Genomic DNA, 82,633 nt, shown 5'->3' with positions numbered 1-82,633 from the left:
ACCAGCGCTGGGCACGCCGCGTGCTATCTGGCGGGGCGACCGTCCTGTTGATCACCGACGGACTGGAGCACGGCGACACCCGCGCGCTGAGCTTCGAGATGGAACGGCTGGCCAAGAGCTGCCGGCGCTTGGTGTGGCTCAACCCGCTGCTGCGCTTTGATGGCTTCGAGCCGCGGGCGGCCGGCATCCGCGCGATGCTGCCGCACGTCGATGAATTCCTCAGTGCCCACAACATCGACAGCCTGGAACACCTGGCCCAGGTGCTGTCCACGCCTCCATCCGGTCCCCGCGCCAGCCTGAAACAGCTGCTGTCCCCCTGATTCAAAACTGCGAGTAAACCCCGATGCAACTCAGCAACACGCAAACCCTGCCTGTCAACCAGGCCATCGCCTGGGAATCCCTCAACGACATGACGCTGATCCAGCAGGCCATTCCCGGCTGCGAAGGCATCGTCACCACGGGCGAGAACGAATACGAAGTCATCGTGGTGGCCGCCATCGGCCCGGTCAAAGCCAAGTTCAAGGGCAAGCTCAAGATCAGCGACATCGTCGCACCCACGTCCTACAACCTGGCGTTCGAAGGCCAGGGCGGCGCGGCCGGTCACGGCAAAGGCAACGCCCAGGTCACGCTGACCGCCAAGGGCGACCACGAAACCGAACTCGCCTACGAGGTGCACGCCACCGTGGGCGGCAAGATCGCCCAGATCGGCTCCCGCCTGGTCGACATGGCCGCCAACAAGATGGCCAAGGAGTTCTTCGAGAAATTCACCGCCGCGCTGACCGAGCGTTATGCGCCAGCGGTGGCTGAAGGCGAGGCGGTCGCAGACGGCGGTGAGAAGAAGGGCTGGTTCAAGAAGTTGATCAGCTGAGAGGGGTCAGCATGATTCGCGCGTCCATCGCCCTGCTGGGCTTCTGCGCCGTGCTGTCAGCCTGCTCCGCTGACCAGCTTTACGCCACCGGTCGCAACGCCCAGCGTGTTGAATGCATGAGACAGGCGGATACCTCCGTGCAAGAGCGCTGCCTCAAGGATGCGGGCATGTCGCATGACGTTTACAAGAAGGGTGCCGATGCCGTGCGTCCATAGCTGATCGCACTCGGCACAAAACAAAAATGGCGACCCGATCAGGTCGCCATTTTCATGGGCGCTTGAAATCCGGGGCGCTCAGGCCCCGTGGGTTTACAGCTTGCTGAAGAAGCCCTCAGCCGCTGCCGCGCAGAACGGGGCCACGGTGGCGTGGTAGTTCTGCGAGATGGCCGAGGCGCTGGCCGTGGCCTGGGCGGTGGCGTCGCCACCGGCAGCAGCTGCCGCGGCAGCCGCCGCGGCGCCGATGCCCGCCTTGGTCTGCAGGAAGGCGCCCTTGGCGACGGCGAACGGGTCTGTCGCGCTGGTGGGCGCTTCATCGACGTTGACCAGCGTGCTGAGCGCCGACGGCAGCGAAGCCGCCGCCAGACGGCCCTGGACATAGGCCTGCGTCAGTTGCGCGTTGACGTAGAACACCGTCGGATCGTTGGCGCCGCCGCACATCAGCACGGGGCTGGTGGGCAGGTAGGTGCGCAGGTCGTTGGTCTTGGCGGCGACGCGCACCGGGTGAGCCGGGGTGCAACCCGCTACGCCCGCTGCGGTCTGGCCGGCAGCGCAGGCGTTGGCCTGGAGGTCGCCCAGCACGGGCAGTGCGTAGCTCGACTTGATCAGCGACTGCGCCGGGGTGCCGTAGAAGATGCTGAACGGGCTGGCGGCGTTGTAGACCGGCAGGTCATTGCCGAACAGCGCCAACTGCGGCAGCTTGCCGGTCGACACCAGGGTAGATGCAGCGGTGGTGCTGGGCAGCAGGGTTTCGATGCCGGTGGCGTAGGTGCTGGTGTAGAAATCAGCCGCCGTAGCGGTGGCTGAGCCATACACGTTGCCGTATGCCTTCTGCCAGCTGGTCGACAGCAGCGGCAGGAACAGCGTACCGCCCAGGATGGGCTGGCCGCCGAAGATGGCGTCGATGAAGGTGCTCATCGCATACGGGCCACTGCCGCCGGCCAGGCCGGTGACGGTCATGCCGGCAGCCTGCATGGCGCGCTGGGTGGCCATGGCGACGTGGCCGCCTTGCGAGTAGCCGGTCAGGAACAGCTTGCCGTTGTCGCTGGTGCCGTTGCCGATGCGTGCAATCGCTTTGCGGGCGGCGGTCAGCGCGTCGATCATGTCCTTGGACGACTGGTCGGCGTTGAGGTACGGGTGGTAGCCGAGCGTCGAGGCCTCGTAGCCGGCGTAGTTGGGTGCGACGACGATGTAGCCCTTGGCGGCATACATGGCGGCGACCAGGCCGGCCTCGGACGCGGCCGAGTTGGTGCTGCCCAGCAGCGCGATGTTGTAGTTCTTGTCCAGCGTGGTGCCGTGGGCGTAGACGACCACGGGACGCGGGCCGGTGCAGCCGGCGCCGCCGGTCGGGATCATCAGCGCGCCGGAGGCGTTGGTCTTCTCGCCCGCGCCGCCGACGGTGCCGTACTGGATATAGCGCACATCGATGCCGCACTTGACGGTGCCGGTGGCCGAGCCGGTGGTCAGCGTCAGCAGGCTCTTGCCGGCGTCGGTGGCGCCCAGGCTGGCACTGAACTGCGTGTTCGTGAGCGCAGCCAGCTGCGTAGGCGGATTCTTGACGAGCGAGCCGCGGTCGTTGGAGAGATCCACGGTGTCGGCGTCACCGCTGCTGCCGCCGCCGCAAGCGGCCAGTGCCAGGACTGACAAGGTGGTCAGGCCGGTGAGGAGTCGTCTGGAGGTGTGCATGGGCATGAAGGCTGAGTGGATTTAATAGAACGACCGTGCTTTTTAGCGTCGCAAGTATCCCTGCTCAACGAAGCTCGGCACAAACCGTGAAAACCCTTGTCCATGCGCAATCACGACAGGTGCCTGGTGTTTCAGGCGCTGAGGATCCAGCCTTCGAGCGGGTCGACCTCGGCCGGCCAGCCGTAGCGCGGCTGCGTGCTGGCCCAGGCGGCTTGGAGCAGGCAGAGCACGGCGTCGAGCCGGTCGCCGCTGGCGTCGGCCACCAGGCCTTCGTGCTGGGCAGGCCGCAGCCGCAGGCGCAGGCCGAGGCGGCCGTGGCCCATTTCCAGCGCATGCACCAGGCTCTTGCGCGCCAGCAGGCGCTCGGGCGTCTGCTTGGCGCTGTCGTCGCTCTTGTAGGACGTGTTGCCGATCAACTCGCGTGCCAGCAGGCCGGGATAGGCCTCCAGTGCGACGCGGCTGGCGTCGCCCGCGTGCAGGCCGGGTAGGTCGCAGCCGGCGGCCAGCAGCGCCGGCACGCCCGCGTGCAGCATGTAGGCCACCGGCGGGTTTACCCATTTCATGGACGGCGATGAGCCGGCGGGCTTGTCGCAGGCGCGGTGCGCAAACTTGCCACCTACGGGCCGGGCGTTGCAGAAGGCGGCGAACTGGTCGCGGATCTGCTCGCGGCTGAGGGCGGCGTAGTGCTGCATCAGCGCGGGCCAGTCGGTTGGCCAGCCGAGGGTCTGCACCAGTTCGCGCGGCAGGCCGAAGGGCAGGTCGAAGCCGCCCAGCCACGGGCCGGGCTCGCGCAGGCTGGCCTCGAAGGCGGCGGCGGCGTCAAAGCTGCGGATGTCATCGAGCACCACCACCGCGCCCGCGCGCCGGCCCAGCGCCATCACGATGGGCTTGCGGCGGGTGGGGCGGCTGGTGAAGTCGACGCCGCGCAGTTGCAGCGCGGCGGGCGTCAGACCGTGCGTCCGACGATGGAGGCGGTGGCGATGAGTTCCTCGACCAGCGCCATCGACGCGCGGCCCGACACCAAGAACGGGTCCAGCACCGGGCGGTCGCTGTACTTGAGCACGATGGACGGGTTCACGCGCGTCAGGTTGACCTGGCCCATGGTCCAGCCGGAGAAGCGGCGCTCGGAGATTTCTTCGTAGTACAGCACTGTGACGTCATGGTGGCGCCGGTCGCGCACGATGTCGTTGTAGAGCGTGTTGACCGTCGAGCGACCCCCTTCGAGCACCTGCATGAACACGTCGCCGCCGTAGCAGAGCACGCCGGTGATGCCCAGTGCGGGGTTCTTGGCGCGCGATTGCGCCAGGATCGAGTCGATCATTTCAGGCCCGACCGCGTCGGCGCGGCTGGCGTAGAGCATGCGAACCAGCATGGTGTGTGACCTTTCAGGATCTCTTGGAGGTGATCAGCGCGAGAAATTCGCGCCGCAGGTTGGCGTCTTTCAGGAAGGAGCCGCGCATGACGCTGTTGATCATCTTGGAGTCCATGTCCTTGACGCCGCGCCAGCCCATGCAGAAGTGGTCTGCCTCCATCACCACGGCCAGGCCGTCGGGCTGGGTCTTGTCCTGCAGCAGGTCGGCGACCTGGGTGACGGCTTCTTCCTGGATCTGCGGGCGGCTCATGATCCATTCGGCCAGGCGGGCGTACTTGGACAGGCCGATTAGGTTGGAGTGCTCGTTGGGCATCACACCGATCCAGACCTTGCCGATGATCGGGCACAGGTGGTGCGAGCAGGCGCTGCGCACGGTGATCGGGCCGACGATCATCAGCTCGTTGAGGCGCTCGGCGTTGGGGAACTCGGTCACCGGCGGCTGCGGCACGTAGCGGCCCTTGAAGATCTCGTTGAGATACATCTTGGCGACGCGGCGCGCGGTGTCCTGGGTGTTGTGGTCGCTCTCGGTGTCGATCACCAGGCTCTGCAGCACGCCGGCCATCTTGCCCTGCACTTCGTCGAGCAGCGCTTCCAGGTCGCCCGGCTCGATGAAATCCGAGATGTTGTCGTTGGCGTGAAAACGCTTTTGCGCCGCCTTGATGCGCTGGCGGATGCGTACGGAAACCGGCGTGCCTTCGTCCGAGTCGTGCAGCGCGTCAGGCGTATTGGAGGTGGGCAGCAAATTGGGCATCTTGGGTGAAGTCTGGGTGAAACTGATGAACGATTGAATACATGCTAGCAGGGCCGTTCTTCCCATGATTTCACGGGGTTGATGCGAGGTTTTGCGGCATTTTTTACGGCATTTGCTGCAAAAAAGCCATTAAATCCGGCAATGTTGCGGCGCTGTGCAGCGCCACGTCCTGGCGCAGGCGCAGCAGGCAGGGCGTGCGCAGCACCACGCCGCACTTGTGGCGGCGGCTGGCCTGCAAGCCCTCGAACGACAACTCCAGCACCAGCGTGGGCCGCAGGCTGCGCACCGGGCCGAATTTCTCGACCGTGGTCTGGCGGATGACCTGCTCGATCACCCGCCGCTCGGTGTCGCTCAGGCCGGCGTCGGTCTTGACGCAGGTCACCAGCTGCAGCGCGTCGGCCTGGGGCGGCTCGCGCCGGGTGATGGCGTCCAGCACGGCGTGGGCTTCAGCGGCGTCCACCGGCGTGCGGCTCCAGACCGCCAGCGTGTAGTCGCCAAAAGCGCTGACGGCACTGGCCTGCCGGCCTTGCGCCGCCTGCGCGTAGATCAGCACGGCGTTGAGGCGCTGCGCCGGCAGCTTCCAGCTGCGCCACGGTACTTCGGCGTCGTCGTACCGGCTGTGAGCCTGTTTGAGCACCAGCCCGGCCAGGCCCCGCGCCCGGCCGGCAGCCTGCTGCGTCGCGAGCGTGGTTTCATCATCTGTCACCCAATGTTGGGATATACGCAATTTTGTCTTCGACTGCAGTTCTTCAAGGCCCTGGCGGCGTTGCAGCCAGGGCAGGCGGCGCAGATCGACGCCTTCGGCTTCGAGCAGATCAAAAGCCAGCAGCTGCACCGGCGCCTCGGCCAGCTGCTTGCGGCTCGGTGCCTTGCGGCCCAGGCGGGTCGGCAGCAGGGCTTGCGGTCCGGGCTGTTCGTGGGCGCCATCGGGCCAGACCAGCAATTCGCCGTCCAGCACCGTGCCATCCGGCAGCGCCAGGGCTGCGGCCACCACGTCCGGAAAACATGCGTTGATCAACTCCCCGGCGCGCGACCACAGCCAGATCTGCCCGGCGCGCTTGACCAGCTGGGCGCGCAGGCCGTCGTATTTCCATTCGGCGTGCCATCCGGAGCCCATCCCATTGCCCGGTGTGAACGGCTGCGCGGCGGCCAACGGGTAGGGCGTGCCGGCGTGGCGGGTGGTGTCGTGGGCCGTATCAATCAGCGCCAGATAAGCCGCCGCGCCGGGTGCGGCGTGGGTGTAGCCCGCCAGCCGTTGGGCGATGACGGCGGCGGGCAGCCCGGCCTGTTCGGCCAGGGCGTGGTGCAACTGTTGAAGGTTCAGGCCCGGGCGCAGATGGCCGGCGATCAGCTTGTTGAGCAGCAGCCGGCCGGGCACGTCCAGCACGCCCCAGGCCCCCAACAGCCAGTGGGCTTGAGGCGCTGCGTCCTCGTGCAAGCGCAGTTCGGTCAGTCCTTGTTCGATCCAGTCGGCCAGCCCGGCGGCGGCGTCGGGCGGCCAGCATGGTGGCGCTGAATCATCGACGGGCAAGACCTTGGGCAAGACCAGCGCAATGGTTTCCGCCAGATCGCCTACAGCCGCGTGACTGGCTTCGAACAGCCAGTCGTCCAGCCCTGCGGCGGCTTGCGCCGTCTGGCGCAGCAGCGCGGCGGGCGCGGCCTGCCTGAGCTTGCCGCCTGCCAGCAGGTAGACCGCCCAGGCGGCGTCGGCGGGAGTCGCGTGGGACAAGTAGCTGCCCAGCGTGGCTGGTCCCTCTGACGGGGTCTCCAGTGCCGCCATGAGTCGCACAAAGGCTTGCATGGCGTGTCAGGCCTTGCGGCGGCGCCAGGCTTTTTCCAGCTCCACCGCCAGCATGACCACCGCCGCGCAGGCCAGGCAGAGGCCGAGCTGGCCTGCGCTCAGCGCCTGGGTGTGGAACACCGCCTGCAGCGGCGGCGCGTAGATCACGGCGGCCTGCAGCAGCAGGCTGGCGAGCACGGCACCGGTCAGCGGCAGGTTGCTGAAGGGGTTGAGGCGCCAGATCGGCTCGGTCTCCGAGCGGATGGCCAGCACGTGCGCCAGCTGTGCCAGCGTCAGCACGGTGAACACCATCGTCTGGCCGTGGTCTTCGCCGTGCATCACGCCCCAGGCCTGCACGCCCAGGCACAGCGCGCCGATCAGAAGGCCGACCCACAGCGTGTGCTGCCACAGGCCGCCGGCAAACAGGCTCTCGCCCAGCGGGCGCGGCGGGCGCTGCATCACGCCGCGCTCGGCCGGCTCGGCGGCCAGCGCCATGCCGGGCAGGCCGTCGGTGACGAGGTTGACCCACAGGATCTGGATCGGCACCAGCGGCAGCGGCAGGCCGAGCAGCGGCGCGAGCGCCAGCGTCCAGATCTCGCCCGAGTTGCCCGTCATCACATAGCGCACGAACTTGCGGATGTTGTCGTAGATGCGCCGGCCCTCGCGCACCGCGCCCACGATGCTGGCGAAGTGGTCGTCCAGCAGCACCAGCGCGGCGGCCTCGCGCGCCACGTCGGTGCCGCCCCTGCCCATGGCCACGCCGATGTCGGCGGCCTTCAGCGCTGGTGCGTCGTTGACGCCATCGCCCGTCATGGCGACGTACTGGCCGCGCGCCTGCAGCGCCTGCACGATGCGGATCTTCTGCGCCGGGTCGACCCGGGCGTAGACCCGCACACGGTCGACTTCCGCCGCGAACTGGCCGTCATTGAGGGCGGCCAGTTCCGGCCCGGTCAGCAGCAGCGCGTCGTCATCGGCGGTGATGAGGCCCAGCCGCCGCGCAATCGCCAGCGCGGTGGCGGGGTGGTCGCCGGTGATCATCACGGGCGTGATGCCGGCGGCACGGCACTGCGCCACGGCGTCGGCGGCCTCGGGGCGGGGTGGGTCGATCAGGCCGATCAGGCCCAGCAGTTCCAGGTCGCACTCGACGACCTCGGCGTCCAGCGTGGCCGGGGAGGCATGCAGGGCGCCCGACGCGTCGTGCGCCAGCCAGCGGCGCTGCGCCAGGGCCAGCACGCGCAGGCCCTGGGCGGCCAGTGCGTCGGCGCGGGCTTGCCAGGCGGTGGTCTGGCTGCCGGTCTCGTCGTCGAGTTCCTGCTGGAACAGACTGCAGCGTGGCAGCACGGCCTCCGGTGCGCCTTTGCAGACCAGCAGCCAGCCGCTGTTGTGGCTATTGCAGGTCTTGTGCAGCGTGCTCATGCGCTTGCGCACCGAGTCGAACGGCCATTCATGCTCGCGCGGCAGGCGGCTGCGCCAGCGTGCCACGTGCAGCCCGTAGGCCTGCGCGCCTTCGAGCAGCGCGGTCTCGGTCGGGTCGCCCAGCCAGGGCGTGGCGTCGGCGTCGTGCGTGGCCGGGTAGGCCTGCGCGTCGTTGCACAGTAGCGCGGCCCGCCACAGCGCCACGCTGGCGGTGCGCGAGGCCACTTCGGCGCCAAGTTCTGCCGTTGCAGGGGCCGCTTCATCAGGCGCGGCCAGGGCGCAGGCCACGCTCATGCGGTTCAGGGTGAGCGTGCCGGTCTTGTCCGAGCAGATGACGTTGACCGAACCCAGCGTCTCGACCGCCGGCAAGCGCCGCACCAACGCCTGTGCCTGTGCCATGCGCCGGGCGCCGAGCGCCAGCAGCACGGTGACCACGGCGGGCAGCGCCTCCGGAATCGCGGCCACGGCCAGGCTCAGGGCGGTGAGCGCCATCAGCAGCGGCGGCTCGCCGCGCAGCAGGCCCAGGCCGAAGAGCGCGCCGCAGATCAGCAGCACCAGCAGCGACAGGCGCCGCCCCAGCGCGGCCAGCCGCTGCTGCAGCGGGGTGGCGCGTTCGGGTGCGGCGGTCATCAGGCGGGCGATCTGGCCCAGCTCGGTGCCCATGCCGGTGGCCACCACCAGCCCGACCGCCCGGCCGTTGGTGACCAGCGTGCCCTTGTAGGCCATGTTGCAGCGGTCGCCCAGCGGGTGTTCGCCTTGCGGCAGCGCGGGCAGGGTGGCGTCATGCTTGTCGGCGCTGACCGACTCGCCCGTCAGCGCCGATTCATCGATGCGCAACTGCCGGGCTTCATGCAGCCGCAGGTCCGCCGGCACCAGGTTGCCGGCTTCGAGCAGCACCACGTCGCCGGGCACCAGGTGCTCGGTGTTGATCTGCTGGTGCTGGCCGTCGCGCCGCACCGTGGCCTGCGGTGCGGCCAGGCTGCGCAGCGCGAGCAGCGCCCGGTCGGCGCGCCATTCCTGCGCCACGCCCATCACGGCGTTGAGCACCACGATGACCAGGATCACGCTGGCGTCCAGCGCTTCGCCCATCAGCGCCGCGATCAGCGCGGCCGCCAGCAGAACCAGGATCATCACGTCGCTGAACTGGCGTGCGAACCGGCGCGCCAGGCTGGGCGGCGCGGCTTGCGCCAGCGCGTTGCTGCCGTGGGTGTCGATGCGACGCGCCGCTTCCGCCGTGTCGAGACCGGTGACCGGATCGACCGCCAGATGCTGTGCCAGCGCTGTGCTGCTCTGCAGGTGCGCGGCCGCAGGCGATTTCTGCGGATGGGCGTCCGGGTGTCTGTGGGGGCTTGGACTCATGAAACTGCAGTGAGCTGCATCACGTGATGCGCCGGGGGCGCGAAACGATGCGTGAACGATGCATAGAAAGGAGCCTAGTTTGGCACCCTGGTTTGGCCGGGCATTGAGCGCAGCCGCCCGGCTTGCGTTTATGCTTGCCCCCGCCATGAACCAAATCGTACAAAACTCCAAACCGAGCCGGGCCAAGGCGGCCCAGAAGAGCGTCGAGCAAACGACCCTTGGGGTCAGAAGCACTGTCGTGGCCGACCCGGCTTCAACCGCTGCACTGCCGGTGGACACGGGCCGCATCAACGACCCCGAGCGCACCATGGCCAACATCCTGCAGGAGGCCACCGCCGAGTTCGCCGACAAGGGTTTATCCGGTGCCCGGATCGACGAGATCGCCGCCCGCACGCGCACCAGCAAGCGCATGATCTATTACTACTTCGGCAGCAAGGAGGGGCTCTACATCGCGGTGCTGGAGGAGGCCTACCGGCGCATCCGGCGCATCGAGGCCGACCTGCATCTCGACGAACTCGGTCCCGAGCAGGCCCTGCGCACGCTGGTGGGTTTCACCTACGACTACCAACTCGGCAACCCCGATTTTGTCCGCCTGGTGATGAACGAGAACATCCACCGCGGCGAGTTCATGGCCCAGTCCAAGACCATCCAGGACCTGAACGTGCCCGTCATCAACGCGGTGCGGGCGGTGTACGAGCGCGGCGTGGTGGCGGGCGTGTTCCGCCCCGACGTGGATGCCATCGACCTGCACATGTCGATCTCGGCGCTGTGCTTCTTCAACGTCTCCAACCGGCACACCTTTTCGCTGATCTTCAAGCGCGATCTGGACAGCCTGGCGGCGGTGGCGGCGCGGCGCGAAAACATTGTCGAGATGGTGGTGCGCTTCGTGCGCAAATCCTAGGGTTTTTACTGATCTAAAAACTAACCAGTTCGTACATTATTCGTCTCGGCTCAAACGAGGAGAGTACTGTGACGAAACTGATGGAACGCTACTGCCGCGCGCTCGAGTGGCTGCTGGTGCTGATGCTGGTGGCAATGGTCGTGCTGGTGTTTGGCAACGTGGTGATGCGCTACGCCTTCAACTCGGGCATCACCGAGTCCGAGGAGCTCGCGCGCTGGCTGTTCGTATGGATGACCTTCCTGGGCGCCATCGTTGCGCTGCGCGAACACGGTCACCTGGGCACCGACATGCTGACCTCGCGACTGCCGGTGGCGGCCAAGCGCGTGTGCGTCGTCATCAGCCAGATCATGATGCTCTACGTCACCTGGCTGCTGTTCTCCGGCAGCCTGGCTCAGGCCAAGATCAACTGGGACGTCGAGGCGCCCGTGACCGGCATGTCGGTGAGTATTTTCTACGCCTCGGGCGTGGTGTTTGCCGTCTCCAGCGGCGTGCTGCTGCTGATGCAGCTCTGGCGCGTTCTGAGCGGCCAGGCCAGCGAGTCCGAACTCACCATGAGCCAGGAATCCGAGGACATGGCGCAAGTCGAGGCCCTGCACCTCAACCAGAGCATTACTTTCAAAAAGTAAGCCCCATCCAGATCAAGCAAGAGGCCTCCGACCATGACTGTCTTCATCTTCCTCGGCTCCCTGCTGGCCGCGATGGCCTTGGGCGTGCCCATTGCCTACTCATTGCTCCTGTCCGGCGTCGCCCTGATGTGGCACCTGGACTTGTTCGACGCCCAGATCCTGGCGCAGAACGTCATCAACGGCGCCGATTCGTTCCCTCTGCTGGCCGTGCCTTTCTTCATGCTCGCTGGCGAGATCATGAACGTCGGCGGCTTGTCCAAGCGCATCGTCAACCTGGCGCTGACCCTGGTGGGTCACAAGCGGGGCGGCCTGGGCTTCGTCGCCATCGTGGCGGCCTGCCTGCTGGCGGCGCTGTCGGGTTCGGCCGTGGCTGATACGGCCGCATTGGCGGCGCTGCTGCTGCCGATGATGGTGCGCGCGGGCCACAACAAGGCCACCGCAGGCGGCCTGATCGCCTCGGCCGGCATCATCGCCCCCATCATTCCGCCCTCGATCGGCTTCGTGATCTTTGGCGTGGCCGCCAACGTGTCGATCAGCAAGCTGTTCCTGGCCGGTATCGTGCCGGGCCTGCTGATGGGCCTGAGCATCGCCGTGACGTGGTACTTCGTGTCCAAGAAGGAAAACATCGCCCCGCCGCCCAAGTCCACCTGGGCCGAGCGCATCAAGGCGCTCAGGGAGGCGACTTGGGCGCTGGTGCTGCCGGTCATCGTCATCGTCGGCCTGAAGTTCGGTGTGTTCACGCCGACCGAGGCCGCCGTGGTGGCGGCGGTGTACGCGCTGATCGTCTCGACCGTGGTCTACGGCGAGCTGAAGCTGCACCAGTTGCATGAAGTGTTCGTGTCGGCAGCCAAGACCACGGCAGTGATCATGTTCCTGGTGGCTGCCGCCATGGTCAGCGCCTGGCTGATCACCGTGGCCGACATCCCGGCCAAGATGATCTCGCTGCTTGAGCCCTTCATGGGCAACCAAACGCTGCTGCTGATCGCCATCATGCTGCTGGTGATCGCGGTGGGTACCGCCATGGACATGACGCCGACCATCCTGATCATGACCCCGGTGCTGATGCCGGTGATCAAGGCCGCGGGCATCGACCCGGTCTACTTCGGCGTGCTGTTCATCATGAACAACGCGATCGGGCTGATCACCCCGCCGGTGGGCACGGTGCTCAACGTGGTGGCAGGCGTGGGCAAGATGAAGATGGATGAGGTCACCCGTGGCGTGCTGCCCTTCATGACCGCGCAGTTCATCGTCATGTTCCTGCTGGTGCTGTTCCCGTGGCTCGTCACCGGACCTGCCAAGTGGCTGGCCAACTGAGACAACGTCGGGCCGGTTCTGTCCACCGCGTTGTGGGTTGGACCGTTCCTTCCATCGTTTTCCTCAATCGTTCCTGATTCACCCCCGTCCTTCACTAGGAGACAACCATGAAGCGTTTGTTCATCAAGACCGTTCTGGCCCTCGCGGCCGTCGCCACCTGCGGCATCGCTGCTGCGCAGGAGAAGACCTTCAAGTTCGCCATGCAGAACCCGAAGGGCCACCCGCTGGAGATCGGCGCGCAGAAGTTCGCCGAACTGGTCGCTGCCAAGTCGGGCGGCAAGATGAAGGTCAACGTCTTCCCCGGCGGCACGCTGGGCGGCGACGCGGCCAACGTCTCGGCACTGCAGGGCGGCACCATCGAGTTCGTGCAGCTGAACTCGGGCATCCTGGCCTCGCAGGTCAAGGACTTCGAGGTCTATGACTTCCCCTTCCTGTTCGCCAACGCCAAGGAAGCCGACGCCATCGTCGACGGCCCGGTCGGCCAGAAGCTGCACGCCAAGCTGGCCGAGAAGGGCATCATCGGCCTGGCCTATGTGGAGTTGGGCTTCCGCAACATCACCAACAGCAAGAAGCCGATCAACACGGTGGAAGACATCGCGGGTCTGAAGCTGCGCGTCATCCCCAACGCGATCAACGTCGACTGGGTCAAGACCCTGGGCGCCAACCCCACGCCCATGGCCTTCCCCGAGGTCTATGCCGGTCTGGAGCAGAAGGCCATCGACGGCCAGGAAAACCCGCTCAGCGTGATCCTCGCCAACAAGCTGTTCGAAGTGCAGAAGAACCTGGCCGTGACCAACCACCAGTACAACCCGCAGTCCATCATCTTCAGCAAGAAGGTCTGGGACACCCTGACCCCGGCCGACCAGAAGGTGCTGCAGGACGCCGCCAAGGAAGCCAGCGCCTACCAGCGCAAGGTCAACCGCGACAAGTCGGCTGACGACCTGCAGGAGCTGAAGAAGGCCGGCATGGCCGTGACCGAGTTCAACGCTGCCGAGCAAGCCAAGCTGCGCGCCAAGCTCGAGCCGGTGATCGCCAAGCACGGCGCGGCCATCGCTGCGACCGTGGCTGAAGTGCAGGCCGAACTGGCCAAGCTCCGCAAGTAAATCCAGTCCATGAGCGAGAACACGGGCATGAACCAAGCACCCGCCACCAAGATGCTGCTGGGCCTGATCGGCTCCGGCATCCAGCGCTCCCTGACGCCGGCCATGCAGGAAGCGGAGGCCGCCCACCACGGCCTGCGCCTGCACTACCAGCTGATCGACCTGGATCGCACCCAAGGCAGTGCGGCCGATCTGCCCGTGTTGCTCCAGGCAGCCCGCACCATGGGCTTTGCCGGACTCAATATCACCTACCCGTGCAAGCAGGCAGTGATTCCGCTGCTGGACGACCTGTCGGACGAGGCCCGCGCCATGGGTGCGGTCAACACGGTGGTCATCCAGGGCGGCAAGCTGGTCGGCCACAACACCGACGGCTCCGGCTGGGCGCGCGGCTTCACGCGTGCCTTGCCTGAGGCGGACCTGAGCCGCGTCGTGCTGCTCGGCGCTGGGGGTGCCGGTGCGGCCATTGCGCATGCCGTGCTGCGCCTGGGGGCCCAGCAACTGCGCATCAAGGACGTCGATCCGGTGCGCGCCGCCGCGCTGGCCGACGAACTGAACCGCCTCTACGCCACGCCCGACGCGCCGCGCGCCAGCGCGGCGGGCGACCTGGCCGACGCCATGTCTGACGCCACCGGCCTGATCCACGCCACCCCCACCGGCATGGACAAGCTGCCCGGCCTGCCGCTTGACGCCGCTCTGCTGCGCCCGGACTTGTGGGTGTCGGAGGTGGTGTATTTCCCGCTGGAGACCGCGCTGCTCAAGGCGGCACGCTCCATCGGCTGCTCGGTCTCGACCGGCGGCGGCATGGCGGTCGGTCAGGCCGTGGGCGCGTTCGAGCTGTTCACCGGCCTGACGCCCGACGCCAGCCGCATCGAGGCGCATTTCGAGCGCCTGGTCACGGCGCAAGCGCAGAAGGCTTGAGCCTCTAGGCGGCCCGCGCCAGCGCCTCGGCCACCTCGGCCTTGAGGCGCCGCAGGCCCGCCAATTCGGCCTCGGGCGCGGCCAGCGCGCTCCATAGCAGCGCCACCAGCTGCTCTGACGTGGCGTCGATCTGCGCGGCCACGTCGCCCGGCGGTGTCTGGCCGACCTGGCCGGCTTGGCCGATCACCTCCCACAGGATGTGCTCCATCGGCCCGAGCACCATCGATCGCATCAGCCGCAGCGGCAGGTCGGCGCGCAACTCGCCGCTGGCCTGGCCGCGCGCCAGCAGGTCCATCAGCGGCGCGGTGTAGCGACGCTGCAGCGGCATGAAGCTGTCGCCCAGCTCCGGCCCCTTTGCACGGCCTTCCGACAGCACCAGCGCGCACAGCCCCGTGCCCTGGACCAGAAACAGCCGCAGGTGCGTGCGCACCATGAACGCCAGCTGCTCGCGCACCGGGCGCTCGCGCGGCAGGCCGCTTTCCATCACCGCAATGATCTCGTCGTACCAGTCGCTGATCACGCGCACGCACAGCTCGCGTTTGCCGCGGAAGTAGGTGAACACCGTCGCCTCGCTGATGCCCAGGCGCTGGGCGATCTCGGTGGTGGTGGTGCGCTCGTAACCCAGCTCGGCAAACACCTCGCGGCCCACGCGCAGGATGTCGCGGATGCGCTGCTCGCTCTTGGCGCTGGCGGCGCTGCGGCGCACGGGCGTCGGTGCGGGCTGTTCAACAAATGAAGTCTGATCGTCGTTCGGCATGAATTGAGTATCACTCAATTCATCGGGTTTGCATTGTTGCGGTGCGTCTGGTCGGGTGCTAGATTTCGGCTGTTGCTGAGCTTGACTCAATAAGGAGACCGCCGATGTTTGAATCCACCTTCACCTTCCCGCTGGGCGAGGACATCGCGGCACTGCGCGACGCCGTGCGCGACTTTGCCCAACACGAGATCGCGCCGCGCGCGGCCGACATCGACCGCGCCAACGAGTTTCCGGCCGACCTGTGGCGCAAGCTCGGCGACCTGGGCGTGCACGGCCTCACGGTGCCCGAGGCCGACGGCGGCACCGGCATGGGCTATGTGGCGCACATGGTGGCGATGGAAGAAGTCAGCCGCGCCAGCGCCTCGGTCGGCCTGAGCTACGGCGCGCACAGCAACCTGTGCGTCAACCAGATCAACCGCAACGGCACGGCGGCTCAGAAGGCCAAGTACCTGCCCGGCCTGATCAGCGGCGAACACGTCGGCGCGCTGGCCATGAGCGAGCCGGGCGCCGGCTCCGACGTCGTCAGCATGAAGTTGCGTGCCGAGAAGCGCGGCGATCGTTACGTGCTCAACGGCAGCAAGATGTGGATCACCAACGGCGGCGACGCCGACACGCTGGTGGTCTACGCCAAGACCGAACCGCAGATGGGCGCACGCGGCATGACCGCCTTTCTGATCGAGAAAAGCTTTGCCGGCTTCACGCACGGCCAGCACCTCGACAAGCTCGGCATGCGCGGCTCCAACACCTTCCCGCTGTTTTTCGAGGACTGCGAAGTGCCTGAAGAAAACGTGCTCGGCGGCGAGGGCAACGGCGCCAAGGTGCTGATGAGCGGCCTGGACTACGAGCGCGTGGTGCTGTCGGGCGGCCCGCTCGGCATCATGGCCGCCTGCCTGGACGTGGTCGTGCCTTTCGTCCACGAGCGCAAGCAGTTCGGCCAGAGCATCGGCGAGTTCCAGTTGATGCAGGGCAAGTTGGCCGACATGTACAGCACCTTCCAGGCCTGCCGCGCCTACGCCTACGCGGTGGCGCAGGCCTGCGACCGCGGCGACCACAGCCGCACGCTGCGCAAGGACGCCGCCGGCGTGATCCTCTACACCGCCGAGAAGGCGACCTGGATGGCCGGCGAAGCGATCCAGGCGCTCGGCGGTGTCGGCTACACCAATGACTACCCGGTCGGGCGCCTGTGGCGCGATGCCAAGCTCTATGAGATCGGCGCCGGCACCAGCGAAATCCGCCGCATGCTGATCGGCCGTGAGCTGTTCAACGAAACCTGCTGAGGAAGCGGCCCATGCCCGTCATCACCTCCAAGCTCAACCCGCGCTCAGCCGACGCGCTGGTCAGCGCTGCCGCGATGCGCGCGCTGGTCGACGACCTGAATGCCCGGCTCGCCAAGATCGCCCTCGGCGGCGGCGAGGCTGCTCGCGCCAAGCACCTGGCACGCGGCAAGCTGCTGCCGCGCGACCGGGTCGAGATGCTGCTCGATCCCGACACGCCATTCCTGGAAATCGCACCGCTCGCCGCGCTCGGCATGTACCCGGAGAAGGACGGTGCCGACGCCGCGCCGTGCGCCGGCATGGTCGCCGGCATCGGCCGGGTTTCGGGCGTGGAATGCCTGATCGTCTGCAACGACGCCACCGTCAAGGGCGGCACCTACTACCCGCTGACGGTCAAGAAGCACCTGCGTGCCCAGGAGATCGCGCAGCAGAACCACCTGCCGTGCATCTACCTGGTCGACTCGGGCGGCGCCAACCTGCCCAACCAGGACGAGGTCTTCCCCGACCGCGACCACTTCGGCCGCATCTTCTACAACCAGGCGCAGATGAGCGCCGCCGGCATTCCGCAGGTCGCCGTCGTGATGGGCAGCTGCACTGCGGGCGGCGCCTACGTGCCGGCGATGAGCGACGAGACCGTCATCGTCAAGAACCAGGGCACGATCTTCCTGGGCGGCCCGCCGCTGGTGAAGGCCGCGACCGGCGAGGTCGTCAGCGCCGAAGACCTGGGCGGCGGCGACGTGCACACGCGGCTATCCGGTGTGGCCGACCATCTGGCCGACAACGACATGCATGCGCTGGCCATCGCCCGTCAGATCGTCGCCAACTTGAATTGGCGCAAGGACCAGCCGCTGCGCCTGGCCGAGCCGCGCCCACCGAAGTTCGACGCCGAGGAGCTGCTGTCCGTCATCCCGACCGACACCCGCAAGCCGTTTGACGTGCGCGAAATCATCGCCCGCATCGTCGATGGCAGCGAGTTCGACGAGTTCAAGGCCCGCTACGGCGCCACGCTGGTCTGCGGCTTCGCCCACATCGAGGGCATGCCGGTGGGCATCGTCGCCAACAACGGCATCCTGTTCACCGAAAGCGCCAACAAGGGTGCGCACTTCATCGAGCTGTGCTGCCAGCGCAAGATTCCGCTGGTGTTCCTGCAGAACATCACCGGCTTCATGGTCGGGCGCAAGGTCGAGAACGAGGGCATCGCCCGCGCCGGCGCCAAGATGGTGACGGCGGTGGCCTGTGCCAACGTGCCGAAGTTCACTGTCATCATCGGCGGCAGCTTTGGCGCCGGCAACTACGGCATGTGCGGCCGGGCCTACAGCCCGCGCCTGCTGTGGATGTGGCCGAACGCGCGCATCAGCGTGATGGGTGGCGAGCAGGCCGCCAGCGTGCTGGCCACCGTCAAGCGCGACGGCATCGAGGCCAAGGGCGGCGCTTGGACGACCGACGAGGAAGAAGCCTTCAAGAGCCCGATCCGCCAGCAGTACGACGTGCAGGGCCACCCGTATTACGCCAGCGCCCGGCTGTGGGACGACGGCGTGATCGACCCGACCGACACCCGCCGCGTGCTCGCGTTGGGCCTGTCGGCCAGCCTGAACGCGCCGATTCCGGATGCGAAGTTCGGCGTGTTCCGGATGTGATGGGGGCCTCACCATGTTCAAGAAAATCCTGATCGCCAACCGCGGCGAGATCGCCTGCCGCGTGGCCGCCACCGCCCGCCGCCTGGGCGTGCAGACCGTCGCGGTCTACTCCGATGCGGACGCCGACGCCGCTCACGTCAGGGCCTGCGACCAGGCCGTGCACATCGGCGCCTCCGCTGCCCGCGACAGCTACCTGCAGTGGCAGCACATCCTCGATGCGGCCAAAGCCACTGGCGCGCAGGCCGTGCACCCGGGCTACGGCTTCCTGAGCGAAAACGAGGATTTCGCCCGCGCCTGCGCCGACGCCGGCCTGGTCTTCATCGGCCCGCCGGTGGCCGCCATTGCCGCCATGGGCAGCAAGTCCGCCGCCAAGACGCTGATGGAACGCGCCGGTGTGCCGTTGGTGCCCGGCTACCACGGTGACAACAACGAGCCCGATTTCCTGCTCGCCCAAGCCGAGCGCATCGGCTTCCCGGTGCTGATCAAGGCCAGCGCGGGCGGCGGCGGGCGCGGCATGCGCCGGGTCGAGCGGGCTGAGGACTTCATCGCCGCGCTCGCCTCCTGCCAGCGCGAGGCCTCGGCCAGCTTCGGCAACGACCACGTGCTGGTCGAACGCTACGTCACCCGCCCGCGCCACATCGAGATCCAGGTCTTTGGCGACACGCAGGGCCAGTGCGTCTACCTGTTCGAGCGCGATTGCTCGGTGCAGCGCCGTCACCAGAAGGTGCTCGAAGAAGCGCCCGCGCCCGGCCTGAGCGCCGCACGCCGCGCCGAGATGGGCGCAGCTGCAGTCGCTGCGGCCCAGGCCGTGGGCTACGTCGGCGCCGGCACGGTCGAGTTCATCGCCGAGCCGACCGACGACGGCGACCTGCGCTTCTACTTCATGGAAATGAACACGCGGCTGCAGGTCGAGCACCCGGTCACCGAGGCCATCACCGGCTTCGACCTGGTCGAGTGGCAATTGCGCGTGGCCGCTGGCGAGCCGCTGCCTGCCGCGCAGACGGACTTGCGCATCCACGGCCACGCCATCGAGGCCCGCATCTGCGCCGAGAACCCCGACGCGAACTTCCTGCCCGCCACCGGCACGCTCGACGTGCTGCGCTGGCCGGCGCATGTGAGCTTCGAGCGCGGCCCGGTGCGGGTCGATGCCGGCGTGCGCCAGGGCGACGCCATCAGCCCGTACTACGACTCGATGATCGCCAAGCTGATCGTCTGGGGCGAAGACCGCGCCCAGGCGCTGGCGCGGCTCGATGCGGCGCTGGCGCAGACGCAGATCGTCGGCCTGCACACCAATGTGGCGTTCCTGCGCCGCGTCGTCCGCAGCGCGGCGTTTGCCGGCGCGGATCTGGACACGGCGCTGATCGAGCGCGAACGCGCCGTGCTGTTCGACCAGCCCGGCCTGCCGCTGCTGCTGGCCGCCGCCGGTGTGGTGGCGCACGCGGTGCAAGCCGAGGCCGCGCTGCAGGGCGCTGACCCGTGGTCACGCCGCGATGGATGGCGCCTGCACGGCGGGGCGCGGCGGCGCTTTGATCTGCGCGTCGGGCGCGAACACCACGTCGCAACGCTGGAGCGCCGCCACGACGGCGGCTTGCGCCTGAGCGTGGGCGCTGACGGTCGTGTGGACAGCCGCACGCTGCAGGTGCGCTCGCTGGGTGACAGCCGCCACGACATCACGCTGGGCGACGAGCGTCACACGCTGGACGTGCACGTGCAGGGCGAGCGCGTCACGGTGTTCGGCCACGGCGGCTCGCTGGAACTGCTCGATTTCGACCCGATCGCCCATGCCGGCGAGGGCGCGCACGAAGGCGGCCGCCTGACCGCGCCGATGCCGGGCAAAGTCGTCGCGCTGCTGGCCGCCGTGGGTGATGCCGTCCAGCAAGGCCAGGCGCTGGCGGTGATGGAGGCGATGAAGATGGAACACACGCTGACGGCACCGCGCGATGGCGTGGTGGCCGAACTGCTCTACGCCGTAGGCGATCAGGTCGGCGAGGGCGCGGAGTTGCTGCGGCTGGCATGAACTGGTCCGCCGCCCGTACACCATCGTCATTCCCGCGAAGGCGGGAATGACGGAATCAGAAAGAATCCACCCATGAACCTTCCCTCCCACGTCAAGATCGTCGAAGTCGGCCCCCGCGACGGCCTGCAGAACGAAAAGCAGCCCGTCGCTGCCGCGCACAAGATCGCGCTTGTCCACGCACTGCAAGCCGCCGGCCTGCGCGAGATCGAGGTCACCAGCTTCGTCAGCCCGAAATGGGTGCCGCAGATGGCCGACAACGCCGAAGTGATGGCCGGCATCACCCGCCAGCCCGGCGTGCGCTATTCGGTGCTGACGCCCAACCTGAAGGGCTGGGAAGCCGCGGCGCTGACGCAGCCCGACGAGATCGTCGTCTTCGGCGCCGCCAGCGAGGCCTTCAGCCAGCGCAACATCAACTGCGGCATCGCCGAATCCATTGAGCGCTTTGCGCCGGTGGTCGCGGCGGCGCGTGCGGCGGGCGTCAAGGTGCGCGGCGCGATTTCCTGCGCGGTCGGCTGCCCGTACGAGGGCGACGTGGCGCCGTCACAGGTCGAACTCGTCGCCCGCCTGATGCGCGAGATCGGCGTGCAGCACGTCGGCGTGGCCGACACCATCGGCGTCGGCACACCGCGCCGGGTGCAGGCGGCGCTCGAAGCCGCGCTCAAGCACTTTCCGCTCACCGAAGTCAGCGGCCATTTCCACGACACCTACGGCATGGCGCTGGCCAACGTCTACGCCAGCCTGGAAGTCGGCATCAGCACCTTCGACACCAGCGTCAGCGGCCTGGGTGGCTGCCCCTACGCCAAGGGCGCGACCGGCAATGTGGCGACCGAGGATGTGGTGTATCTGCTGCACGGGCTGGGTATCGAGACGGGGATTGATCTGGATGCGCTGATTGATGCAGGTCAGGCGATGCGGGCGGTGATCGGTTCGGTCAATGGGTCGCGGGTGGCGAGGGCGGTGTTGGCCCGGCGCTGAAGCGGGCGCGTAGGCTTGATGGCTCAGGGTTGAATTTTCTCTAGTGGGTCCTTCTAAAAAACCTCAGTTTTCAGCACGCTTCCGCATGTACGTCGTTGATTTACATAGGACAAGTTGCTTAAAAAGAGTCGATTTCTGAGGTTTCAAGAAGTACCCCAGTGGTCTTGAGATGGCGTTTCCGTGAAAAAGTATGTGGTGCTTATGTCACTGGCGTAACTCTGTTATGTGCGTAGTCTGTGTGGCTGCGCGAAAAAGCAGTACGCAATTTATCCAGCGGCTGTGTCGCTGACGAGTACAAACCAGAGCATGGCGGTGCGGTGTCTGCGCTGCAAAATTTAGGCCGTATAACGTACCGTACGCCATCCCCCTAAAGGAGGAGCGGCTTAGGCTTTCCAGAGGGGGTGTTTGCCGTTATCCTGACGTAAATTGTCATGGTGTGATCGTATTGAACGTCACTTAAGCAAGCTGATTGTGACGCCTAAATGTAGTTAGGCCGAACTTCGTGACCGCATGGTTGTTAATCGGCATTAAATCTCAACCAATTAAAATACCAAACACAGGAGTCAAGGTGTGACAAACAACTTCCACGAGCCATTTTCCCCTAATGGCTGCGACGACTACAAAGCAAAGTGGTGCGAAATAGAAAGGGTCAGACAGGAAAATTCTATCACCAACTGGATATATGTTGGATACGACATTAGGTTTAAATATATAGCAAAAATTGGACTGACCACCGGAAATCTTGGGACGAGGGCAAGTAGCAGCCAAAATCCGTATTACACGCTACTTTGTGCATTCAAAATCAAGGATGAAGTTTCGCCTGGCAAGGTAAGCGAGATTGAACTATCAGTCATAAATTTCTTAAGTCAAGAATACGAGCGCATATCGCATGCAACCACAGGTAGACATTCAGAGTGGTTTCACATAAATCCCGAAGAAATGGCAAAAGTCGTTGAGATTTTTCTTATTGATAAATATTTTTCCAAAATGCTTTGTTTCAATGATTCCGAGTATGGAGAATTCATACATTCATGGAAAAGCAAAATAAATCGCAAGGAAAAATTGCAAAATAAATATCAAGTAAATTATTTTGGGCGCCCCGCCACAATGCCGGAGTGCTTTATGCCTGGAGGATGTGGAGCAGACTGCAACTGCTGGAACTGATTTTTTAAAAACGCGGTTTCACGCATCAAGTGCAACACACAAAAGGCAGATCATGGTAAACAAAACACCCTTTCACTTCGTGTACCAGCATAACTGTTGGTTTAACGCGGATTCTAATACTGGCCATGTCTTCGATATTTTGTGGCCATAATTGGTGTCATCCGCTCTCCAGTCAGTCTAGGCGTTGGTCCTATCAATAAATCCGCATATTAAAAAGGAAGATTATGCCTAAAGTAATTACGTTTTACAACCACAAAGGTGGTGTTTCAAAAACGACAACAATATTTAATCTTGCTGTTTATCTTGCGGAAAAAAGAATTTGAAAATATTACTTGTTGATGCAGACCCGCAGAGTAATTTGACTGAGAGTTTTTTCTCTCCTGAGGTCGATGGCAAGGATGATGATCTTCCGGGAACCTCAATTTATCAGGCGCTAAAACCAAGATTTGAAGGCTCCGCTGCAAAAATTGACGTCAGAACCTTGAGGCTTCCTCGACATACTTCGTGCAAAAATTTGCAAATACTCAGGGGTGACTGGAATTTTAGTCTTGCTGAAAGATATTTCTCAAATGCACTTGCTCTGGCAATAACTGAGAGTGTCCATGAAAAACATACTTACAATGTGCTTCACAATCTGTTTCAAGACTTAATCGCCACTCATGGGTTTGACCATATATTAGTTGACTTGGGCCCCTCCAGTGGCGCGATTACAAACTTGGCGCTTCTTAGAGCGTGTTATGAACTTGCCGCAAGCCGTCCGGCGCTGAAGATAAGCTGACCCCGTGACCCGAAAACCCTACCCGAGCGACATCAGCGAAGAGGAATGGCATTTCGTGGCGCCGTACCTGACGCTGATGGATGTCAATGCCCCGCAGCGCCGGCACGACCTGCGCGAGGTGTTCAACGCGCTGCGCTGGCTGGCGCGCGCGGGAGCCCCTTGGCGACTGCTGCCGCACGACTTGCCGCCTTGGCAGATGGTCTACCAGCAGTTCCGGCGCTGGGACGAGTCGGGCTGCTTCGAGGCGATGGTCGCTGACATGCGCTCGGTCATCCGGGTCAGCGAAGGCCGTCAGGGCCAACCCAGCGCGGTGATTTTGGACGGGCGCACGCTGCAAAGCAGTTGCGAGAGCGGGGTGCGAGCCGGCTACGACGGCTACAAACGCCGGCGCGGCAGCAAGGTGCACATGGCCGTCGACACGCTGGGGCAGTTGATTGCGATGACGGTTACACCGGCCGACGAGCAGGAGCGCGCCCAGGTCAAGGCGCTGTGCGAGGCGGTGCAAGTGGCCACCGGCGAGACGGTCAAGCTGGCGTGGGCGGACCAGGGCTACACGGGCGAACAGGCCCGGCAAGACGCCCAGGCAAGCGGTATCGACCTGCAAATCGTCAAACTTCCCGAGGCAAGGAAGGGATTTGTTTTGCTGCCCCGGCGCTGGGTGGTCGAGCGCAGTTTCGGGTGGCTGTCGCGGTTTCGACGGCTCAGCCGCGATTTCGAGCGCTTGCCTCAGGTGCTGGCCAGTTTGCATTTTGTGGTCTTCGCCATCCTCATGCTTCCCAAGGCCGCAGCGGTGCTGGCTTCGGGTGGAAGTTCATAACACGCTCTAGTTGTGATGGATATTTTATACCTGTAACGCCAGACAGGTTTTGCGCACAGGCTGTTGAAGCGTTGGCCCGGCTTATTTCCGTTTGGATTGATCGACACGAAAAAACTGTCGCCACCTTCCCGGCGTTTGGATTCTCAAGTTTCCCTGGGAAGCCAATTTTTCTTGGAGCAGTAAGCCAGAACTTTAAAGCATATGCTGGTCGTACTAGAAGACCTTACCAGTATTGGGAGAAGGAGATTCTTAATGTCTTACAAAATAATCTGATTGCCACGTTGCCACACCGAAATGGAAGCGATCAGTACATCAGCACTATTCGTGACTTTGGTGGTCTTGTACCTGTTGCGCATATTGTTGGGAAGGCAATATTTGATCTCAATAAAGATGATACTAAACTAGCCTCCGCTGAAGGTGCTGCTTGGCAAGGTGTAGCACTTGATAGTTGGCTGGCTCGTGCTGCCGAGTATGGTGCGGAGATCGATAAAATCGCGGAGGTGGTTGTCAATGGCTGATTATTCATACATTGCGTTCTTGGATATATTGGGTTACAAAAATCTTTTGGATCATGATATAAAAAATGGAACGCAAATATTTAAAGGAAAAATGATCGAGGCGTTTAGGGTTCTCGATGATGTGAATCAAGCAAAATTCGCACACAAGGTTATATCTGACTCAATATTCGTGAGTTGCTCTGACAGAGAGGCTGCGCCTGAGTTGATGAATATTCTCGGTAGGGTTTTTGTTGCCTTTCTTGAGAAAGGGTTGCTAATTCGTGGTGGGGTTTCATATGGAGAGCATTTTCAAAATCAAACGATCACATATAGTCCGGCGCTCACAAAAGCATATTTACTGGAGTCTACTGTGGCAGATTTTCCAAGAATAATGATTGACCAGAATATTGTTGACATGTTTCCAAACCTAAAAAAACTCGAGCAGTTCTTAGGTCTGGTAGGAGTTGGTATTTAAATATTGCTAATAAAGAAAACTATGAAAGCGTTTGGAATTTTGCTTGCTCAGCGCATCAGGCAAATATAGATGTAATAAACGGTAGTGAGAAGGTGCGCATCAAACATCGCTGGCTGCAAGATTTTCTTATTGAGGTCGGTCATGTAGTCAATGCTCCAGTAAAAGAGAGATATATAAAAATGTTTGACTCAATCGAAAATTGAGATGGGTTTATATAGTGGTTGGGCTAATTGTCGATTCATCGTTGACGCCAGCATGGGCTATGCCGCAGGAATTTTCATTGCCCATGTTGGTGCCCTCCGCGCTTCGTGCGCTGGTGACGGTCTACCAAGGTATTAGGCCTAATTTCTGCCCTAGCTCTACTGCGACTTGCTAGACACATTGCTCAAGCGTCGTCGGCCTAACATGGGTCATCGGCGGCAGCAAATTGGTTTACCGCTTGTGTCTCATAAATAACCCGCAATATTTTGATGTCGTCGTGCTTGTACACAGTTTTGACGCTGTCCCGCAGCGTTTTCAGGGTTTTTCTAAAAACCTCAGGTTTCAGCATGTCACCGCATGTAAGCTATTGATTTACATAGGACAGGTTGCCTAAAAAGAGTCGATTTCTGAGGTTTCGAGAAACGCCCTTTAGGGTGGCTCAGACCGTACAGCCGACAACCCACAGCAGCCGAGTCGTCGCAGGTATCTCTCCGCCGCGCTCACCTCGCAAACAATTTATTTCATCCCTTCAGTCCCAGCTTATTGAGCGTCTCGATATTGCGCTCATAGATATCGGCGACGGCGGCTTCAATGCTGTCCTCGCGCAGCAGGTGCAGCGTCGGGTAGGGCGCGCGGTTGCTGAAGTTCTCGATGTCGTCGGCGCAGGCGCCGTCGAACTGGTAGTCGGGGTGGAAGCTGGCGACTTGCAGGGCGTCGACAATCCGCGCCATGGCCGAGCCCTTCAAGAACCTCCTGAACCCGAACGTGATCGCGGCCATGGACACGCACCTGGCGCGCGTCTGTGGTGACTTCGACCGCGCAACCTTTGTCGCCATGGCGCAACGTGATCTGGCGTCGCTGGCCCTGAAAGCGCGCGCGATGCAGTTGGCCGACGCGCTGGAGCAGGCACTGCCGGCTGACTTTGCCGTGGCTGCGCAGGCCTTGGTCGATGCGCTGGGCCCGGCCGGACAGGGCGATGACCTGCCCGAGGCGAGCAGTGCGGCGGGTTTGTCGGGCTGGGCAGTCTGGCCGATGGGTGAGTTCATCGCCCGGCGGGGCTTGGCGCAGCCCGATGTGGCGCTGGCGGCGCTGCATGCGTTGACGCAGCGCTTCAGCGCTGAATTTGCGATCCGGCCTTTCATTGCCGCGCACCCGCAACTCAGTCTGGCCACGCTGGCGCGTTGGGTGGACGACCCGAGCGCGCATGTGCGGCGGCTGGTCAGCGAGGGCAGCCGGCCGCGCCTGCCCTGGGGCTTGCAGCTCAAGGCGCTGGTGGCCGATCCGCGTCCGACGCTGCCGCTGCTGGCGGCACTGCAGGACGACCCGAGCGCCTACGTGCGCCGCTCGGTGGCCAATCATTTGAACGACATCGCCCGCGATCATCCGGCCCTCGTGGCCGACTGGCTGCAACGCCATCTGCCCGGCGCGCCCGCACCCCGCCGGGCGCTGTTGCGGCACGCCAGCCGCACGTTGATCAAGCGGGGTGATGCCGCGGTGCTGGCCGCGTGGGGTCTGGGCACGGCGCTGGAGGGGCAGGCCACGCTGACGGTGGCGCCGTCAGCGATCGAGCTGGGCGAGGCGGTGGCGTTGACGGTGCGGCTGGCCTCGACCGCATTGCAGCCGCAGACGCTGGAGGTCGATTACGTGGTGCATCACGTCAAGGCCAACGGCAACGTTTTGCCCAAGGTCTTCAAAGGCTGGCGGCTGACGCTGGCGCCGGGCGAGGTGCGGCTGCTGGAGCGCCGGCATGCGGTGCGCCCGATCACGACCCGGGTGTATTACCCCGGCTGGCATCACGTTGACCTGCAGGTCAACGGTCAGGTGTTGGCGCAGGCCGGGTTCACGCTGCGAACAACTTCTTCCACCCCGCCAGCCCCAGCTTGTTGAGCGTCTCGATGTTGCGCTCATAGATGTCGGCCGCGTCCGGGAAGGCGGCGACGGCCGCTTCGATGCTGTCTTCGCGCAGCAGGTGCAGCGTGGGGTAGGGCGAGCGGTTGCTGAAGTTTTCGATGTCGTCGGCGCGGGTGCCGTCGAACTGGTAGTCGGGGTGGAAGCTGGCGACTTGCAGGATGCCGGCGAGGTCGAGTTCCTCGACGGCGCTGTCGGCCACCTCCAGAAAGTCGTTGTAGTCCATGAAGTCGCCCAGCACGTGCGGGTGGATCAGCAGCGTGGTCTCGATCTTCTCGGGCGAGGCCTCGGCCAGCGTTTCCAGCTCGCGCACCAGGTCGGCCAGCAGTTCTTCGTCGGTGGTGGCGGCGCTCACCACGTAGCGGATCTGTTCCTTGACGTGCACCGCCTTGGCGAAGGGGCAGAGGTTGAGGCCGATCACGGCGCGTTCCAGCCAGGTGCGGGTGGCGGTGATGACGGCGTCATCGGTAGGGATCGTGCTCATGCGGAATTCCGGTCGGAGAAATCGGAAAAAAGGGCGGCGACGTCGACGCCGCGCTCGGCCAGCAGCGCTTCCAGCGCGGGCAGCAGCGGGCCGATGCGCTCTTCGACGGCGTCGCGCACGGTGTCGACCAGGACCTGGGTCTGGCGCTCGATCTCGATGTTGAGCGCGTCGCCGGGCTGCTTGGCGCCGAAGGTGGTCTGGCGCAGGGTTTCGGGGATCAGCCAGATCTCGAACCAGCCTTCACGCCGGTTGGCTTCGGCCACCGTCAGGCTGGCGCCGTTGACGGCGATGTAGCCCTTGGCGAAGACGTAGCGCATCCACGCCGGGGGCACGGCGATGCGCAGCACGTGGTTGTTCTCGGGGCGGCGCACGTCGGCCAGCGTGGCCTGGAAGTCGACGTGGCCCGAGATCGGGTGGCCGCCGATCTCGACACCTTCGCGCGCGGCGCGCTCGACGTTGATGCGGCTGCCGACTTGCAGCGTGCCCAGCGTGGTCAGCGCCAGGCTTTGCTGCATGACGTCGAAGTCGGCCCGCTGGCCACCTTCATGGGCGGTGACGGTCAGGCAGACGCCGTCGCAGGCGACGCTGGCGCCGATCTCCTGGCCTTGCAGGAAGCCACTCGGGAATTCGAGCGTGAAGCTGCGCAGACCGGGGCGGTCGGTGATGGCCACGACGGTGGCGACGGCTTGGACGATGCCGGTGAACATGGATGCAGCTCGGGCTAGAAGGTGAAGGGACGTGGGGAAATCAATCCGCCAGATGGTAGGTGAGCTTGCCGTCGGCCAGCGTGATCACGCCCGAGGCCATCAGCGACTGCACCAGCGATTCGATCGCGTCGGGGCTCAGGTCGGTGCGCAGGTGCGACTGCAGGTGATGCAGCAGCGCCTTCAGGCGCACGGGCTGCTTGGAACCCATCTTGCGCAGGCTGGCCACGGCCTTGGCGCGGTCGGCGGCGCCGGCCACGTCACGCAGGCTTTTGGTCTTGGCGGCGGGTTTCGAGGCCGGCGCTGCTGCAACTTCAACCGGCGCTGCCACGGGTGCTGCAGAGGCGGCGGCGCGGGTGGACTTGCGGGCGGGCGTCTTTCTGGCGGCGGGTTTCTGGGCTGGGGTCGGGGCTGGCGCGGCAACAGGCGCTGCCTCGGGTGCCGGAGCCGTGACCGCAGACGATTTGCGCGCTGGCGACTTGGCCGCGACCGTCTTGCGGGCGGCGGCTTTTCTGGCTGGCGCGCGCTCGGGCGCCGGCTTCACCTCAGGTGTTTGGGCGACGGTGGCCACCGCAACTGGCTTGGCTGCAGCGGTTTTCCGGGCGACCGATTTGCGGGCCGGGGCCTTGCGGGCTGGCGCGGCGGCGGGTTCTGCGGTCGCCGGGGTGGCCTTGCCGCCGAACAGGCCGGCCTGCAGCGCCGCGTGCTGGCTGACGCGGTGGCCGAGGCGGTTGGCGTGGCTCACCAGCTGCGCAAAGCCCTTGTCGCGCGAGACGATCAGCACCTGCACATCGGGCTGCAGCACGGTCAGCCGGCCGAGGTGGAAGGCGAGGTGGAAGTCCAGCGCGTTGGGGCCGGCCTTCTCGCACTGGATGTACTCGACCGCGTCGCCCAGCGGCTGCAGCGCCCGCACCAGCTCGATGGTGAGCTTGTTCTGGCTCGGGCCGTGGAAGATCTTGAGCTGGTGCTGTTCGCGGCTCAGGCCCGCCAGGTCGGCGACCCGCAGTTGCACGTTTTCAAGGTCGACGAGGATGCAGGTCAGGGTCATGGCGAGTCCGGAAGGGTGAGGGCGCAATCATCGGCCATTTCAGGGCCTGCGCGCTCACCCGCCATCACGCCACGGTCCGTGGACCGTTGGCCGGTCTCAGCTGCCGATCACGCCGCCATCGGCCTTGCGGATCACCACCGTGGCCGAGCGCGGACGGCCGTCGGCACGGAAGTCCGGCCAGTTGGAGATCTTGCGCGGGTCGGCCGGGTCGGTGCGCTCGGACGGGCTTTCGCCCGGGTGCTGGATGTTGATGAACATCGTGCGGTTGTCGGGCGTCATGGTCGCGCCGGTGACTTCGCAACCGGCCGGGCCGGTCAGGAAGCGGCGGATGTCACCGGTGGCCGGGTCGGCGGCCAGCATCATGTTGTTGCCCATGTTGACGAGGTCGCCACGACCCATGGCCGAGGTGGACATGTCGGTCTGGATCCACATCACGCCGCGGCCGTCCACCCACAGGCCGTCCGGGCAGCTGAAGGCGTCGCCCTTGACGTTGCCCTGGGCGTCGGCCCGGGCCAGCTTGGGGTCACCCGCCATGACGAAGTGCTTCCAGGCGAAAGTGGTGCCGTCGAAGTCGCCGGTGTCGAGCCACTCGATGATGTTGCCCATCGTGTTGTTGGCGCGCGGGTTGGCGGCGTCCACGCCGGGGTTGCTGCCCACGCCGCGGTTGCTGTTGTTGGTCAGCGTGGTGTAGACCTTGCGGGTCTTGAGGTCGACGGCCGTCCACTCCGGGCGGTCCATCTTGGTGCCGCCCAGCGCATCGCTGGCCTGGCGGGACTTGATCAGCACCTCGCCCTGGTCGGCAAAGCCGTTGGCCGCCGTCAGCGGGCCCTGGCCGTGCGTCAGCGCCAGCCACTGGCCGCTGCCGTCGGCGTTGAACTTGGCGACGTACAGCGTGCCGTGGTCGAGCAGCGTGGCGTTGGCCCGCGCGCCACCCGGCTTGATCGCGTCGCGACTGACGAACTTGTAGATGTACTCGAAGCGCGCGTCCTCGCCCATGATGACCACGGCGCGCCGGTCCCTGGTGACGGCGACGGTGGCGCCTTCGTGCGCGGCGCGGCCCAGCGCGGTGCGCTTGACGGGCGTGCTGCTCGGGTTCATCGGGTCGATCTCGACCACCCAGCCGTGGCGGTTGATCTCGTTGGGGTGCTTGACGGCGTCGAAGCGCTCGTCGTGCTCATGCCAGCGGTAGAGCTTGCTGTCGACCTTCTGCAGGCCCCAGCGCTTCTGGTGCGCATCGGGCGTGGCCGGGCCGTTGAAGTAGTTGATAAAGTTCTCTTCGCACGTCAGGTAGGTGCCCCAGGGCGTGATGCCGCTGCCGCAGTTGTTGAACGTGCCCAGCACCTTGGTGCCGCTGGCGTCTGCAGCGGTTTTCATCAGCGCGTGACCTGCGGCCGGGCCGGCCACGTTCATCGGCGTGGTGGCGTGGATGCGGCGCGCCCAGGGCGAGTCCTTGGCCTGCAGCCAGCGGCCGTCCTTCATCTCGACCTCGATCACCGACACGCCGTGCGCGGCCTGTGACTTCTTGACCTTCTCGGCCGTCCAGGTGGCCAGGCCGTCGGCGTGCAGCAGGCCGTCATCGACGTATTCGTGGTTCATCACCAGCAGGCCGCTGGTGGGCGACTGCGGGAAGAAGTGGATGCCGTCGTGGTGCATGCCGAGCTGCGCGGCCTGCTCTGCGGCGGTGTTCGAGCCGTTGAACTTGAAGGCGGGCGTCTCGCCCGACAGGCCCACCGGCTCACCCCAGGCGGCGATCACCTGCGCGATGTAGCCCGGCGGCACGGTGATGGCGTCGGCCGTGGTGACGGGAACGCTCTTGAAACCCAGCAGCGAGCCGCTGCCCATGCCGATGCTGGCACAGCCGGCCAGGCCGTTCAGGGCCAGACTGCTGCCCAACAGCGCGCCCAGGCCACCGCGAAGCATGATGCGCCGCGACGGGTCGGACACCTCATGGATGCTCGGGTTGGCCGAGCGGTTGCTGTTTTCCATCGTCGAGAAATCTTTGGCCATGGCGGCTGCTCCATCTGTCGTTAAGCGGTTACAGCTGATACGTTGACAGGGCCGTGTGACCGGGGCGTGACAGGGTTTTCCTAGCCCTGCCCGGCGCCGAAGATGGCTTCGTTGAAGCCCACGCTCAGGCGCGGCGCGCCCGCGGCCTCGGGCGTGGCCCAGCGCACCACGGGCCGTTTGATGATGCTGGGCTGGGCCAGCATCAGCGCGCGGGCGCTGGCATCGTCGATCACGGCGGCTTTGGTGGCGTCATCGAGCTTGCGCCAGGTGGTGCCGGCGCGGTTGATGAGCTTGTCGCGGCCGAGCGTGGCCAGCCAGGCGTCGAGTTCGGCCTCGGGCACGCCCTGTTTCTTGAAGTCGTGGAAGGTGTGGGGCAGGCCGCGTTCGGTCAGCCAGGCGCGGGCATTCTTGACGGTGTCGCAGTTGGGAATGCCGTAGAGGGTGATCACGTCAGGCCCCCGGCTCACTGCCGCGCGGTGCGCGCGTTGGCCGGCAGCGCTGCGGGATGGCTGGTGCGGAAGGGGTTGATGTCGAGGCCGCCGCGGCGGGTGTAGCGGGCGTAGACCTGCAGCCGGGTGGGTTTGCAGCGCGTCCACAGGTCCATGAAGATGCGCTCGACGCACTGCTCGTGGAACTCGTTGTGGTTGCGGTAGCTGATCAGGTAGGCCAGCAGGCCGGCCTGATCGATGGGCGCGCCGGTGTAGCTGATCTGCACGCTGCCCCAGTCGGGCTGGCCGGTGACGAGGCAGTTGCTCTTGAGCAGGCCGGAGGTCAGCGTCTCGGTCACCGGGGTTTCGTCGTGGTCGGCGCTGAGCAATTCGGGCGCGGGCGCGTAGTGCGTGACGTCGATGTCGAGCCGGTCGAGGTTGAGGCCGCTCAACTCGTGGATCGGCTGCGCGTCGAACAGCTCGGGCTGTACCAGCTTGACGCCGACGCGCTGGCCGCAGGCGGCGCTCAGGTCATTGACCAGCAGCTCGCGCACCGCGTCGGCTGACTCGAAACGGCTCATGTTGAAGCTGTTGAGGTAGAGCTTGAAAGACTTGCTCTCAATGATGTTGGGCGACTCGCACGGCACCGTGATGCTCGCCAGCGCCAGCTGCGGCTTGCCGCGCAGGTTGAGCCACGACAGCTCGTAGGCGGTCCACAGGTCGGCGCCCATGAAGGGCAGCGCGCCGGTGTGTTGCAGGTCGACGCCGATCTCGTCGCGCTTGCCCTGGCGGCTGAAGGGGAAGAGCAGGCCGGCGTCGTACTGGTCGCAGTAGCTGGCGGGGCGGCCCAGCGGCGAGGCGTCGGCATTCGGATGGGGGTCGGGCAGCGTGCTCATGGTTGGCGGGTGCGGTCAATGCGGTCGAGTGGGGCGCCATCCTAGCGCCCGGCCCGGCCTGCTGCTCAGGCTTGTTGTGCCTGTTGTTGTGCTTCCAATGCCCGGGCTTCGTCGTCGGACCAGACCCGCAGGTGGGCGACGAAGTGCTGGCCCGAGCCTTCCTCCAGGGAAAACGTGCCGCCGTTGCCCGGCACCGCGTCGATGCTGAGTTGCAGGCCCTGCAGGTAGTCGCTCTGGCCGCGGCTGGCGAAGAAGGGCACGCCGTCGATGGCGCCCATCTGCACGTCCTCGCTGCCGAGGCCCATCTCGCCTTCGGCAAAGCACATCGGCGTGCTGCCCTCGCAGCAGCCATGCGACTGGTAGAAAAAGATCTTGCCGTGCTGCTCGCGCAGGCGGGCGATCAGGGCGCGTGCGTTCTCGGTGGCGATGACACGTTCGATCATGGTGGGGTCCTTCCGGTCGTCGGTGGGGAATTGAAACGCAAAAAGGGCGGCCAAAGCCGCCCCTCACTCGCTGATTCGGCCGATGCCGATCAGAAGAAGCCCAGCGCGTTCGGGCTGTAGCTCACGAGCAGGTTCTTGGTCTGCTGGTAGTGGTCGAGCATGGCCTTGTGGGTTTCGCGGCCGATGCCGGATTCCTTGTAGCCGCCGAACGCTGCACCGGCCGGGTAGGCGTGATAGCAGTTGGTCCAGACGCGGCCGGCCTGGATGGCGCGGCCCATGCGGTAGGCGCGGCTGCCGTCACGGCTCCAGACGCCGGCGCCCAGGCCGTAAGGCGTGTCGTTGGCGATCTGCAGGGCTTCGGCTTCGTCCTTGAAGGTGGTCACGGCCAGCACCGGGCCGAAGATCTCTTCGCGGAAGACGCGCATGTTGTTGTTGCCCTTGAACAGGGTCGGCTGGATGTAGTAGCCGCCGCCCAGGTCGCCGCCCAGCTCGGCCTTGTCGCCGCCGATCAGCACTTCTGCGCCTTCCTGCTTGCCCACTTCGAGGTAGGACAGGATCTTGTCCATCTGCATGGCCGAGGCTTGCGCACCCATCATCGAATCGGTGTCGAGCGGGCTGCCTTGCTTGATGGCGGCCACGCGCTGGATGACGCGCTCGATGAACTTCTCGTAGATCGATTCCTGGATCAGCGCGCGGCTCGGGCAGGTGCAGACCTCGCCCTGGTTGAACGCGAACAGCACCATGCCTTCGATGGCCTTGTCGAAGAACGCGTCGTCGGCGTCCATGATGTCTTCGAAGAAGATGTTGGGCGACTTGCCGCCCAGCTCCAGCGTGGCCGGAATCAGGTTGGTGGCTGCCGCCTGGGCGATGACGCGGCCGGTGGCGGTGGAGCCAGTGAAAGCAATCTTCTGGATGCGCTTGGACGTGGCCAGCGGCATGCCGGCTTCACGGCCGAAACCGTTGACGATGTTGAGCACGCCCGGGGGCAGCAGGTCGGCGATCAGCTCGACCAGCAGCAGGATGCTGATGGGGGTCGACTCGGCCGGCTTGAGCACCACGCAGTTGCCTGCGCCGAGTGCCGGCGCCAGCTTCCAGGCGGCCATCAGGATCGGGAAGTTCCAGGGAATGATCTGGCCGACGACGCCGAGCGGCTCGTGGAAGTGATAGGCGATGGTGCTGCCGTCGATTTCGGTCAGCGAGCCTTCCTGCGCGCGCAGGCAGCCGGCGAAGTAGCGGAAGTGGTCGGCGGACAGCGGGATGTCGGCGTTGAGCGTCTCGCGGATCGCCTTGCCGTTGTCGACGGTTTCGGCGTAGGCCAGCATCTCGAGGTTGGCCTTCGATGCGGTCGGCGATCTGCAGCAGGATGTTGGCACGCGAAGCAGCCGGGGTCGCGGCCCAGCCGGCCTTGGCGGCGTGGGCGGCGTCCAGCGCCAGCTCGATGTCGGCGGCGGTGGAGCGGGCCGCCTTGGTGTAGGTCTTGCCGGTGATCGGCGTGATCACGTCGAAATACTGGCCTTCGACCGGGGCGACGAACTTGCCACCGATGAAGTTGTCATATTGCGATTTGTAGACGATCTTGGCACCGTCGGTACCGGGGGCAGCGTAAAGCATGGGGTGTCTCCTGTGATTGGATGGGGTGTGAACCCAAGCCTTACTGCATTCGCCGTGCCAGCTTTGATCAGGCCTCATCGGGCCGCTTTCTGACGCCAAAACCAAACGTTTCACCTGAGTCGCCGAAGCCGCCTGTGGCGAGACTGCGGCGCAGTTGCTACGGATTGGAGCAACTCCCGGGCTGCCAGGGCAGCAAGTCCGGCTGATAGGGGGTGTCTGAAGGGGCTGGAGGCGCGAAAGCGTCCCCTTGTTGAGCATCCTGACTGCTGTCCGGGCTGTCACCCTGGCCGTATTCGGTCTGGAACCGGCCGGCCTGCAGGCCGTGTTCACGCAGCCAGCGGGCGAGGGCGGCCTCCTGGCCATGGGTGACGATGACGCGTTCGCAGCCGGTGGCGGCAATCGCGCGGGTCAGGCCGGGCCAGTCGGCGTGGTCGCTGAGCACGAAGCCCCGGTCCAGCCCGGGCCGCTTGCGCGCGCTGCGCACCTGCATCCAGCCGCTGGCAAAGGCGGTGCGGCCGTGGGCGAGTGCCTCGCTGTGCATGCCGTTGCGGGCGGTGGGCGGGGCGATGACCAGCGCGCGCGCCAGCTCGCCCGCCGTGCTGGCCGTGTCCAGCAGCCGGGTCTCAGGCAGCGCCACGCCCGCGGCGCGGTAGACGTGGTTGATGGCGTCGACCGTGCTGTGCACGACGATCGGGCCGGGCGCGGCGGCCAGGTCCGCGCCCAGTTCGGCGCCGATGCCCGCCAGCAGGTGCTGCGCCTTGCCCAGGCTGTAGCCCTGCAGCAGGCTGGGTCGGCCGGCGTCGGCGTTGTCGCGCCACCAGGCGACGATGTCGGCAAACACCTCGGCGGGTGCCTGCCAGCGATAGATCGGCAGGCCGAAGGTCGACTCGGTGATGAAGCAGTCGCAGCGCACCGGCTCGAAGGCGGCGCAGGTCGGGTTGGCCTCGGCGGGCGCGTCGCCGCGCAGGTAGTAGTCGCCCGAGGCCACCCAGACCTGGCCGCGATGCTCGACGCGCACCTGCGCCGAGCCGAGCACGTGGCCGGCCGGGTGCAGGCTGACGCGCACGCCGTGGTGCTCGATCACTTCGCCGTAACCGACGCCCTGCAAACTGATGCCCGCGCCCAGCCGGCTGCGCAGCAGGCCTGCGCTCACGGCGGTGGCCAGGTAGTGGCCGTGGCCGCTGCGGGCGTGGTCGGCGTGGGCGTGGGTGATGACGGCACGGTCGACCTTGCGCCAGGGGTCGATGTAGAAATCGCCCGCCGGGCAGTAGAGGCCTTGCGGCCGCAGCACGATCAGGTCGTCGGGCATGACCGGCTCTGTTCAGGCTCAGGCGCTGCGCCGCATCGCCCGCGACAGCAGCAGCACCGGCAGCAGGCCGACCGCGACGATGGCGAGCGAGGGCAGCGCGGCTTCGGCCAGGCGCTCGTCGCGCGCCAGCTGGTAGGCCACGACGGCCAGGGTGTCGCTGTTGAAGGGCCGCAGCACCAGCGTGGCGGGCAGCTCCTTCATGACGTCGACGAACACCAGCAGCGCCGCGGCCAGCGCCGAGCGCAGCAGCAGCGGCGCGTGGATGCGCGCCAGGATGCGCGCCGGGCCGGCGCCGAGCATGCGCGCGGTCTCGTCCAGGCTGGCGGGCAGCCGGGCATAGCCGGCCTGCACCGACTGCAGCGCCACGGCCGAGAAGCGCACCAGGTAGGCGTAGATCAGGCCGAGCGTGGTGCTGGTCAGCACCGTGCCCCAGGCCTGATCGGGGTAGTGCGTCTGCAGCCAGCCGCCGGGCAGCAGCAGGCCGACGGCAATCACCGCGCCCGGCACGGCGTAGCCCAGCGACACCACGCGCAGCCCGGCCTGCAGCGCCGGCGTGGGTCGCAGCCGCACCGCAAAGCCCAGCAGCAGCGCGAAGCCGCCCGCCAGCAGCGCGGACAGGCCGGCGAGCTTCAGGCTCGTCCAGCTCCAGTCCATGAAACGGTCCCACGGCAGGCCGAATTCACCGTGCACGGCCTCGACCCACACCAGCCGCAGCAGCAGTGCCACCGGCAGCACGAAGCCCAGCAGCACCGGCAGCGCGCAGGCGCCGCAGGCCAGTGCCGCGGCGCTGCCCCGCAGCACGACCGGCTGCGCCTCCGGGCTTTGGCCGGCACCGCTTTTGGTGGTGGCAAAGCGCAGCCGGGCCTGGGCGCGTTGCTCGATCCAGACCAGCACGCCCACCACGAACAGCAGCAGCGTGGCGAGTTGCGCGGCGGCCATGCGGTCACCCATCGCCAGCCAGGCCTTGTAGATGCCGGTGGTGAAGGTGCTCAGGCCGAAGTACGCGCCCACGCCGTAATCGGCCAGCGTTTCCATCAGCGCCAGTGCCACGCCGGCGGCCAGGGCCGGGCGCGCCAGCGGCAGTGCGATGCGCAGCACCCGGCGGCCCAGCCCGGCGCCGAGCAGGCGGGCCGCTTCGAGCAGCACGCTGCCGCGCTCGGCCAGCGCGGTGCGCGTCAGCAGATAGACGTAGGGGTAGAGCGCCAGCACGAACAGCAGCACGGCCCCCCACAGGCTGCGCACATCGGGCCAGAGCGCGCCGCTGGCGCCGGTCTGCGCGCGCAGCCAGATCTGCAGCGTGCCGCTCGACTGCAGCGTGTCGGTGTAGACGTAGGCCAGCACGTAGGCCGGCATGGCCAGCGGCAGCAGCAGCGCCCATTCCAGCCAGCGGCGGCCGGGGAAATCGAACAGCGTCACGGCGGCGGCCGTGCCCCCGCCCAGCAGCGCCACGCCCAATGCGACGGCCAGCGCCAGTTGCAGCGAGGTCAGCACATAGCCCGGCAGCACGGTGCTGAACTGGTGGCGCAGGCCCTCCAGCGCGGCAGCGTCCAGCGCCAGCCACGAGGCGGCAATCGCCAGCACGGGCAGCGCCAGCACGGCGCACAGCAGCGTGAGCAGCGGGGTGAAGGACAGGCGGAACGGCAATCGGAGAGGGCGCATGGAGCAGGTGCGGCACGCAAGCCGTCAGGCTTGCGTACGAGCAAGAATTATTTGCATTGAAGGGCAGCTCGGTATCATAGATTTAGTCTGCCAACCCGATGTCTGCCTGCCTGCCGCATGTTCCTGCAAGTCGAACACCTCACCGTCCAGTACCCCGCTGCGGCCCGCGCTGCCGTGCAGGGCGTGTCATTGAGCCTGGCGCGGGGCCAGATCGGCGCGCTGATCGGGCCGTCGGGCTGCGGCAAGACGTCGCTGCTGCGTGCGGTGGCCGGGCTGGAGCGGCCCAGCGCCGGACGCGTGGTGCTGGAAGGCACGACGGTCAGCGACGCGGCCGCCGGCCTGCATCTGGGCGCCGAGGCGCGCCGCATCGGCATGGTGTTTCAGGATTACGCGCTGTTTCCGCACATGACGGTGGCCGAGAACATCGCCTTCGGCCTGCACGGCCAGCCGCGCGCGCTGCAGAAGGCGCGGCTGCAGCAGATGCTCGATCTGGTCGGGCTGGGCGCGGCGGGCAAGCGCTATCCGCATCAGCTCTCGGGCGGCCAGCAGCAGCGCATCGCCCTGGCGCGTGCGCTGGCGCCGGCGCCGCGCCTGCTGCTGCTGGACGAGCCGTTCTCCAGCCTGGATGTGGACCTGCGCGAGCGCCTGGCGCAGGAGGTGCGCGCCATCCTCAAGCAGACCGGCACCACGGCGCTGTTCGTCACGCACGACCAGTTCGAGGCCTTTGCAGTGGGCGACGTGGTCGGCGTCATGAACCACGGCCAGCTGGAACAGTGGGACGAGCCGTACGCGCTTTACCACCGCCCGGCGACGCGCTTCGTGGCGGGCTTCGTCGGCCACGGTGTCTTTTCGGCCGCGCAGGTGGTGCAGGGGCCGGAGGGCCCGCGCGTGCGCACCTCGCTGGGCGAGTGGGCAGACGCGGTCGAGTGCCCGCTGCCCGGCGTGGGCGGTGAATGCGACGTGCTGCTGCGGGCCGACGACATCGTCCACGACGACGCCAGCGCGGTGAAGGCGCAGATCCAGGCCAAGGCGTTTCGCGGCTCGGAGTTTCTCTACACCCTGCGGCTGGCCGATGGCGCCCAGGTGCTGGCGCACGTGCCGTCGCACCACGATCACGCCATCGGCGAATGGATCGGCATCCGCGCCGAGGTGGATCACGTCGTCACATTCCCGCGCTTGACATCGCCCAATCCGACCTGATTTCCCCGTCGGGACAGCAGCAGGATGCCGGTATGGGCATAGGGTGCGACCTATACTTCCCAGGCATGAAAAGCACGCAAATCGTGTGTGCGCAAAGGACATTGAGCATGGGTAGCAAGCTGAAAGTAGCGGGTTGGGTGGCCGTCGGTGCCGTGGCCGGCGCTTTGACGACGATGCAGTTGCAGGCCACCGCGCGCAGCGCGATGTCGCCGCTGCCCATCGAGGACATGCAGCAGTTGGCGGCGGTGTTCGATCTGGTCAAGCGCTCGTACGTCGAGCCGGTCGATGAGAAGAAGCTCATTCGTGACGCCATCAGCGGCATGGTGTCGGGGCTGGATCCGCATTCGGTCTACTTCGAGGGCCAGTCCTTCAAGGATTTCCGTGAAGGCATCAGCGGCAAGTTCACCGGCGTGGGCATCCAGATCGACATGGAAGACGGCCTCGTGAAGGTGGTCTCGCCGATCGAAGGCTCGCCCGCCTTCCGCGCGGGCATCCAGACCGGCGACCTGATCACCAAGATCGACGACACCCTCGTCAAGGGCCTGACCATGGATCAGGCCATCAAGCGCATGCGCGGCCCGAGCGGTAGCAAGGTGCAGCTGACGATCTTCCGCAAGAGCGAGAACAAGACCATCCCCGTGGCCATCGTGCGCGAGGAGATCAAGACCAAGAGCGTGCGCTCCAAGGTGGTCGAGCCGGGCTACGCCTGGATCCGCATCAACCAGTTCCAGGAAAGCACGCTGCGCGACTTCTCCGAGCAGTTGAAGGACATCTTCAAGCAGGAGCCGGGGCTCAAGGGCCTGGTGCTCGATTTGCGCAACGACCCGGGCGGCCTGCTCGACAGCTCGGTCGGCGTGTCGGCGGCCTTCCTGCCCAAGGACGTGGTGGTGGTGTCGACCAACGGCCAGCTGGCCGATTCGCGCAGCCTGCTCAAGGCGTCGCCCACTTACTACTCGCGCGATGGCAATGATGTGCTGGCGGGTATCCCGGCGCTGATCAAGACCGTGCCGGTGGTGGTGCTGGTCAACGAAGGCTCGGCCTCGGCCAGCGAGATCGTGGCGGGTGCGCTCAAGGACCACAAGCGCGCCATCATCATGGGCTCGCAGACCTTCGGCAAGGGCTCGGTGCAGCAGGAAATGACGCGCCTGCCGATGCCCAACACCTCTCTCAAGATCACCACGGCGCGCTACTACACGCCGTCGGGCCAGTCGATCCAGGCCAAGGGCATCCTGCCGGATGTGCTGGTCGACGAGACTGCCGAAGGCAGCCCGTTCGCCGCGCTGCGCACCCGCGAGGCTGATCTGGAGCGTCACCTGACCGCCGGCGGCGAAGCCGAGAAGAAGGATGCCGCCCGCGAGAAAGCCCGCGAGGAAGCGATCAAGAAGCTTGAAGAAGCCAACGCAAAAGCGAAAGATGGCAGCAAGCCGCCGCGTCTGCCGGAGTTCGGCACTGAAGAGGACTTCCAGCTGCAGCAGGCGCTCAACCGCCTGAAGGGCAAGCCGGTGCAGGTCAGCAAGACGCAGAGCGAGCGCAAGGTCGAAGAGCCCAAGGCGAACTGAGCGCGCTGCCCTCACGCTCTCGTCCTGACCTTTTCAAGGGGCCGTTCGCGGCCCCTTTCCATTGGAGAGATGCTTTCATGAACGACGACCAACTGTTGCGCTACAGCCGGCACATCCTGCTTGATGAACTCGGCGTGGAAGGCCAGCAGCGCATCCTGGCGGCGCGGGTGCTGGTGATTGGGGCCGGCGGCCTGGGCTCGCCCGCGCTGCTGTATCTGGCCAGTGCGGGCGTGGGCGAGGTCACGGTGGTCGACCACGACACGGTCGACCGCACCAACCTCCAGCGCCAGATCGCCCATGCCGACGCGCGGGTGGGCGAGTTGAAGGTCGAGTCCGCTGCGCAGGCCATGCGCGCCATCAATCCCGAGATCAAGATTCGCGCGCTGGCCCGCCGCGCCGATGCAGCGCTGCTGGCCGAGCTGGTGGCGCAGGCCGATGTCGTGCTGGACTGCAGCGACAACTACGCCACCCGCCAGGCCGTCAACGCTGCCTGCGTGGCGCAGCGGGTGCCGCTGGTGTCGGGCGCGGCCATCGGGCTGGACGGCCAGGTGTCGGTCTGGGATGCACGCGGCGCCGATCTGCCGTGCTACGCCTGCGTTTTTCCGCCGGATGGCGCAGTCGAGGAGGTGCGCTGCGCCACCATGGGTGTGTTTGCGCCACTGGTGGGCGTGATCGGCACGGTGCAGGCGGCCGAGGCGCTCAAGCTGCTGGCAGGCATGGGTGGGTCGCTGGCCGGGCGGCTGCAGATGCTCGATGCGCGGCGCATGGAGTGGACCGAAATCCGTGTTGCGCGCGACCCGGCTTGCCCGGTCTGTGCCAGCAGGTATGCTGCCTGACATGGAAAAAAACCACTCTGAGTTGACCGCTCGCAACTTCCCGACGGCCGAGCAGGAAGCCAAGGCGCAGCAGCCGGTGTCGCGCTACGGCGGCCCCGAGAGCGCCTACAGCCTGGCCTTCACCGACGAAGCCTTTCTGCTGCGCGAGGACCTGCGCCCGGTGCGCATGCAGTTGGAGCTGCTCAAGGCCGAAACGGTGCAGCGCGAGATGGGGATCGAGTCCACCATCGTGATCTTCGGCAGCGCCCGCATCCTGTCGCCCGAGGAGGCGCAGCGTCGGCTGGATGCCGATGGGCTGGACGTGCAGGAGCGCAAGGCTGCCGTGCGTCAGCTGGAAATGAGCCGTTATTACGACGAGGCGCGGCGCTTCGCCAGCCTGGTCACCGAACAATCACGTCAGCTGCACACGCCGATCTACGTGGTCACTGGCGGCGGCCCCGGCATCATGGAAGCGGGCAATCGCGGCGCGTACGAAGTTGGCGGCAAGAGCATCGGCCTGAACATCGTGCTGCCACACGAGCAGGAGCCCAACCCCTACATCACACCGGAGTTGTGCTTTCAGTTCCACTACTTCGCGCTGCGCAAGATGCACTTCCTGATGCGCAGCATCGCACTGGTGTGTTTTCCGGGCGGATTCGGCACGCTTGATGAGTTGTTCGAGACGCTCACGCTGGTGCAGACCGGCAAGTCACGCCGTCGGCCGATCCTGCTGTTCGGGCGCGAGTTCTGGGCCCGGCTGATCAACTTCGACGTGCTGATCGAGGCCGGCATGATCAACGCCCGCGATGTCGAGCTGTTCGAGTTCGTCGAAACCGCCGAGGAAGCCTGGGACTGCCTGAGCCGCCACTACGGCTTCGAGGACAACAAGACCGAGCCCGGTCAATTTGCGGAGGACATGTGATGCAAGAAGAAAACGCGCAAAAGGAAAACGTGCACAAGGAAATCGGACTGATCGGCGCGCCCACGGACGCCGGAGCCTCGGCACGAGGCGCGAGCATGGGGCCGGAGGCCTTGCGCGTGGCCGGTCTGGTCGGGCGCCTTGAAGCGCACGGGCTGCGGGTGGTCGACACCGGCAACCTGAACGGCCCGGCCAACCCCTGGCAACCGCCGGTGAACGGCTACCGCCATCTGGCCGAAGTGGCTGAATGGAACCGATTGCTGCATGACGCGGTGCTGGCCCAACTGCGCGCCGGCCGCCTGCCGATCATGCTGGGGGGTGACCACTGCCTGGGCATCGGTTCGATCAGCGCCGTGGCGCGCTACTGCCGCGAGGTGGGCAAGAAGCTGCGCGTGGTCTGGCTCGACGCGCACGCCGACTTCAACACCAGCGCCATCACGCCCAGCGGCAACATCCATGGCATGCCGGTGGCGTGCCTGTGCGGCCTCGGCCCGTCGGAGCTGATCGAAATCGGCGGGGTGGTGCCGGCGATGTCGCCCAAGGACATCCGCCAGATCGGCATCCGCAGCGTCGATGCGGGTGAGAAGCGCCTGGTGCATGAACAGGACCTGGAAGTGTTCGACATGCGCTACATCGACGAGATGGGCATGCGTCAGGCCATGGAGCTGGCGCTGGCCACGCTCGATGACAACACCCACCTGCACGTGAGCTTCGACGTCGACTTCCTCGACCCCGGCATCGCCCCTGGCGTGGCGACCACCGTGCCCGGCGGCCCGACCTACCGTGAAGCGCAGCTGTGCATGGAGATGATTGCCGATACCGGCCGGCTGGCATCGCTGGACGTGGTCGAGCTGAATCCGGCGTTCGACGAGCGCAACAAGACTGCCGAACTGGCGGTCGATCTGGTTGAGAGCTTGTTCGGCAAGAGCACGCTGATGCGCAAGTGAGGGCGGAAGGCACCATGACATCAGGTCCTCTGGAGGCGCTGCCCGGCCACTACATCCGCCGTCTGCAGCAGATCGCGGTGGCCATTTTTCTGGAAGAGGCTGAGCCGCACGGCATCACGCCGGTGCAGTTCGCGGCGTTGCAGACCGTGGGCGCCCAGCCTGGGCTGGACCAGCGCACGCTGGCACGCACGATTGGTTTCGACACCTCGACCATCGGCGGTGTGGTCGATCGGCTGGAAAAGCGCGGTCTGATGCTGCGCCACGTCGGCGTGGAAGACCGCCGCCTGCGGCTGCTCACGCTGACGGACGAGGGGCAGGCGCTGCTCGCCCAGGTCATGCCCGCAGTGCTGAACACGCAGGAACGCATCCTGGCGCCTTTGCCGGCCGAGGACCGACCGCGCTTTCTGGCCATGCTGCAAGTGCTGGTGCAGGGCAACAACGACCGCAGCCGCGCGCCCAGCGGGGCCTTCGACGCGGATTGATGCCTGCAGGTTTTGAGCGCTGTTGAGCGCTATTTCTTGTCGGAATCTGAATAGCGGCGCCAGGCGCCCATCGCCTGGTCCATGAAGCGCACCTGACGGCGAAAGCCGGTGCAGGCCGAGCAGGCGCTCAGGTGCAGGCGCAGCACCAGGCGCTCGTTCCAGGTCATGGGGCGTTCTTCGCCTTCAAGAACCAGGCGGGTGATGTCTCGGCAGGTGCGGCGCAGGAACATGGCGTGGTCTGTGCGGATGTGTTGGTGTTTCAGGCTGGACGTGGCGGGCTGTCGAACCAGCGCAGCTGCAGGCATTCCCGCAGCCGCAGCCGGGCTCGATGCAGCAGTACCCAGAGGTTGGTCGAGCTGATGCCGAGTTGATTACAAATTTCGTCGGCCTCCAGTTCCAGCCATTCACGCATCATGAAAACGCGGCCTTGCTGGCCCGGCAGGTGCTCGACGCAGGCTTCCAGCACCTCGAAGAATTGCCGTTGCCCCAGCGACGCCTCGGGACTGCCCCAGTCCTTGGGCGCCTCGCGCCAGTGGCCGTCGGCCTTGAAGAGCAGGTCGTCGAGATCCTGCTCGTCTCCATCGTCACGGGTCAGGGAAATTTCCCGTCCGTGCCGGCGGATCTGGTCGATCAGCTTGTGCTTGAGCACGCCCACCAGCCAGGTCTTGAGCTGCGACTGGCCGCTGAAGCTGTGCGGTTTCTCCAGTGCGGCGACCACGGTTTCCGATACCGCATCCTCCGCCCAGGCCTCGTTGCGCAACTGATGGCGGGCGTAGCGCAGCAGGTGTGGGCGCAGGGTTTCGATCTGGAGGGCGAACTCATTCATGGCGCGACAGTGTACGGACTTCAAGTTGCGCCGCCGTCCGGAAAACAAACTCAACAAACCTCTATGCCAGCGCAAACACCGCGCCGGCTCGCGTCGGCATGATCAGGTCATCGTCAACGCGGGTTTCGGCCCGCATCTCTCCAGAAGGAATCAGGACATGAAAAACTCAAGCAAACGTGGCGTCATGGGGCGCATGGGTCTGGTGGTCAGCGCCGGCTTGCTGGCTCTGACCGTGACGGCCTGCGGCCATCAGCCCATGGCCGGTGCGATGGAAAGCATGGGCATGGGCGGCGGCAAGGACGGTGCCGGCATGATGGGTGGTCATCATGGTCGGTCCATGAGTGACGCCGATCAGGCCAAGCACCGCACGCGCATGATGGAGCGTGCGACCAAGGAACTGCAGTTGGACGACGCACAGCAGAAGCGGCTGGGCGTGCTGCTCGACAAGATGCAGGCCCGTCGCCAGGCCATGATGGCCTCGGCTGGCGGCAAGTCACCGCACGCGCAAATGCAGGAAAAAGCGCAGGCGGTCATTGCTGGCGACAAGTTCGACCGCGCCGCTGCGCAAGCACTGGTTGATGCACGAAGCCAGTCCATGAAGGCTGACAGTGGTGAGATCATCACCGCAGCGGGTGATTTCTTCGATAGCCTCAAGCCCGAGCAGCAGGTCAAGGTGCGCGATTTTCTGAAGCGCAGCGGCCCTGGCGGCATGCATCACGGTCGTGGCATGCGTGACTGATGGTTTGATGTTCTTTCGCGCATAAAAAAGGGTGATGCCTCGCGGCACCACCCTTTTTCTTGTCTGCCCTTCAACGCGTTTTCAACGCATCAAGGGGCTGTTTTCTGGCTGATCGGGAATCGATCAACGGCCACCGCTGCGCGGAGCGCGCGGTGCCGGACGGCCTGCGCCGCCGAAGCCATGCGACGGGCCGCTGCGCGGGCCGCCACGGTCATCGCCACGCAGGCCTTGGCTGCTGCGCGGAGCACCAAAGTCGCCACGCGGTGCGGCAGGGCGTTGACCACCACCGAAACCGCCGCCGCCGAAGCCGCCTTCACGCGGGCCACCGAAGTTGCCTTCGCGATGACCGCCGCCGAAGCCGCCTTCACGAGCGCCGCCGAAGTTGCCTTCACGGCCACCACGCGGGCCGCCACGGAAGCCGCCACCGAAACCGGCGCCGCCACCGCGATGGGGCGGACGACCACCTTCGCGCATCGGGCCGCGGTTGTTGGACATGTCAGGCGCGGGGCGCTGCGGCTCCAGGCCTTCGATGATGCCGACCGGGATGTTCTGGGTCGTGAACTGCTGGATGCGGCGGATCATGCCCACGTCGCGGCGCTCGGCCAGCGTGATGGCACGGCCCGAGCGGCCAGCACGGCCGGTACGGCCAATGCGGTGGACATAGTCCTCGGCCTTCATCGGCAGACCGAAGTTGATGACGTGGCTGATCGTGGGCACGTCGATGCCGCGTGCGGCCACATCGGTGGCCACGAGGATCTTCAGCTCGCCACTGCGCAGCGCCATCAGCGTGCGGGTGCGACGGCCTTGCGGCATGCCGCCATGCAGCGGAGCCACGGCATGGCCGATGTCGTACAGGCGGGCAGCCAGTTCGTCAGCGTCGCGCTGCGTGCTGGTGAAGATCACCGCTTGCTGCATTTCGCGTTCGGTCAGGATGTGCTCAAGCAGCGCGGCCTTGTGGTCGATGCTGTCGGCCCACAGGAGCTGCTGCTCGATGTTGGCGTGCGTGTCGGTGTGGTTGGCCACTTCGATGCGCTGGGCGCTGTCCTTCAGGATCTGGTCGGCCAGACGGCCCACTTGACCGGCGAAGGTGGCGCTGAGCATCAGTGTCTGGCGGTTCTCAGGCAGCGACTTGGCGATGTGCTCGATGTCTTCGATGAAGCCCATGTCGAGCATGCGGTCAGCTTCGTCCAGCACCAGCATTTCGACCTGGTTCAGGATGGCCTTGCCGCTGCCGATGTGGTCGATCAGGCGACCCGGCGTGGCGATCAGGATGTCCAGCGGTGCGCGCAGGGCCGACAGCTGGGCGCCGTAAGGTACGCCACCGACGACAGTCGCCACACGCAGGCCGGAGACGTGACGACCGTAGGTCGACGCAGCCTTGGAAACTTGCAGGGCCAGTTCGCGTGTCGGCGTCAGGATCAGGACGCGCGGGCCATAGACCTGGCCTTTTGCACGACGCTTTTCCGGGTCAAGACGGGCGGCCAACACACGCTCCAGTGCCGGCAACACGAAGGCGGCGGTCTTGCCGCTGCCGGTGTTGGAGCAGACGCGCAGGTCGAAGCCTTGCAGCGCGGGGGTGATGGTCTGGGCCTGAACTTCCGTCGGGTTTTCGTAGCCGGCGTCTTGCAGGGATTTGAGGAGGACTTCGTTGAGGCCTAGGGTTTCGAAACTCATGATTTTCTGATCTTTCTCGGCGCCTGAACCAACAGGCACGCAGCAGGTGCGAGCAACTCGGAATGAGTGGCAACGCAAGGCAGGCTCGCGAATCGCTCAGGCGTCATCCGTTAACGCGCGGCGCTCGTAGCACATCAGGGTAGGGGTAGCCCGCCCGGGTCGAACAGCATCGCCGCCGACCGTGCCTGCAGCCCTGCAGGCCAGACCATGAGGTTGGCTGCCGGAGGATGAGGGGAAACAGAAAGTCAGAGGGGACGTACGAAACAGAACCGCCCCGTTTCAGGGGCGGTTCACTACGTAGTGTAGCGCAGGTTTTGGTTTTTGGTGCATTGCAACACCGGGTTTGCCGCTATTGCAGACTTTATCCAACAGCGGCAAACCGATCTCAGTGCGACTGCTGGATACCGGCAATTGCCCAGGTGCGGCTACCGTCGCGGGGCTGAACCAGATGCCAGATTTCATCAAACGCTTCAGCGGGCGCGCCGACTTGTTCGCGAATCATGCCGTGGTAGCGCACGCTGACGACGTCACGGTCGGTTTCGCGCACCAGGTCAAGCACCTGGCACTGCACGTCCACCACATCGGTCTGCTGCGTCTTGGTGCCGCGCTCTTGCAAGTCCAGACGGATATTGGCGAACAGTTCCGGCGTCGTGAAGTTACGCAGGTCCGTCAGGTCACCAGCGTCGTTGGCTGCTTGCAGGCGGATGAAGATCATCTTGGCGATGCGCTCGAAGCCGGCCACATCGAAGTCAGCAGGCAGCACTGGCGCTGCAGGAACCGATGACTGCATGTTCGCGTTGCCTTGCGTTTTGCCCATGCCGAAGCTGTTGGCCAGGCTCTCGAAGCTGTTTGCAGCGCTGCTGGGCATCGCATTGCGCTGCGTCGTGGTGTTCTGGGCGGGCCAGGACACGTCAGCGGGATGGGTATTTGCAGCGCCTGTCCCGGCACCTGCAAAAGCGGGCTGATTGGTGCTCGCACGCCCCTTGTTGCCAAATCGGCGCATCAACCAGCCGATGGCGACCACCGCAACCACGGCCAGCAAAGCCATCATCAGGAAATTGCCGAATGCTTCACCCATGCCGAGGTGGCTCATCAGCGCGGCAATGCCAAGACCAGCGGCCAGACCGGCGATAGGCCCCATCCACGAACGCTTGCCCGCGGGCTGTGCCGCCGCAACCGGTGCTGCGGCAGGCGCGGCCTGCTGGCTTTGTGTCGGTTTGGCGGGCGTTCCTGCGGGTGCCGGGCTTGCAGGCATGCTGCGCTGCATGCCAGACGAGTTGCCACCGCCCAAGCGCTTGGCCTCTGCGATCTGAGGCGCTTGCACCATCAGTACGGCCACCATGCAGGCGCCGAGCAACCAGTTCTTCGTTGTCATGTCGTTTTGTCTAGAGTTGAGGCTGCCCGAGGGCAACGAGGGTTGGATGCATGGCGGATCGGCCCATGCACCCAGTTCGATCAGTGTGAGGCTGCGGCACCAGAATTCAAGAACTGACTTCCGACCGGACCCGGATGCGGGTGCCTGCGACGCTCACCACCTGACCGGCTCTGACTTTACAAGTTTTACGCAATTCCTGCTGGCCGTTGACCTGCACTTTGCCGTCGGCTACCAGCATCTTGGCTGCGCCGCCGCTCTCAGCCATGCCGGTGGCCTTGAGTAGGGCGTCCAGCGGGATGAAGTCGCCGCGCAGGTCGAAGTCGATGAGATTCATGAGGTCTTTCAAGTCTGTTGCGACACCAATTGTCCGCTGCCGACGCTGAAATAATCAGCCGCGATACTGACCTGCGAAACGATGAAAGCCCGCACACCCCATGAACACCCTCGACACCACCCGCGTTGACGACGTCCGCATCGGCGCGGTCCGCCCGCTGATCTCGCCCGCCGTGCTGCTGGACGAACTGCCGCTGCCCGACGCGGCGCAGGCGCTGATCGAGCGCTCGCGCGCCGAACTCTCCGCCGTGCTGGCCGGGCGCGACGACCGGCTGATCGCCGTGGTCGGCCCGTGCTCCATCCACGACCACGACCAGGCGCTGGCCTACGCCTGCCTGCTGCAACAGGCGCAGCAGCGCCTGCAGGGCGACCTGCTGATCGTCATGCGCGTGTACTTCGAGAAGCCGCGCACCACGGTCGGCTGGAAGGGCTACATCAACGATCCACGTCTGGACGGCAGCTTCCGCATCAACGAAGGTCTGCGCCGTGCGCGTGAATTGCTGTTGGACGTGGCCGCGCTCGGCCTGCCGGCGGGCAGCGAATTCCTGGACCTGCTCAGTCCGCAGTACGTGGCCGATCTGGTCAGCTGGGGCGCCATCGGCGCGCGCACGACCGAGAGCCAGAGCCACCGCCAGCTCGCCTCGGGCCTGAGCTGCCCGGTCGGCTTCAAGAACGGCACCGACGGTGGCGTCAAGGTCGCGGCCGACGCCATCGTCGCCGCCAGCGCCAGCCACGCCTTCATGGGCATGACCAAGATGGGCCAGGCCGCCATCTTCGAGACCCGCGGCAACGCCGACTGCCACATCATCCTGCGCGGCGGCAAGCAGCCCAACTACAGCGCGGCCGACGTCGACGCCACCTGCGCTGCGCTGCAGGCCAACGGCTTGCGCCCGCAGGTGATGATCGATTTCTCGCACGCCAACGCGAGCAAGCAGCACGAGCGCCAGATCGAGGTCTGCCACGATGTGGCCGCGCAGATTGCTGCTGGCGATCAACGCATCACTGGCGTGATGATCGAGAGTCACCTGGAGGCCGGTCGCCAGGACCAGCAGCCCGGCCAGCCGCTGCGCCATGGCGTGTCGATCACCGACGCCTGCCTGGGCTGGACCGACACGCAGGCGCTGCTCGATGAACTGGCGGCAGCGGTGCGCCAGCGCCGCGAGATCAAGCGCAACGCTTGAAAAGCCGCCGCTGAAAAGCAAAAAACCGCGCCGATGGGCGCGGTTTTTCAGGCCAGAAAGCAGATCGAAGGATCAGGCGCTCGGCGCGTCAGGCGCACCACTGGGCGTGCCGTCCTGCTGGTCAGGGTTGGCGTTGCCTTCGGCGCCTTCCGGCGCATCGCTGCTGCCGTCCGGACGTTGCTGCTTGCGCTGGCGTTTTTCTTCGGTCTTGCGCTTCTTGGCCAGCTCGCGCTGACGTTTTTCGTAGGAATAGTTGGGCGTCGCCAAATGGGGCTCCTGAGGTGCGTTGACTGGTGTTTCAGGGCGTGAGGATAAGCGATCGAGCCGGCAGGCTCAGACCATCAGCCCGTCGCGCGGCAGCAGCAGGACCTGGTCGCCGCCCGCGCTGGTCTCCAGCCAGATCGGATGCAGGTCCGGGAAGGCGGCGCTGAAATGCTCGCGCTCGTTGCCAATCTCCAGCACCAGCACGCCGTTCTCGGTCAATTGGGCCGGCGCGTCGCGCAGCAGCTTGCGGATGAAATCCATGCCGTCGCTGCCGCCGGCCAGCGCCATTTCGGGCTCTGCCAGGTACTCGGCGGGCAGCTTGGCCATCGACTGCGCGTTGACGTAGGGCGGGTTGCACAGGATCAGGTCGTAGGGGCCGCGCACCTGGCTCAGGCCGTCGCTGTGCAGCAGGTGCACGCGCTCGCTCAGGCCGTGGCGCTGCAGGTTGATGCGCGCCACTTCCAGCGCGTCGTTCGACAGGTCGGCCGCGTCGACGCTGATGTCCGGATACGCCATGGCCGCCAGCACAGCCAGGCTGCCGTTGCCGGTGCACAGGTCGAGCACGCGGTGCGTGTCCTCGCTCAGCCAGGCGTCGAGCATGGCGCCCATCTGCGGGTCGGCCAGCAGTTCGGCAATGAAGGAGCGCGGCACGATGCAGCGTTCATCGACGTAGAACGGCACGCCCTGCAGCCAGGCCTCGTGCGTGAGGTAGGCGGCGGGCTTGCGGCTGCGGATGCGCTCGTCGATCACCGCCTGCACCAGCGCGATGCGCTCGTCGCTGACGGCGGAGTCGGCCACCTCGTCGAGCGCGTCGACCGGCAGGTCCAGGCGCCACAAGGTCAGCCAGGCCGCTTCATCGCGGGCGTTGGTGGTGCCGTGGCCATAGCTGACGCCAGCGGCGTCGAGCCGGGCGGCCATGTCCTGCACCAGTTGCATCACGGTCGTGCTCATCGGATGAGGGCCTCCAGCGTACGCAGATAGATGTCCTTGAGGGGGCCGAGCGTGCTCAGCGCACAGCACTCATTGACTTTGTGGATGGTGGCATTGATCGGCCCGAACTCCACCACCTGCGGGCAGATGCGGGCGATGAAGCGGCCGTCCGACGTGCCGCCGGTGGTCGACAGCTCGGTCGTCACGCCGGTCACCTCGGCGATGGCGCCGCTCAAGGCGGTGGTCAGGCTGCCCGGCTCGGTCAGGAAGGGCAGGCCGCTGATGCTCCAGGCCACGCTGTACTCCAGCCCGTGGCGCTGCAGCACCGCGTCGACCTGTGCCTGCAGGCCGGCGGGCGTCGATTCGGTCGAGAAGCGGAAGTTGAAGTCCACCACCAGCTCGCCCGGGATCACGTTGCTGGCGCCCGTGCCGGCGTGGAGGTTCGAGATCTGCCAGCTGGTGGGCGGAAAGTGGGCGTTGCCCTCGTCCCAGCGCAGCGCAGCCAGCTCGGCCAGCGCCGGCGCAGCCTGGTGGATCGGGTTGCGCGCCAGGTGCGGGTAGGCGATGTGACCCTGGATGCCGCGCACCACCAGCCGCCCGGACATGGAGCCGCGCCGGCCGTTCTTGATCATGTCGCCCAGCTGTTCGACCGAGGTCGGCTCGCCGACGATGCAGGCGTCCAGCCGCTCGCCGCGCGCTTGCAGCCACTCGCAGACCTTGACGGTGCCATCGATGGCCGGGCCTTCCTCGTCGCTGGTGAGCAGAAACGCCAAACTGCCCCGGTGCGTGGGTTGCGCGGCGGCAAATTCTTCAGCCGCAACCACCATGGCCGCCAGCGAGGTCTTCATGTCCGCCGCGCCCCGGCCGTAGATCAGGCCGTCGCGGTGGCTGGGCACGAAGGGGTCGCTGTGCCACTGGTCGAGCGGGCCGGTGGGCACCACGTCGGTGTGGCCGGCAAAGACCAGCGTCGGGCTGGAACCGTCGTGATGACCGGTGCCTCGGCGGATCGCCCACAGGTTCTCGATGCCGCCAAACGGCAGGTGATAGATCTCGAAGCCGCAGGCGGCCAGCCGCGCGGCGATCAGCGCCTGGCAGCCAGCGTCGTCGGGCGTGACCGAGCGCCGGGCGATCAGGTCTTCAAGCAGGTTCAGGGTGGGTAGATGCATGGCAGTCGGGACGAAAGCCGCGCACTGGGCACGCGGCTTCGCCCCTGATACAAAGTGGATTCAGTTGCGCGGGCCGGTGCCGGGTACGGGGCGCAGCACCGGATTGCGGCCGCCGGTCTTGGCGCTGGCGCCGGTGTTGTTGGCGTTGTGCACGTCGAGCGTGATTTCGGTGAACGAGGGGCCGGCTTCGGCTTCGGGCTCGACCTCAGCTGCCGGACGCTGGCTCGGGTCCTGCTCGTTCTGCAGGCGCCAGAGCAGGTTGGTGGGCGAGTCGGCGTGGGTCAGGCCCTCGTCGCGCGTGACCAGGCCGGCGCCGATCAGGCGGGCCAGATCGGCCTCGAAGGTCTGTGAGCCATCGGCAATCGAGCGGCCCATGGCCTCCTTGACGCCGGTGAAGTTGCCCTGCTCGATCAACTCGGCAATCAGCTGGGTGTTGAGCAGGATCTCGCACGCCGGCACGCGCCCGCCATGGGTCGAGCGCAGAAGGCGCTGCGACACGATGGCGCGCAGGCCGGAGGCCAGGTCCGACAGCAGCGCCGGGCGCGACTCCGGCGTGTAGAACGACAGGATGCGGTTGAGCGCGTGGTAGCTGTTGTTGGCGTGCAGCGTCGACAGCACCAGGTGGCCCGAGAGCGCGTAGGACAGCGCCGCGCTCATGGTCTCGCGGTCGCGGATCTCGCCGATGAAGATGCAGTCCGGCGCCTGGCGCATGGCGTTCTTCAGGCCGATCTGCAGCGATTGAACGTCGCGTCCGACCTCGCGCTGGTTCACCACCGACTTGAAGTTGGTGAACAGGAACTCGATCGGATCCTCGATGGTCAGGATGTGCCCGGCCATCTGCTGGTTGCGGTGCTGGATCATCGACGCCAGCGTCGTGCTCTTGCCGGTGCCCGTGGCGCCGGCCACCAGCACCAGGCCGCGCCGTGCCAGCGCCAGCGTGTTGAGGCTCTCGGGCAGGCAGAGCGTCTCCAGCGCCGGGATCTCGGTCGGCATGCAGCGGAACACCGCTGCCACCGTGCCGCGCTGCTTGAAGGCCGACAGGCGGTAGGTCGCCACGCCCGCCACCTGCAGGCCGACATTGAGCTCGCCGGTCTCGTCGAGCTCTTCGAGCTGGCTGGGCGTGAGCATCTCGGCCAGCAGCTGGCGCGTCTGGTTGGGCGCGAGCGCCTCCTGCGTCAGCTGCAGGATCTGGCCGTGGATCTTGATCAGCACCGGCATGTTGGCCGACAGGAACACGTCGGAAGCCCGTTTCTCGGACATCACGCGCAGGATGCGCTCAAGGTTGTTGGTGGCTGCCATCCTGCGATTGTGGTGGGTGCGGATCAGTCGACGCGGCCGGGCGGCTTCAGTCGCGCAGCAGTTCGTTGATGCTGGTCTTGGAGCGCGTCTGCGCGTCGACCTTCTTGACGATCACGGCGCAGTAGAGGCTGTACTTGCCGTCGGCCGAAGGCAGGTTGCCGCTGACCACCACCGAGCCGGCGGGGATGCGGCCGTAGGACACTTCGCCGGTGGCGCGGTCATAGATGCGGGTGCTCTGGCCGATGTAGACGCCCATGCTGATGACCGAGTTCTCTTCAACGATCACGCCTTCGACGATCTCCGAGCGGGCGCCGATGAAGCAGTTGTCCTCGATGATGGTCGGATTCGCCTGCATCGGCTCCAGCACGCCGCCGATGCCGACGCCGCCCGACAGGTGCACGTTCTTGCCGATCTGTGCGCACGAACCCACGGCGGCCCAGGTGTCGACCATCGTGCCTTCGTCGACGTAGGCGCCGATGTTGACGTACGACGGCATCAGGATCGCGCCCTTGGCAACAAAACTGCCGCGACGCGCCACCGCCGGCGGCACCACGCGCACGCCGGTGGCGCGCAGTTCGGCGTCGCTCATGCCGGCGAACTTGGTCGGCACCTTGTCGAAGAAGGTCAGGTCGCCGCTGCCTTGCACCACGTTGTCGTTGAGGCGGAAGCTCAGCAGCACGGCCTTCTTGATCCACTGGTTGACCTGCCACTGGCCCACGCCCTGGCGCTCGGCCACGCGGATGCGCCCGGCGTCGAGTTCGCCGATGACGTGGGCGACAGCCTCGCGTACTTCAGCCGGGGCGGAAGCGATGGACAGGTTGGCGCGGTCTTCCCACGCGGCTTCGATCAGGGTCTGCAATGGAATGGACATGGTGATTTTCTTTATGAGGGAGTGTGTTCGGTAATGAAGCGGGCGATGCGGTGGGCGGCTTCGAGGCATTCTTCGACGCCCGCCACCAGCGCCATGCGGATGCGGCCGGCGCCGGGGTTGACGCCGTGCGCCTCGCGCGCCAGGTAGCTGCCGGGCAGCACCACGACATTGTATTGAGCGAGCAACTGGCGCGAGAACTCGGTGTCCGAGCCGCCGCAGATGTGCGCCGGCACCTTCGCCCACAGGTAGAAACCGGCGTCCGGCAGCGCCACGTCCATCACCTCGGCCAGCACCGGCGTGACCTGGGCGAACTTCTGGCGATACAGGTTGCGGTTGTCGACCACGTGCGCCTCGTCGTCCCACGCCGCCGCGCTGGCAGCCTGCACCGGCAGGGCCATGGCGCTGCCGTGGTAAGTACGGTAGAGCAGGAAGGCCTTCATGATCTCGGCGTCGCCGGCCACGAAGCCCGAGCGCAGGCCCGGCACGTTGCTGCGCTTGGACAGGCTGGTCATCAGCACCAGCCGCTTGAAGTCGTGCCGGCCGAGCTTGACTGCCGCTTCCAGCCCGCCCAGCGGTGCGTCGTCACGGAAGTAGATCTCGGAGTAACACTCGTCCGCAGCGATCACGAAGCCGTACTTGTCCGACAGCGCAAACAGCGCCGCCCACTCTTCGAGCGGCATGACGGCGCCGGTCGGGTTGCCGGGCGAGCAGACGTAGAGCAGCTGGCAGCGCGCCCAGGTGGCCTCATCAATTTGCGACCAGTCGGGCGCGAAGTTGCGTGCCGGGTCGCTGTTGGCAAACACCGGCGTGGCGCCGCCCAGGTAGGCCGCGCCTTCGTAGATTTGGTAGAACGGATTCGGGCAGACCACCACCGGGCCGCCGGCGTCCAGGTGCTGGGTCGGATCGAGCACTGTCTGCGCCAGCGCGAACAGCGCCTCGCGCGTGCCGTTGACGGGCAGCACCTGCGTGGCGGCATCCACGCTGACGCCGTAGCGCCGCTGCAGCCAGCCGGCGCACGACTGGCGCAGGCTCAGCTCGCCGGCAGTGGCCGGATAGCCGGCCAGGCCATCGAGCGAGGCGCTCAGGCGGTCTTTCAGGAACTGCGGCGTGGCGTGCTTGGGCTCGCCGATGCCGAGGCTGATGGGCCGCAGGGCCGGGTTGGGGGTGACGCCGGCATGCAGGGCGCGCAGGCGCTCGAAGGGGTACGGCTGCAGCCGCTGGAGCAGGGGATTCATGGGCCAGCATTATCAGCGCAGCCCGGCCGCCGCTCGGCCCTGATCCGGCCGCTATCATTTGTGTCCCCGCCTGCCGGCCTTTCCTGCCTGCCCTGGCGGTTTTTTTATGCGTCTGAACTCCATCAAGCTCTCGGGCTTCAAGTCCTTTGCCGACCCGACCCATTTCCAGCTGCCGGGCCAGCTGGTCGGCGTGGTCGGGCCCAACGGCTGCGGCAAATCCAACATCATGGACGCGGTGCGCTGGGTGCTGGGCGAGAGCAAGGCCAGCGAGCTGCGCGGCGAGTCGATGCAGGACGTCATCTTCAACGGCAGCGGCAACCGCAAGCCGGCCAGCCGCTCCAGCGTCGAGCTGATCTTCGACAACGCCAGCGCCCGTGCCGGTGGCCAGTGGAACCAGTTCACCGAGATTGCCGTCAAGCGCGTGCTGACGCGCGATGGCACCAGCAGCTACTACATCAACAACCAGCCGGTGCGCCGGCGCGACGTGCAGGATGTGTTTCTCGGCACCGGCCTGGGGCCGCGCGCCTACGCCATCATCGGCCAGGGCACCATCAGCCGCATCATCGAAAGCCGCCCGGAAGAGCTGCGCCTGTTCCTGGAGGAGGCCGCCGGCGTTTCCAAGTACAAGGAACGCCGCCGCGAGACCGAAAACCGCATCCGCGACACGCGCGAGAACCTGACCCGCGTCGACGACATCCTGCGTGAACTCAACAGCAACCTCGAACGCCTGGAAGCGCAGGCCGAGGTGGCGCAGCGCTTTCGCGGCCTGCAGCAGGCCGGCACGCTCAAGCTGCAACAGCTGTGGTTCCTGAAGCACCGCGACGCCAGCAGCGAGCAGGATCGCGTCCGCGAGGCAGTGCTCACGGCCACCAACGCGCTGGAGGCGCGCCTGGCCGAGCTGCGTCAGGTCGAGGCCGAACTCGACGAAGTGCGCCAGCAGCACTACGCCGCCAACGACGAACTGCACACCGCGCAGGGCGGCCTGGCCGAGGCGGCGATGCAGGTCAGCCGGCTGGAAGAGCGCATCCGCCACGTCATCGAAGCCCGCCGCCGCGCCGAGCAGCGGCTGGCAGAGATCAGCGCCCAGAACACGCAGTGGGCCGCCCGCCGCGATGAGGCGCTGACGGAGCAGGACACCCTTGCCGAGCAGATCGCCACGGCCGAAGAGCACAGCGAGGTGCTGGCCGCCCAGTCCGAAGAACAGGCCCTGGCGCTGCCCGCCGCCGAAGAAAAGCTGCAGGCCACCCAGCAGCGCGCCAACCAGCAGCGCAGCCGTGCGGCCGAAGTGCAGCAGCAGATCCAGCTGCTGGCGGCGGCGTCGCGCAACCTCGATGAGCGCGCCCGCGAGTTGAACCAGCGCCACGATCGCCTGAGCGCCGAGAAGCGCCAGCTCGTCATGCCCGACGAGGCGCGGCTGGCCGACATGCGCGAGCAGCTCGCCCAGGCCGACGAGATCCAGGCCATCGCGGCCGAACTGCTGACCGAGCTGGCCGAGCAGGTGCCCGCGCTCGACGACGCCCGCCGCCAGCAGCAGGCGCTGGTCAACAGCGAATCGGCCCGCCAGGCCGACGTGAGCGCGCGGCTGGAAGCGCTGCGCGCGCTGCAGGACAAAGTCCAGACCGAAGGCAAGCTCAAGCCCTGGCTGGCGCGGCACGGGCTGGAAGGCCTACAAGGTTTGTGGACGCGCATCCACATCGAGCCCGGCTGGGAAACCGCGCTGGAAGCGGTGCTGCGCGAGCGGCTGGCGGCGCTGGAGGTCAGCCGGGTCGAGTCCGTGCGCGCCTTCGAGCTGGATGCGCCGCCCGCCAAGCTGGCCTTCTACACGCTGCCGCAAGGCGCGCTGGTCAACCGCCACCAGACGCTGCCGCGCCTGACCGATCTGCTGCGGCTGGCCGACGCCGGCCTGAAGGCGCTGCTCAACGACTGGCTCGAAGGCGTCTACACCGCCACCAGCCTGGAAGAAGCGCTGGCCCAGCGCAGCCGCCTGACGCACGGCGAGATCATCCTGACCCCCGCCGGCCACGCCGTCAGCCAGTTTGCGGTGAGCTTTCATGCGCCGGACAGTGAGCAGGCCGGCATGCTGGCGCGCGCCCAGGAGATCGAAAACCTCGAGCGTCAGAGCCGCGCCCAGAGCCTGCTGGCCGACGACGCCCGCAGCGCATTGGTACGCGCTGAAGCCGCCTACACCGACGCCAGCCAGCGCCTGGCTGGCGCGCGGCGCGACGCCGATCAGGCGCAGACGCGCGCGCACCAGTTGCAGGTCGAGGTGCTGCGGCTGTCGCAACTCTCGGCCCAGGCCAGCCAGCGGCGCGGTCAGCTCGACGCCGAATTGGCCGAGATCAACATCCAGCTCGAAGACCTGGAAGAGCGCCGCATGACCGGCGAGGCGCGCTTCGAGGAACTCGACATCGCCCTCGGCACCGAGCAGGAACTGCACGCCGAGCTGGAAGAACAGGTGATCGAGGCCGAGCGCCGCCTGGCCGACGCCCGCGAGCAACTGCGCCGGCTGGAGCGCAGCGCGCAGGAGGCGCAGTTCAGCGCCCGCGCGCTGTCCGCCCGGCGCGGCGAGTTGCAGCGCGCGCTGGAAACGGCGGCGCAGCAGCTGGCCGTCAACCAGCGCACGGCCGCGCAGCTGCAGGAAGAGCTCACCCGCAGCGACGACACCGCCGCTGAAGGCGGCCTGCAGGAAGCGCTGGCGCTGCGCCTGGAACGTGAAGCGACGCTGGCCGCTGCGCGCAGCCGCTATGACGAACTGGCCGCACAACTCAAGCGCGCTGATGAGCAGCGCCTGGCCTTCGAGCGCAGCCTGCAGCCGCTGCGCGACGAGATCACGCGCCTGCAGCTCGAACAACAGGCCGCACAGCTGGGTGGCGCGCAGTACATGGAGCAGCTGCAGGCGGCCGAGGTCGATCTGATCGCGCTGGCGGCAGGCATCGAGGCCGACAGCGTCAAGCTCTACGGTTTGCAGACCGAGATCGACCGCATCAACCGCGAGATGGCCGCGCTCGGCGCCGTCAACCTGGCCGCGCTCGATGAACTGGGCAGCGCCCGCGAGCGCAAGACCTTCCTGGACGCGCAGAACGACGACCTGACGCGCGCCATGACCACGCTCGAAGACGCCATCCGCAAGATCGACCTGGAAACCCGCGACCTGCTCAAAGGCACCTTCGACCGCGTCAACGAAGGCTTCGGCCAGATGTTCCCGACGCTGTTCGGCGGTGGCCAGGCCCGGCTGGTCATCACCGGCGACGAGATCCTGGATTCCGGTGTGCAGGTCATGGCCCAGCCGCCGGGCAAGAAGAACAGCACCATCCACCTGCTCTCGGGCGGCGAGAAGGCGCTCACGGCCATCGCGCTGGTGTTTGCGATCTTCCTGCTCAACCCGGCGCCGTTCTGCCTGCTGGATGAGGTCGACGCGCCGCTGGACGACGCCAACACCGAGCGTTATGCCAAGCTGGTGCGGCAGATGTCGGCCGGCACGCAGTTCCTGTTCATCAGCCACAACAAGATCGCGATGGAAATGGCCGAACAACTCATCGGCGTGACCATGCAGGAGCAGGGCGTTTCGCGCATCGTGGCGGTTGACATGGAGGCAGCGCTCTCCATGGCTGAGGCATGATGCGGGCCTTGTTCAAACACGCGCGCTGGCGATGAATTCTCTGCAGCTTTGGTTGGCCGTTCTGGGGGGGCTGGTGCTGGCCGGCGTGGTCGGTCATGGGGTATGGCAGACCCGCCGTGCCGCAGGTCGCGTGATGCGTAACAACCCCCAGCCGACACGCGAGCCGTCCACGCCGGCCGAGCCCGCCTCAGGCCGTGAATTCGGCCAGGAGCCGAGCTTCGAGGACACGCCGCCCGCGACCGACATGGCCGCTGCCCGCTTCCGCGTCGACGAGGTCGAAGCGCAGAGCGCCCTGGGCCACCAGCCCGAGGTCACGCTGGTGCTGCCGCCGCGCCGCCATGTGGTGGTGCAGCGCATTGACGCACTGATCGACGGCATCGCCACCCTGACGCCCGAGACGCCGGTGGCCGGCGAAACCGTGCTGGCGCACCTGCCACCCACGCGCCGCGCTGGTGGCAAGCCCTTCCTGATCGAGGCCCGCAACGCGCTGACCCACGAATGGGAAACCCCCAGCGCCGAGGCCTGGTACAACGAATTCCAGGCCGGCGTGCAGCTTGCCAACCGGCTGGGGCCAATCAACGAGATCGAGTTCTCGGAGTTTGTCCAGAAGGTGCAGGTCTTTGCCGACGCCATGAGCGCGGCGGCTGATTTCCCTGACATGCTGGATGTGGTCGCCCGTGGCCGCGAGCTGGATGCCTTCGCCAGTGAGCAGGACACCCTGCTGGCCATGCGCCTGAGCACGCGCAGCAACCCCTGGCCGGTGACCTGGGTGACGCAGCACGCTGCCCGCCACGGCTTCGTGGCTGGCGCCACGCCCGGCCGGCTGGTGCTGCCCGGGCGCGAAGAGGGCGCCCCGCCCATGCTGTCGCTGCAGTTCGACGCCCAGGCCGCGCTGGCGGACGACCCCAAGGACGCCCGCGTCAGCGAAATCGCCCTGGTGTTCGACGTGCCACAGACGCCCGGCTTCGAGGACCCCTTCAACGCCTGGTGCGCCGCCGGCCACGCGCTGGCCATGTCGCTGGACGCGCATGTCTTCGACGATCAGGGCCGCAGCCTGTCGCCCGACGACTTCCCCGCCATACGCGATGAACTGCGCGGCCGCTACCAGCGGCTGGCCGACCGTGAGTTGGCCGCAGGATCGGCCGCGGCGCGGCGGCTGTTCAGCTGAAATTCCTCTCTTCCCGCATGCCTGAAAACGACCTCTCCCTGGCGGCTGAGCGTGCCGCCGCGCTGCGTGCGCAACTGCAGCACCACGCGCATCTCTATTACGTGCTCGACGCCCCCCAGCTGCCTGACGCCGAGTACGACCGGCTGTTTGCCGAGTTGCAGGCCATCGAGGCCGCGCACCCTGAGCTGCGCACTGCCGACTCTCCCACCCAGCGCGTGCTGGGACAGGTGCTCGATGGTTTTGCGCCGGTGCGGCACGCTGTGCCCATGCTCAGCATCAAGACCGAAACCGACACCGAAGCCAGCGGCGCGGTCGCCTTTGACGGCCGGGTGCGGCGCGAACTGGAGCTGGAAGAAGGCGCCGAGCCGGTCGAATACGCCGCTGAGCTGAAGTTCGACGGCCTCGCCATCAACCTGCGCTACGAGGCCGGCGTGCTGGTGCAGGCCGCCACGCGCGGTGACGGTGAAACCGGCGAGGACGTGACGCAGAATATCCGCACCATCGGCCAGATTCCATTAAGGCTGACCGCCTGCGATGCGCCGGTGCTGGAAGTGCGTGGCGAGGTCTACATGCGCCGCGACGACTTCGAGGGGCTCAACGAACGCCAGCGCGAGCGCATCGCCCGGGGCGACAAGGGCGAGAAGACCTTCGTCAACCCGCGCAACGCCGCCGCCGGTGCGGTGCGTCAGCTCGATCCGGCGATTGCCGCACAACGGCCCTTGAGCTTCTTTGCCTACGGGCTGGGCGAGGTGGTGGGCTGGGACGTGCCAGCCACCCACGCCGGCCTGCTCGATGCGCTGCAGGCGCTCGGCCTGCCGGTGTGTGCCGAGCGTGCGGTGGTGCGGGGCGCGGACGGCCTGATCGCCTTTCACCAGCGCGTGGGCGCCTTGCGCGACAGCCTGCCGTTCGACATCGACGGCGTGGTCTACAAGGTCAACCGCCGCGACCTGCAGCAGCGGCTGGGCTTCGTGACGCGCGAGCCGCGCTGGGCGGTGGCCCACAAATACCCGGCGCAGGAGCAGATGACGCGCGTGCTGGGCATCGACATCCAGGTCGGCCGCACCGGCAAGCTCACGCCGGTGGCCAAGCTGGAGCCGGTGTTCGTGGGCGGCACGACGGTGAGCAACGCCACGCTGCACAACGAGGACGAGGCGCGCCGCAAGGACGTGCGCGTGGGCGACACCGTGATCGTGCGGCGGGCGGGCGATGTGATCCCCGAGGTGGTCGGCGTGGTGCTGGAGAAGCGCCAGGCTGACGTGAGTGAGCCTTTCGACCTTTACCAGCGCCTGGGCGGCCACTGCCCGGTGTGCCAGAGCACCATCACCCGCGAAGAAGGCGAGGTCGACTGGCGCTGCAGCGGCGGGCTGTTCTGCCCGGCGCAGCGCAAGCAGGCGATCCTGCACTTTGCCAGCCGCCGCATGATGGACGTCGAAGGTCTGGGTGACAAGCTGGTCGATCAGCTGGTCGATTCCGGCCTGATCCGCACGCTGCCCGAGCTGTACAAGCTGGGCCTGGCCAAGCTGATGGCGCTGGACCGCATGGGCGAAAAAAGCGCCTTGAACCTGGTGGCGTCGCTGGAGAAAAGCAAGCGCACGACGCTGGCGCGGTTTGTGTTTTCGCTCGGCATCCGCCACGTCGGTGAAGCCACGGCCAAGGAGATGGCCAGGCACTTCGGCTCGATCGACCGGCTGATGGACGCCAGCGTCGAGCAGTTGCTGGAAGTGCGTGACGTCGGCCCGGTGGTGGCGCAAAGCCTGCGCACCTTCTTCGATCAGCCGCACAACCGCGAGGTGGTCGAACAACTGCGCGCCGCCGGCATCCACTGGGACGAGCACGAAGGCGCTGCGGACGACACCGCACCCAAGCCGCTGGCCGGCAAGACGCTGGTGCTGACCGGCACGCTGCCCACGTTGGGGCGCGACCAGGCCAAGGACCTGATCGAGGCGGCCGGCGGCAAGGTCTCAGGCTCGGTGTCGAAGAAGACCCACTACGTCGTGGCGGGCGCCGAGGCCGGCAGCAAGCTGGCCAAGGCCCAGGAACTGGGCCTGACGGTGCTGGATGAGGCGGGATTGCTGGCGCTGCTGGCGCCGCAGTAGGCCGTACGTCCCGTCATTCCCGCCTGCGCGGGAATGACGGTAGTGGTGCGCGTTAGCTTTGTTCGAGCGCCCGCGCCGCGCCAAACAAGGCCGGCGACACGCTGGCGTCGATGATGAAGACCGGCATCGCGCCCAGGTAGGCGCCGAAGCGGCCCTTGGCTTCGAAACGTTCGCGGAAGGCCGAGCGGTCGAAGAAATCGCCCAGGCGCGGCACGATGCCGCCGCCGATGTAGACGCCGCCGTGCGAGCCGAGCGTCAGCGCCAGGTTGCCGGCGACGTTGCCCAGGAAGGCGCAGAAGTGCTGCACCGCTTCGACGCAGAGCGGGTCGGAGCCGTCGAGCGCGCGGCGGGTCACGTCGGCCGGGCTGAGCGCTTCCGGCTCCACCTGACTGACTTCGGCCACGGCCAGATAGAGGTTGACGAGGCCCATGCCCGACAACGCCCGTTCGGCCGAGACGTGGCCGTGGTGGCCGCGCATGGCCGCCAGCACGGCGGCTTCGCGGTCGTCGGCGGCCGCCAGCGTGACGTGGCCGCCTTCGCCGGCCAGCGCCAGCCAGCTGTTGCCGCTGTGCAGCAGGCCGGAGACGCCCAGGCCGGTGCCGGCGCCCAGCAGCGCGATCGGCGCGTGCGGGCGGGCTGCGCCGCCGCCCAGCTGGCGCAACTCGTGCGGCTGCAGGCTGGGCAGCGCGAGCGCCAGCGCGGTGAAGTCGTTGATCACCACCAGCCGCTTGAGGCCCAGCTCGGCCTGCAACGCCGAGATCGAGAAGGCCCAGTGGTGGTTGGTCATGCGCACTTCGTCGCCCGTGATCGGGTTGGCGATGCCGAAGGCCATCGAGCCGGGCTGGCCGAGATTGATGCGCGCCAGATACGCCCGCGCCGCGTCCGCCAGCGTGGCGTGGTCGGCGGTGGGCAGCGTGAGCACGTCGGTGATCAGCGGCTCCTCGCCTGCGGCCGGCGGGCTGGCGATCCAGCCGAAGCGGGCGTTGGTGCCGCCAATGTCGGCCACGAGTCGGGGATAGGGCGTAGGCGTAGCGGTTTGCATCATGGCGTGGGCGCAACTGTGAGTGGGCTGACGGGGGCGCGGCGCTCCGGAAACGAAAGCGCCGCGCATCCTAGCGCGGCGTGGGGGTATTGCGTCATGCAGCAGTTACAAGCGGCGAACCAGTCGCTGTTGCAACGTAACGGCTGCATCTGCGATACGTCAGTCCGGCAGGCGCGCCTCGGTCTGGGCGTTGAAGAGGTGCACGTCGTCGGTTGACCAGCTCAGGTGCACGGCCTGGCCCACCGCATGAGCCAGTTTGCCCGGCACGCGGGCGACGATCTCGCCAGCGGCGGTCTGGACCTTGACGTAGGTCTCGGGCCCGGTCGGCTCGACCATGCTGATGGTGCCGGCCAGGCCGGTGTCGCCAAAGGTGAGGGCTTCGGGGCGCAGGCCGTAGATCCACTGGCGCTGGCCGGTGGCCTGCGCCTGGGCACGGCGCGCATCGGCCAGCGGCAGGGCGAAGCCGCCAGCGCTCAGGCCTGCACCCGCACCACCGAGTTCGGCGTTCAGCATGTTCATGGCCGGCGAGCCGATGAACTCGGCGACGAACTTGGTTGCCGGCCGCGTGTAGATGTCATCCGGGCTGCCGAACTGCTGTACCACGCCGCCCTGCATCACCGCGATGCGGTCGCCCAGCGTCATGGCCTCGACCTGATCGTGCGTGACGTAGACGGTGGTGGTGCGCGTGACCTGGTGCAGGCGCTTGATCTCGGCGCGCATCTCGACGCGCAGCTTGGCGTCCAGGTTGGACAGCGGCTCGTCGAACAGGAACAGCAGCGGGTCACGTGCCAGGGCGCGGCCCATGGCGACGCGTTGGCGCTGGCCGCCCGACAGGGCGCCCGGCTTGCGGTCGAGCAGGTGCTCGATCTGCAGCATCTTGGAGACGCGCGCCACGGCCTTGTCACGCTCGGGCTTGGGCACCTTGCGCATTTCCAGGCCGAAGGCGATGTTCTGCGCCACGTTCATGTTCGGGTAGAGCGCGTAGCTCTGGAACACCATGGCGATGTCGCGGTCCTTGGGCAGCTCGTGGGTGACGTCGCGGTCGCCGATGTGGATGGTGCCGCTGGTGGGCGAATCGAGGCCGGCGATCATGCTCAGCAGCGTCGACTTGCCGCAGCCCGACGGGCCGACCAGGATGAGGAACTCACCCTTGTCGATCTCCAGGTCGATGCCCTTGAGGATGTTGGTTTCGCCGTAGCTCTTGCGAACGTTGCGGATGGAGAGTGCGCCCATGATTAACCCTTCACAGCGCCCGCGGTCAGGCCGCGGACGAAATACTTGCCAGCCAGCACGTAGACGGCGAGCGTCGGCAGTGCGGCAATCAGTGCAGCGGCCATGTCGACGTTGTATTCCTTGACGGAACTCGACGTGTTGGCCAGATTGTTCAGACCCACCGTGATGGGCTTGGATTCGGCGCCGGAGAACACCACGCCGAACAGGAAATCGTTCCAGATGTTGGTGAACTGCCAGATCACCGTGACGACCAGGATCGGCGTCGACAGCGGCAGCACGATGCGCCAGAAGATGCGGAAGAAGCCCGCGCCGTCCAGCATCGCCGCCTTGATCAGCTCATCAGGCAGGCTGAGGTAGTAGTTGCGGAAGAACAGCGTCGTGGACGCCAGGCCCATCAGCACGTGCACGCAGACCAGGCCCCAGATCGAGTCCGACAGCCCCACCCAGCCCAGTACCTGCGACATCGGCAGCAGCACCACCTGCAGCGGCATGAAGACGCCGAACAGCATCAGCGAGAACAGCAGCTCGCTGCCCTTGAAGCGCCACTTGGTCAGCACGTAGCCGTTGAGCGCGCCGAGCGTGGTCGAGATCGCCACGGCCGGCACGATCATGGTCAGCGAGTTGAAGAAGTAGGGCTTCAGGCCGCCGCAGTCCATGCCGGTGCACGCCGTGCCCCAGGCCTTGAACCACGAGGTGAAGTCGAGCGCCTGCGGCAGCGCCAGCAGGCTGCCGTTGCGGATCTCGCCCATGTCCTTGAGGGACGTGACCAGCATCACGTAGAAGGGCAGCAGGAAGAACGCTGCGAAGACGCCCAGCAGGCCGAAGAGAACAAAACGGTGGAAGGTTTTCATGGTGTGTTCGCTCCGCCCTTACTTGCGCTGCGAGCGCAGCTCGCTGTAGAGGTAGGGCACGACGATGGCCGCGACCGTCGCCAGCATGATGGTGGCCGAGGCGGCACCCAGGCCGATCTGGCCGCGGTTGAAGGCCATCGTGTACATGAAGGTGGCCGGCACGTCGGTGGCAAAGCCCGGGCCGCCCGCAGTCAGCGCCATCACCAGGTCGAAACTCTTGATGGCGATGTGGGCCAGCACCATCAGCGTGCTGAAGAACACCGGGCGCAGGCTCGGAATCACGATGCGCCAGTAGATGCGCGGCAGGCTGGCGCCGTCGATCTGGGCGGCCTTGATGATCGATTCATCAATGCCGCGCAGGCCGGCCAGGAACAACGCCATCACGAAGCCGGCGCTCTGCCAGACGCCCGCGATCACGACCGTGTAGATCGCCATGTCGGGGTCGACCAGCCAGTTGAAGGTGAAGTTCTCGAAGCCCCACTGGTGCATCAGGTGCTCGATGCCCAGGCCAGGGTTCATGATCCACTTCCACGAGGTGCCGGTGACGATGAAGCTCAGCGCCATCGGGTAGAGGTAGACGGTGCGCAGCACGCCTTCGGCGCGGATCTTCTGATCCAGCAGCACGGCCAGCAGCAGGCCCACGGCCATGGCGAAGAAGATGAAGAGGCTGGAGAAGATGGCCAGGTTCTTGAGCGCGACCCACCAGCGCTCGCTTTCCCAGAGGATCTGGTATTGCTCCAGGCCGACGAATTCGTAGTTGGGCAGCAGCCGTGAGGCGGAAACGGACAGGTAGCCGTTCCAGGCGATCAGGCCGTAGATGAAGAGGAAGGACAGGACGAAGCTGGGTGCGAGCACAAGGCGCGGCAGCCAGTGGTCCAGCCGCGCGCGGGCGGTGGGCTGAGTCATGGCGGGGACTCCGGTTCGGCGATCGGGCGGTGGTGATCGGGTGGGGCCGGCGGGGTTGCCGGCCATCAAGAAAAACGGGTCGCGCCCGGTTGGGGCGCGACCCGCTGGGCCGAAGCCGGTCTTACTTGGTCTTGGCAGCGGTGGCGACCTTGGCCATCGCGTCCTTGGCGCTCATCTTGTCGTCGTTCCAGAACTGGCTGACGGCGTCCTGGATCGCGCCTTGCGCAGCCGACGAAATCGCCATGCCGTGGGCGAACGACGGCACCAGGCCACCGGACTTGTTGGTCGAGACAAAGTCGTTGCTCGAGAGCTTGGCGCAGTCGTCGAACTTGGCCATGCTCATGTTCAGGCGAGCGGGGATCGAGCCCTTGTTCAGGTTGAAGGTCTCCTGGAACTCCGACGACATGACGGCCGAAGCGAGGTGCTTCTGCGCCAGAACCTTGTCATCGCCCTTGACCGTGAACATGGCAAAAGAGTCGATGTTGAAGGTGAAGGCCTTGGCCGTGCCCGGTGCAGCGGCGCACAGGAAGTCCTTGCCCGGTGCCTTGCCGGCGGCGACGAATTCGCCCTTGGCCCAGTCGCCCATCAGCTGCATGCCGGCTTCGCCCTTGATGACCATCGCGGTCGCCAGGTTCCAGTCACGGCCCGGAGCGTTCTTGTCGGTGTAGGTCTTGACCTTCTTGAAGGTGGTCAGGATTTTTTCCATCGTCGGGCTGGTCAGCGACTTCTGGTCGAGCTGCACGAAAGCCTTCTTGTAGAAGTCGGTACCGCCGACGCCGAGCGCCACGCTCTCGAAGGTGGTGAAGTCCTGCCACGACTGGCCGCCGTGGGCGACCGGGATGATGCCGGCGGCCTTGAGCTTGTCAGCGGCGACGAAGAACTCGTCCCAGTTGGTCGGCAGCTTGGCGCCGGCCTTCTTCAGGGCCTCGGGGTTGGCCCACAGCCAGTTGACGCGGTGCACGTTGACCGGCACGGCCACGTACTTGCCCTTGTACTTCATGACGTCGGAGACCACCGGCGGCAGCAGGCTGTCCCACTTCTCGGCCTTGGCGAGGTCGTCGATGTTGGCGAGCACGCCTTCCTTGGCCCATTCCTGGATCGAGGGGCCCTTGATCTGGGCTGCGGCCGGAGCATTGCCCGAGACCACGCGCGACTTCAGCACGGTCATGGCCGACTCGCCACCGCCGCCGGCCACAGCGAAGTCCTTCCAGGTGTCGCCCATCTTCTCGAGTTGGGCCTTGAGCGCCGCAGCCGACTTGGCCTCGCCACCAGAGGTCCAGTAGTGCAGCACTTCGACTTCGCCAGCCTGGCTCAGGCCGGCAAAGCTCACGGCAGCCGCAGCGGCCAGCAGGGTGCGCGCCAGGGCGCGGTGGGACGTAGTGTTCATTCTTGCTCCGTAGGTCGGGGCACTGCAATCGTGCCCCTGTGGTCTGGGTGGAGTCGTGCAGATGGCGCGAAGGCCTTCCGTTGACGGAACGAATATTAATGAATTGTTAAATAATTAAAACTAGGTGAAATCCCGAGGGTGATGCGCACCCGCAACCCGTGCGGCGTCAGGTCGTGCAGGGTGACCTGGCCGCGGTGGCGCTCGATGATTTCCTTGACGATCGCCAGCCCCAGCCCGCAGCCGCTGCCTTGCGTCGTGCCGCGAAAGAACCGGTCGAACACCTGTGCGTGCTGCGCGCCGGGAATGCCGGGACCGCTGTCGTCGACCTCGATCACGGCTTGATTACCGGGGGTCAGTACCCGCACCGTGACCTCGGCGCCCCGGCCGGCGTAGCGGATGGCGTTGTCGATCACGTTGGCCAGGGCCTCGCGGATCAGCAGTGCGTTGCCTTCGATCGGCACCGGACTGGCGTCGACCTCGCTGGCCTCGTCCAGCCCCAGGTCGATGCCGGCACTCAGCGCGCGCGGCACCAGCTCGGCGGTCAAGTCGTGCACCAGGCGGCGCAGGTCGAAGCGGCTGCGGCCGAGCGCGGCCACCGACTCGGGCTCGGCGCGGGCCAGCGTCAGCAGCTGGGTGACGAGGTGGGCGCTGCGGGTGGCGCTTTCGTGCACGCGTTCCAGCCGTGCGCGCAGTGCGGGGTCGCTGTTTTCCTTGAGCGCGAGTTCGGTCTGGCCTTTCAGGCCGGCCAGCGGCGTGCGCAGCTGGTGGGCTGCATCGCTGATGAAGCGGCGCTGCTGCACCACGCTGTCGTTGACGGTGGCGAGCAGGTGGTTGAGCGCGGCGGCCAGGTCACGGACCTCCTCGGGCGCGGACTGCAGCTCGATCGGTGCCAGGTCGTTGGCCGCCCGGCCACTGACGGCCTCGCGCAGGCGCGCCAGCGGCGCCAGTCCGGTGCGGATGCCGCTCCAGACCAGCAGCGACATGGCCAGCACCAGGCCCGACAGCGGCAGCACGGTGTCGGCCAGGATGCGCGGCGCCAGCGCTTCGCGGCTGACGCGGCTCTTGGCGACCTGCACCCGCAGCTTCTGCGGTCGTTCGGGCTCGCCCCAGTCGAGTTCGACGGCGGCCACGCGCACGGCGATGGCGCCCTTGTCGGTGTTCACCTGACCGTCGTAGAAGGCGGGTGCATCCTGCAGCAGCGCGATGTCATCGGGCGGCGGAGGCAGCTTGTGGTTGCCGAGGATGAAGGCGCCCGGCGGCGAGCTGACCATGTAATAGACCTGGTCGTCCGGGTCGGCTTCGATGATGTCCTTGGCCGCGCGCGGAAAGTCCACATACAACCCGCCGCCCACCGGCTTGACCTGGCGCGCGAGCGCGCGGGTTGACAGATACAGGCTGCGGTCATTGGCCAGGCTGGCGTAGCGCTCCGCGACGTTGTAGGTCACAGCCGCCGCGCCCAGCCACAGCACCAGTTGCGGCAGCAGCAGCCACACCAGCAGGTGACGGCGCAGCGAGCGGCTGCCGGGCGACACCACGGGCACGCGGTGCAGCAGGCGTTTCAACAGTCGGGAAGGCGCAGCGGTCATGGGCCGCGAGTGTGCCCATGTTTTCGGGGTGGGTCAGTCCTGGGTTTCGAGCAGGTAACCCAGGCCGCGCACGGTGCGGATGCCCACGCCCGAGCCTTCGAGCTTGCGGCGCAGGCGGTGGATGTAGACCTCCAGCGAGCTGGGGCCGCCGCTCTCGGACACGTCGGTCGACCACGCTTGCGCGATCTGTTCCTTGGTGATGACCTTGCGGCGCTGGCTCAGCAGCAGGTCGAGCAGCAGCCATTCGCGCGGCGACAGGTCGATCACCTGGCCGGCCACGGTGGCGCGGCGCGCATCACGGTCGAACTGCAGGTGCGCGACGGTGGTGGCGCCGTCGGCCTCGCCCCCGGCGTCAGGCACCGAGGTGCTGGCACCGCTGGCGGCTTGGCTGCGGCGCAGCACGGCGCGGATGCGCGCTTCGAGTTCGGGAAAGTCGAACGGCTTGGTCAGGTAGTCGTCTGCACCGGCATTGAGGCCGGCGACGCGGTTTTCCAGGCCGTCAAGCGCGGTCAGGATCAGCAGCGGCAGGCCGGGCTTGATCTTGCGCACCCGCTGCACCACGGTCAGCCCGTCGACCATCGGCAGGCCAAGGTCGATGATGCCGACCTCGAACGGGTGCTTGGTCAGCAGGTATTCGGCCACCGCGCCGTTGTCGGCCACCTCGACCTCGAAGCCGGCGGCCTGCAGATTGGCCGTCAGCGCATCCGCCAGGATCGGGTCGTCTTCGGCCAGCAGCGTGCGCATGTCGAGGGGCGGGTGGTCTTGTCAGATCAGCCGAGTTCGGTCAGACCGCTCATCACCTGGCTGAAGCCGGCGTCCACATAGGTGATCTCCGACGTCACGCCGGCAGCCAGGTCCGACATCATGAAGGCGGCGACGTTGCCGACATCATCGATCGTGACGTTGCGGCGCAGCGGCGCGTTCTGCTCGACCACATCAAGAATCTTGCCGAAGCCCTTGATGCCCGAAGCTGCCAGCGTCTTGATCGGACCGGCCGAAATGCCGTTGACCCGGATGCCCTTGGGGCCGAGGCTGGCCGCCGTGTAGCGCACGCTGGCTTCCAGCGACGCCTTGGCCAGGCCCATGGTGTTGTAGGCCGGCACGGTGCGCATCGAGCCCAGATAGGTCAGCGTCAGCAGCGCAGCGCGCTCACGCAGGTAGGGGCGTGCGGCCTTGGCCATGGCCGGGAAGCTGTAGGACGAGATGTCGTGCGCGATGCGGAAGGCTTCGCGGCTGAGGCCGTCGAGGAAATCGCCGGCAATCGCCTCGCGCGGAGCAAAACCGATCGAGTGGACGAAGCCGTCGAAACCCGTGGCCCAGTGTGCGTTCAGCTCGGTGAACAGGCGCTCGATCTGTGCGTCGTCACCGACGTCGCAATCAAAAATCAGTTCGGAGTCGAATTCGCGGGCGAAATCGCTGGTGCGCTCCTTGAAGCGCTCACCCACGTAGCTGAAAGCCAGCTCTGCGCCTTCACGGTGGCAGGCGCGTGCAATGCCATAGGCGATGGAACGGTTGGACAGAAGCCCGGTGATCAGAAGGCGTTTGCCAGCGAGAAAGCCCATGAGTTCTCCATACAAAATCGATATGGGATTGTGTCACGCCCGGCAAGCTCATTCGGGTCCGGGTTGCCCCCAGGTGCTGGCTCGGCTATCATCACGGTTTTGCAAGAAACGCTGAAACGTGCAAAACAGTGGCAAGCACCCACAAAGTGTTTGTCGATGGGCGGAAATATCCAGCCCATTTTTTTGCGCGCAGCCGGTTGCAGGCGTCAAGTTACAAAATGCTTGGCAAATGTGATTGGGTGGTGGCGCTGTTGGACAGGCAACTGTCGGGCGGGGTCAGATGATGCGGCAGCCGGCTGGCATGGGGCACAAGGCACTGCTTTGGTCCTGAATGCGGCTTCGGGCTGCCGTTGGTGTTTGTGCTGCCCGTCGGGTGGCGTCTTGAATGTGTTGAACACGGGACATTGGTTGATATAGATGAGTTGGCAGCAAGCCGTTGAAAAGACTGTGACTGGATTGGGCTATGAGCTCGTGGACTGCGAGCGCACTGGCGGAGGTCTGCTTCGTGTCTACATCGACCGCGTGCCGGGCCAGACCTATATCACCGGTGAGGCGGACTTCGTGCTCGTCGAAGACTGTGAGCAGGTCACGCGCCAGCTCCGGCACGTGCTGGAGGTGGAGGCCTTTGATTACGCCCGGCTCGAGGTGTCCTCGCCGGGGCTGGATCGGCCTCTCAAGCGCGTCGAGCACTTTGTCCGTTTTGCGGGCGAAGAGATCGACGTGACGCTCAAGCTGCCGTTCCAGGGCCGCAAGAATTATCGAGGCGTGTTGCGTTTGCTGGGTGATGTCGCCCCCGCAGCGGATGCGATCGATGCAGGTTTCGAGCTGGTCTTCACCGACGGCAAGGAAGACAAGGTGTTGGGTTTTGTGCTCGACGAGGTCCGCGAGGCGCGCCTGGTGCCCGTGGTGGACTTCAAGGGGCGCAAGCGCCGTGCGGCCCAGAAGTCGGATGACGGCGGCCAGGAATCCGGAGGTCACGAAGAATGAATCGCGAATTGTTGATGCTGGTGGATGCGATTTCGCGCGAGAAGAATGTCGATCGCGAAGTGGTGTTTGGCGCAGTGGAATTGGCTTTGGCGTCAGCCACCAAGAAGCTCTATGAAGGCGAAGTGGATATCCGCGTCGCCATCGACCGTGACACGGGCGTCTACGAGACTTTCCGTCGCTGGCACGTTGTGCCGGATGAAGCCGGCCTGCAACTGCCCGAAGCCGAGATCCTGCACTTCGAGGCCAAAGAGCAGATCGACGACATCGAGGTGGACGACTACCTTGAGGAATCGGTCGAATCCGTGCCCATCGGTCGCATTGGTGCGCAAGCAGCCAAGCAAGTCATCCTGCAGAAAATCCGTGACGCCGAGCGCGAGCAGCTGCTCAACGACTTCATGTCGCGCGGCGAGAAGATCTTCGTCGGCACGATCAAGCGTCTCGACAAGGGTGACCTGGTGGTCGAGAGCGGCCGCGTCGAAGGCCGCCTGCGTCGCAGCGAGCTGATCCCGAAGGAAAACCTCCGGACCGGCGACCGCGTGCGGGCGATGATCGTCGAGGTCGACCCCACGCTGCGCGGTCCGCAGATCGTGCTGTCGCGCTCGGCGCCGTCCTTCATGATCGAACTCTTCCGCCAGGAAGTGCCCGAGATCGAGCAGGGCCTGCTGGAGATCAAGAGCTGCGCGCGTGACGCCGGCTCCCGTGCCAAGATCGCCGTGCTGTCGCATGACCGCCGGGTCGATCCGATTGGCACCTGCGTCGGCGTGCGGGGTTCGCGCGTCAACGGCGTGACGACCGAGCTGGCTGGCGAGCGCGTCGACATCGTGCTGTGGTCGGAAGACCCGGCACAGTTCGTGATCGGTGCGCTGGCGCCGGCCAACGTGCAATCCATCGTTGTCGATGAAGAGAAACACGCCATGGACGTGGTGGTGGACGAGGAAAACCTCGCCATCGCCATCGGCCGAGGCGGCCAGAACGTGCGGCTCGCTTCCGAGCTGACCGGCTGGCGCATCAACATCATGAGCGCCGAGGAATCGGCGGTCAAACAGGCTCAGGAATCTGACGGCATCCGCAAGCTCTTCGTCGACAAGCTCGACGTCGACGTCGAGGTGGCCGACATCCTGATCGCCGAAGGTTTCACCAGTCTCGAAGAAGTGGCCTACGTGCCCATGTCGGAGTTGCTGGAGATCGAGTCCTTCGACGAAGAAACCATCCAGGAGTTGCGTACCCGTGCCAAGGATGTGCTCTTGACCATGGAGATCGTTCAGGAAGAGAAGGTCGACGAGGTATCGCAGGATCTGCGCGACCTCGAAGGCCTGACCCACGAACTGATCGCCAAGTTGGCTGACGGTGGCATTCATACCCGTGACGACCTGGCCGATCTGGCCGTCGACGAGTTGACCGAGATGACCCAGATGGACGAGGCTGCGGCCAAGGCCCTGATCATCAAGGCCCGCGAGCACTGGTTTACCGCCTGAGCCGCGACCTGAACGCCACCATAGACGCTCTAGCTAGACACCCTAGTGCACGCACGTCCCAAGGAATTTACGACATGGCTGTGACCACCGTTGCCCAGTTCGCCGCCGAGCTCAATCGCCCGGCCTCGGCACTGCTCGAGCAACTTCAACACGCGGGTGTGAGCAAGGCGTCTGTGGCAGACCCTCTCACCGACGCCGACAAGGAAAAGCTGCTGACTTTCCTGCGCATCTCGCATGGCGGTGACGCCGCAGATCGCAAGAAGATCACGCTGACCAAGAAGTCCACCAGCGAGATCAAGCAGGCTGATGCCTCCGGCAAGGCCCGCACGATCCAGGTGGAAGTGCGCAAGAAACGCACCTTCGTCCGCCGCGATGACGCGCCCGGTGCGCCTGCGCCGGATGAGGCTCAGCTCGCCGCCGAGGAAGCCGAACTGCAACGCCGCGAAGAAGCCGCCATGCAAGAGGCCGAAGCCCTGCGACAGCAAGAAGCTGAAGCCGCCGAGCGCCGCCGCGCTGCTGAAGAGCAGGAACGCGCCGACCGTGAAGCACGTGAACGCGCCCAGCGTGAAGCTGCTGCCGCCCGTGCCGCGGCCGAAGTGGCCGCGCGCGTGGCCGCTGAACAGGCTGCTGTTGCTGCTGATGCTGCCAAGAAGGCCAAGACCACGGCTTCGGCTGCCAAGTCGAGTGCCCGTGCTGCGGCTGCTGCACCCCCGCCGCCGCCCGCGCCTGCTGCCAAGACCGCAGCGCCCTCGGGCATCCGCGTGGTGAAGGCGGCTGACATCGTCGCCGGTGAAGCACAGAAGCAAGTCGATCTGGAGCGTCGCCGCAAGGCCGCCGAGGCCGAAGCTGCTGCGATTCGCGCCATGATGGCCGCGCCCAAGAAGGTCATGGTGGCCAAGAAGCCCGAAGAACCCAAGCCGGCTGAAGCCGCTGTGGGCAAGGACGGCATCAAGGGCACCATCCACAAGCCCAAGGGCGCTCCAGGCGCGGCACCTGCCGCCGCCGCTGGTGCGGCCAAGCCGGGCGACAAGAAATCAGTCAAGTCCGAGAAGCTGTCGTCGAGCTGGGCGGATGACGCCAAGAAGCGCGCTGCAGCTACGCCGGCCAACAAGGGCCGTGCGCCGGACAACCGCGGTGGTGCCTGGCGTGGTGCGCCGGCCGGCCGGGGTGGCCGCCGTGGCGACCAGCGCAACGACAACGCGAACAACTTTGCGTCGGCCGTCGATGCGCAGGTGCATGAGGTTCACGTGCCCGAGACCATCTCGGTGGCCGATCTGGCCCACAAGATGTCGGTCAAGGCCTCCGAGGTCATCAAGCAGCTGATGCGTCTGGGCCAGATGGTCACGATCAACCAGCAGCTCGACCAAGAGACGGCCATGATCCTGGTCGAGGAAATGGGCCACAAGGCCTTTGCCGCCAAGCTCGACGATCCGGATGCCTTCCTTGAGGAAGAAAACCTGGCTGCCGCAGGCGCTTCGCTGCCGCGTCCGCCGGTGGTCACCGTCATGGGTCACGTCGACCACGGCAAGACCTCGCTGCTGGACTACATCCGCACCACCCGCGTGGCGGCGGGCGAAGCCGGCGGCATCACGCAGCACATCGGCGCCTATCATGTCGAGACCGAACGTGGCGTGATCACCTTCCTCGACACCCCGGGTCACGAGGCCTTCACGGCCATGCGAGCACGCGGTGCCAAGGCCACCGACATCGTCATCCTGGTGGTGGCTGCTGACGACGGCGTCATGCCGCAGACCAAGGAAGCCATTCACCATGCCAAGGCGGCGGGCGTGCCCATCGTCGTGGCGATCAACAAGATCGACAAGCCGGGCGCCAACCTGGAGCGCGTGCGCAGCGAACTGGTCGCTGAAGGCGTCGTGCCGGAAGAGTTCGGCGGCGAGTCGCCGTTCTGCCAGGTGTCGGCCAAGACCGGCGCAGGCATCGACGCGTTGCTGGAGCAACTGCTGCTGCAAGCCGAAGTGCTCGAGTTGAACGCACCGCAGGAAGCGCTAGCCAAGGGTCTCGTGATCGAAGCCCGCCTCGACAAGGGCCGCGGCCCGGTCGCGACGGTGCTGGTGCAGTCGGGCACGCTCAAGCGTGGCGACATCGTGCTGGCAGGTCAGAGCTATGGCCGCGTGCGCGCCATGCTTGACGAGAACGGCAAGTCGGCCACCGAAGCCGGTCCTTCGATTCCGGTCGAAATCCAGGGCCTGACCGAAGTGCCGGCTGCAGGCGACGAGTTCATGGTCCTGTCCGACGAGCGTCGGGCGCGTGAAATCGCCACCTTCCGCCAAGGCAAGTACCGCGAAGTCAACCTGAACAAGCGTCAGGCCGCCAAGCTCGAGAACATGTTCGAGAACATGGGCCAGGGCGCAGCGCAGACGCTGGCACTGATCATCAAGGCCGACGTGCAAGGCTCGCAGGAGGCCCTGGCCACCTCGCTGCTCAAGCTGTCGACCGAAGAGGTCAAGGTCCAGATCGTCCACGCGGCCGTGGGTGGCATCAGCGAGTCCGACGTCAACCTGGCGCTGGCCTCGAAGGCCGTCATCATCGGCTTCAACGTCCGGGCCGACGCTCTGGCGCGCAAGCTGGCCGATGGCAACGGGGTCGACCTGCGCTACTACAACATCATTTACGACGCGGTCGACGAGATCAAGTCGGCGATGTCGGGCATGCTGGCGCCGGAGCAGCGCGAAGAGATCCTCGGTACCGCCGAGATCCGCACGGTGTTCGTGGCAACCAAGATCGGCACGATTGCCGGCTCGATGGTCACCTCGGGCCTGGTGCGTCGCAACTGCAAGTTCCGCCTGCTGCGCCAGAACATCGTCATCTACACCGGCGAAGTCGATTCGATCCGCCGCTTGAAGGACGATGTGAAGGAAGTCAAGGAAGGCTTCGAGTGCGGTATCAAGCTCAAGAACTACACCGACATTGCTGAGAACGATCAGCTGGAGTTCTTCGAGATCAAGGAAGTGGCCCGGACATTGTGAGCCCCCACGCTCCCGCTGGTCGCTGCCCCCCGCGGGGGCTCATGCAGTGGACCGGCAGAGCCGGATCCGCGCATGCGGCTTGATCAATGCGCTTCAAAAGCCCCGCTTCGGCGGGGCTCCTCGTTTGAAGGAATGCGATGCGACACAAGAAATCATCGACCCCCAACCGCAGCTACCGCGTCGCGGACCAGATCCAGCGCGACGTGGCTGAGCTGATCCGCGACCTCAAGGATCCGCGCATCGGCATGGTCACGATCAATTCGGTCGAGGTCACGCCCGACTACGCCCACGCGCAGGTCTATTTCTCGCTGCTGATCGGTGACTACACCGAGACGCAGGCGGCGCTCAACGAGGCGGCCGGCTTCATCCGCAACGGCCTGTTCAAGCGCCTGCAGATCCACACCGTGCCGACGCTGCATTTCCACTTCGACCGCACCACCGAGCGTGCTGCCGACCTGAGCGCCTTGATCACCAAGGCCAACTCGACCCGCGCGCTCGAAGACTGATACGCCCCGACGCATCCGCCAAGCCATGAGCCTGATGACCGACACGCCCGACGCCGACCGCGCCGCCTCTGCGGCCGCGGTGGACGTGCGCGCGCCGGCGTCAAGCCGGGCCAAGGCTGACAAGCCGCTGCGCCCGCGCGTGCAGCGCCGGCCGGTGCACGGCGTGCTGCTGCTCGACAAGCCGCTGGGCTGGACCAGCAACGACGCGCTGCAGAAGGCCAAGGGCATCCTGCGCGCCGAGAAGGCCGGCCACACCGGCACGCTCGACCCGCTCGCCACCGGCCTGCTGCCGCTGTGCTTTGGCGCGGCAACCAAGTTCTCGCAGGTCAGCCTCGACTCTGACAAGACCTATCTCGCCACGCTGCAACTCGGCCAGACCCGCGTGGGCGGCGACCGCGAAGGCGAAGTTCTGGAAGAGCGCCCGGTGCAGTGCGATCGCGCCGCCATCGAGGCCGCGTGCGCCCGCTTCCTGGGTGCGATCGAGCAGATGCCGCCGATGCACTCGGCCCTCAAGCACCAGGGCAAGGCGCTTTACGAATATGCGCGTGCCGGCGTCGAAATCGAACGCCCGACACGCCGGATCACGATTCATCGTCTCGACATCATCGACTGGCAGGCTCACGCCCCGGAATGCCTGGTGATCGAGGTGTGCAGCAGCAAGGGCACCTACATCCGCAGCCTGGCCGAGGACATCGGCCGCGCACTCGGGTGTGGTGCGCACTTGGCGGCCTTGCGCCGCATTGCCAGTGGTCCTTTGAACGTGGTCTCGGCCGTCACGCTCGAAGCCCTGCAGGCCATGAGCGAGGCCGAGCGCGATGCGCTGCTGGCCTCGCCCGACCGCCTTCTGGCGGAATGGCCGCGCGTCGAGCTGGGTGCCGAGGACGCCAGCCGATTTCTCTGTGGCATGCGCCGCCGCATCGATTTACCCGATGCAGCGGACGTGCGTGTCTACGGTCCCGACGGGTCTGCCTTTCTGGGCAGTGCCCACATCACCGCCGGCGAGCTGATCGCCGACCGGCTCCTGAGTCCCTTAGAAGTTCAGGCACTGCTGCCCGTTGCAGCGCTGCCGACCCCCAACCCATGACCAAGCAAATCCGCAACATCGCCATCATCGCCCACGTCGACCATGGCAAGACCACGATGGTCGACCAGCTCCTGCGCCAGAGCGGCACCTTCGCCGAGCACGAGAAGGTCGTCGACACCGTGATGGACAGCAACGCCATCGAACGTGAGCGTGGCATCACCATCCTGGCCAAGAACTGCGCGGTCAGCTGGGAAGGCACGCACATCAACATCGTCGACACCCCCGGACACGCCGACTTCGGCGGTGAAGTCGAGCGCGCACTGTCGATGGTCGACGGCGTGGTGCTGCTGATCGACGCCCAGGAAGGCCCGATGCCGCAGACCCGCTTCGTGACCAAGAAGGCGCTCGCCCTGGGTCTGAAGCCGATCGTGGTGGTCAACAAGGTCGACAAGCCCGGCGCCAAGCCCGACTTCGTCGTCAACGCTGCCTTCGACCTGTTTGACAAGCTCGGCGCGACCGACGAGCAGCTCGACTTCCCCGTGGTCTACGCCTCGGGCATCAACGGCTGGACCTCGCTCGAAGAGGGTGCGCCCGGCGAGCAGTGGGGCCCCGACATGTCGGCCCTGTTCAACACCGTGCTCAAGCACGTGCCGGCGCAAAGTGGTGATGCCACCGCCCCTCTGCAGCTGCAGGTCTCGGCGCTGGACTACTCGACCTTCGTCGGCCGCATCGGCGTGGGCCGCATCAGCCAGGGCACCATCAAGCCCGGCATGAACGTGGCGGTGATGGAAGGCACGGATGGCAAGACCATCACCGGCCGCATCAACCAGGTGCTGACCTTCCAGGGCCTGGACCGTGTGCAGGTGACCGAAGCCGGCCCGGGCGACATCGTGCTGATCAACGGCATCGAATCGCTGGGCATCGGCGTGACCGTGACCGACCCGGTCAACCCGCAGCCGCTGCCGATGCTCAAGGTCGACGAGCCGACGCTGACGATGAACTTCTGCGTCAACACCAGCCCGCTGGCCGGTCGCGAAGGCAAGTACGTCACCAGCCGCCAGATCTGGGACCGCCTGCAGAAGGAACTGCAATCGAACGTGGCGCTGCGCGTCTCGGAAACCAGCGAAGACGGCATCTTCGAAGTGATGGGCCGCGGTGAATTGCACCTGACCATCCTGATCGAGAACATGCGCCGCGAAGGCTACGAGCTGGCCGTGTCGAAGCCGCGCGTGGTGTTCCAGGACATCAACGGCGAGAAGTGCGAGCCGATCGAGCTGGTCACCGCCGACGTCGAGGAAACCCACCAGGGTGGCGTGATGCAAGCCCTGGGCGAGCGCAAGGGCGAACTGGTCAACATGGAGCCGGACGGCCGTGGCCGCGTGCGTCTTGAGTACCGTATTCCGGCGCGTGGCCTGATCGGCTTCGCCAACGAGTTCATGAACCTGACGCGCGGTTCGGGCCTGATCAGCAACATCTTCGACGGCTACGAGCCGCACAAGGGCGAGATCGCCGGTCGCAAGAACGGCGTGCTGATCTCGATGGATGCGGGTGAAATCTTCACCTACGCGCTGGGCAAGCTCGATGACCGCGGCCGCATGTTCGTCAAGCCGAACGACCCGGTGTACGAAGGCATGATCGTCGGCATCCACAGCCGCGACAACGACCTGATCGTCAACGCCACCCGCACCAAGCAGCTGACCAACTTCCGCGTCAGCGGCAAGGAAGACGCGATCAAGGTGACGCCGCCGATCGATCTGACGCTGGAATACGGCGTCGAGTTCATCGACGACGACGAGCTGGTCGAGATCACGCCCAAGTCGGTTCGCCTGCGCAAGCGTTTCCTGACGGAAAACGAGCGCAAGCGCAACGGCCGCTAAAAAACGCCATGCCGGTCATGACCCACCGCCGCGGGCTGCTGCTGATGCTGGCAGTCACGCTGCTGTGGAGCATCGCCGGCGTGGTGTCGCGCCACCTGCAGGCGGCGCAGTCGTTCGAGGTCACCTTCTGGCGCAGCGCCGCCTGCGCGGTGGCCCTGGGCGCGATTCTTTGCTGGCAGCGCGGCAGTCCGCGCGTGCTGTGGCGGGCCCTCCGGGAGGGGGGCGCGCTGATGTGGTGGTCCGGCCTGTGCTGGGCAGTCATGTTCACCGCCTTCATGATGGCGCTGACGCTCACCACCGTCGCCAACGTGCTGATCACGATGGCGCTCGGGCCGATGTTCACTGCGCTCATCACCCGTTTCCTGCTCGGTCAGCACCTGCCGCGCCGCACCTGGGCCGCCATTTCGCTGGCTGGGGTCGGCATTGCCTGGATGTTCGGCTCGCAGCTGAGCGGCGAGGGCGCGCCGCTGGTCGGCTCGCTCGTGGCGCTGACGGTGCCCATCGGCGGCGCCGTGATGTGGGCGCTGGCCCACCACAACGCGCATCAGCACGCCGACGACCGCGCCGACATGGCGCCGGCCGTGCTGATCGGCGCGGTGATTTCTGCGGTCCTGACGCTGCCGCTGGCCTGGCCTTTTGCCGCTACGCCGCGTGATATCGGCCTGCTGTCGATGCTGGGCGCCGTGCAGCTGGCCATTCCGTGCCTGCTGGCGGTGGCCGTCGGCCAGGTGCTCAAGGCGCCGGAGGCCGCGCTGCTCGGCCTGCTCGAAATCCTGTTCGGCGTGACCTGGACCTGGCTCGGCTCCGACGAGTCGCCCACGCCCGCCGTGCTGGGCGGCGGCGCCCTGGTGCTGGGCGCGCTGGCGGGCAACGAGTTGCTCGCCCTGTTCGGCACGCATCGCCGGGCTGCGGCGCTGACGGCGGGCTGATTTTTCGCGTCGATCTCTCAAGTTCCGGCCGTTCCGGCCGAAAACTCCAGTGCGCTCAAGGTATCTCCCTTGACCGTTTTCGAAGAGAGACAGCATGAACAGACACCTCACTTTCCTGAACCCGCGCACCTACAGCAGCACCGACATCCGCATCGGCATCGACCACCTGCAGATGCTGGCCGGTCTGATGGCGGTCGGCCTGCAGTTCTACAGCCTGATGAGCGGCGAGCCGCTGCCTCAGCTCTGGGTGCTGGGCCTGATCGTGGCCGCGCACCTGCGCGCCTGGCGCCATGCCTGGACGATGCCGATGATCGGCTCGTTCATCGTCGCGCTGATGTCGCTGGGCATGTCGCTGCTCATCAGCGGCCTGGTCATCAACAAGATGGTGGCGCAGCATTACCGCGATGCGGGCTGGAAGGTGCGTAACAAGGACGGCGGCATCGGCGAATACTCGTCGCGCTTTCTGGCCATGAACGAACTTGGCTTCAATGACGACGACATGACCCAGTCGTCGGCGCTGCACCCGCGCTGATTCAGCTGCTCTCACCTGCTCATTCGTGAGTACCCGAACCCGTCACCGCGCCTGAGCAGGCCGGCCCGGGCATCCCCGATTTCGCAATGGCGCCGCGCGCATCGCCGGCCTAGAGTCAGTCCATCGTTTCATGGTGCCCCGTCGGGTGCCACAAGGAGCAGACGATGGACCAAGCTGCGACGAGGGATGCGCTGGACGAATCGGCCTTCGATGAGGATGCCCTCGGCGCCGATGAATTTGCGGGCGAGGGCTTCGAAGAAGGCTTCGATGGTGACGGCTTCGACGCCAGTGCCGATGCCGACTCGCTCGACGAAGACGGCTTCGACGGCGACAGCTTCGAGGGCGATGGTTTCCAGGCTGACGCGGCAGAGGCCGGTGACGGCTTCGACGGCGAACTCTGGCAGGCCTTCGAGGCCGATGTGGCCGATGCGCTGGACGCCGGCGATGAGGACGAATTCCTCGGCCGGCTGATCGGTGGCCTCTCCAGCGCGGCACGGGTGGCCGGCCGTGTGCTCGGCCCCGCCGCACGCGTGGCCCGGCAGGTGCAGCCGGTGGCCCGGGCGGTCGGTCAGGCTGCGTCGGGCGTCGGGCAGGTCAGCAATGCTGCGGCGCGTATGGCGCAGATGCTGGGTTCGCAGCAATGGGCGCAACGCCTGGGCACGGCCGGCCGCATTGCGGGTGGCGTCGGGCAGGCGGCGCAGCGGGTCGGGCAGGTCGCAGGCGGCCTGCAATCGGCCAACCAGTGGGCGCAGAACCTGGGGGCTGCCGGTGCAGGTGGCCAGCCCGGCGCCGGCATCATGGGCTTGCTGGGCCAGTTGATGGGGCAGGGCTTCGACGAGTTCGATGCCTTCGACCAGCTGGCCGATCTCTACGAATACGACGGCGTTGACGAGGCCTTGCCGGCCATCGTCGGCCTGGCCGCGCGCGGACTGGCGCGCGGGCTGGGCCAGCGCAGCGTGGCTGGCTTGGGCCAGGCCGCCCGCCAAGCGCTGGTGCGGGGCGTGGCCACCGCCGCGCGCACGCTGGTGGGCCGCCATGGCCCGCAGGGCGCCCGCGCCTTGGGCCGCATGGCTGCGCGGGCCGGACAGACCGCCCGCCGCACCGCGCGCGGGCCGCGTCAGGCGGCGCAGCGCGTGGTGACGGGTCTGCCGCGCGCGGCGCGTCAGGTCGCCGCACAGGCGCCGGTGGTGCGCCGGCTGGCCACGCCGATGGGCCGGGGCGTGGCGCCCCCGCTGGGCACGGCGGGTCCGCTCCCTTCTGCCGTCCGCCGAGGCGGCCCGGCGCCCTGCGCCCGCTGTGCGGCTGCGCGCCTGCAGCTCCCGTCCTCATCCGCCCCTGGTGCCACCCGCGTGATGCGGTTCCGTGGCCCGGTCGAGGTCGTGATCCGTCAACGCTGAACCGGCCGCCCTGGCCCTGCAACCGAGGAGTTCCGACATGGACAGCTTCGCCAATGACTTGATGAGCGACCTGATGGCCGAAGGCCCGGCGTCGCGTTCTTCCGCTGACGCCTACGACAACGAAGGCTTCGATGACGGCTTCGACGACAGCCAGGGCGATGGCTACGACGAGGACGCCTTCCTGGGCAGCCTGGTCGGCAACATCGGCCGGGCGGTCGGCGGCCTGATGGGCGGCGGCGCAGGCTTTGACGAGGGCTTC

At 66.3% G+C, this 82,633-nt stretch carries 72 protein-coding genes and 3 pseudogenes; 38 read left to right on the top strand and 37 right to left on the bottom strand.

Annotated elements, in window-relative coordinates; genetic code table 11:
* Both AC5IG3_RS09140 and AC5IG3_RS09135 read left to right on the top strand, forming a co-directional pair.
* The coding region (locus AC5IG3_RS09140; protein WP_491905983.1) for a VWA domain-containing protein at positions 1-320 on the top strand (320 nt) is incomplete at its 5' end.
* 23 nt (positions 321-343) lie between these two features.
* Entirely contained in the window at positions 344-868 is a 525-nt protein-coding gene (locus AC5IG3_RS09135; RefSeq protein WP_491905982.1) for an SRPBCC family protein, read from the top strand.
* Between the two features lie 308 nt (positions 869-1,176).
* Here the strand turns inward: AC5IG3_RS09135 and AC5IG3_RS09130 are convergent, their stop codons facing one another.
* The 6 genes from AC5IG3_RS09130 to AC5IG3_RS09105 all read right to left on the bottom strand — a co-directional run bounded on the left by AC5IG3_RS09130 (position 1,177) and on the right by AC5IG3_RS09105 (position 9,447).
* Positions 1,177-2,730 carry an alpha/beta hydrolase family protein gene (locus AC5IG3_RS09130; RefSeq protein WP_491905981.1) on the bottom strand — a complete coding sequence of 518 codons (1,554 nt, stop codon included), beginning with the start codon at positions 2,728-2,730 and terminating at the stop codon, positions 1,177-1,179.
* A gap of 170 nt (positions 2,731-2,900) precedes the next feature.
* On the bottom strand, positions 2,901-3,647 hold the full coding sequence (locus AC5IG3_RS09125) for a DUF429 domain-containing protein (RefSeq protein ID WP_491905984.1): 747 nt from the start codon (positions 3,645-3,647) through the stop codon (positions 2,901-2,903).
* Positions 3,648-3,715: 68 nt separating this feature from the next.
* On the bottom strand, positions 3,716-4,141 hold the full coding sequence (locus AC5IG3_RS09120) for a BLUF domain-containing protein (protein WP_491905980.1): 426 nt from the start codon (positions 4,139-4,141) through the stop codon (positions 3,716-3,718).
* 13 nt (positions 4,142-4,154) lie between these two features.
* Complete coding sequence (folE, locus tag AC5IG3_RS09115) at positions 4,155-4,892, bottom strand: GTP cyclohydrolase I (protein ID WP_491905979.1); 738 nt, start codon at positions 4,890-4,892, stop codon at positions 4,155-4,157.
* 103 nt (positions 4,893-4,995) lie between these two features.
* Positions 4,996-6,693 carry an ATP-dependent DNA ligase gene (locus tag AC5IG3_RS09110; protein ID WP_491905978.1) on the bottom strand — a complete coding sequence of 566 codons (1,698 nt, stop codon included), beginning with the start codon at positions 6,691-6,693 and terminating at the stop codon, positions 4,996-4,998.
* 6 nt (positions 6,694-6,699) lie between these two features.
* Positions 6,700-9,447: a cation-translocating P-type ATPase gene (locus AC5IG3_RS09105; protein ID WP_491905977.1), complete on the bottom strand. Its 2,748-nt coding sequence runs from the start codon at positions 9,445-9,447 to the stop codon at positions 6,700-6,702.
* Between the two features lie 145 nt (positions 9,448-9,592).
* Here AC5IG3_RS09105 and AC5IG3_RS09100 point away from each other — a divergent pair, with 145 nt between their 5' ends.
* The 5 genes from AC5IG3_RS09100 (at position 9,593) to AC5IG3_RS09080 (ending at position 14,306) form a co-directional block, all read left to right on the top strand.
* A complete protein-coding gene (locus AC5IG3_RS09100; RefSeq protein WP_491905976.1) occupies positions 9,593-10,348 on the top strand; it encodes a TetR/AcrR family transcriptional regulator in 756 nt (251 codons plus the stop codon).
* Positions 10,349-10,416: 68 nt separating this feature from the next.
* Positions 10,417-10,974 (top strand): TRAP transporter small permease, encoded by a 558-nt coding sequence (locus AC5IG3_RS09095; RefSeq protein ID WP_491905975.1) that lies wholly within the window; start codon positions 10,417-10,419, stop codon positions 10,972-10,974.
* A gap of 33 nt (positions 10,975-11,007) precedes the next feature.
* Entirely contained in the window at positions 11,008-12,288 is a 1,281-nt protein-coding gene (locus AC5IG3_RS09090; RefSeq protein ID WP_491905974.1) for a TRAP transporter large permease subunit, read from the top strand.
* Positions 12,289-12,395: 107 nt separating this feature from the next.
* The gene (locus AC5IG3_RS09085; RefSeq protein WP_491905973.1) at positions 12,396-13,391 is read left to right on the top strand and encodes a TRAP transporter substrate-binding protein; all 996 of its coding nucleotides are present in this window, start codon (positions 12,396-12,398) and stop codon (positions 13,389-13,391) included.
* Positions 13,392-13,400: 9 nt separating this feature from the next.
* Positions 13,401-14,306, top strand: coding sequence for a shikimate dehydrogenase (locus AC5IG3_RS09080; protein ID WP_491905972.1), 906 nt, complete (start codon positions 13,401-13,403; stop codon positions 14,304-14,306).
* Positions 14,307-14,310: 4 nt separating this feature from the next.
* On the opposite strand, the gene AC5IG3_RS09075 is transcribed toward AC5IG3_RS09080, so the two are convergent.
* A complete protein-coding gene (locus tag AC5IG3_RS09075; RefSeq protein WP_491905971.1) occupies positions 14,311-15,063 on the bottom strand; it encodes a TetR/AcrR family transcriptional regulator in 753 nt (250 codons plus the stop codon).
* Positions 15,064-15,167: 104 nt separating this feature from the next.
* Between AC5IG3_RS09075 and AC5IG3_RS09070 the strand changes: the two genes are divergently transcribed.
* The 9 genes and pseudogenes from AC5IG3_RS09070 to AC5IG3_RS09030 all read left to right on the top strand — a co-directional run bounded on the left by AC5IG3_RS09070 (position 15,168) and on the right by AC5IG3_RS09030 (position 24,697).
* Positions 15,168-16,340: an isovaleryl-CoA dehydrogenase gene (locus AC5IG3_RS09070; RefSeq protein WP_491905970.1), complete on the top strand. Its 1,173-nt coding sequence runs from the start codon at positions 15,168-15,170 to the stop codon at positions 16,338-16,340.
* Positions 16,341-16,351: 11 nt separating this feature from the next.
* Positions 16,352-17,974 carry a carboxyl transferase domain-containing protein gene (locus tag AC5IG3_RS09065; RefSeq protein WP_491905969.1) on the top strand — a complete coding sequence of 541 codons (1,623 nt, stop codon included), beginning with the start codon at positions 16,352-16,354 and terminating at the stop codon, positions 17,972-17,974.
* Positions 17,975-17,987: 13 nt separating this feature from the next.
* On the top strand, positions 17,988-19,991 hold the full coding sequence (locus tag AC5IG3_RS09060) for an acetyl/propionyl/methylcrotonyl-CoA carboxylase subunit alpha (protein ID WP_491905968.1): 2,004 nt from the start codon (positions 17,988-17,990) through the stop codon (positions 19,989-19,991).
* A 72-nt stretch (positions 19,992-20,063) separates the two neighbouring features.
* Positions 20,064-20,966: a hydroxymethylglutaryl-CoA lyase gene (locus tag AC5IG3_RS09055; RefSeq protein ID WP_491905967.1), complete on the top strand. Its 903-nt coding sequence runs from the start codon at positions 20,064-20,066 to the stop codon at positions 20,964-20,966.
* A 570-nt stretch (positions 20,967-21,536) separates the two neighbouring features.
* Entirely contained in the window at positions 21,537-22,130 is a 594-nt protein-coding gene (locus AC5IG3_RS09050; protein ID WP_491905966.1) for a hypothetical protein, read from the top strand.
* 224 nt (positions 22,131-22,354) lie between these two features.
* Positions 22,355-22,908, top strand: a pseudogene (locus tag AC5IG3_RS09045) (ParA family protein).
* Positions 22,909-22,912: 4 nt separating this feature from the next.
* Positions 22,913-23,725, top strand: coding sequence for an IS5 family transposase (locus AC5IG3_RS09040; protein WP_491904994.1), 813 nt, complete (start codon positions 22,913-22,915; stop codon positions 23,723-23,725).
* A 71-nt stretch (positions 23,726-23,796) separates the two neighbouring features.
* Positions 23,797-24,243: a hypothetical protein gene (locus tag AC5IG3_RS09035; RefSeq protein WP_491905965.1), complete on the top strand. Its 447-nt coding sequence runs from the start codon at positions 23,797-23,799 to the stop codon at positions 24,241-24,243.
* Positions 24,236-24,697, top strand: coding sequence for a hypothetical protein (locus AC5IG3_RS09030; RefSeq protein ID WP_491905964.1), 462 nt, complete (start codon positions 24,236-24,238; stop codon positions 24,695-24,697). Before AC5IG3_RS09035 ends, AC5IG3_RS09030 begins: the two co-directional genes overlap by 8 nt.
* Positions 24,698-25,419: 722 nt before the next feature.
* On the opposite strand, the pseudogene AC5IG3_RS09025 reads toward AC5IG3_RS09030, so the two are convergent.
* Positions 25,420-25,608, bottom strand: a pseudogene (locus AC5IG3_RS09025) (DUF1415 family protein); the annotation flags it as partial.
* Positions 25,609-25,627: 19 nt separating this feature from the next.
* Between AC5IG3_RS09025 and AC5IG3_RS09020 the strand changes: the two are divergent.
* Positions 25,628-26,785 (top strand): DNA alkylation repair protein, encoded by a 1,158-nt coding sequence (locus AC5IG3_RS09020; protein WP_491905963.1) that lies wholly within the window; start codon positions 25,628-25,630, stop codon positions 26,783-26,785.
* Here the strand turns inward: AC5IG3_RS09020 and AC5IG3_RS09015 are convergent.
* From AC5IG3_RS09015 to AC5IG3_RS08970, 10 genes and pseudogenes are all read right to left on the bottom strand, one after another.
* Positions 26,739-27,290 (bottom strand): DUF1415 domain-containing protein, encoded by a 552-nt coding sequence (locus AC5IG3_RS09015; RefSeq protein ID WP_491905962.1) that lies wholly within the window; start codon positions 27,288-27,290, stop codon positions 26,739-26,741. The two genes, AC5IG3_RS09020 and AC5IG3_RS09015, sit on opposite strands and share 47 nt — an antisense overlap.
* Positions 27,287-27,997, bottom strand: a complete 711-nt coding sequence (locus AC5IG3_RS09010; RefSeq protein ID WP_491905961.1) for a riboflavin synthase subunit alpha — start codon at positions 27,995-27,997, stop codon at positions 27,287-27,289. Before AC5IG3_RS09010 ends, AC5IG3_RS09015 begins: the two co-directional genes overlap by 4 nt.
* 40 nt (positions 27,998-28,037) lie before the next feature.
* Positions 28,038-29,042 (bottom strand): PIN domain-containing protein, encoded by a 1,005-nt coding sequence (locus AC5IG3_RS09005; protein ID WP_491905960.1) that lies wholly within the window; start codon positions 29,040-29,042, stop codon positions 28,038-28,040.
* Positions 29,043-29,138: 96 nt separating this feature from the next.
* Positions 29,139-31,049 (bottom strand): PhoX family protein, encoded by a 1,911-nt coding sequence (locus AC5IG3_RS09000; protein WP_491905959.1) that lies wholly within the window; start codon positions 31,047-31,049, stop codon positions 29,139-29,141.
* 80 nt (positions 31,050-31,129) lie between these two features.
* Complete coding sequence (locus AC5IG3_RS08995; protein ID WP_491905958.1) at positions 31,130-31,498, bottom strand: arsenate reductase; 369 nt, start codon at positions 31,496-31,498, stop codon at positions 31,130-31,132.
* Positions 31,499-31,512: 14 nt separating this feature from the next.
* Positions 31,513-32,373, bottom strand: coding sequence for an NADPH-dependent 7-cyano-7-deazaguanine reductase QueF (gene queF / locus AC5IG3_RS08990; RefSeq protein ID WP_491905957.1), 861 nt, complete (start codon positions 32,371-32,373; stop codon positions 31,513-31,515).
* 65 nt (positions 32,374-32,438) lie between these two features.
* Positions 32,439-32,816, bottom strand: a complete 378-nt coding sequence (locus tag AC5IG3_RS08985) for a DUF779 domain-containing protein (RefSeq protein ID WP_491905956.1) — start codon at positions 32,814-32,816, stop codon at positions 32,439-32,441.
* Positions 32,817-32,905: 89 nt separating this feature from the next.
* A pseudogene (gene exaC, locus AC5IG3_RS08980) lies at positions 32,906-34,427 on the bottom strand (acetaldehyde dehydrogenase ExaC).
* Positions 34,428-34,584: 157 nt separating this feature from the next.
* Complete coding sequence (locus tag AC5IG3_RS08975) at positions 34,585-35,736, bottom strand: ligase-associated DNA damage response exonuclease (protein ID WP_491905955.1); 1,152 nt, start codon at positions 35,734-35,736, stop codon at positions 34,585-34,587.
* Between the two features lie 18 nt (positions 35,737-35,754).
* Entirely contained in the window at positions 35,755-37,395 is a 1,641-nt protein-coding gene (locus AC5IG3_RS08970; protein WP_491905954.1) for an ABC transporter permease, read from the bottom strand.
* A 117-nt stretch (positions 37,396-37,512) separates the two neighbouring features.
* Here AC5IG3_RS08970 and AC5IG3_RS08965 point away from each other — a divergent pair, with 117 nt between their 5' ends.
* The 6 genes from AC5IG3_RS08965 to AC5IG3_RS08940 all read left to right on the top strand — a co-directional run bounded on the left by AC5IG3_RS08965 (position 37,513) and on the right by AC5IG3_RS08940 (position 43,317).
* Entirely contained in the window at positions 37,513-38,595 is a 1,083-nt protein-coding gene (locus tag AC5IG3_RS08965) for an ABC transporter ATP-binding protein (RefSeq protein WP_491905953.1), read from the top strand.
* A 107-nt stretch (positions 38,596-38,702) separates the two neighbouring features.
* Positions 38,703-40,154, top strand: coding sequence for a S41 family peptidase (locus AC5IG3_RS08960; RefSeq protein WP_491905952.1), 1,452 nt, complete (start codon positions 38,703-38,705; stop codon positions 40,152-40,154).
* 77 nt (positions 40,155-40,231) lie between these two features.
* On the top strand, positions 40,232-40,990 hold the full coding sequence (locus tag AC5IG3_RS08955) for a HesA/MoeB/ThiF family protein (RefSeq protein WP_491905951.1): 759 nt from the start codon (positions 40,232-40,234) through the stop codon (positions 40,988-40,990).
* Between the two features lies 1 nt (position 40,991).
* Positions 40,992-41,891, top strand: a complete 900-nt coding sequence (locus tag AC5IG3_RS08950; RefSeq protein WP_491905950.1) for an LOG family protein — start codon at positions 40,992-40,994, stop codon at positions 41,889-41,891.
* Positions 41,891-42,835: an arginase gene (gene rocF / locus AC5IG3_RS08945; protein ID WP_491905949.1), complete on the top strand. Its 945-nt coding sequence runs from the start codon at positions 41,891-41,893 to the stop codon at positions 42,833-42,835. Before AC5IG3_RS08950 ends, rocF begins: the two co-directional genes overlap by 1 nt.
* A gap of 14 nt (positions 42,836-42,849) precedes the next feature.
* Positions 42,850-43,317: a MarR family winged helix-turn-helix transcriptional regulator gene (locus AC5IG3_RS08940; RefSeq protein ID WP_491905948.1), complete on the top strand. Its 468-nt coding sequence runs from the start codon at positions 42,850-42,852 to the stop codon at positions 43,315-43,317.
* Between the two features lie 29 nt (positions 43,318-43,346).
* Here the strand turns inward: AC5IG3_RS08940 and AC5IG3_RS08935 are convergent, their stop codons facing one another.
* A complete protein-coding gene (locus AC5IG3_RS08935; protein ID WP_491905947.1) occupies positions 43,347-43,547 on the bottom strand; it encodes a zf-HC2 domain-containing protein in 201 nt (66 codons plus the stop codon).
* A gap of 29 nt (positions 43,548-43,576) precedes the next feature.
* Positions 43,577-44,143 carry a sigma-70 family RNA polymerase sigma factor gene (locus AC5IG3_RS08930; protein WP_491905946.1) on the bottom strand — a complete coding sequence of 189 codons (567 nt, stop codon included), beginning with the start codon at positions 44,141-44,143 and terminating at the stop codon, positions 43,577-43,579.
* 25 nt (positions 44,144-44,168) lie between these two features.
* Here AC5IG3_RS08930 and AC5IG3_RS08925 point away from each other — a divergent pair, with 25 nt between their 5' ends.
* Positions 44,169-44,882, top strand: coding sequence for a Spy/CpxP family protein refolding chaperone (locus tag AC5IG3_RS08925; RefSeq protein ID WP_491905945.1), 714 nt, complete (start codon positions 44,169-44,171; stop codon positions 44,880-44,882).
* A gap of 123 nt (positions 44,883-45,005) precedes the next feature.
* Here AC5IG3_RS08925 and AC5IG3_RS08920 read toward each other — a convergent pair whose 3' ends face one another.
* From AC5IG3_RS08920 to AC5IG3_RS08910, 3 genes are all read right to left on the bottom strand, one after another.
* Positions 45,006-46,556 carry a DEAD/DEAH box helicase gene (locus AC5IG3_RS08920; RefSeq protein ID WP_491905944.1) on the bottom strand — a complete coding sequence of 517 codons (1,551 nt, stop codon included), beginning with the start codon at positions 46,554-46,556 and terminating at the stop codon, positions 45,006-45,008.
* Positions 46,557-46,941: 385 nt separating this feature from the next.
* Positions 46,942-47,898, bottom strand: a complete 957-nt coding sequence (locus tag AC5IG3_RS08915) for a Tim44 domain-containing protein (RefSeq protein WP_491905943.1) — start codon at positions 47,896-47,898, stop codon at positions 46,942-46,944.
* A 139-nt stretch (positions 47,899-48,037) separates the two neighbouring features.
* Positions 48,038-48,265, bottom strand: coding sequence for an RNA-binding S4 domain-containing protein (locus tag AC5IG3_RS08910; RefSeq protein WP_491905942.1), 228 nt, complete (start codon positions 48,263-48,265; stop codon positions 48,038-48,040).
* Between the two features lie 100 nt (positions 48,266-48,365).
* On the opposite strand from AC5IG3_RS08910, the gene AC5IG3_RS08905 reads away from it, so the two are divergent.
* Positions 48,366-49,445, top strand: coding sequence for a 3-deoxy-7-phosphoheptulonate synthase (locus AC5IG3_RS08905; protein ID WP_491905941.1), 1,080 nt, complete (start codon positions 48,366-48,368; stop codon positions 49,443-49,445).
* 72 nt (positions 49,446-49,517) lie between these two features.
* Here AC5IG3_RS08905 and AC5IG3_RS08900 read toward each other — a convergent pair whose 3' ends face one another.
* From AC5IG3_RS08900 to dapC, 6 genes are all read right to left on the bottom strand, one after another.
* Positions 49,518-49,712, bottom strand: coding sequence for a hypothetical protein (locus tag AC5IG3_RS08900; protein WP_491905940.1), 195 nt, complete (start codon positions 49,710-49,712; stop codon positions 49,518-49,520).
* 66 nt (positions 49,713-49,778) lie between these two features.
* The gene (prmB, locus tag AC5IG3_RS08895) at positions 49,779-50,660 is read right to left on the bottom strand and encodes a 50S ribosomal protein L3 N(5)-glutamine methyltransferase (RefSeq protein ID WP_491905939.1); all 882 of its coding nucleotides are present in this window, start codon (positions 50,658-50,660) and stop codon (positions 49,779-49,781) included.
* On the bottom strand, positions 50,657-51,805 hold the full coding sequence (dapE, locus tag AC5IG3_RS08890) for a succinyl-diaminopimelate desuccinylase (protein ID WP_491905938.1): 1,149 nt from the start codon (positions 51,803-51,805) through the stop codon (positions 50,657-50,659). Before dapE ends, prmB begins: the two co-directional genes overlap by 4 nt.
* 60 nt (positions 51,806-51,865) lie before the next feature.
* Positions 51,866-53,104 (bottom strand): PilT/PilU family type 4a pilus ATPase, encoded by a 1,239-nt coding sequence (locus AC5IG3_RS08885; protein ID WP_491905937.1) that lies wholly within the window; start codon positions 53,102-53,104, stop codon positions 51,866-51,868.
* A gap of 46 nt (positions 53,105-53,150) precedes the next feature.
* Entirely contained in the window at positions 53,151-53,975 is an 825-nt protein-coding gene (dapD, locus tag AC5IG3_RS08880) for a 2,3,4,5-tetrahydropyridine-2,6-dicarboxylate N-succinyltransferase (RefSeq protein ID WP_491905936.1), read from the bottom strand.
* An 11-nt stretch (positions 53,976-53,986) separates the two neighbouring features.
* Positions 53,987-55,210: a succinyldiaminopimelate transaminase gene (dapC, locus tag AC5IG3_RS08875; RefSeq protein ID WP_491905935.1), complete on the bottom strand. Its 1,224-nt coding sequence runs from the start codon at positions 55,208-55,210 to the stop codon at positions 53,987-53,989.
* A gap of 106 nt (positions 55,211-55,316) precedes the next feature.
* On the opposite strand from dapC, the gene smc reads away from it, so the two are divergent.
* Genes smc through ligA form a run of 3 tightly spaced genes read left to right on the top strand, consistent with a single transcriptional unit; the run spans position 55,317 to position 62,093 of the window.
* Positions 55,317-58,829 (top strand): chromosome segregation protein SMC, encoded by a 3,513-nt coding sequence (gene smc / locus AC5IG3_RS08870; RefSeq protein ID WP_491905934.1) that lies wholly within the window; start codon positions 55,317-55,319, stop codon positions 58,827-58,829.
* A gap of 31 nt (positions 58,830-58,860) precedes the next feature.
* Entirely contained in the window at positions 58,861-59,997 is a 1,137-nt protein-coding gene (locus AC5IG3_RS08865) for a cell division protein FtsZ (protein WP_491905933.1), read from the top strand.
* Between the two features lie 17 nt (positions 59,998-60,014).
* A complete protein-coding gene (gene ligA / locus AC5IG3_RS08860; RefSeq protein WP_491905932.1) occupies positions 60,015-62,093 on the top strand; it encodes an NAD-dependent DNA ligase LigA in 2,079 nt (692 codons plus the stop codon).
* 52 nt (positions 62,094-62,145) lie between these two features.
* On the opposite strand, the gene AC5IG3_RS08855 is transcribed toward ligA, so the two are convergent.
* The 8 genes from AC5IG3_RS08855 to fabI form a co-directional block, all read right to left on the bottom strand.
* Positions 62,146-63,138: a glucokinase gene (locus AC5IG3_RS08855; protein ID WP_491905931.1), complete on the bottom strand. Its 993-nt coding sequence runs from the start codon at positions 63,136-63,138 to the stop codon at positions 62,146-62,148.
* Between the two features lie 156 nt (positions 63,139-63,294).
* Complete coding sequence (locus AC5IG3_RS08850; protein WP_491905930.1) at positions 63,295-64,368, bottom strand: ABC transporter ATP-binding protein; 1,074 nt, start codon at positions 64,366-64,368, stop codon at positions 63,295-63,297.
* 2 nt (positions 64,369-64,370) lie between these two features.
* Positions 64,371-65,219 carry a carbohydrate ABC transporter permease gene (locus AC5IG3_RS08845; RefSeq protein ID WP_491905929.1) on the bottom strand — a complete coding sequence of 283 codons (849 nt, stop codon included), beginning with the start codon at positions 65,217-65,219 and terminating at the stop codon, positions 64,371-64,373.
* Between the two features lie 18 nt (positions 65,220-65,237).
* Positions 65,238-66,125, bottom strand: coding sequence for a carbohydrate ABC transporter permease (locus AC5IG3_RS08840; RefSeq protein ID WP_491905928.1), 888 nt, complete (start codon positions 66,123-66,125; stop codon positions 65,238-65,240).
* A gap of 121 nt (positions 66,126-66,246) precedes the next feature.
* Complete coding sequence (locus AC5IG3_RS08835; protein WP_491905927.1) at positions 66,247-67,512, bottom strand: ABC transporter substrate-binding protein; 1,266 nt, start codon at positions 67,510-67,512, stop codon at positions 66,247-66,249.
* A gap of 95 nt (positions 67,513-67,607) precedes the next feature.
* Positions 67,608-69,074 (bottom strand): sensor histidine kinase, encoded by a 1,467-nt coding sequence (locus AC5IG3_RS08830; RefSeq protein WP_491905926.1) that lies wholly within the window; start codon positions 69,072-69,074, stop codon positions 67,608-67,610.
* A gap of 57 nt (positions 69,075-69,131) precedes the next feature.
* Positions 69,132-69,842, bottom strand: a complete 711-nt coding sequence (locus AC5IG3_RS08825; RefSeq protein ID WP_491905925.1) for a response regulator — start codon at positions 69,840-69,842, stop codon at positions 69,132-69,134.
* A gap of 26 nt (positions 69,843-69,868) precedes the next feature.
* Positions 69,869-70,660 (bottom strand): enoyl-ACP reductase FabI, encoded by a 792-nt coding sequence (gene fabI / locus AC5IG3_RS08820; RefSeq protein ID WP_491905924.1) that lies wholly within the window; start codon positions 70,658-70,660, stop codon positions 69,869-69,871.
* Between the two features lie 417 nt (positions 70,661-71,077).
* On the opposite strand from fabI, the gene rimP reads away from it, so the two are divergent.
* From rimP to AC5IG3_RS08770, 10 genes are all read left to right on the top strand, one after another.
* Entirely contained in the window at positions 71,078-71,647 is a 570-nt protein-coding gene (rimP, locus tag AC5IG3_RS08815; protein ID WP_491905923.1) for a ribosome maturation factor RimP, read from the top strand.
* On the top strand, positions 71,644-73,122 hold the full coding sequence (nusA, locus tag AC5IG3_RS08810) for a transcription termination factor NusA (protein WP_491905922.1): 1,479 nt from the start codon (positions 71,644-71,646) through the stop codon (positions 73,120-73,122). The genes rimP and nusA overlap by 4 nt, the downstream gene beginning before the upstream one ends.
* 74 nt (positions 73,123-73,196) lie before the next feature.
* Positions 73,197-76,109, top strand: coding sequence for a translation initiation factor IF-2 (gene infB, locus AC5IG3_RS08805; RefSeq protein WP_491905921.1), 2,913 nt, complete (start codon positions 73,197-73,199; stop codon positions 76,107-76,109).
* A 137-nt stretch (positions 76,110-76,246) separates the two neighbouring features.
* Positions 76,247-76,615: a 30S ribosome-binding factor RbfA gene (rbfA, locus tag AC5IG3_RS08800; protein WP_491905920.1), complete on the top strand. Its 369-nt coding sequence runs from the start codon at positions 76,247-76,249 to the stop codon at positions 76,613-76,615.
* Between the two features lie 25 nt (positions 76,616-76,640).
* Entirely contained in the window at positions 76,641-77,699 is a 1,059-nt protein-coding gene (gene truB, locus AC5IG3_RS08795) for a tRNA pseudouridine(55) synthase TruB (protein WP_491905919.1), read from the top strand.
* Positions 77,696-79,516, top strand: coding sequence for a translational GTPase TypA (gene typA, locus AC5IG3_RS08790; protein WP_491905918.1), 1,821 nt, complete (start codon positions 77,696-77,698; stop codon positions 79,514-79,516). Before truB ends, typA begins: the two co-directional genes overlap by 4 nt.
* Positions 79,517-79,533: 17 nt before the next feature.
* On the top strand, positions 79,534-80,445 hold the full coding sequence (locus tag AC5IG3_RS08785; RefSeq protein ID WP_491905917.1) for a DMT family transporter: 912 nt from the start codon (positions 79,534-79,536) through the stop codon (positions 80,443-80,445).
* A gap of 94 nt (positions 80,446-80,539) precedes the next feature.
* The gene (locus AC5IG3_RS08780; protein ID WP_491905916.1) at positions 80,540-80,977 is read left to right on the top strand and encodes a hypothetical protein; all 438 of its coding nucleotides are present in this window, start codon (positions 80,540-80,542) and stop codon (positions 80,975-80,977) included.
* A 164-nt stretch (positions 80,978-81,141) separates the two neighbouring features.
* The gene (locus AC5IG3_RS08775) at positions 81,142-82,374 is read left to right on the top strand and encodes a hypothetical protein (RefSeq protein WP_491905915.1); all 1,233 of its coding nucleotides are present in this window, start codon (positions 81,142-81,144) and stop codon (positions 82,372-82,374) included.
* Positions 82,375-82,411: 37 nt separating this feature from the next.
* Positions 82,412-82,633, top strand: a 222-nt coding sequence (locus AC5IG3_RS08770) for a hypothetical protein (protein WP_491905914.1), incomplete at its 3' end; no start/stop codon positions are given.

The organism is Leptothrix sp. (in: b-proteobacteria) (assembly GCF_965250675.1).
Classification (GTDB): Bacteria; Pseudomonadota; Gammaproteobacteria; order Burkholderiales; family Burkholderiaceae_C; genus Sphaerotilus.
The sequence above is the reverse complement of the archived record's forward strand: the minus strand, read 5'-3'. Positions and strand labels throughout refer to the sequence as shown.

Excerpts from the sequence above, each read along its gene's own strand:
- AC5IG3_RS09135 (WP_491905982.1), top strand. The coding sequence starts at position 344 with ATGCAACTCAGCAACACGCAAACCCTGCCTGTCAACCAGGCCATCGCC.
- AC5IG3_RS09125 (WP_491905984.1), bottom strand. The coding sequence starts at position 3,647 with ATGGCGCTGGGCCGGCGCGCGGGCGCGGTGGTGGTGCTCGATGACATC.
- AC5IG3_RS09120 (WP_491905980.1), bottom strand. The coding sequence starts at position 4,141 with ATGCTGGTTCGCATGCTCTACGCCAGCCGCGCCGACGCGGTCGGGCCT.
- folE (WP_491905979.1), bottom strand. The coding sequence starts at position 4,892 with ATGCCCAATTTGCTGCCCACCTCCAATACGCCTGACGCGCTGCACGAC.
- AC5IG3_RS09110 (WP_491905978.1), bottom strand. The coding sequence starts at position 6,693 with ATGCAAGCCTTTGTGCGACTCATGGCGGCACTGGAGACCCCGTCAGAG.
- AC5IG3_RS09105 (WP_491905977.1), bottom strand. The coding sequence starts at position 9,447 with ATGAGTCCAAGCCCCCACAGACACCCGGACGCCCATCCGCAGAAATCG.
- AC5IG3_RS09100 (WP_491905976.1), top strand. The coding sequence starts at position 9,593 with ATGAACCAAATCGTACAAAACTCCAAACCGAGCCGGGCCAAGGCGGCC.
- AC5IG3_RS09090 (WP_491905974.1), top strand. The coding sequence starts at position 11,008 with ATGACTGTCTTCATCTTCCTCGGCTCCCTGCTGGCCGCGATGGCCTTG.
- AC5IG3_RS09085 (WP_491905973.1), top strand. The coding sequence starts at position 12,396 with ATGAAGCGTTTGTTCATCAAGACCGTTCTGGCCCTCGCGGCCGTCGCC.
- AC5IG3_RS09080 (WP_491905972.1), top strand. The coding sequence starts at position 13,401 with ATGAGCGAGAACACGGGCATGAACCAAGCACCCGCCACCAAGATGCTG.
- AC5IG3_RS09075 (WP_491905971.1), bottom strand. The coding sequence starts at position 15,063 with ATGCCGAACGACGATCAGACTTCATTTGTTGAACAGCCCGCACCGACG.
- AC5IG3_RS09070 (WP_491905970.1), top strand. The coding sequence starts at position 15,168 with ATGTTTGAATCCACCTTCACCTTCCCGCTGGGCGAGGACATCGCGGCA.
- AC5IG3_RS09065 (WP_491905969.1), top strand. The coding sequence starts at position 16,352 with ATGCCCGTCATCACCTCCAAGCTCAACCCGCGCTCAGCCGACGCGCTG.
- AC5IG3_RS09060 (WP_491905968.1), top strand. The coding sequence starts at position 17,988 with ATGTTCAAGAAAATCCTGATCGCCAACCGCGGCGAGATCGCCTGCCGC.
- AC5IG3_RS09055 (WP_491905967.1), top strand. The coding sequence starts at position 20,064 with ATGAACCTTCCCTCCCACGTCAAGATCGTCGAAGTCGGCCCCCGCGAC.
- AC5IG3_RS09030 (WP_491905964.1), top strand. The coding sequence starts at position 24,236 with ATGGCTGATTATTCATACATTGCGTTCTTGGATATATTGGGTTACAAA.
- AC5IG3_RS09020 (WP_491905963.1), top strand. The coding sequence starts at position 25,628 with ATGGCCGAGCCCTTCAAGAACCTCCTGAACCCGAACGTGATCGCGGCC.
- AC5IG3_RS09015 (WP_491905962.1), bottom strand. The coding sequence starts at position 27,290 with ATGAGCACGATCCCTACCGATGACGCCGTCATCACCGCCACCCGCACC.
- AC5IG3_RS09010 (WP_491905961.1), bottom strand. The coding sequence starts at position 27,997 with ATGTTCACCGGCATCGTCCAAGCCGTCGCCACCGTCGTGGCCATCACC.
- AC5IG3_RS09005 (WP_491905960.1), bottom strand. The coding sequence starts at position 29,042 with ATGACCCTGACCTGCATCCTCGTCGACCTTGAAAACGTGCAACTGCGG.
- AC5IG3_RS09000 (WP_491905959.1), bottom strand. The coding sequence starts at position 31,049 with ATGGCCAAAGATTTCTCGACGATGGAAAACAGCAACCGCTCGGCCAAC.
- queF (WP_491905957.1), bottom strand. The coding sequence starts at position 32,373 with ATGAGCACGCTGCCCGACCCCCATCCGAATGCCGACGCCTCGCCGCTG.
- AC5IG3_RS08985 (WP_491905956.1), bottom strand. The coding sequence starts at position 32,816 with ATGATCGAACGTGTCATCGCCACCGAGAACGCACGCGCCCTGATCGCC.
- AC5IG3_RS08975 (WP_491905955.1), bottom strand. The coding sequence starts at position 35,736 with ATGCCCGACGACCTGATCGTGCTGCGGCCGCAAGGCCTCTACTGCCCG.
- AC5IG3_RS08970 (WP_491905954.1), bottom strand. The coding sequence starts at position 37,395 with ATGCGCCCTCTCCGATTGCCGTTCCGCCTGTCCTTCACCCCGCTGCTC.
- AC5IG3_RS08965 (WP_491905953.1), top strand. The coding sequence starts at position 37,513 with ATGTTCCTGCAAGTCGAACACCTCACCGTCCAGTACCCCGCTGCGGCC.
- AC5IG3_RS08960 (WP_491905952.1), top strand. The coding sequence starts at position 38,703 with ATGGGTAGCAAGCTGAAAGTAGCGGGTTGGGTGGCCGTCGGTGCCGTG.
- AC5IG3_RS08955 (WP_491905951.1), top strand. The coding sequence starts at position 40,232 with ATGAACGACGACCAACTGTTGCGCTACAGCCGGCACATCCTGCTTGAT.
- AC5IG3_RS08950 (WP_491905950.1), top strand. The coding sequence starts at position 40,992 with ATGGAAAAAAACCACTCTGAGTTGACCGCTCGCAACTTCCCGACGGCC.
- rocF (WP_491905949.1), top strand. The coding sequence starts at position 41,891 with ATGCAAGAAGAAAACGCGCAAAAGGAAAACGTGCACAAGGAAATCGGA.
- AC5IG3_RS08940 (WP_491905948.1), top strand. The coding sequence starts at position 42,850 with ATGACATCAGGTCCTCTGGAGGCGCTGCCCGGCCACTACATCCGCCGT.
- AC5IG3_RS08935 (WP_491905947.1), bottom strand. The coding sequence starts at position 43,547 with ATGTTCCTGCGCCGCACCTGCCGAGACATCACCCGCCTGGTTCTTGAA.
- AC5IG3_RS08930 (WP_491905946.1), bottom strand. The coding sequence starts at position 44,143 with ATGAATGAGTTCGCCCTCCAGATCGAAACCCTGCGCCCACACCTGCTG.
- AC5IG3_RS08920 (WP_491905944.1), bottom strand. The coding sequence starts at position 46,556 with ATGAGTTTCGAAACCCTAGGCCTCAACGAAGTCCTCCTCAAATCCCTG.
- AC5IG3_RS08915 (WP_491905943.1), bottom strand. The coding sequence starts at position 47,898 with ATGGTGGCCGTACTGATGGTGCAAGCGCCTCAGATCGCAGAGGCCAAG.
- AC5IG3_RS08910 (WP_491905942.1), bottom strand. The coding sequence starts at position 48,265 with ATGAATCTCATCGACTTCGACCTGCGCGGCGACTTCATCCCGCTGGAC.
- AC5IG3_RS08905 (WP_491905941.1), top strand. The coding sequence starts at position 48,366 with ATGAACACCCTCGACACCACCCGCGTTGACGACGTCCGCATCGGCGCG.
- prmB (WP_491905939.1), bottom strand. The coding sequence starts at position 50,660 with ATGAGCACGACCGTGATGCAACTGGTGCAGGACATGGCCGCCCGGCTC.
- dapE (WP_491905938.1), bottom strand. The coding sequence starts at position 51,805 with ATGCATCTACCCACCCTGAACCTGCTTGAAGACCTGATCGCCCGGCGC.
- AC5IG3_RS08885 (WP_491905937.1), bottom strand. The coding sequence starts at position 53,104 with ATGGCAGCCACCAACAACCTTGAGCGCATCCTGCGCGTGATGTCCGAG.
- dapD (WP_491905936.1), bottom strand. The coding sequence starts at position 53,975 with ATGTCCATTCCATTGCAGACCCTGATCGAAGCCGCGTGGGAAGACCGC.
- dapC (WP_491905935.1), bottom strand. The coding sequence starts at position 55,210 with ATGAATCCCCTGCTCCAGCGGCTGCAGCCGTACCCCTTCGAGCGCCTG.
- smc (WP_491905934.1), top strand. The coding sequence starts at position 55,317 with ATGCGTCTGAACTCCATCAAGCTCTCGGGCTTCAAGTCCTTTGCCGAC.
- AC5IG3_RS08865 (WP_491905933.1), top strand. The coding sequence starts at position 58,861 with ATGAATTCTCTGCAGCTTTGGTTGGCCGTTCTGGGGGGGCTGGTGCTG.
- ligA (WP_491905932.1), top strand. The coding sequence starts at position 60,015 with ATGCCTGAAAACGACCTCTCCCTGGCGGCTGAGCGTGCCGCCGCGCTG.
- AC5IG3_RS08855 (WP_491905931.1), bottom strand. The coding sequence starts at position 63,138 with ATGATGCAAACCGCTACGCCTACGCCCTATCCCCGACTCGTGGCCGAC.
- AC5IG3_RS08850 (WP_491905930.1), bottom strand. The coding sequence starts at position 64,368 with ATGGGCGCACTCTCCATCCGCAACGTTCGCAAGAGCTACGGCGAAACC.
- AC5IG3_RS08845 (WP_491905929.1), bottom strand. The coding sequence starts at position 65,219 with ATGAAAACCTTCCACCGTTTTGTTCTCTTCGGCCTGCTGGGCGTCTTC.
- AC5IG3_RS08840 (WP_491905928.1), bottom strand. The coding sequence starts at position 66,125 with ATGACTCAGCCCACCGCCCGCGCGCGGCTGGACCACTGGCTGCCGCGC.
- AC5IG3_RS08835 (WP_491905927.1), bottom strand. The coding sequence starts at position 67,512 with ATGAACACTACGTCCCACCGCGCCCTGGCGCGCACCCTGCTGGCCGCT.
- AC5IG3_RS08825 (WP_491905925.1), bottom strand. The coding sequence starts at position 69,842 with ATGCGCACGCTGCTGGCCGAAGACGACCCGATCCTGGCGGATGCGCTG.
- fabI (WP_491905924.1), bottom strand. The coding sequence starts at position 70,660 with ATGGGCTTTCTCGCTGGCAAACGCCTTCTGATCACCGGGCTTCTGTCC.
- rimP (WP_491905923.1), top strand. The coding sequence starts at position 71,078 with ATGAGTTGGCAGCAAGCCGTTGAAAAGACTGTGACTGGATTGGGCTAT.
- nusA (WP_491905922.1), top strand. The coding sequence starts at position 71,644 with ATGAATCGCGAATTGTTGATGCTGGTGGATGCGATTTCGCGCGAGAAG.
- infB (WP_491905921.1), top strand. The coding sequence starts at position 73,197 with ATGGCTGTGACCACCGTTGCCCAGTTCGCCGCCGAGCTCAATCGCCCG.
- rbfA (WP_491905920.1), top strand. The coding sequence starts at position 76,247 with ATGCGACACAAGAAATCATCGACCCCCAACCGCAGCTACCGCGTCGCG.
- truB (WP_491905919.1), top strand. The coding sequence starts at position 76,641 with ATGAGCCTGATGACCGACACGCCCGACGCCGACCGCGCCGCCTCTGCG.
- typA (WP_491905918.1), top strand. The coding sequence starts at position 77,696 with ATGACCAAGCAAATCCGCAACATCGCCATCATCGCCCACGTCGACCAT.
- AC5IG3_RS08785 (WP_491905917.1), top strand. The coding sequence starts at position 79,534 with ATGACCCACCGCCGCGGGCTGCTGCTGATGCTGGCAGTCACGCTGCTG.
- AC5IG3_RS08780 (WP_491905916.1), top strand. The coding sequence starts at position 80,540 with ATGAACAGACACCTCACTTTCCTGAACCCGCGCACCTACAGCAGCACC.
- AC5IG3_RS08775 (WP_491905915.1), top strand. The coding sequence starts at position 81,142 with ATGGACCAAGCTGCGACGAGGGATGCGCTGGACGAATCGGCCTTCGAT.